Source organism: Streptomyces sp. NPDC043812, from assembly GCF_056436245.1.
Genome location: NZ_JBWKCY010000026.1, coordinates 1 through 115136 on the forward strand (window position 1 = coordinate 1; position 115136 = coordinate 115136).

Consider the following 115136-nt stretch of genomic DNA (forward strand, 5'->3'; position numbering starts at 1 on the left):
AACCCACCCCAACCACCCACCACGGCAATCACACTGATCCCGCCCACCAAAACAACCAGCAAACACCAGAAAAAGACCTAAATCACCGGTATTGGGCCTAGCCCGCCAGCCGCCGTGCGTACCGCACTTCGGGGACCGCGACCCCGTCGACCTCGAACGGCTCCTCGGCCCCGTCCGGCAGAAATCCGGCGCGCTCGTAGAAGCGGCGGGCGCGCGCGTTCTCCTTCAGCACCCACAGCCACATCAGGGCGAATCCGCTCGCACGTGCCCGCCCGGTCAGCTCCGCCATCAGCGCGTGGCCGACGCCGGACGAGATGCGTTCGGGAAGGACATAGATGGCGTAGAGCTCGCAGGCCCCGGGCGGCGCGTCGTCGTCGCGTGCCGGTCCGTAGCAGCCCCAGCCGATCACGTCTCCGTCCCGCTCCGCGACCACGTTGGCCACCTCGGTGCCTTCGGCCAGATACCGCCGGCGCCGTACTGCGTCCTCCTCGACGCTCATCGCGTCCAGGTACGACTGGGGCATCAGCCCGGCGTACGCGTAACGCCAGCCGCCCACCCGGATCGCGGCGACCGCCTCGCAGTCGTCGACGGTCATGTCCCGCACCTTCACGGTCATCGGTCAGCGCCCTCCCTCGTCCTGCTGCTCCGCACACTGCCCGGTGATCCCCGCAGACGCCACCGAAAATCCGTTGCCCCGCCCGTGGGTACGGGTGGGCGGTGGTCAGAGCAGTGTCAGCTGGGTCGGCTCGTCCGCGGCGCGCAGCGCCTCGGGCTCGGGCCGCACCGGCAGGCGCCGGTGGCCGCCCGGCCGGGAGGAGGGCCCGATGCCGAACTCGGCCGCCAGCTCGTGCACATGGCGAGTGATCCGGCGCTGGTACCACTTGGGTGCGTAGGCGCCCTCCGCGTACAGGCGCTCGTACCGCGCGACCAGGTACGGATGGTGTTCGCGCAACCAGGCCATGAACCACTCGCGGGCGCCGGGCCGCAGGTGCAGCACGAGCGGGGTGACCGAGGTCGCCCCGGATGCGGCGATGGCGCGCACAGTCGCCCGCAGCTGGTCCGGATGGTCGCCGAGGAACGGGATGACCGGCGCCATCAGGACACCGCAGCCGATCCCCGCGTCCGTGAGGGCGCGCACGACGCCGAGCCGGCGCTCGGGAGAGGGGGTGCCGGGTTCGACGGTGCGCCACAGCTGCGGGTCGGTGAAGCCGACCGACACGGAGATGCCGACCTCGGTGACCTCGGCGGCCTGTTGCAGCAGATCGAGATCGCGCAGGATCAGCGTGCCCTTGGTCAGGATCGAGAACGGGTTCGCATGGTCGCGCAGGGCCGCGATGATGCCGGGCATCAGGCGGTAGCGGCCCTCGGCACGCTGGTAGCAGTCGACATTGGTGCCCATGGCGACATGTGCGCCCTGCCACTGGCGCGAGGCCAGCTGGCGGCGCAGCAGTTCGGGGGCGTTGACCTTCACCACGATCTGCGAGTCGAAGCCGAGACCGGTGTCGAGGTCGAGATAGCTGTGGGTCTTGCGGGCGAAGCAGTACACGCAGGCGTGCGTGCAGCCCCGGTAGGGGTTCACCGTCCATTCGAACGGCATCCGTGAGGCGCCGGGAACGCGGTTGAGGATCGAACGCGCACGCACCTCATGGAAGGTGATGCCCCGGAATTCGGGGGTGTCGAAGGTCCGGGTGGTGACCGCCGAGGTCCCGAACAGGGCGGCTTCCGCGGCCGTGGCGGGGCTGTCGGCCAGATTTTCCCAGCGCATGGGGAGCCTCCTCGTTCGCACTGACCCCAGAATAGAACACCTGTTCCCATGATCGAAGCAACCCGGATTTGGGGGGATCCGGCGGAGGTGGTTGGCTGGCGGCGTCCCGATGGATGCGATTGCTGGAGGAACAGGACATGGCGCAGGTCGAGGCCACCACGGAACGGATCATCTCGGCGGACGCGGAGACGGTGTTCGACGCCCTGGCCGACTACGAGGGCACGCGCGCGAAGCTCCTGCCCGAGCACTTCAGTGAGTACGAGGTCCGTGAGGGCGGCGACGGCGAGGGCACCCTCGTCCACTGGAAGCTCCAGGCCACCAGCAAGCGCATCCGCGACTGTCTGCTGGAGGTCACCGAGCCCACCGACGGCGAACTGGTCGAGAAGGACCGCAACTCCTCCATGGTCACCACCTGGCGCGTGACCCCGGCCGGTGAGGGGAAGTCCAAGGCTGTCGTCACCACCGTGTGGAACGGCGCGGGCGGCATCGGCGGATTCTTCGAGAAGACCTTCGCCCCCAAGGGACTCGGTCGCATCTACGACAGCGTGCTCGACAAGCTCGCCGCGCACGTCGAGAAGTAGGGCACCCGCACCTCACCGGTTCGAGTGGATTTCCCGCAGTGTGGTCGCGCGCCCCGCGTACCGCCACACCGCGGGAAAGCCCCTGATGGGCGCCCCAAGTGCGCCCCCGGCGCGCCCCGTTGGGGCCGCGACGCGACGCGTGCCCGACTTGCTCCCCCTTCATGTGCAATGCGAAGAATGACGCCGCGCAGCGTGACGAGGGGAGCTAGGACGTGGGCGGCATCACTCTGGTGAAGGACGAGCAGGCCGCACCGGCAGCCGCCGGCCCGGCGGACCCGCCGCCCCCGGACCCCGCCGCGTCCGCGCCCCTGAGCCCCCGGCGCGTACGGCTCGTCTTCATGGGCCTGATGCTCGCGCTGCTGCTCGCCGCGCTGGAGCAGATGATCGTCGCCACCGCGCTCCCGAAGATCGTGGGCGAACTGCAGGGCCTGGACCGCATGCCGTGGGCGATCACCGCGTATCTGCTCACGGCCACCATCGGACTTCCCGTCTACGGAAAGCTCGGCGATCTCTTCGGCCGCAAGGGCGTGTTCCAGTTCGCCATCGTCGTCTTCGTCGTCGGATCGGCGCTGGCAGGCTGGTCGCGGAGCATGAACGAACTGATCGCCTTCCGGGCCGTCCAGGGCATCGGTGCGGGCGGCCTCATGATCGGTGTGCAGGCGATCATCGCCGACATCGTCCCGCCGCGGGAACGCGGCCGCTTCATGGGCCTCATCGGCGCCGCGTTCGGACTCGCGTCCGTCGCCGGCCCGCTGCTGGGCGGATTCTTCACCGACCACCTCTCGTGGCGCTGGTGCTTCTACTTCAACGTCCCGTTCGGGCTGGTCACCCTGCTCGTGATCACGCTCGTACTCGAACTCCCCAGGCCCGCGGCCCGCGGGCGGCTCGATGTCCTCGGCACCCTGTTCCTCGCCGCCGCCTCCACCTGCCTCGTCCTGCTGACCAGTTGGGGCGGCACCGAGCACGCCTGGGACTCGCGTGTCATCCTCTCGCTGGGCGCCGGAGCGCTCGCAAGTACCGTGCTCTTCCTCGTCGTCGAGCACTTCGCGCCCGAACCGCTCATCCCGCTCCGCCTGTTCCGCGACCCGGTCTTCAACATCACCTCGCTCGTGGGGGCCGTCGTCGGCGTCGCCCTGTTCGGCGCCGCCAGCTACCTGCCCACCTTCCTCCAGATGGTCGCCGGGGCCAGCGCCACCGAGTCCGGCCTGCTGATGCTGCCCATGATGGGCGGCATCGTCATCGCGTCCATCGTCTCCGGCCAGCTCATCAGCCGCACCGGCCGCTACAGGATCTACCCCGTTCTCGGCGGTGCCGTCTCCGCCGTCGGAATGTGGTTGCTCTCCCGGCTCGACGCCGACACGCCGCGCCTCGAGTACAGCATCTGGCAGGCCGTGCTCGGCGTCGGCATCGGACTCGTGATGCCCGTGCTCATCCTCGCCGTGCAGAACGCCGTGCCGCCCGCCGACCTCGGCACCGCCACCAGCGCCAACAACTACTTCCGCCAGATCGGCGGCAGCGTCGGCGCCGCCGTCTTCGGCACCCTGTTCGCCGACCGGCTCACCGACGCGCTCGCCGAACGGCTCCCGGCAGGCGCCGGTCTGCCCGACCCCGCGTCCATCACGCCGCAGCTGGTGCACGCGATGCCGCCCGAGCTGCGGGACGGCTACATCCAGGCGTACGTGGACGCCATGCCCCGGATCTTCCTCTACCTCGTGCCGGTGCTCGTCCTCGGCCTGTTCATCGCCTTCTTCCTCAAGGAGAAACCGCTGGTGTCCCACAACGCCCCCGCCGCCGAGACCACCGCCGTTCCGCACGCCCGCACCGCCGCCGCCGGCACCCGGACCGCGGCGCCCGCCGCCAACGGCGCGGGTGTACCCGTGTGCGGCACCGTCCAGCACCACGACGGCACCAGCGTGCCGCGCGCCGCGCTCACCCTCATCGACGTCCAGGGGAAGCAGATCGGGCGCGGCGGGAGCGGCGAGGACGGGCGGTACGCACTGAGCGTGCCGGGCTCCGGCTCCTATGTACTGATCGCGGCCGCAGGCGGACACCAGCCGCAGGCCGTCACCGTCACCGTCGGCGAACGGCCCGTCGAACTCGACGTCGTACTCGGCGGAGCGGGCCGGCTCGCCGGAATCGTCGCCACCGCCGACGGCTCCCCGGTACGCGACGCGGCGGTCACCCTCACCGACGTCCGCGGCGACGTCGTCGCCACCACCCGCAGCGGACGGGAGGGCGGCTATGTGATGACGGACCTGGTGGCGGGGGAGTACACCCTGGCCGCCAGCGCCCCCGCCTTCCGGCCGGCCGCGCACCCCGTCAGCGTGCAGCCCTCGCGCGAGACCCGGCAGGACATCGAACTGGCCGGCGGCGCGGTGCTGCGCGGCACCGTGCGCGCGGGTGACGGGCGGCCCGTCGACGACGCCCGTGTCACGCTGCTCGATGCGGCGGGCAATGTCGTCGACACGCTGACCACAGGGCCGGACGGAACGTTCCGCTTCGTGGATCTGTCGTCGGGCGAGTACACCGTCATCGCTGCCGGTTACCCGCCGGTCGCCACCGTGCTCCAGGTGGCGGGCGGCGGGCGCACCGAGCGCGACCTCCAGCTCGGACACGCCGACTGACCTGCGTGCGCCCCGTGGCGCGCCCGGCGCGTCAGGGCAACCGGGCGGTACCGTCGCCGAGGTGACCGCACGTCAATTCCGCGCGGGCGCACCACCTGTTCGGCAGTTGACCGGCGGCCGGGCGCCGCAGCGCCTTACCGTGGTGACAGGGCCGCAGTTCCGGGCGGCGGGGAAGGAGCGCTCCACCCATGGACAGTGGTGTTCCGCCGACACCGCCGCAGCAGTACGTCGCGGCCGGCCGGATTCCGCTTGCTGTGGTCGTCGTGGACGGCCACGGTCTCGTGTCGCACTGGTCCACCGGCGCACGTCGTCTCTTCGGCCCCGCGCGCGAGGCCGCCGTCGGCAGGCCCGCGGTCGAGCTGCTGCCCGTATTCGGCGCACTCGCCACCGACGCCGGGGACGACTTCGTCGACGGATACGGCGGGCCCGGCCGCGACGCCCGAACCGGCGCCCTCCCCGACTATCCGGCCGCGGGTCGCGCGCGGCTCTCGGACCCCGGCAGTGACCGGATCGACGTGCTGTGGTGGGCGTACCCGATGGTCGGCCCCGGCAGGGAGCGCCTCCTGGTCCTGGCCGCGGACGCGAGCCGGTTCGCCGGCGAGGACGAGAGCGTCGAGCGCATCGCCCCCGGCTTCGCCCTGCACACCGACTTCCCCGGCTTCGACGAACTCGCCCGCAGGCTCCCCGAGATCCTGCCCAGCATGAGTGTGCAGGAGTCGACCCGGATCGTCTCCCAGATCCTCGATCTCGGCTATCCCGTACTGGAGTTCAGCCACCACGACCGGGTGCCCGTCACCCCGGACTGGGGTGTGCCCCAGCGCGCCGGGCGGCTCGCGCGGCGCCGTGCCGCACAGGAGACCGCGGCGGCGGGGCACCCCGTCGTGGGGGAGGAACCGGAGGAGGACCTCGAATACGCCGCGGTCCGCGAGCGGCTGGAGTTCCTCAACGAGGTCAGCGGCCGCATCGGCTCCTCGCTCGACCTGGCCCGCACGATCCAGGAGGTCAGCGCCGCAGTCGTGCCGCGCTTCACCGATGTCGCGGGCACCTATCTGCGCGAACAGGTCATCGCGGGCGAGGGCTTCCCCGACGGGCCGCCGGACGAGACGACGATGTGGCACCGCGTCGCCGTGGAACACGTCGACGAGCCGGGCCGGTGGGACGATGTCGTACCGGTCGGCGAGTCCATGCCGTTCCCCGCGCACACCCCGTTCTTCCGGTGCATGACCACGGGCGAGCCCGTCCTCGTGCCCCGGATCAGCGAGCAGATGGGCACCGCCATCGCCTCGCAGTTCGAGAAGCGGGACATCCGTCCGCTGATCAGCGGACGTTCGATGCTCGTCGTCCCGCTGAAGGCGCGCAACGTCGTGCTCGGCTTCATGATCCTGCTGCGTCACCCAGGGCGCGCCCTGTTCAACGACATGGACAAGGTCACCGGCGCCGAACTGGCCGCGCGCGCCGGTCTCGTGCTCGACAACGCGCGGATGTACACGTACCAGGAGAACGTCGCCGAGACCCTCCAGGACTCGATGCTCCCCCAGGTCACTCCCCGCATGGCGGGCTGCGACACCGCCACCCGCTACCTTCCGGGCACCCTGCTCGGACGCGTCGGCGGCGACTGGTTCGACACCGTCAAACTGCCCGGCTCGCGCACCGCCCTCGTCGTCGGGGACGTGATGGGCCACGGCCTCAACTCCGCAGCGATGATGGGCCAGTTGCGCACGGCCGTGCAGACGATGGCCGCGCTCGACCTGCCGCCCGCCCAGCTGCTGCGCAATCTCGACGATCTCGCCCAGCGCCTTGGCGAGCACTACCTCGCCACCTGCCTCTACGCGGTCTACGACCCGATCCGGGGCGAACTGGAACTGGCCAACGCCGGCCATGTACCACCCGTCGTCGTCCGCGCCGAGGACGGCCGCAGCGATCTCCTTGAGCTGCCGACCGGAGCACCGATCGGTGTCGGCGGGGTGCCGTTCACCAGTGTCCGGGTGAAGGTGGCGCCCGGCGACCGGCTAGTGATGTGCACCGACGGACTGGTCGAGGTGCGCGGCGAGGACATCGGCGTGGGCCTGGCCACTCTCTGCGAGTCCGCGGCCCACCCCGCGGCGTCCATGGATGCCGCCTGCGACACCATCATCCGCGCGCTCAACACGCGAGGCGGCCGCAAGGACGACGTCGCCCTGCTGATGGCCCGCCTCAACGGCATCGAGCCCGAGGCCGTTGCCGCCTGGGAACTGTCCCTGGAGCCGCGTGAGGCGGCCAGGGCCCGCTGGCTCGCGAGCGGGCAGCTCGCGGCCTGGGGGCTGACCGCGCTCACGGACACCGTGGGACAGCTCGTCGGCGAGCTCGTCGCCAACGCGGTGCAGCATGCCGACGGGCGGCGCGCCGAACTGCGCCTCGTGCGGGCCGAATCGCTGCTGTGCGAGCTGGCCGACGACGATCACATGCTGCCGACGATGCGCGACACGCGCCCGGACGACGAGCGGGGGCGAGGGCTGAGGGTGGTGAGCAGCCTCGCGCGCGAGTGGGGCACCAGCCGTACGGCCCGGGGCAAGACGGTGTGGTGCGAAGTGTCCCTGCCGTAACGGCCCGGGAGGCGGCGTTCTAGGGTTGTCGGCCATGTGGCCAGGACAGCAGCAACCGGACGGCAATCCGTACCAGCAGAACCCCCCGCACCAGCAGCCCGGCCCGTACGGGCAGTCGGGGCAGCCGTGGAATGCGCCCACCGAGCCCGCCGGCGTGCCCACCGCACGGGGCGGTGGACGCGGCAGCGCCACGGTCGCCGCGGTTGTCGCGGCCGCCGCCGTGGTGGTGGCCGCCGCGGTCACCGGGTACCTCGTCCTGGGCGGCGACGGCGACGACAAGGCGGAGCCGCCCGTGCCGACCGTCTCCGCGAGCGGCTCGACGGCCACCGACAACCCGCGCCGGGGCAACGGGCCGCAGCCCACCGTGGCCGGTTGGAAGGCCGTGCTGAACCCGAGGACCGGCATCGTCTTCGACGTACCGCCCGAGTGGGCCCTCAAGTCGGCGGACTGGGCGACCTACGTCTCCGAGGACAGCGACCCCGAGGACAAGCCCCTCATCGGCTTCGCCGGCCCCGCGGTGCTCAAGGAGAAGTGGTGCCAGTCCGACGAGGACAGGGACGGCAGCAAGGAGGACATCCCTCTCGCGGAGGCAGGCTCCCGCACGGAGCGCACCGCGCGCAGTCCCGAGGAGGCCGCCAGGGACAACGCTTCGCTGTGGGTCTACGGCCTCTACACGCAGCCGGACAAGGCGAAGGTGCGGGCCGGCGCGTCGGAGGAGTTCACCACCGCGTCGGGCATCAAGGGCAGCCTGGCGACCGCCGAGTCCTCGGGCGTCGAGCGGAAGGGCAAGTGCGACACCGACGGGAGTGCCACCGTTTTCGCGTTCAAGAGCCCGAAGGGCGACATCCTCTCCTGGACCATCCTCGGGGCGAAGGGCGTCGGGGAAGAGGTCCCGGAGGCGACCGTGCGGAAGATCCTGGCGACCGTACGGCTTTCCGAGGAGTGACGCGGACGGGTGTCGAACGCGGAGTGAAGGTATGTGCCGGGTCCTTGTGGCGGTAACGCGGGCGCGCTAAACCGATCTTGACGCCATGTCACACCTTGGGGAGCTGATGCGTTCATGAGCGTGACGAGCCGGTACCGGAACGCGTGGGAGTCCTTCTGGAGCGAGACCTCCGACGAACCGGGGGAGGTGTTCTGGGACGCGGAACCGGTGCTCACCGCCGTCATCCATCTTGCGCGGTTCGAGCCGCACATCGTCGATCCCGCCCTGACGCTGGTCGACCTGGGCTGCGGCAACGGCACCCAGACACTCTTCCTCGCCGACCGCTTCACCTCCGTCCTGGGCGTCGATCTCGCGCCCGCCGCCATCGCGCGCGCCCGGCGCCGGGACAAGACGGGCGAGGCGCGGTTCAGGGAGCTGGACGCCGCGGACCCGACGCACGTCTCCCAGCTGCACGCCGAGCTGGGCGACAGCAACGTGTACATGCGCGGAGTGCTCCACCAGAGCGAAGCGCAGGACAGGCAGCCGCTCGTCGACTCCATCGCCGCCCTGGTCGGGCAGCGTGGCCGCGCCTTCGTCGTCGAGCCGGCGGAGGAGGCCGGGCGTCAGCTGATGGGGCTCGCCCAGGGCCCGGCGGGCCCACCGCCCAAGCTGCAGCCCGTGCTCCGGCACGGCATCGCGCCTGCCGCCGTGAGCGACGCCGAGGTCCTGGACCTGTTCCGTACGGCGGGACTCACGGTCCTGGCGAGCGGCGGACTGCCGTTGACCACCACCGAGTACACCACTGCCGGATCCCGGATCGAGATTCCCTCCAACTGGCTTGTGGTGGGTGGGAGTTGATACCACGGGGCATCCTATTGTTCACCGCGGGTCGTCCCGATCGCCCGCGGTGAGCAGCCCGGGAGCGGGAGACTGGTGCGGGAGTAGGGGGCGCCTGTGGCAGCGGGGGAGAGAAGGGCCGCCGCGGAACCGCGGCTGAGCATCCGGCGGGAGTCGCGTACGGCCTGGTCGCGGCGCAGCTTTCTGGTGACCGTGCTGCCGCTGCTCGCGCTCGTACTGACCGGCACCGCGGCGCTCGCTGTCTCGGGGAACATCCTGCTGCCCGCAACCCGGGTCGTCACCCTCGAAGGGAAGATGGCGTCCAAGCGGGACTTCTTCGAGGACCCGGAGGTCCGACGGATCCTGCTGAAGCACCATCTCCGCGTCCACATCACCAGTTCCGGTTCGCGCGAGGTCGCCGTGCGCGACGTGTCCTCGTACGACTTCGTCTTCCCCTCCGGGCAGCCCGCAGGGGACCTGATCACCGGCGAGCGCGCGGCACGGAACGAATACGCCAAGGTGCACCGCCCCTTCGTCAGCCCTATCGTGCTGCCCACCTACCGCCAGTACGCCGACACCCTCGTCGCCGAAGGCATCGCGACCCCGCAACGCGGCCCGGACGCGGACCGGCCGTACTACTACGTGCTGGACATGCCGAAGTTCCTGCGCTACATCGACGAGAAGCGCCGGTGGAACGACATCGGGATCCAGCGCCAGGGGATCACCAACGCCAACAGGATCGTCGCCCAGACCCCCGACGTCTGCGGCTCCAACTCGGCCGGCACGTATCTGGCGCTGGTCGCCTTCACCTGGCGCGGCGACGGGGACGAGGTGCCGGACAACGACGCGGAGGCCGACGAGCGCGCCCGCGGCATCAGGCACCTCATGGAACAGGGACTGCCGGCCGCCGACGTCTTCCGCACCTACCTCTCGCCCGAGGGCAAGAACATCGCCCCCGTCGTCGTCGCCTACGAGCACCAGTACCTCGCCTACCAGGTGCGCCACCGGGAACAGGCAAAGGAGCCCGACGCCCAGCGCGTACTGCTGTACCCGTCCGGGCAGTTCGTCACCCAGCCGCAGTTCATCGCGCTCAACGAGGACGGCGACCGGCTCGGGGAACTGATCACCCACGACCCCGAGCTGCGGCGCCGCGCCATGGAGCTCGGTTTCCGCATCCTCGACCCCACGGGCCAGGTCGCGGGCGACCAGCTCACCGGCTTCCTCCGGGACCGTGGCATCCCCGTCCCCGCCATCCGCGGTGACGACACCCGTACTGCCATGCCCCGGCTGCGGTACCTGGAACGGATGATCTCCGTCGTCGGGGACTGCCCCGCCGTCGGCGCCGTGCCCGGACGGCCCTGATGGGTGCGCCCGGCGGCCGCGGCCGCCTGATGCCCCTGTGCCTGGCGTTCCTGTGGCTCGTGGCGGCCACCGCCTGCTCCACGGGACGCCCGGACCCGGTCACTCTGCGGGTGCTGGCCAGCTCGGAACTCGCCGACATGGGCCCCCTGCTCGACGATCTGCGCCGGGAGACCGGCATCACGCTGGAGATGGACCACAGGGGGACGGTGGACGCCGGAAACGAACTGGCCGGCCCCGGCGCACGACGGCACGACCTCGCCTGGCTCTCCTCGGACCGCTACTACCTGCTCAGGGCCAAGGCGAACGGCGACAGCAGGGAGAAGCCGCTGACCACCAACATCATGCGATCACCCGTCGTGATCGGAATGAAACGCGGCACCGCCGAACGGATGCGCCGGAACGCGCCGACCGGGCGGATCTCCTGGGCCGACGCAGCCGACGCGGCGGCCGACGGATCACTGCGTTTCGGCATGGCCGACCCCCGGCACACCAACAGCGGTCTCGCCGCGCTCGTCGGTGTGGCGACCGCTGCCGCCGGGACCGGCGCCGCCCTGCGGCCGGACGACGTGTCCTGCGACCGGCTGCGCGGGTTCTTCGCCGGACACGCCCTCACGGGCGATGCCTCAGGCACGCTCGTCGACGACTTCGTGGCGCGCCAGGGCGAACTGAACGCCCTGATCACCTACGAGTCGGAGCTGCTCGCCCTCAACAACAGCGGCCGGCTCGACGAACCGCTGGAGATCGTCTACCCCGAGGACGGCATGGTGCTGTCCGACTACCCGCTGCTGCTCCTCGACCCGGCCGAGCGCCCGGCGTACGACCGGCTGGTGGACTGGCTGCGCAGTGAACCGGTCCAGAAGAAGATCATGGAGCGCACCCTTCGCCGTCCGATCGATCCTTCCGTCGCCCGCACCCCGCCCCTGCGCGAACCGGTCGGCAACGCCCTGTACTTCCCCGACGACCAGAAGGTCGTCGACCGGCTCCTCGCCGACTACGGGGACCCCCGGCGCGACCGCACCGCCCACGTGATCTTTCTGCTCGACTTCTCCACCTCGATGCGCGGCGGCCGCATCGAGGGACTGCGCGCCACCTTCGACGGGCTCACTGGCGACGACGACTCGCGGTCGGGCAAGTTCGTCCGGTTCTACAAGGGGGAGACGCTGACCGTGATGCGGTTCGGCGGGCGCGTCCTGGAGGAGCGGAGCGTCACCTACGAACGGCCCGCCGACCTGGACCGGCTGCGCAGTCTCGTCGCCGCCGACGACTTCGACGACAGCACCGCGATCTGGACCTCGCTCGACCACGCCTACCGCGGCGTCGCCGAGGTGCTGCGCAAGAGGCCCGGACGCGGCGTCTCCATCGTGCTGATGACCGACGGGGAGAACACCGCCGGGATCGGCCTCGACGACTTCGTCCGCCGCCATGCCCGGCTGCCGGAGAACAGCCGCGCGGTGCGCACGTACACCATCCGCTACGGCGAGGCGGACACCGCCGAACTCGACCGAGGGGCACGGGCGACGGGCGGCCGCATGGTCGACGCCACCGACCGGTCCCTCCTCAGCGCATTCAAGGAGATCCGTGGGTGTGTTCAGTGAGGCGTGGTGGGGCGTCTGGTGGCCCTGGCTGCTGCTGTGGCTGCTGACCGTCGTGGCGGCGGTGGCGCTGATCGTGCTGACCGTGCTCCGGCTGACCCGGCGCAGGCATGCCGGCGGCCGTAATCCGACGTACAGCATCTGCTTCTATCTGCACGAGCGGTCGGTCATGGACCACTACCAGATGCGCGGCTACGCGGCGGCGCTGCGCAAGGAGGTCGAGCAGCGCACCAGTGACAGCAAGGACGGCACGGTGCGGGCCAAGGTCTTCGGGGTGAGCGCGGGCGCCGGCCGCAAGGACAACAGCGAGATCGTCAGCAAGTACATGGAGGTCGCCGAACCCATCTCGGTGATCGGCGTGATCATGGATGTGCTGGAGGAGAACGACGTCATCGTCCATGTCGACCTGATGGGCGAGACGGTACGGCGCAATGCCGCGCTGTCCCGGGCGCTGGCGAACGCCCCGCGTTCCGCCGCGGCCGCCCCGGGAACCGTACGGCTGCGCGACATCGAGGACTTCGTCCTCATCCGCGGCCGGTTCCGCAAGATCGGGGAATCGCCCGACATCACGGTCCTCCTCGCCCCCTACGGCGATGTCGACCATGCCTCCGCAGGGCCGCGGGTCCGGGTCACCTGCGCCACCGAGGGGCTGCGCAACGAGGTGCCGGAGGGCACCTTCTCCGCCCGCTGCCTCGGTAAGGTCCAGGACTGGAATGCCGACGAGGCCGTGCTGGAAGTGCAGGCCATGGCGATTTTCCGGTAGGGTCCGCGCGCTACTGGGCCGCCGTCCGGAGGATCACTGACATGACAAACACATCCGCGCCGTTCGACGAGCTGGACCGCAAGATCGTCGCGGCACTGGTCGCGAACGCACGGACGAGTTTCACCGAGATCGGCACTGCCATCGGTCTCTCGGCGACCGCCGTGAAACGCCGCGTGGACCGGATGCGCGAGAACGACATCATCACCGGCTTCACCACCACCGTGCGCCCCGCCGCCCTGGGCTGGCGCACCGAGGCGTACGTCGAGGTCTACTGCGACAGCGCCGCCCCGCCCCGCCGCCTCGCCGAAGTCGTGCGCGACTACCCCGAGATCATGGCCGCGATGACAGTGACCGGCGGCGCCGACGCCCTGCTGCACGTCAGGGCCAGGGACGTGGAGCACTTCGAGGAGGTGCTGGAGCGCATCCGGGCGGAGCCGTTCATCCGCAAGACGATCAGCTACATGGTGCTGTCCCACCTGCTCACCGGCAGCCCGGAGGCTGGTGCGGCACTCGCGGCGCCCCAGGTGGAACCCGCCGAGGGTGCGTGACGCAAACCGTCGCGGAAACGCCCTACGACGCAGCATTCCTGCGTGTATACGCAGCTCCTGTTTCTTGTCGCCCGTCCGTCCCGATTCCTACCGTGGAGATGTCACCGGACACCGGACACCGGACAACGGATTTCGCGACGAAGCGGGAGGAATCACTCGGTGCCACCCAGACGTGTGCCTCGGCCCAGGCGTTACCTGGTCTGTGAACCCCGGTATTACGACGTGCAGTACGCCATCAACCCCTGGATGAGCCAGAACACCGCGGTCGACCACGGCCTCGCCCGCGACCAGTGGGCATCCCTCGTCGACACCTATCTCGGCCTCGGTCACACCGTGGACCATGTGAAGCCGGAGCCCGGCCTCGTGGACATGGTGTTCGCCGCGAACTCGGCGCTCGTCCTCGGCGGCCGCGTCTTCGGCTCCCGTTTCCACGCCCCGGAGCGCCGTGGCGAGGAAGCCGCGTACGAGACGTGGTTCAAGACCGCCGGATTCGACGTGCACCGGCCCGAGTCGGTGTGCGAGGGCGAGGGCGACCTCGCACCCGCCGGCGGCTTCATCCTCGCCGGCACGGGATTCCGCACCATTCCCGCCGCCCATCGCGAGGTGCAGGAGTTCTTCGGCGTACCCGTGATCGGCCTTCAGCTGACCGACCCGTACTTCTACCACCTGGACACCGCGCTGTTCGTCCTCGACGACGGCAGCGGGGACGACGAGGCGAACATCGCCTACTACCCGGACGCCTTCTCGCCGGGCAGCCGCGAGGTGCTGGAGCGCATGTTCCCCGACGCGGTGACGGCGACCCGCGAGGACGCCATGGCCTTCGGGCTCAACTCCGTCTCCGACGGCCACCACGTCGTCGTCGCCCCGCAGGCCGAGGGTCTCATCGGCCGGCTCGAATCCCACGGCTACGTCCCTGTCCCCGTCGACCTGTCCGAGTTCCACAAGGCAGGCGGCGGCATCAAGTGCTGCACCCAGGAGATCCGCGCATGACCCTCACGCCCGAGCGCACCGAGCGCTCCTCCGCCGAACTGATCCGTGCCGAGGACACCACCCTCGCGCACAACTACCACCCGCTGCCCGTCGTCGTCGCCCGTGCAGAGGGCGTCTGGGTCGAGGATGTCGAGGGCCGCCGCTACCTGGACATGCTGGCCGGCTACTCGGCACTGAACTTCGGCCACCGCCATCCCGGCCTGATCGCCGCCGCCCATCGCCAGCTCGACGAGGTCACCCTCACCTCGCGGGCCTTCCACAACGACAAGCTCGCCGGATTCGCGGAAGGTCTCGCCGCGCTGACCGGCCTCGACATGACCCTGCCGATGAACACCGGCGCCGAAGCGGTCGAGAGCGCCATCAAGATCGCCCGTAAATGGGCGTACGAGGTCAAGGGCGTCGCCCCCGACAGCGCCACGATCGTCGTCGCCGACGGCAACTTCCACGGCCGCACCACCACGATCGTCAGCTTCTCCACCGACGAGAGCGCCCGCGGCGGGTTCGGCCCCTTCACGCCCGGCTTCCGCGTCGTGCCGTACAACGACCTCGCCGCGCTCGAAGCGGCCGTCGACGAGACCACCGCGGCCGTGCTCATCGAACCCATCCAGGGCGAGGCGGGCGTCCTCATCCCGGACGACGGCTATCTCGCGGGCGTGCGGGACCTGACCCGCCGCGAGGGCTGCCTGTTCATCGCCGACGAGATCCAGTCCGGCCTCGGACGCACGGGCACCACGCTCGCCGTCGACCATGAATCCGTCCGGCCCGACCTGCTGCTGCTCGGCAAGGCGCTCGGCGGCGGCATCGTCCCCGTGTCCGCGGTCGTCGGCAGGCGCGACGTCATGTCCGTCCTGCGTCCCGGCGAGCACGGCTCCACGTTCGGCGGCAACCCGTTGTCCGCCGCAGTCGGTTCGGCCGTCGTCGATCTGCTCGCGACGGGCGAGTACCAGAGCAGGGCGGCCGAGCTGGGCGAGGTGCTGCGCGCCGGGCTCGACACTCTGGTGGGCAAGGGTGTCGTCGGATTCCGGGCCAGAGGGCTGTGGGCGGGCGTCGACATCGACCCGGCGATCGGCACCGGCCGCGCGATCAGCGAACGGCTGATGGCCGAGGGAATCCTCGTCAAGGACACCCACGGCTCCACCATCCGGCTCGCCCCGCCGCTGACGATCACCCGCGAGGAGCTGTCGACGGCGCTCGCCACGCTCGAGAAGGTATTGGGATAGACCACCCCTTCGACGGGAAGATCTACCGGTCTACACTCGCGCTGCCGCCACGTGCACCGTCGTGGCGGCAGCGCCGCGCGAGGTGGAACGGAGAAGGCTGTGAAGATCCTGATCAGCGCCGACATGGAGGGCGCCACGGGCGTGACCTGGCCGGCCGACGTGCTTCCGGGGACACCCCAGTGGGAACGCTGCCGGTCGATGTTCACCTCCGACGTCAATGCCGCCGTTCTCGGCTTCTTCGACGGCGGCGCCGACGAGGTGCTCATCAACGAGGCGCACTGGTCCATGCGCAACCTCCTGCTGGAGCAGCTCGACGAGCGCGCCCAGATGCTCACCGGCCGCCACAAGTCGCTCTCGATGGTCGAAGGCGTGCAGCACGGCGACGTCGACGGCATCGCCTTCGTCGGTTACCACACCGGCGCGGGCACCGAAGGGGTCCTCGCCCACACCTATCTGGCGAACTCCATCACGGGCGTCTGGCTGAACGGGGTCCGCGCGAGCGAGGGACTGCTCAACGCCAACGTCGTCGCCGAGTACGGCGTGCCCGTCGTCCTCGTCACCGGGGACGACCTCACCTGCGAGGACGCGCTCGGGTACGCGCCCGGCGCGCTCAAGGTCGCCGTCAAGGACCACGTCTCGCGCTACGCGGCCGTCTGCCGCACCCCCACCCGCACCGCGGCCGACATCCGTGCCGCCGCCAAGGAGGCCGCCGCCCTCGCCGTACGCCACGACCCGGTGCGGGGCGGGCCGTTCACCGTGGAGCTGGAGTTCGACGCCGAACATCTGGCGGCCGCCGCCACCGTCGTGCCCGGAGTGGCACGGGCCCGCGGCGAGCGCCGCGTCGCGTACACCAGCGAGACCATGTACGAGGGCATTCGCACATTCAAGGCGGTCACGACGATCGTCTCCGCCGCCGTGGAGGAGCAGTATGGCTGACGTGACCGAAACGCCAGTGGATGCCCAGTCCCTCGACGAAGTGGTGACGTTCACCTCCGAACTCATCCGCATCGACACCACCAACCGCGGCGGCGGCGACTGCCGGGAACGGCCCGCCGCCGAATACGTCGCCGAGCGTCTTGCCGACGCCGGACTCGAACCCACCCTGCTGGAACGGACCGAGGGCCGTACCAATGTCGTGGCCCGGATCGAGGGCACCGACCCGTCGGCCGACGCCCTCCTCGTCCACGGACATCTCGACGTGGTTCCTGCGGACGCCGCCGAATGGACCGTGCACCCCTTCTCCGGCGAGGTGCGCGACGGCGTCGTGTGGGGCCGCGGCGCGGTCGACATGAAGAACATGGACGCGATGATCCTCGCCGTCGCACGGGCCTGGTCACGGCACGGCGTGCGGCCCCGGCGCGACATCGTGATCGCTTACACCGCCGACGAGGAGGACAGCGCGATCGACGGATCGACCTTCCTCGCCGAGCAGCACGCCGGCCTCTTCGAGGGCTGTACGGAAGGCATCAGCGAGTCCGGTGCCTTCTCCTTCCACGCCGGTCCCGGGATGACGCTCTACCCCATCGCGGCCGGGGAGCGCGGCACCGCCTGGCTGAAGCTCACCGCCCACGGCAGGGCAGGTCACGGCTCCAAGGTCAACCGTTCCAACGCGGTGACCCGGCTGGCCGCCGCCATCACCCGGATCGGCGAGCACCAGTGGCCGGTGCGGCTGACGCCCACCGTCCGGGCGGCACTGACCGAACTGGCGGCGCTGCACGGCATCGAGACCGATGTGCATGCCCGCGACTTCGACGTCGACGCCCTGATGGTCAAGCTCGGCCCGGCAGCCGCGCTCGTCGAGCCGACCGTGCGCAACAGCGCCAACCCGACGATGCTGGACGCCGGCTACAAGGTCAATGTGATCCCCGGACAGGCCACGGCCTTCGTGGACGGGCGGATGCTGCCCGGTGCCGAGGTCGAGTTCCAGGAGACCATGGACCGCCTGACCGGCCCGGATGTCGAGTGGGAGTTCCACCACCGCGAGATTCCGCTGCAGGCTCCCGTCGACTCGCCGACGTTCGCCAAACTGCGCGCGGCCATCGAGAAGTTCGCCCCGGAGGGGCACACGGTGCCGTTCTGCATGGGCGGCGGCACCGACGCCAAGCAGTTCTCCCGGCTGGGCATCACCGGCTACGGCTTCTCCCCGCTGAGGCTGCCGCCGGGCTACGACTACGCGGCCATGTTCCACGGAGTCGACGAACGCGTTCCCGTCGATGCGCTGCACTTCGGCGTCCGCGTGCTCGACCACTATCTGCAGACCGCGTAGGGAGACGGGCATGGTACCCACGGGGCCCTACGGAAGCTGGCCGTCGCCGATCGACGCGGCCCTCGCCGCCTCCCACGACGGACGGCCCGAGTATCTCGGCCTCGTCGGCGACGAGGTGTGGTGGACCGCACCACGCCCCGCCGAAGGAGGCAGACGCACCCTGGTGCGCCGACGGGCCGACGGGCACGAGGAGTCGGTGCTGCCCGCGCCGTGGAACGTGCGCAGCCGGGTCATCGAATACGGCGGGCTGCCGTGGGCCGGAGCGGTGCGGGCCGACGGCGGCCCGCTGATCGTCTTCGTCCACTTCCCCGACCAGCGGCTGTACGCGTACGAGCCGGACGTCCCCGGAGCCGAGCCGCGGCCGCTCACCCCGCTCTCGGCCGTCGGCGGCGGTCTGCGCTGGGCCGATCCGCAGCTGCGTACCGGGCGGGGCGAAGTGTGGTGCGTCCTGGAGGAGTTCACCGGCGACGCCCCCACCGACGTACGAAGGGTGATCGCCGCGGTGCCGCTGGACGGCTCGGCCGCCGACGACCGTGGCGCGGTGCGCGAACTGAGCGACGACCGGCACCGTTTCGTCACCGGACCGCGGATCTCGCCGGACGGGCGGCACGCGGCGTGGATCGCCTGGGACCATCCGCGGATGCCGTGGGACGGCACCGAGGTCATGCTCGGCGAGGTGAGAGACGACGGCGCCTTCGCCGCGGTGCGGTCCGTGGCGGGCGGCGAGGAGGAGTCCGTCTGCCAGGTCGACTGGGCCACGGACGGCTCCCTGCTGTTCGTGTCCGACCGCGACAACTGGTGGGAACTGCGGCGGATCCGTCCGGCAGGCGCGATGCCGGGCACGGCCGTGGCCCTGTGCCAGGGCCACGGCGAGGAGTTCGGCGGCGCGCTGTGGAAGATCGGCTCCCAGTGGTTCCACCCGCTGGCCAACGGACTCGTCGCCGTCATCCACGGCCGGGGCACCACGGCGCTCGGCATACTGGACCCGGAGACCGGCGAACTGGTCGACGCCGCCGGGCCCTGGAGTGAATGGGCACCCACTCTCGCCGCTCACGGCGACAGGGTCGTCGGCGTGGCCGCCAGTCCGCGCAGCGCCTACGAGATCGTGGAGCTCGACACCCGTACGGGCAGGACCCGCGTCGTCGGCAGCGCGCACGACGACCCGGTGGACCCGGCGTACTACCCCGAACCGCAGATCCGCACCTTCACCGGACCGGACAACCGCGAGATCCACGCCCAGATCTACCCGCCGCACAGCCCGGACCGGGCCGCACCCGACGACGAGCTGCCGCCCTACGTCATCTGGGCACACGGTGGCCCCACCGGACGTGTACCCCTCGTACTGGACCTGGAGATCGCCTACTTCACCTCCCGCGGCATCGGAGTCGCCGAGGTCAATTACGGCGGATCCACCGGCTACGGGCGGGAATATCGCAACCGGCTCCGCGAGCAGTGGGGCGTCGTCGACGTGGAGGACTGCGCCGCCGTCGCCGAGGCGCTGGCCGCCGAAGGCACGGCCGACCCGGCACGGCTCGCGATCCGCGGCGGCAGCGCGGGCGGCTGGACCACGGCGGCCTCGCTCACCGGCACCGATGTCTACGCGTGCGGCACGATCATCTATCCCATCCTCGATCTGCTGTCCTGGGCCACCGGCGAGACGCACGACTTCGAGTCCCAGTACCTGGAGTCGCTCGTCGGCCCGCTCGACGAGGTCCCCGGCCGCTACCGGGAACGGTCGCCGATCACCAACGTGGACCGCATCGCGGTCCCCTTCCTGCTGCTCCAGGGCCTCGACGACGTCATCTGCCCGCCCGCGCAGTGCGAACGGTTCCTGGCCCGGATGGCGGGGCGCGGCGTCGACCACGCCTATATCGCCTTCGAGGGCGAGGGGCACGGATTCCGCAGGGCCGACACGATGAAGAGGGCCCTGGAGGCCGAACTGTCGCTGTATGCCCAGACCTTCGGGATCAACCGGTCCGACGTTCCCCAGCTGGAGCTGAAGAAGTGACGCTCACGCCCCTGACCAGGCCCGAGCGGTTGAGGCCCGGGGCCAGGGTCGCGGTCGTCGCACCGAGCGGTCCCGTGCCCGACGACCGTCTCGAAGCCGGTCTCGCCATCCTGCGCGGCTGGGGCCTCGACCCGGTCGTGATGCCCCATGTCCGCGAGACGCACGGCAGCCTGTGGTACCTCGCCGGCGACGACGCGGCGCGCGCCCGCGAACTGACCGAGGCATGGTGCGATCCGTCGGTCTCGGCGGTCATCTGCGCCCGCGGCGGTTACGGGGTGCAGCGGATGGTGGACCTGGTGGACTGGCCGGCGCTGCGCGCAGCCGGCCCCAAGGTCTTCGTGGGCTACAGCGATGTCACCGCCCTCCACGAGGCTTTCGCCGTCCGGATGGGACTGTCGACGCTGCACGGCCCGATGGTGGGAGCGCTCACCTTCCTCAAGGACGAGCGCACCCAGGAGTCGCTGCGCGCCACGCTGTTCGCACCCGAGTCGGTGCGGACGCTCACCGGGCCGCCAGGGGCGCGGGCGATGGTGCCGGGGCAGGCGCGCGGCGTCACCCTCGGCGGATGCGTGTCGCTGATCGCCGCCGACCTCGCCACGCCGCACGCGCGCCCCTCCGCCCGTGGCGGACTGCTGCTGATCGAGGACGTGGGGGAGGAGGACTACCGCCTGGACCGCATCCTCACCCAACTCCTGCGTGCCCGCTGGCTGGACGGCGTGGCAGGAGTGGTTCTCGGGTCGTGGGCGGAGTGCGGTCCGTACGAGCAGGTGCGCGAGGTGTTCCTGGACCGGCTGGGCGGGCTCGGCGTTCCGGTCGTGGAGGAGTTCGGTTTCGGGCACGGCGCGACGAACCTGACCGTGCCGCTGGGCGTGCAGGCGGTCCTGGACGCGGAGGCGTGCACGCTGACGCTGGACGTCCCGGCGTTGGTCTGACCGACGCCGACTGCTTCCACTTCTGACTGCCGCGGCGGCCCCACGGGCTTGTTGAATCTCTGTCAGGAAGTTGAGGCACGAACATTGACGTGTATCTGACACGTGCCGCAGCATGGGCGCGGCTACCTACTTACCGGTCGGTATGGCGTCCTCGATGTGGAGGTCCTCGTGTCCCGTGCCCTTTCCCGACGTCGCAAGCCGCTCGCCTGGGCCGCCGGAGCGGCGCTGCTCGCCCCGCTCACGCTCGCCTCGCCCGCCACCGCGGGTGAGGAGACCGGCCGATTCACGGTCACGGCCCTGAAGTTCACCGTCGAGGCGGGCGACAGGACCTGCACGATCGACGCCGACCTCTACCGGCCCGCCGATGCCGGCCCGAACCGACCCGCGCCGGCCGTTCTCACCACCAACGGGTTCGGCGGCAGCAAGGCCGACGGATCGACGGACGCCACCGCCAGGGCGTTCGCCGCCCGCGGCTATGTGGCCCTGGCCTGGTCGGGTCTGGGCTTCGGGGCATCGGGCTGCCTCATCTCGCTCGACGACCCGCACATCGACGGCCGCGCGGCGTCCCGGCTGGTCGACTTCCTGGCCGGGACGCATGCGGCGGACGACGGAAGCACTGTCGACTTCGTGACCAGGGACCGGCACGGCGACCCGCGCGTCGGCATGATCGGCGGTTCGTACGGCGGCGCGATCCAGCTGGCCACGGCGGCCGTGGACCGCCGGGTCGACGCCCTCGTGCCCCTGATCACCTGGAACGACCTCAACCACTCCCTCGACCCCAACAGCGTGGCCGCAACGACCGTGCCGGGTGCCTTCAAATGGCAGTGGGCGGACGGCTTCTGGCTCATCGGGGAGGGGCAGCCGCTGACCAACCCGAGCCTTGACCCGGCCCGCTTCGGCTCACTGGGCTGTCTGCACTTCGTCCCCAGGGCCTGCGACACCCTGCGCCTGCTCAACTCCGGTCGCTACCCGGCGGACCGGGTCGCGCAGATGCAGAGCTTCGCCCGCAGCGTGTCACCCGTTTCCTACCTGCCACGGGTCGAGGCGCCGACGCTGCTCGTCCAGGGGCAGGCCGACAGCTTGTTCACCCTCGACGAAGCGCGGGCCAGCTACGAGACGCTGAAGGCCCAGGGCACCGAGGCCAGGATGATCTGGCAGTCCTGGGGCCACAGCGGAGGGATGAGCGACCCCGCGTCCGGCGAGCTGAATCTCGGCGAAGGCAATCTGGAGACCAGCTACGTGGGGCGGCGCATCCTCGCCTGGTTCGACAGGTATCTGCACAAGAAGGCGAGCAAGGACACCGGGCCCGCCTTCGCCTACTACCGGGACTGGCGGAGCGGCTACGGCGAGGCGGACGCCGTCCCGTCCCTCTCCCAGAAGCTGTATCTCTCCGGCGACGGCAAGCTGGTGGACACGCGCGCCAAGGTCACCCGCGGCAGCCGCACCTACACCAACCTGCTGGTGCCAACGAGCCATTCCGAGTCGTCCCTGTCCGGCCTCATCGGCGTGCCCGACCCCGGGCCGTACGACCTCAAGGGCACCCATCTGGGCTGGCGGAGCGCTCCGTTGAAGGCCTCCGTCGATGTCGTCGGCTCCCCGCGTGCCCGGCTGAAGGTCCTCTCGCCGCGCACGGAGCGCGTCCAGCACTCCGGCGACGCGGCCGACAAGCTGGTGCTGTTCGCCAAGGTCTACGACATCGCACCCGACGGCACCAGGTCACTGGTGAACCGTCTGGTCGCGCCCGTCAGGGTGCCGGATGTGACCAGGCCGTTCACGGTGCAGCTGCCGAGCATCGTGCACCGCTACGAAGCGGGGCACCGCCTGGAGTTCGTGATCGCGGCGGGCGACACGGCCTACTTCGGCAACCGCGGCATCAAACCGGTGACCGTCATCAGCGCGCCCGAGGACACAGGAGTGCTGGAACTGCCGGTCGTGCGGGGCTCCCTGTCCTGACGGGCTACGCGTTCAGCGCCGCGTATCCGGGCCGGATCACGCCGTCGATCAGCCGCTGCCGCTCCGGCAGCGGCAGGAACGCCGACTCGGCCGCCGCGACCGTGAGATCCTCGAAGTCGGCGGGCCCGTAGCCGAAGGCGTCCGCCATGTGCGCGAACTCGCGGCTCATCGTCGTGCCCGACACCAGCCGGTTGTCGGTGTTCAGGGTGACGCGGAAGCCGAGACGGCGCAGCAGGTCCACCGGATGGGTGTCGTACGACTTCGCCGCGCCCGTCTGGAGGTTGGAGGTGGGGCAGACCTCCAGGGTGATGCGGTTGTCGCGGACGTACGAGGCGAGATGGCCGAGCGTGGCCGTGCCGTCGTCGTGGACGGTGATGTCGTCCGTGATCCGTACGCCGTGCCCGATGCGCTCGGCACCGCAGATCTGCACCGCCTCATGAATCGACTCGGCGCCGACCGCCTCGCCGGCGTGGATCGTGAAGTGGCAGTTGTGCCGCTTGAGGTGCTGGAACGCGGGGAGGTGCCGGGCCGGCGGGTTGCCGATCTCGCCGCCCGCGATGTCGAAGCCGGCCACGCCGCGCTCACGGTGCGCGACGGTCAGCTCGGCTATCTCCAGCGAGCGGTCGGTGTGCCGCATGCCGGTGAGCAGCGCGCGCACGGTGATCCGCCCGCCGGTGCGGCGTTCACCCTCGCGCAGGCCGGCGTTGACCGCGTCCACGACCTCGTCGAGGGTCAGGCCGCGCTCCTGGTGCTGCTCGGGGGCGTAGCGCACCTCCGCGTACACCACGCCGTCGGCGGCGAGGTCCTCGGCGCACTCGGCAGCGATGCGCTCCAGCGCGTCGCGGGTCTGCATCACGGCGCAGGTGTGGGCGAAGGTCTCCAGGTACCGCTCCAGCGATCCGGAGTCGGCGGCGTCCCGGAACCAGACGGCCAGGGCTTCGGGGTCCTCGGTGGGCAGGCCCCGGTAGCCGCAGTCGCCGGCCAGCTCGATGATCGTGGCGGGGCGCAGACCGCCGTCGAGGTGGTCGTGGAGGACGACCTTGGGTGCGCGCGAGATGTCAGACAAGTGCATGCAGCGGGAGTGTACGGCACGGATGCGCGGCCCTCAGTTCGACTGGAGCACCGGCAGGGCGGGCGCCCCTGTCGGCAGCATGTGCTTCGCGGCCAGGATCGGCGTCCCGTCCACCCGCACCACCTGCGCGACCAGCACGGCAGGGGTGTCCGCGGGGCGTCCCAGCTGCTCGCCGCGCCGGCGGCCGAGCAGCGTGGCACTGATCGCGCTGTGCGCGGTGAGAGGCACGCCGCGGGAGGCGGAGGTCAGCACCGAGAGCATCGAGGCGGCACGCTCCGGCTCGCGCCGCAGAGCGTCGGCGAAGGCCCGATGGGTCGCCTCCAGGGTCTCTTCCGGGGCCGCCCACTCGTGGCTCAGCGCCACGGCCGTACCGTCCAGGGTCAGCAACGACTCCCAGAAGCGCAGCTCCGCTCCCGCGGGTGCCAGCAGATGCTGTGTGGTGAAGTCGGTGGGCTCCTCCGTCGTCCGCAGCAGCGGCCGCGTCCGCGGCGCCGAGCCGCTGGCGAGCAGTTCCTCGAGCGGCTGGATCTGCTCGTAACCGCGTCTCGGTGGGCTGTCGTTCACCGTGCGGCCCACCCCCCGGCGCACCGTGAGCAGGCCGTCCTCCTGGAGCAGCAGCAGTGCCTCGCGCAGCGCGGGTCTGCTGACCCCGAGCTCGGTCGCGAGCCGGGGCTCGGACGGCAGGGTGGAGCCGGGCGGATAGGTGCCGTCGTGGATGGCGTCCGCGATCCGCTCGTACAGGACGACGACCGGTCTGCGCTGCTGACCGCCTGCTGCCACTGGTCCTCCTACGGATCCGTTGGCAGCACGCTATGTGAGTACACCTTGTCTGACAAGGAAGACTGAGAGGGCACGTTCACCCGTTCGGACCCTCCGTCACCGCCCCCCGGCGGCTGTCCGCCCATCCTGTTGCCATGAGCCCCAGGGAAACACCGAGCAGGAGGAAGGGCGGCGGCCACGGTCTGCGCGACAGGCTGACGCCCGCCAGGGTCGCCGCGCTGGTGCTCGGGGTCCTGGCGATCGTGTTCATCGTCGAGAACCGGGACCGGGTGGAGATCCGGGTGCTGGTCCCGGTCGTCACCATGCCGCTCTACCTCGCGCTGCTGGCGATGTTCCTCATCGGCGGGCTGTGCGGCTACGTCTTCCGCCGCCGGGACAGGAAGTCTCGGCACCCCGGTTAGGCTGGCGCGATGCCCCCGAGCCCGACCCCGTCCCCCTACGCCGCCATCGGCGACCGCGTGGCGCTGCGCCCCTACACCTACGACGACGGTGCTCAGTTCACGGCACTCGCGCGGCAGAGCACCGGGCACCATCTGCCCTGGCTGTTCCCGCCCGTCACGGCCGACGCCTACGCGGCCTATGCGGCACGGCTCATGGAGGACCCGGCCAAGGAGGGCTTCCTCGTCTGCGAACGCGCCACCGACGGCATCGCGGGCTTCATCAACATCAACAACATCGTCGAAGGAGCGTTCCTCAGCGGCGCGATCGGCTACGGAGCCTTCGCCCACGCCGTCGGCCGGGGGCTGATGGGCGAGGGCCTGCGGCTGCTCGTCGCCCATGCCTTCGGCCCCCTCGCACTGCACCGTCTCGAGGCCAACATCCAGCCGGGGAACGCCGCTTCCCTTGGGCTCGTGCGCGCCGTGGGTTTCCGGCTGGAGGGCTACTCGCCGGACTTCCTGTACATCAACGGGGCCTGGCGGGACCACGAGCGGTGGGCCATCACCCGGGAGATGACCGCACGCGACCCGGGTGACGGTCGGCGGCGCCCCGGGTAGTCGACCCCGACCGCATGCGGCCCGGCAGTCGACCGCCCGCGCTCAGGCGGCGGCCTTCCGGTCGACGTACTCGAAGACCGAGCCGTCCGGGTGGACGGCGATCAGATTGCGGCCGACGGGAGTCGGTACCGGGCCCGCGATCACCTTGGCGCCGTTGTCGGTGAGCGTCGCGTACGCCGTGTCCACGTCCTCGACCGCGATCGTCGCCGACACCTTGCGCAGGATCTCCAGCTCCGCCTCCGGACCGCTCATCAGCAGAAAGCAGCCGACCGCCGCCACCGAGACCCCGCCGCGCTCGAAACGCAGCGGCGGGGCCCCTGTCAGGCGCTCGTAGAAGGCCGCCGAGGCCTCCAGGTCGTCGACGCAGATGCGGAGTGTGGTACCGAGAATCTCCATACGGCCGAGCCTAGTTGGCGCCTGCCGCCCATGTCAGGGGGCCGGGTCAGACCCGGCACAGCACCTCGCCGTGCGGCACCATGAACCAGGCGTCGTCGTCCTGGCCCCACGCACGCCACGCGTCCGCGAGCGCCGCCAGTTGCGCCGACTTGGCGTGAGAGCCCTCGACCGCGATCCGCGCGTACACCGACGCCGTCGTGCGGTCGGCCCACAGCCCGCTCCACCACGCCCGCTCCTCGGGGGTGGCGAAGCACCAGGTGGCGGCCGTCGCCGTGATGTCGGTGAAGCCCGCGGCGCGGGCCCAGGACAGCAGCCGCCGGCCGGCGTCCGGCTCGCCGCCGTTGGCGCGCGCCACCCTGCGGTACAGCTCCTGCCACGCGTCGAGCTCCGGCAGCTCGGGGAACCAGCTGAACGCCCCGTAATCGCTGTCGCGTGCCGCCACGACACCCCCGGGACGGCACACCCGCCGCATCTCGCGCAGCGCCTGCACCGGATCGCCCACATGCTGCAGTACCTGATGCGCGTGGACGACGTCGAACGAACCGTCGGGGAAGTCCAGTGCGTGGACGTCGGCGACCGCGAAGCGGACGTTGTCGAGGCCGCGTTCGTCCGCACGGCCGCGCGCCTGCTCCAGCACGTCCTCGGCGGCGTCCACGGCGGTGACGCGGCCCGGTGCGACGAGCGCGGCGAAGTCGGCGGTGATGGTGCCGGGTCCGCAGCCGACGTCCAGGACGTCGAGGCCCGGGCGCAGTTCGCCGAGCAGATACGCCGCGGAGTTCGCGGCGGTACGCCAGGTGTGCGAGCGCAGCACGGACTCGTGGTGCCCGTGGGTGTAGACGGCGGTCTCCTTCGGCACGGCATGACTCCTTCTCCCGGCGACTGGGGCGATGACGGCCCCAGGGCGCCAACGGTACGCCTCTTGGTCGCATACTGAGATCCCAATCCCATGATGTGGACAGAGTTGGGGTTGCCCGGATGCGCGAGACTGGCCTTGTGACACAGAGCTGGAATTCCGCCGAACAGGGCGTGCTCCGCCTCCCGTCCGGCCGACTCGTCCGCGGACGAGGACTGCGGCGGCCCCTGCCCGCCGGTGCGGTACCGGAGTTCGCCGTGTACCTGCTGGGCAAGGAGCCACCCGACGTGCCGTGGGAGGCGCGTTGGCTGCGCTGGCCCGACTTCCGTCTGCCCGCGGACCGCGCCGACGCCCACGCGGTGCTGCGCGAGGCATGGACGCGGTCGGCCGGTGAACGGGTCGAGGTCGCCTGCGCCGGCGGCCGCGGCCGCACCGGGACGGCCCTCGCCTGCCTGGCCGTCCTCGACGGCGTGCCGCCCGAGGAGGCGGTGGCGTACGTCCGCGGCCACTACGACCGGCACGCGGTCGAGACACCCTGGCAACGCCGCTACGTGGCGCGCTTCGGGGTCGCGGCGCCACCCGGGTGAACCACCCGGGTGAGCGAGCCGCGCAAGGAAAAGACATCCATGCAGCCAACCCGTCAAGGCGTGGGGGGTTCGCCGCCCCATCGCCCCCACAGAACCTCGGCCCAGTCGCCCGCCTCCGGACCCGGATCCTCCAGCCGCGGCACCGGGCCGGGCGCCGTCTCGATGAGGTGCACGAGCGTCCAGGCGACTCCGTAACAGTCGTCGGGGCCGAAGCACGTGGCCAACGCTGCGGCCTCTTCGGGGGTGACAGGTCGGGAGATCGCTGTCAGCTGGCGGGCACGCCTGTCGATGTCTTCCTCGCTCGCGTCCCAGTCGGGAAGCGGTCCGTCAGCAACGAACGTCTGCACTTCGGGTCTCATGGGCCGAATGATCGTCTCCCCTGTCGTCCTGGACAAGCGGCCCCGTTCCGTTCACGTGGCGGCTGCTCCAGCCGGCAGCGGCTCTGCGGGGGAGGCGATGGTGCCGGCAGCGCAAGGAGATGCCGGCAGGGGAAAGAGGTGCCGGCCGCCCCGGGCGACCAGCACCCCCGTGGCCGGCCGCCGAGGGCGGTACGGCCATGGTGCGTGACGCGGTGTCGGTGCGTCGATCCGTTTTCCCGCCGCTCGCTACAGCAGCGCCTGCGGCCGGTACACCGTCAGCCTGTCCACCAGCTTGTCCACCACCAACTCACCCGGAGCCTGCGCCACTTCACCGTCGTACGCCAGCGGAGTCCCGGGCTCGATGCCCCCGATGCGCACGTGCCGCAGCTGCCGCGCCGCGTGGACGGGAGAGCGCCTCAGTTTCCCCGCCAGCGCCGCGCCCAGCAGCCGCAGCCCCGGCAGACGACCACCGTGCACCACCCGGACGTCGAGCAGTCCGTCCGCCAGATTGTGGCGATGCCCCGGGGTCGGACCCACGCCCTTGTAGATGCCGTTGCCCGCGAACAGCAGCCACATCGGGCGCCGCCGGCCCTGGACCTCCGCCACCAGGGGGTGTTCGCCCCGTAGCACCCGGGCCGCCGCGAGCACCCCGGCCGGCCAGCCGCCGATCAGGGGCGACCACCGCTCCCGGATCCGCACCAGCTCCGGATAGACGCCGAGGCTGAAGGTGTTGAGGAAATAGCCGGGTTCGGCGCTGCCGCCGGGCCCCGGAGTGAAACGCCCCAGGTCCACACCGACCGCCTCCCCGGCCGCGACCGCCCGGCAGGTGTCGTCCACGGACTCTATGCCCAGGTCGTACGCGAAGTGGTTGAGTGTGCCGCCCGGGAAGACGGCCATCGGGACACCCTGCACGGCGGCGATCGAGGCGGCCCGGTTGATCGTGCCGTCACCGCCGACGATGCCCAGCGCGCGGGCCCGGCCGGCCGCCTTCCCCAGCTCGTCCGCCAGCTCGTCCGGAGCGCACTCCACCATCTCCGCGAGCGGCAGCGCGGCCTTCACCTGCGACGCGCAGTCCGCCGACCCCGACTCGCGGTTGACGACCACGACCAGTCCCTCGCCGTCCGGCAGTGCCGGAGCATGGGCCCGCTGCCGGCCCGGCGCCGGCAGCTGCGACCTCGTGGGCACCGCACCGCGCACCGCGAACGCCGCGCCCACGCCCAGCGCGGCGCCGACGAGCACATCGCTCGGATAGTGCACTCCCGTGTAGACCCGTGAGAACGCGACGGACGCCGCGACCGGCGCAACTGCCGCGCCCCACCCCTTGGACTCCAGCGCGACCCCGGTCGCGAACGCGGCGGCCGACGCGGAGTGCCCCGAGGGGAAGGAGGTGGTGAACGGCCGGCGCTTCAACTGCCGTATCACCGGAACGGCGTCGAGCACCGGCCGTGCGCGGCGGATCGAACGCTTGCCGACCGTATTGATGACCGCGGAGGCCACCGCGAGCGACGCCACACCGCGGACGGCCGCGCGCCGCGAGCGCGCGCCTCGGCCCATCAGGGCGATCCCGGCGGCCGCGCCGAACCAGAGCAGCCCGTGATCTGCGCTCCTGCTGAGCCGCGGCAGCACGGGTTCGGCGGCGGGCCACTCCCGGTCGGCGACGACCTGCAGCAGCCGCCGGTCCCAGGAACCGAGGAGCTGTGCGAGGCGGGCGCCGCGGGGAGTGTGCGGCTGTACGTGGAGGTCTGCCATGCGGCGCGGATACCCCGTGGAGCGGGGTCCTACGCGACCGGCACCCGTCCGGCGGCGCCCGGCACGCTGCGCGGAGCGGTTCCCCTGCCCGCCCCAACCCGGAACCGGGCAGGCCCCGGACCCGTACCGCGCTCCGCGCGGTGTCCTCAAACGCCGGGCGGGCCGGAATTGCCGCTGCGCGGCAACCCGGCCCGCCTACGGGGCACATCGAGCCCCGCCGGAGTTTGCGGCGTGTGGGAGGGGCCGGGCCCCAAACGCCGCGCGGAGCGCGGTGCCGGGTCCGGGCGGAGCCCCGTTCCGGGAAGGGGCGGGGAGCAGAACAGCCCCGCCGCAGGCGCCACCGCGCCGCCGTCGGCCGGGCGGCATCCCCGAAACCTTCGTATAAAGGGCTCGTGGGCCCGGAAGCCGACCCGGTCCATGGCGACGGCGACGGTGGCGGAGGTGGCGGCGATGCAGGGGACGGCCTCCGAGGGACGTGGGCCCGTCCGGTACGGGCCGCACGCGCCCGGGATCGGGCTGCCCGTGCCGGACGACATCGCCGCGGTCCTCGCCGGCGCCGCCCATGTGGCCCTGGGCGAGCCGCCCGGCGGCGGCCCTGCGCTGCGCGAGGCCGCATGCCGCTACTGGGAGCGGCGCGGACTGCGCAGCCACCCCGACGAGGTCGTCGCCGCCTCCGGCGCACAGCCCCTGCTGTTCTCCCTGCTCGGTGCGTACGACGGCGACGTGCTGATGCCCCGTCCGTGCCCCGCTTGGTGGACACCCCAGGCCCGGCTGCTGGGCAGGCCCGCCTACCACGTACCCACCCCGGCCGAGTGCGGCGGAGTCCCCGACCCGGTCGCGCTGCTGGAGACCGTACGGCGGGTCCGCGCCGAGGGCGGCCGGCCCCGGCTCCTGCTGTTGTCCGTCGCCGACGACCCGACCGCCACCGTCGCCCCGCCCGAGACCGTGCGCGAGGCCTGCGAGGCCGCTGTCGGCGAACGGCTGCACATCATCAGCGACGAGACGTGGCGGGACACGGTGCACCGTCCGCACGACACCGTGCTGCTCAGCCCGGCGGAGATGTGCCCCGGTGACGTGACCGTGATCAGTAATCTGTCGGGCGCGCTCACCCCCGCTTCATGGCCCGTCGCCATCGCCCGGTTCCCGTCCGGGGACCGGGGCGCCGCGCGGCGAGCCCGCGCCCTCGACTTCCTCACCGCGCTCGGCGCGGAGGTTCCCGCGCCGGTCGCCGCCGCCGCCGCGCATGTTCTCGACGAGCCCCCGGAGGTGACGGTCCGTGCGGCGCGTGCCGCCGCGCTGCACGCGCAGGTGGCCGCCGCCGCCCACCGCGCCGTGCTGGCGGCCGGAGCCCTGTCCCGCCCCCCGCAGGCGGGCCGCCACCTCTACGCCGACCTCGGCCCGTTGCGCGGCCGTCTCGCCGAGCGGGGCGTCGGCGACTCCATGGAACTGGAGGACTATCTCAGCGACCGGCTGGACACATCCGTCCCCGGCGGCCACCGGTTCGGCGACGAACTCGGCGCCCTGCGGGTACGGCTCTCCACCGGACCGCTGCTCGGCACGACGGAGGAGGAGCAGCTCGCGGCGCTCGCCTCGCGCGCTCCTCTGGAACTGCCCCATGTGGAACGGGCATTGAGCGATCTCGGATCGGCCTTCGACGAACTGCGTTGACGCGTTGACGGGAGACCTGGATGACGGAGCAGACAGAAGAGACCGGATCCGCCCGGCATGCACCGGGCACACGACCGGGCCGTACGGCGCGCCCGGCCCGCACGACCCGCCCCCTCGGCGAGGTGCGGACCTGGCCGGCATCGTTCACCGAGCGGCTGACCGCCCCGCTCCCCGGCGTGCGGGCCATGGCCCGGCTCGCCCGGGAGGGTGCGGTGCGTCCCGGCCCCGGCGGACTGCGGGGCATCCCCCTGCTGCCGTTCGAACCGGGCCCGTTGCCCGAGGCGGACGCCACGACCGTGGCCGTCACCTGGGCAGGTCATGCGAGCTGGGTCGTGCGCATCGGCGGTCTCACCGTCCTCACCGACCCCGTCTGGTCCCGCCGCATCTTCGGCACACCCGCGCGTATCACCCCGGTCGGTGTCCGCTGGGAGGATCTGCCGCCCGTCGACGCGGTCGTCATCAGCCACAACCACTTCGACCATCTGGACGCGCCCACACTGCGCCGGCTGCCCCGCCGCACACCGATGTTCGTGCCCGCCGGCCTGGGCCGCTGGTTCCGTCGGCGGCGCTTCGCCCTCGTCACCGAACTCGACTGGTGGGAGGGCGCCGAACTCGGCGACGTGCGCTTCGACTTCGTCCCCGCCCACCACTGGTCCAAGCGCACCCTCCTCGACACCTGCCGCTCGCTGTGGGGCGGCTGGGTCATGACCGACGGCCGGGACCGGTCGGTGTACTTCGCGGGTGACACCGGCTACGGCCCCTGGTTCGCGGAGATCGGCAGCCGCCACCCCGCCATCGACGTCGCCCTGCTGCCCATCGGGGCGTACGCGCCGCGCTGGTGGCTCAGGGACGTGCACACCGACCCGGAGGAGGCCGTACGGGCCTTCGGCGATCTCGGCGCACGGATCATGGCGCCCATGCACTGGGCGACGTTCGTCCTGTCGGCCGAGCCTGTGCTGGAACCGCTGGAGCGGCTGCGGGCCGCGTGGCGGCGCACGGGACGGCCGTGGCACGACCTGTGGGACCTGCCGGTCGGCGGTTCACGGGTGCTGCCGAGCTGAAGGGGGACGTCCGTTCTCAGTCGGTGCCCCGAAGTCGGCGCCACACGCCGGGCGCCGCGCTGAACACCACCGTCAGCGCCACCGCCGCGAGCACGCCCTGCCACGGTTCGGGGAACAGGGAGCCGCCCACGATGCCGATCACGCTGTACGTCGCCGCCCAGGCCAGACACGCGGGAGCGTCGCCGCGGGCGAACCGGCGCAGCTCCATGCGGGCCAGCAGGCACGCCAGCATCACCGGGATCCGGCCGGCCGGCACCAGACGGGACAGCACGAGCACCGCCACGCCGTGGTCGGCCAGCTTCTGCTGCGCCTGCTCCAGCCGCTCGGGCGCGGCGCGCGCCCGCAGGGCGGCGAGCCAGCGCGAGCCGTTCTTGGAGTGCACGCCACGCCGCCCGAGCCAGTACAGCGTCACATCGCCGAGGAACGCCGCCACCGACGCGACCAGGAAGACGAACAGAAGCGTGAGCGGCGCCGTCCGATGGAAGGCCACCACGGCCGCAGAGCTGACCACCGCGCCCGTCGGCACCACCGGCACCAGTGAGCCGAGGGCCACCAGCAGGAACAACGAGGGGTAGCCGACGGCCTGTTGTGTCGAGTCGGGAGGCAGTTGCCGTGCCGCCTCGGCGAGTTGCCGGACTGCGTCCGGGAAGGGGCTCATCGGCCGGCCTCCGGTCTTACCCGCTCGCCGTGCCCGAGGCGGTGCACGGTCACCTTCGGCGCGAGCAGGGCGGCCTTGCGCGCGAACTCGTCGCCCGGCGCGTAGAACTCGTGCGGCCGGATGCCGTCCATCCCGATCGGCCAGTACGTGCCGTAGTGCACGGGCACGGCGGCGCGTGGCGCGAGCGCGGCGAGAGCCTGCGCCGCGCGTCCCGCGTCCAGGTGGCCGTGCCCCAGGTAGGGGCCCCAGCCGCCGACCGGGAGCAGCGCCACGTCGACCGGCCCGACCTCGTCGGCCATGGAATCGAAGAGCCCGGTGTCCCCGGCGAAGTAGGTGTCCGCCTCGCCGCTGATCACATAGCCGAGCGCGGGGGAGCGGTGCGGTCCGACGGGCAGCCGGCGCCCGTCGTGCAGTGCCGGCACCGCCCGTATCCGCAGATCGTCCACCCGGACCTCGTCGCCCGCGGCGACCTCGGTGACGTGCAGTCCGGCCGCGCCCACGATCCGACGGAGCCCGGACACCGCGCGCAGGGCGCCGCGCGGCACCACCAGCCGGGTACGGGGCGCGAGGCGCGCGAGGGAGGGCAGATGGAGGTGGTCGGAGTGCAGATGCGACACGAGAACGGCGTCGGCGACGGTGGCCTCGGGGGGCGGCAGATCACCGCGGCGTCTGCGCAGATGCGCCAGCCTGCGCACCAGCAGCGGATCCGTCAGCACCCGGACACCGGAGTCCTCGATCGTGCAGGTGGCATGACCCCACCAGGTGACCTCCACCGGCACGCGGCGCCTCCTCCCAGCATCCCCGTACCGTACGAGCCTAGGTCATCCCCTGTCCCGCGGATCGGTCACGAACACCCTCGTCCCGGCGCTGCGCCGACGTTCGCGGCGCTGTGCCAGGCTGGGACCAGCACCGAGGGGCGAGGTGAACACGCGTGGTCGAAGGGCGCTGGCGCACTGCCGGCCGGGGGTTCCTCCGTGTGGTGGTGGTGTGGGCCGTCTCGACGGCGACGTTGCTCGCGCTCGCCGGGCTGCTGCCCGACTTCCAGCTCCAGTCCGACGACGGCGACAGCATCACCCGAACCGCGATCACGGCCGCCTGGGGCGCGGGGGCGTTCGGTCTCCTCAGCGCACTGGTGTGGCCCGTCATCGTCCGTGCACTGCTGCTCGTGCCCGCACTCGTGCTCGGCCTGCTCGTCTTCTTCCTCAACGGCTCGCTGCTGCTGATCGCCCTGTGGCTGATCCCGGACGGCCGCGGAACCGCCGAACCGGAGACCGCCGTCGTCGTCGCCGCGGTGATGTCCGCCGTCGCGTCCGCCGTCTCCACCGCACTTGCCGTGCGCGACGACAACGCCTACCGGCGCCGGCTCTCCCGGCTCGCCTATCGCCGCAGGCGCAGACAGGGCGAGGACGCCGCCCGCTCGGGTACGCCCGGCACGGTCTTCCTCCAGCTCGACGGCGTCGGTCACGACGTGCTGCTGCGCGCCGCCGACAGCGGGGTCATGCCGACCGTCGCCGCCTGGCTCGGTGACACGCACCGGCTCACGCGCTGGCGGACGGACTGGTCCAGTCAGACCGGCGCCAGCCAGCTGGGCATCCTGCACGGTTCCAACCACGACGTGCCCGCCTTCCGCTGGTACGAGAAGGACACCCGGCGGATCATGGTCAGCAACCGGCCGGCGAGCGCGGCGGAGCTGCAGCGGCGTGCCATCGCGCGCACGGCCGACGGCGGGCTGCTGACCTTCGACGGAGCGAGCCGCGGGAACCTGTTCAGCGGCGGCGCCGACCAGATCGCCCTGGTGCTGTCCGTGGCAGCGCGCCGCGGCCGGGCCAACCGCTCGCGGGTCGGATACTTCGCCTACTTCTCCGATCCGGCGAACGCGGTCCGCACCGCCGGCTCGTTCGTCGCCGAAGTGGTCCGCGAGACGGTCCAGTCGACGCGCGCCCGGCTGCGCGGCGACGAGCCGCGGGTGAGCCGTGGCGGGCTCTATCCGTTCATCCGCGCGTTCGCGACCGTCGTCGAACGCGACGTGGTCGTCGCCGCGGTGATGGGCGACATGCTGGCCGGGCGCACCGCGGTCTACGCGGACCTGGTCGCCTACGACGAGGTGGCGCACCATTCCGGGCCGCACAGCCGCGACGCGCAGGCGGTGCTGGAGCGGCTCGACCGGTCCCTCGCACTGATCGCCAAGGTGGCCGAACACGCGCCCCGCAGCTACCGGATCGTGCTGCTGTCCGACCACGGACAGAGCCCGGGGAGCACGTTCGAGGGCGCGTACGGGCTGACGCTGCGTGATCTGGTGCGCGCGGGGTGCGGGCTGCCGGTCCCGCGCCGGGCAGAGCGTTCCAAGAGCGGGGCCGAGGCCCGCGACGCCGCTCGTGACGCACTGCTGGCCGCGCTGCACCGGCGGGTCGACGAGGAGGGCGAGCTGGAACAGCCGGCGGCGGACTCCGAGCCGGTCGTTCTGGCGTCGGGCAATCTCGCCCTGATCTCGTTCCCCGACGTGTCGCACCGGATGAGCCGCGAGGAGATCGAGCGCCGTCATCCCGCGCTGCTGAGCACGCTCGCGAACCACCCCGGCATCGGGTTCCTGCTGGTGCGCAGCGAGGAGCACGGGTCGGTGGTGCTCGCCCGGGACGGTGTCGTCGCGCCGCTCGCGGATCTGAAGGACGGCGACGGCGGCCCGCTCGCCGCGTTCGGGCCCGGCGCCGCCGACGCCGTACGGCGCACCGACGGGTTTCCGCATGTCGCGGACATCATGGTCAACTCGATGCACGACCCGAGGACGGGCGTCGTGCATGCCTTCGAGGAGCAGATCGGCTCGCACGGAGGGCTCGGCGGGGAGCAGTCCCAGCCGTTCCTGCTGTCGCCGTTCGAGCTGTCGCCGCCCGCCCCGGTGGGCGGGGAACTGGCCGGAGCCGAGGAGGTGCACCGGGTGCTCCGTCGCTGGCTGAGGGAGTGCGAGGGGCCGCAGGTGCCGATCGGGCCCCGGGAGGACCGGGCGGACGAGCCGATGTGACGCCGTCGGCCGTCCGGCCACCGGGCAGGCTCTTCCACCTCGCCGGTGTCCTGGTGTACGCCTGGGGTCGGCCCGCACCACGCGGGCCGACGACAACGACGTCCGATATCGAGGAGCGTGTGCGGTGCGAGCTGTGGTGTTCGAGGAGTTCGGCAAGCGGCCCGAGGCACGCGAGGTCCCCGACCCGCTGCCGTCGCGCGACGGCGTGGTCGTCAGGGTCGAGGCGACCGGGCTGTGCCGCAGCGACTGGCACGGGTGGATGGGCCACGACGCCGATATCGCGCTGCCCCACGTCCCCGGGCACGAACTCTCCGGCATCGTCGCGTCCGTCGGCGAGGGCGTGACCGGATGGCGCGAGGGCGACCGGGTCACGGTCCCGTTCATCTGCGCCTGCGGCCGCTGCGCGGCCTGTTCCCGTGGCGCCCAGCAGGTCTGCGAACGCCAGGAACAGCCCGGCTTCACCCACTGGGGCTCGTTCGCCGAGTACGTGCCGGTGCATCACGCCGACACCAATCTGGTGGCGCTCCCGGAGGGCATGTCCTACGCCACGGCCGCGAGCCTCGGCTGCCGGTTCGCGACCGCCTTCCGGGCCGTCGTCGGGCAGGGGCGGGTGCGGCCGGGGGAGTGGGTCGCCGTGCACGGCTGCGGCGGGGTCGGCCTCTCCGCGGTGATGATCGCCGCGGCGTGCGGGGCCAGCGTCGTCGCCGTCGACCTGTCGCCCGCCGCCCTCGAACTGGCCCGCACCTTCGGCGCCGAGGTGTGCATCGACGCCTCCACCGTGGCCGACGGCGGCGTCGCCGAGGCCGTGCGTGCGGCCACCGGCGGTGGCGCCCATGTCTCCCTCGATGCCCTCGGAGCCGCGGTGACCTGCGTGAACTCGCTCCAGAGCCTGCGCCGACAGGGCCGCCACATCCAGGTCGGCCTGCTGCCGTCCGGGGTGCACCTGCCCATGGACCGGCTCGTCGCACTGGAGCTGGAGATCCTCGGCAGCCACGGCATGGCCGCGCACGACTACCCCGAGATGATGGCGATGGTCGCCTCCGGCGCACTGCGCCCGGAGCTGCTGGTGACGACGGAGATCGGACTCGACGAGGTGCCCGACGCACTGATGGAGCTCGGCACCGCCTCGGGCACCGGTGTCACGGTGATCAACCCGCGCCTGTCCGCCGCGCGCTGACCGGCATTACCTCGGACGTCATCGACGCCTCCGCGGCAGGGCGGCAGGCTGTGAACAACGGGGCCCGGGCGGCGCACTCCGCCCGGCCCCGCACTCCCGACCAGCCCTGACAACGCCGATGGAGGCTGATCCGTCATGTCCCAGGCCCTGCTCGCCGGTATCTCCCGCACCACCGATCCCCGCACGATGCTGCGCCGCTTCCTCGCCCTCGACGCCGTGGTCACCGGCGTCAACGGGCTGGTGTACCTCGCGGCGTCCGGGCCGCTCGGCCGCCTCCTCGGCGTCGACCGTGCCCTCCTGGTCGAACTGGGCGTCTTCCTGGCCCTGTTCGGCGGAGCCGTCGGACTGCTCGCCGCGCGCCGCACCCCGCCGGCGCTGCCGGTGAAGATCGTCGTCGACGCCAATGTGCTCTGGGCCGTCCTCAGCATCGCCGCGCTCGCGCTCTGGCTGGAGCCCACCACCGCGGGAGCGGTGTGGACCGTGCTCCAGGCACTCACCGTTGCCGGATTCGCGGCCCTGCAGTGGTCCGCGCTGCGGGCGGGTTCCTCCGCCGCGGTCTCTGCTACGGCTTGAACGACTGCAGGTACTTGACCGTCGCCGGATCGGCCGGCAGCAGCGTCTCGATGGCCAGCTCGGCGACGGTCACGTCCATCGGTGTGTTGAACGTCGAGATGGACGACACGAACGACAGCACGTGCCCGTCGTGCTCGATCCGCAGCGGCAGCGCGAAGTAGGGCTGCGTCCCGTCCTGATCGCCCGGGTCGTCGTCACCCTCCGGCACCGGGTACGCGGCGACCTCGTCGTACAGCTCCCGCAACGCGCCGGAACGGGCCGGCGCCAACTGGCGCTCCATCTGGGCGAGCAGATGACCGCGCCACTGACGGAGATTGCGGATCCGTGGGGCGAGCCCCTCGGGATGCAGTGTGATCCGCATGGTGTTCAGCGGCGGCTCGAGCAGATGGTCCGGCAGCCCGTCGAGCAGCATCGCGATCCCGCGGTTCGCGGCCACCACGGTGTACGAGCCGTCGACGACGACCGCCGGATACGGCTCGTAGCCCTGCAGCAACTGCTCGATCCCCTGCCGCAGCGCGCCGAGGGCGGGCCCGTCGAAAGGCGTCTCCCGGTACCGCGGGGCGTAGCCGGCGGCGAGCAGCAGCGCATTGCGTTCCCGCACCGGGACCTCGAGTTGCTCGGCGAGTCTCAGCAGCAGTTCCTCGCTCGGCCGTGAGCGTCCCGTCTCGACGAAGCTGATGTGCCGTGCCGACGAGTCCGCCCGCAGCGCCAGTTCCAGCTGACTCACCCGCCGCCGCTCGCGCCATCCGCGCAGCAGCGGCCCCACCCCAGTACCGGACACGGCAGTTGAGATCTCCATGCTCAGACCGTAGTACGCGGGAGCGGCCCGTCCGGATCGGTGTGCGCCCGGGCATGTCCGGCCATCGTCGGAGGGGAGCTATCCCCTCGCTTCCCCGAGCAGCGCCGCGAGCGCGCGTTCGATGTCCATCGCCGCGCTCTCGGCAGCCGCGGGGACCGTCGCGTACGCGTGGACGAGGAAGTGGCGCAGGCCCGCGGTGTCGAACTGGAGCAGTGCCACGCCTTCCGGTGAACGCAGCTCGACCATGGTCTGCGTCCGCCCACAGGGCCAGATGTGCACATCCCCGTCCCCGGAGGGGCTGCGCAGGCCCGAGTCGAGCAGGCTGCGGGCGAACGTCCACGTCACGCCGGTGTCATTGAGACAGGCTTCCGGGGGGAAGATCAGGCGAACGGCGAGCGGGTCGGTGTCGCGGTATCGCAGAACCACCGGCACGGCCAGAGAGTGGGGCGCGTCGCTGATGAGACGGGCCACGACAGGTTGCTCGATGGAGGGTGACATCGCTCGCTCCCTTTGCTGCTGTGCGGCTGTACTCCTTCTGCACGTACGACGTCACGGCAGGCTCACCCTGACGCGAGCTACACCAGTGGCGTGTGTGACCTGCATCACCAACCTTCGAGCTCCGGAGCCCGGAAGGCCAGACCCTTGCACCACCGCATATCGCCGTAAATGGGGCCGGCGTCCGTTTGTGCCCGCGCGGACCGCGCCATGGGCCCGTTCGCCCGCGATTCCTGTGGGATCGGATGGCCGAAAGAGGCGCCTACGCGGCGCCGGTGAGGGAGAAAGGGAGCCCCGGCCGGACGGGGGTTTCCGGCCGGGGCAGTCAAAGGTGTGGGGTGCGTGTGCCGCCCACACGTTGATGAACGATAAACCATCACATGAGGTTCCACCTCACGGTCCGGCCCGCTGTGATGTGCGTTACTCCGAGTAAGGCTCTCCGGATGGATTCGTGTGGCCGGGACTACCCGGCGGACCCGCGCGGGACCACCGTCGCCAGCACCGACGGCAGGGGGTACCAGTCCGCGGACACCACGTTCGCGTGCTTCCCCGCAAGCAACGCGACCCGGTCACGGGCCTGGGTCTCGGTCGGGTTGGTGCCGTCGATCGCGGGCGCCACATTGTGTGCGTCCGTCATGACCACCAGATACCGGTTGCGGTCGTACCACGAGGTGTCGATCGAACCCCCCGCGTACGTGCCGGCGTCGCCGTCGAAGACCACGAACCACGGACGGATCGATGCGTCCGCGTACCGGGAGCGCGGGTCGCCCGCCGCCGCCTTGTGCACGGCCGGGAACGCGCCCGCCTCACCGAGCCGTCCCGCCGCCTTCAGGTCGCGCAGGTGCTGCGCGTACTCCCGGTCGGTCCACAGCGAGTCCGCCGGGTTGCCCTCCTCGACGGTGCCCGGGATGAGCTCCACCACGAACCGGCCCGCCATTGCCGAGCGGGCCGGCCAGCCGTCCGCCCGTACCGCCGAGTCCAGGTCCGGATGTCCGCCGGCGAGGTCCGCCGGGCGGAAGAGTGCGTCACCGAGTCTCGCGCTCAGCAGCGCGTCGAGCTCGTCGGGGCCGCGTCGGGCGTTGTTCTGGAAACCGTCCTTGAGCTCGATCTTGACGAGGATCGGCCGGTGCCCGGGGTTCGCGTCGTGCCACGCCCTCATGTCCGCGAGACAGCCCCCGAGATCGCGGTTCCTGGACTTGGTGCGCAGCTCGCCCGCGTGCGCCGCGGCCACGCAATTGTTGTTGTTCCCCAGCGGGTTGCTGTGCGAGACCCGCCACGAGCTGCCGAACACGTTCGTCCAGACGTCGATCTCCAGCATCCCGGCGCCGGAGTCGAGCGCGTCGGCGAAGTACGGGTACTTCGCCTGGTCGTAGGCGTTGTGCACACCCACCGATGTGGTGGCCGACCAGGGCAGCTGCCCCGGGTCCGCCGCGGCGGGTGCGGCGGCCTCGGCGGGAACGAGTGCGACGGCGAGCAGGCCGACTGCGACGGCGCTCGTGGCGGCCGCGCGCGAGAACTTCCCCATGGGCCCTGTCCTTACGTCGATTGGTCAAGTCGACGGAAGATTAGGGGAGTTGTGTGAACCGTGGGGAGACTGTACCCGGCCGATACGGACGTGCCCGATGGGCTGACGGTGCGCTCGGAGGGGGATCGTCCCGCGCACCGGGCAGGACACCCGGCTCCTGCTGCGCCGCCGTCCCGCCGCCACCCTCGGCCGTCCGGCGCGCAACGGGTGCGGCACCCCGCACCGCGGGGCACGATGGCGGCATGCTGCTCGCCCGAGTCGCCGACGTGTCCCGCGAGGTCGCCGCCACGTCCGCCCGCTCCCGGAAGACCGCCGTTCTCGCGGAACTGTTCGCCGAGGCGAGCCCCGAGGACGTCGCCCTGGTCATCGCGTACCTGTCCGGGCGCGTCCCCCAGGGCCGCATCGGCATCGGCTGGAGTGTGCTCAAGGAGGCAGTGCCGCCCGCTGCCGAGCCCGCGCTCACCGTCACCGAGACCGACGCTGCGCTCACCGCGCTTGCCGAGGTCGCCGGACCGGGCGCGCAGGCCGAGCGCAGAAGCCGGGTCGCCGCCCTCATGACGGCCGCCACCGAGGAGGAGCAGCGCTTTCTGGTCCGGCTCCTCACCGGCGAGGTGCGCCAGGGCGCGCTGGACGCCGTTGCCCTGGAGGCGGTCGCCAAGGCGGCCGGCGCCCCCGCCGCCGACGTGCGCCGTGCCGTCATGCTCGACGGCTCACTGCCGAGGGTCGCCCGCGCACTGTTCGCCGACGGACCCGCGGCACTCGCTCTCTTCCGGCTGCGGGTCGGCAGCCCCGTGCAGCCGATGCTCGCGCACACCGCGAAGTCCGTGACCGAGGCGGTCGCCGCCCTGGGAGCCGCCTGCGTGGTCGAGGAGAAACTCGACGGCATCCGCGTCCAGGTCCACCGCAGCGGGAACGACGTCCACGTCTACACCAGGTCCCTGGACGACATCACCGGCCGGCTGCCCGAAGTGGTGCACGGCGCACGGGAAATGACGGGCGAGCCGTTCATCCTGGACGGCGAGGTCATCGCCCTGGCCCCCGGCGGACGGCCGGTCCCCTTCCAGGACATCGCCTCGCGTGTCGGCTCCCGCCTCGACGTCGAGGCCGCACGCGCCACCCTGCCGCTGACCGCCGTGTACTTCGACGTCCTCGCCGTCGACGGCGAGGACGTGCTCGACCTGCCGGGCCACGAGCGCCACCAGCACCTCGCGCGAGTCGTCCCCGAAACGATGCGGGTCCGCCGGCACGTCGTCGACGACCCCGCCTCGCAGCAGCAGGTCGCGGCAGCCGAGGAGTTCTTCGCAGATACGCTCCGCATCGGACACGAAGGCGTCCTCGTCAAGGCGCTCGACGCGCCGTACGTCGCGGGCCGCCGCGGCCGGTCCTGGCTCAAGGTGAAACCGGTCCACACACTCGACCTCGTTGTCCTCGCCGTGGAACGCGGCCACGGGCGGCGCACCGGGCTGCTGTCCAACCTCCACCTCGGCGCCCGCGCCGAGGACGGCGGGTACGTCATGCTCGGCAAGACGTTCAAGGGGCTCACCGACGAGATGCTGCGCTGGCAGACCGACCGCCTCGGCGAACTCGCCGTCGAGGACGACGGGTACACCGTCACGGTGCGCCCCGAGCTCGTCGTGGAGATCGCCTACGACGGACTGCAGCGCTCCTCCCGCTATCCGGCCGGAGTCGCACTGCGCTTCGCCCGCGTGCTGCGCCACCGGCCCGACAAGAGTGCGGCGGAGGCCGACACCATCGGACAGGTCCTGGCCGTCGCGCGGGGCGGCGACGTCTGACCGGAGCCGGCGGCGCAGGCGACGGGGTGGCGGCCGGCCTCGCGACACAGTGGCGGCCGACCTCAGCGAACGCCGAGCACCTTGTCCGCGAAGGCCGCCAGGTTGTCCGTCGTCCGCGCGATCCGCTCGTCGAGCGTCAGGCTCTCCTCGTACCGGCCGTGCCGCAGCTTCGGCTGCTTCTTGCCGCGCACATAGAGCGAACAGGCCAGATCCGAGCAGAGATACGTCCCCACCGTGTTCCCCTCCCGCCCCGCGGAACCGGCCAGCGGAGCCGCGAACAGGGTCACCCCCGACGACGCGTGCGCGGTCAGGCACGCCTGGCACATGCTCGACTTCAGGACGCTCGTCCGGCCTGTGGCGGGGACCCGTAGCGTGATGCCGACCAGCCCGTCCTGACGCGGCACCATCAGATGCGCTTTCAGCGGCGCGCCGGGATCGACCCAGCCGAGGAAGTCCAGGTCCTCCCAGACCAGATCGGCGAAATCGGCCGGGAGCCGCATACGGGAGGCCTCGCCCTTCGTGCAGTTCACGAACGAGGCGCGGATCTGTTTGTCGGTCAAAGGTTCCACTCGGTGGAACGTACACAGCGCGCCCCGGTGCAGGCATCCGAATTACCGGGCATCGGATCTATGGTGTCCCCGTCCGCCGCCCCCTCCCGGAAGGATCACGGTCATGCCCACCGAGCCGCTGTCGCAGAAGGAGATCGAGGACCGTCTGAGGGAACTTCCCGGCTGGTCCCTGGAAGGCGACAACATCGCCCGCGCCTACCGCCTCGACTCCCACTTCGCGGCCACCGCCATGGTCGTGCACATCGCGCAGATCCAGGAGGAGCTGAACCACCACTCGGACCTCACGCTCGGCTACAACACCGTGACCCTCACCGTGCACTCCCACGACGTGAACGCCCTCACCGAACGGGACTTCGCGCTCGCCCACCGCGTGGAGGAGATCGCCCCGGGGCACGGCGTGAACTGAGCCCGCGGCGGCTGCCCGGGCCGCGCCCCGCGGCCCGGCCCAGGCCGCCGCGGTCGCACCCGGGGCGCCCCGGGGTCTCCCCGGCGGGCGGCCGTCAGCGGGTCCAGTGGCCCGCGGACGCCGCTTCCTTCGCGAACAGTGCGAAGTCCTTCGGCTCGCGGCCCAGCAGCTCCTGTACCCCCTGCGTCGTCGACGCGTTGTGGCCGTCCAGCAGCATCGCGAAGAGTGCCGCCAGCCACTGCGCCTCGGCCGACGGGATGCCGAACTGCTCCAGCATTGCCGCGTACTCGTCACCCGGCACCGGCACGTACCGCACCTCGACGCCGGACACCCGGGAGATCTCCTCCGTCACCTCGGCGAACGTGACCAGCCTGGGGCCGGTCACCTCGTGCACCGAGCCGGCGTGGGAGTCGCCGGTGAGCACCTCGATCAGGACGTCCGCCAGATCGTCGGCGTCGAGGAACGGCTCGGCCGTCGTCCCGGCGGGGAAGACGAGCTCGCCCGACGCGACGCTCTCCGCCAGCGCCCCCTCGGTGAAGTTCTGGGCGAAGAAACTCGCGCGGACCACCCTGACATCGAGACCGGACTCCCGCAGCGCCTCCTCGGCGACCACTGCCTGCGGTTCACCGCGCCCGGAGAGCAGCACCAGCCGCCCCACGCCCGCCTCGGCCGCCAGTGAGCCGAAGACCCGCATCGACTCGGGCGCGGCCGGGGAGGCGAGGTCCGGGTAGTAGTTGACGTACACCGCGTCCGCCCCGCGCAGCGCGGGCGCCCAGCCCGCCGGGTCCTCCCAGTCGAAGGGCACCTCTCCGCTGCGCGAACCGGCGCGCACCGTGTGGCCGAGACCCGCCAGACGCTCCGCGACCCTGCGTCCCGTCTTGCCCGTGGCCGCCGTCACCAACACCGTCTCGTTCATCATGTCCGCGTCGCTCCTCGTCTCGTCGTCTCGTCGTCTCGTTCGTCGTTCTGAGACAAGGTTCGCGGCCAGCGGCTGGACTCTCCATGCTCCAGAGGCTCAATGCCATACGCGTCCGTCTACGCTTCGCGTCATGGACGCACTAGCCGGACTTCTGGACGGACCGCGGGCCAGGGGAGCCTTTCTGCTGCGCATGGTGATGGCGCCGCCATGGTCCGTGTTCATCGACGACCGGGCGCCGCTGTGCCTGATGTGCGTCACCGAAGGCGAGGCGTGGATCGCTCCCGCTTCCGGCTCGCCCGTGCTGCTGCGGCCCGGTGACGTGGCCATCGCGCGCGGCCCGGAGCCGTACACCGTCTCGCACGCGCCCGGTGCCGAGCCGCAGGCCAGGATCGGGCCCGGCGGCACCTGCCACACGCTGCAGGGCGAGCCGCTGGCCCAGTCGATGCGTCTGGGCGTACGCACCTGGGGCAACGCATCCGACGGCTCGACCACCATGCTGATCGGCACCTACCAGGTGGAGGGCGAGGTCAGCGGGCGGCTGCTGGACGCCCTGCCCCCGTTGCTGCGGCTGCCGGCCGATGCGTGGAACTGCCCGCTCATGGACGTCTTCGCCGACGAGATCGCCCGGGACGACCCCGGCCAGAGCGTCGTGCTCGACCGGGTCCTCGATCTGCTGCTGATCGCGGTGCTGCGGACCTGGTTCGCGGGGCCCGACGCCGAACCCCCGGCCTGGTACCGGGCGATGGGGGACCCGGTGGTCGGCCGGGCGCTGCGCCTCCTCCAGGACGACCCCGCGCACCCGTGGACCGTGGCCTCCCTCGCCGCGAGGTGCGGTGTCTCGCGCGCCGGGCTCGCCCGCCGCTTCGCCGATCTGGTGGGCGAGCCGCCGATGGCCTATCTCACCGGCTGGCGGCTGGCCGTGGCGGCCGATCTGCTGCGCGAGAGCGACGCGACGGTGGAGGCGATCGCCCGGAAGGTCGGCTACAGCGGCTCGTTCGCCATGAGCGCCGCGTTCAAACGCGTACGGGGCATCAGCCCGCAGGAACACCGCACGGGTGCCCGCGCGGGACGGTGATGAGCCGAGGGCGTCCGTTCAGCCGTCCACCGGCTCCAGGCGCCACCACTGGTGGGGCCCGTCGGTGTCCTCCCACTGCTGGATGCCGGCGCCCTCTTCCGTGCTGCCGCCGGCGACCTCGAGCAGCAGCCCGCTGATGAAGCTCACCACGGCGAAGGTGCCCGGTGCGTCGAGATGCTCCTCGACGATCCACTCCTGGGCACCGAAGTTGTTGGCCTTCCACTGCTGGATGCGGACGCCGTTCGCCGTGTCCGCGTTGGCGACGTCGAGCCGCTTGCCGCTCGCCCCGTTCACGAAGTGGTACAGCCCGCTGCCGTTGGGGACGGGGTCGATCTGCCAGAGCTGGCCGGGCTCGCCGGTCTGAGCGGCCTGCTGCACCCGGGCGCCGCTGCCCTTCGCGCCGCTCGCCACCTCCAGCACCAGCCCGCTGCCGACGTTGCGCACCAGATAGCGCCCTGACTCAAGTGGCCCGCTCACTGTCCTGCCTCTCCGCGCCTCTCCGTGCTCCCGGAGACGATCGCCACCATCGTCGCACCGGCCACCGACAACGCCGGAAGGGCCGGGAGAGCCCCCGCTCTCCCGGCCCTTCCCCTGCCGTGCGCCGCGTCAGCCGGCGTTGAACTCCGCCGGGTCCGGGCCGAGTCGCTTGCCCTCGTCGAGAGCCGCGAACGCCGCCAGGTCGTCGGCGTCCAGCTCGAAGCCGAACACGTCGATGTTCTCCGCGATCCGGGACGGGGTCACGGACTTGGGGATCACCACATTGCCGAGCTGCAGATGCCAGCGCAGCACCACCTGGGCGGGGGTGCGGCCGTGCTTCTGGGCGACGGCGACCACGGTGGGGACCTCGAGGAGGCCCTTGCCCTGGCCCAGCGGGGACCAGGCCTCGGTCGCGATGCCGTGCCGGGCGTGGGCCTCGCGGGATGCGGACTGCTGGAGCTGCGGGTGCAGTTCGATCTGGTTGACGGCGGGGACGATCGACGTCTCGCCGATCAGCCGCTCCAGGTGCTCCGGCAGGAAGTTCGACACGCCGATGGCCTTGGCGCGGCCGTCCGCGTGGATCCTCTCGAACGCCTTGTACGTGTCCACGTACGCGTCCTTCGCGGGGACCGGCCAGTGGATCAGGTAGAGATCGACGTAGTCCAGGCCGAGCTTGGCCAGCGAAGTGTCGAACGCGCGCAGCGTCGCGTCGTACCCCTGGTCGCCGTTCCACAGCTTCGTGGTGACGAAGAGCTCCTCGCGCGCGATGCCGGAGGTGGCGACAGCCTTGCCGGTGCCCGTCTCGTTCTCGTAGATGGCCGCGGTGTCGATGCTGCGGTACCCGGTCTCCAGGGCCGTGGCGACCGTGCTCGCCGCCTCGTCGTCCGGCACCTGCCAGACACCGAAGCCGAGCTGCGGCATCGAGACACCGTTGTTGAGGGTGATGGAGGGGACCTTGCTCACGAGCGGTCGATCCTTACGTCGTCGGTTGGTACTCCCACGGTCAACGATCACATCCGCGGACACATTCCCGCCTCCGCTTCCGGCGTGATCCGGGTGTGACCATATCGGTCCGGACCATTGACCGCGTCTCATCAAGGCGGGACGCTTTGGCAGATGCCTGAACGGCGGACATCGACATGAACGCGCGTTCCGCGCGTGCCGTATGTCCATGGGCATCATGCGCCACTCCTGACCCCCCATCTCAGGAAAGCAGGTACAGCCATGCACCCCACCCAGGAGAACCCGGCGGAGACGCCCTGGCAGACCCCCGACTTCGTGGTCGTCGAGACCGCGCTGGAGGTCACCGCCTACGCCCTCACCGACCGGTAGACCCTGCCGCCATGCTGCTGCAGGTGCTCGGCACCGCGGCGGGCGGCGGACTGCCCCAGTGGAACTGCGCGTGTCCCGGCTGTGCCGGGGCGCGCGCACACCCGCACCGCCGCCGCCTCCATGCCTCTCTTGCCGTCCGCGCCGACGGGAACCGCTGGTACCTCGTCAACGCCACCCCCGACATCGGCGAACAGATCGAACGGACCCCCGCACTCCACCCCGGACCCGGGCCGCGCGAATCCCCCGTCGCAGGCGTCGTCCTCACCGACGCCGAACTCGACCACACCCTCGGCCTCGCCCGCCTCCGCGAGGCCGACGGCTTCGACGTCCTCGCCACCGGGCCCGTACGCGACGCGTTGCTCGGCCGCATGCGCATCGGCGAGACCCTCGCTCCCTACACCCGCATCGACTGGCGCCAACTCGGCCGCGACGCCGAACCGCTCGCCAAGGGCGGCACGATCGACGTCTCGGCCGTCCCCGTCTCCGCGAAGCGGCCCCGCTACGCCGTCGGCACCGGCCCCGACGAACGCACCTGGGTCGTCGGCCTGCGGCTGCGCGAGTCGGCGACCGGCCGCTCCCTGCTGTACGCCCCGGCCGTCGCACGCTGGACGGACGAGTTGCAGGAGGCGGCGGAGGCGGCCGACGTCGTCATCGTCGACGGCACCTTCTGGGACGACGACGAACCGATACGGAGCGGCTTCTCGGCCAGGACCGCGAGCGGCATGGGCCACGTGCCCATCGCCGGGGAGAACGGCACCGCGCGCCGGCTCTCCGGCCTCCGCGCGCGCTGCCTCTACACCCACCTCAACAACACCAACCCCCTCGTCGACCCGGACGCCGAACAGCACGCGCTGCTGACCGAACTGGGCATCGAGGTCGCCGCCGACCGGATGGTGATCGAGCTGTGAACACGGAAGTCTGGAGCCGGGAGGCGTTCACGGAGCGGCTGCGTGCCGTGCCCGCGGAGCGCTATCACGACCGGCACCCGTTCAATCTGCGCATGCACCGAGGTGCCCTCGGCCCGGACGAGTTACGCCGCTGGATCCTCAACCGCTTCCACTACCAGCGGCACATTCCCGTCAAGGACGCGCTGATCCTCGCCAAGTTCGACGACCCGGCCCTGCGGCGCTCCTGGATCCGCAGGATCCACGACCACGACGGCGAGAAGGACGGCGACGGCGGCATCGAACGCTGGCTGCGGCTCGGTGAAGCCGCCGGAATCGACCGCGACCGGCTGCGCTCCGGCGCGGAGGTGCTGCCGGGCGTCCGGCTCGCGGTGGACGGCTACGTGAACTTCTGCCGACTGCGCTCGCCGCTCGAAGCCGTCGCGGCCTCCCTCACCGAACTCGCCGCGCCCGGCATCATGCGCACACGCATCGACGCCTTCGAACGCCACTACGGCTGGATCGACGCCGACGGACTGACCTACTTCCGCAGCCGCATCGGACAGGGCGGCCGGGACAGCGAGGAAGCGCTGGCCCTGGTGCTGGCCTGGGCCCGGACCCGGCAGGAGCAGGAAGCGGCGGTCGCCGCCCTCGCCTTCAAGTGCGATGTGCTCTGGTCCCTGCTGGACGCGGTCGACACGGCGGGGGAGCGGACATGACGACCTCCACCGACGGCGAGGCAACCGCCGAGCCGTGGACGCCCGTGCTCGCCCGCTCGGTGGTGCTCCGGTACGACCGCGTACGCGACACCGATCTTCTCGTCCTCCCCGAACGCGTCGTCGTCCTCCGGGGCAATGCCGGATCGATCCTGCGGCTCTGCGACGGCAGTCGGGATGTCCCGGCCATCGTCGCCGAACTCACCCGTGCACATCCGGGTGCGCCGGTCGCCGAGGACGTGCCCGTCTTTCTGGACCGGTTGCGCAAGGAAGGGTGGCTGCTGTGACGGCCGTGGATCCGCCCTGGGCGCTGCTCGCCGAACTGAGCCACGGCTGTCCCCTTCGCTGCGCCTACTGCTCGAACCCCGTCGAACTGGTCGGTCGGTCAGCGGAACTGACTACCCGGCAGTGGGCCGACGTCTTCCGGCAGGCCGCCCGACTCGGCGTCGTGCAGACCCATCTGTCGGGCGGCGAGCCACTGCTGCGCCGCGATCTGACCGAGATCGTCGCGGCGGCCGACGCCGCGGGCATCCACACCCAGCTCGTCACGAGCGGCGTCGGGCTCCACGAGAAACGGCTCGCCGAACTCGTCGCGGCCGGGCTGCGCAGCGTCCAGCTGTCCGTGCAGCATGCCGACCCCGACGCCTCGGAGCGCATCGCCGGTGCGCGGTCGTACGCGGCGAAGGAGCGCGCGGCTCAGCTCGTACGGGAGGCGGACCTGCCGCTCGGGCTCAACGTCGTGCTGCACCGCGCCAACCTCGACGCGCTCGACGAGCTGATCGACCTCGGCCTCGCCTGGGGCGCGGAACGCATCGAACTCGCCAACACGCAGTTCTACGGCTGGGCGTTGCTCAACCGCGACGCCCTGCTGCCCGGCCGGGAGCAGATCGCCGCCGCCCGTGCCTGTCTCGAGCGCCGACGGCGGGACGTGGACGGCCGCATGCAACTGGTGTGGGTGGTGCCCGACTACGTCGACGGAACGGCCAAGCCCTGCATGGGCGGCTGGGGCGCACTCTCGCTCACCGTTGCCCCCGACGGCACCGTCCGCCCCTGCCCGGCCGCCGCCGCCCTGCCGGGTCTGGACGCGCCCAATGTCAAGGACCACCCACTGGAGTGGATCTGGTACGAGTCGAAGGCGTTCACCCTCTACCGCGGCGAGAGCTGGATGCAGGAGCCGTGCCGCAGCTGCGAACTGCGCACCCGGGACTTCGGCGGCTGCCGCTGCCAGGCGTACGCCCTTACCGGGGAGGCCACCCGCACCGACCCGGTCTGCTCCCGCTCGCCGGACCACGCGCTCGTACGCGCGCTCGTCGACGGCCCGCGGGCGACGGACATCGAGGCACCCTCCGCGTACACCTACCGCGAACAAGGGCGGTCCTGACACCCGAGGAGAAGGAGGACATGTACATGACCCCCACACGCAGAGCAGTGCTCGGTGCCGCCATCGGCGGCGCCGCGGCGGTCGCCGGACTGCCCGCCCTTGCCACGCCCGCCGACGCGGCCTCCTGGCAACTGCGCTGGTCGCCGTCGGCGAGCCGCGACAAGCTCAGGGCCTTCGAGACGATCGAGGACGACCGCGCGGACTCCCACACGTCGGCCGGTCCTCACATCACCACCGAGGGGGACAACTTCCGGTTCACGATGCACACCGTGGACCGGGACACGAGCACCGACCGCCAGCGTCACGAGGTCACCGGCTGCCGCAACGGCAGTTCGTCCCTGCAGTGGAGATCCGGCGAGACCTGGCGCGTCACGTACGCGATGTTCATCCCCGACACGCTGAAGGCGACCACGAGCTTCACGCACATCATGCAGATGAAGCAGCCCGGCACCGGGTCTTCCCCGATCGTCGTGCAGTCCCTGCGGCGTGTGAACGGCGTACAGACCATCGAACTCAAGGTCATCGCGGGAGACGTCCTGGTGGGCCGCACCAACCTCGAACCGCTGCACAACAAGTGGATCGACGTCGACTTCCAGATGAAGATCGGCAACGGGACCTCCGGCTCCGTCCGCTGGATCCTCAAGGACGGCGGGACCACGGTGATCGACAAGTCGAGGTCGGGCGTGGACACCTTCCTCGCGGACCGGGTTCGCCCCAAGTGGGGCATCTACCGCTCCCTCGGCGACAGTTCGGGCTCCCTGCGCAACTGCCACCTGCTGCTCACCGACATGCGCGGCTACCAGCTCGTCTGAACACGGACCAAGATCGTCGTTAGGGCGACCCGCATAGAACGGCTGGAAACACTCAAATCCCCCCACGGAGGCCATACATGCACCGCAGCACGTCCCTGAAGGCCAAGCTGAGCACGGTGGCAGCGCTGGGCGCGGCAGCGCTCGTCGCGGGACTCGTCCAGAACGCCGGCGCCGTCGAGCCGGAACGCGCCGGCGCCCTGGGCACGCCGACCGGCATCACCACCATCTCCTCCGGCTGGTCCATCCCCTGGGGCACCTCCTGGCTGCCCGACGGCTCGGCCGCCCTGGTGACCGAGCGGGACTCCTTCAAGGTCTTCAAGGTCACCCCGTCCGGCAGCAGGACGGAGGTCGGCGCCGTCCCCGACTCCCAGACCACGGGCGGCGAGGGCGGACTGATGGGCGTCGCCGTCGACCCGGACTGGGCATCGAACCGCTACGTCTACTTCATGCACACCTCGTCCGACGGCAATCGCATCGCCCGCATGACGTACGACGGCTCCTCCCTGACCAGCTACAAGGCCCTGGTCCAGGGCATCAAGAAGGCCAGGTACCACAACGGCGGACGGCTGGCCTTCGGCCCGGACGGCTACCTCTACGCCTCGACCGGCGACGCCCAGACCACGTCGCTCGCCCAGGACAGGAACTCCCTCAACGGCAAGATCCTGCGTATGACCAAGGACGGGAAGACGGCGCCGGGCAACCCCTTCGGCAACCTCGTCTTCAGCCTCGGCCACCGCAATCCGCAGGGCCTCGCCTTCGACGCCCAGGGCAGGCTGTGGTCCGCCGAACTGGGCCAGAACTCCAAGGACGAGCTGAACCTGATCAAGTCCGGCCACAACTACGGCTGGCCCACCTGCGAGGGCAACTGCAGTGTCTCCGGGATGACCAACCCCAAGAAGACCTGGAACGTCGCCGACGCCTCCCCCAGCGGTGTCGCCGTCGTCGACAACGCCGTCTACATGGCGTCCCTGCGCGGCGAACGGCTCTGGGAGATCCCGATCAATCCCGGCAACGAGGACGTCGGCACCGCCAAGTCGTACTACGTCGGCACCTACGGCCGGCTGCGCGCCGTCACCAAGGTGCCCGGCGCGAACCAGTTGTGGCTGTCGACCACCAACGCCGACGGCAACGGCGGTCAGCCGGCCGGCTCCGACAAGATCTTCCGGGTGACGATCGGCTGAGCCCGGGCCACACCCGCCCGGCGCGGAAATCCGCGCCCCCGCGCCGGGCGGTGCGGGGGGTGCCTAGTGGTACAGCGCGTTCACCTCGACCGCGTACGCGTTCTCGATCGCCTTGCGCTTGAGCTTCAGCGACGGGGTCAGCAGTCCGTGCTCCTCGCTGAAGGGATGGGCGAGGATCCGGAACGTACGGATCGACTCGGCCTTCGACACCAGCGTGTTGGCGGCCACCACCGCCCGCCGGACCTCCATCTCCAGGTCCGGGTCGCGCACCAGTTCCGCGGGGGACAGCGGGGCCTTTCCCTGGATCGTCAGCCAGTGGTCGACCGCTTCCTGGTCGACGGTGACCAGCGCGGCGATGTACGGACGGTCGTTGCCGACGACGATGCACTGCGCCACCAGCGGGTGCGCCCGCACGCGCTCCTCAAGGCCGATGGGCGAGACGCTCTTGCCGCCCGACGTCACCAGGATCTCCTTCTTGCGGCCCGTGATCGTCAGATAGCCGTCCTCGTCGAGGGCTCCGAGGTCGCCGGTCGCCAGCCAGTCGTCGTGCAGCACGGCGTCGGTGGCCTTCGGGTCGTTCAGATAGCCGGAGAAGATGTGGCCGCCGTGCAGCCAGACCTCGCCGTCCTCCGCGATGTGCACCGTGGTGCCCGGGATCGGCAGACCGACCGTGCCGTACCGCGTGCGCTCGGGAGGGTTGGCGGTGGCCGCCGCGGTCGACTCGGTCAGACCGTACCCCTCGAAGATCGTGACGCCCGCGCCCTCGAAGAACAGCCCCAGCCGGCGGTCCATACCGGAACCGCCGGACATCGCGTGCCGCACCCGTCCGCCCATCGCGTCGCGGACCTTGCCGTACACCAGCTTCTCGAACAGCTGGTGCTGCATGCGCAGCCCCGCCGACGGGCCGGGCCCGAGATCGAACGCCCGGTGCTCCATCGCTTCCGCGTACCGCACCGCCACATCCACGGCCTTGTCGAACGCGCCGACCTTGCCCTGGGTCTCCGCCTTGCGGCGCGCGGCGTTGAACACCTTCTCGAAGATGTAGGGGACGGCCAGGATGAACGTCGGTCTGAAGCTTGCGAGATCCGGCAGCAGCGCGCTGGCCTGCAGCACCGGCTGATGGCCGAGTTTGACCCGGCCGCGGATCGCTGCGACCTCGACCATCCGGCCGAAGACATGCGCCAGCGGCAGGAAGAGCAGCGTCGCCGCCTCGTCGCCGGGTCGTGAGTGGAAGACCGGTTCCCAGCGGCTGATCAAGGTGTCGGTCTCGAACATGAAGTTGGCGTGGGTGATCACGCAGCCCTTGGGGCGGCCCGTGGTGCCCGAGGTGTAGATGATCGTGGCGATCGAGTCCGGCGTCACCGCCCGCCGGTGCCGGTGCACGACGTCGTCGTCGATGTGCTCACCGGCGGCGACCAGTTCGGCCACGGCGTCGGCGTCAAGCTGCCACAGCCGGTTCAGCCGGGGCAGCTTGTCGATCACCGACCCGATGGTCATGGCGTGGTCCTCCTGCTCCACCATGCAGGCCGTGACCTCGGCGTCGTGCAGCATCCAGTAGACCTGCTCGGCGGAGGACGTCGGATACACGGGCACGGAGTGGGCGCCCACCGTCCACAGCGCGAAGTCGAACAGTGTCCACTCGTAGCGCGTACGGCACATCAGCGCGACGCGGTCGCCGAACCGGACGCCGTGCGCGAGCAGGCCCTTGGCCAGCGCCAGCACCTCGTCACGGAACTGGGCCGACGTGACGTTCTGCCAGTGGCCCTCGGCGTCCTTGCGGCCGAGCGCGACCCGGTCGGGATCGTCCAGGGCATGGTCGAAGACCGCGTCCGCCAGTCCGCCGACCTGAGGCGCCGCGGCCATGGGTGGGACAGAGAACTCGCGCAATGGCCTGCTCCTTGTGGCGCTCCGCACAGCGCCGTGACCGTACCCCACGATTTCTCCGTGCGGGAGGGGCTGCGTGAACAGTGGACGATTGGCATCGACACAGGTCAACAGGGGGAACGGGAGAGCTGGAAGGGGTGGTTGGGGGGATTTCTGACCTCAGAGTAAGTACAGTCGGGCCGAATCTCCACCGAATCTGTACGCAGCGATCACCGGCCTTCTACCGGGCGAAGACCTTGGTCCGTACCTGGTCAGTGGGGTACCGGGCCGTGCAGCCGGTCGCCCGCCGCCAGCAGCGCGTCCGCCAGCGCCGCGGCAGCCTCCTGTGCCGGGTGGCTGCGCCGGCCCTGCAGCAGTACGAAGTCGACCGTGCCGAGATCCGGCAGTGCCGCCCGCTCGGACACGACCGTCAGCCCCGGCGGGATCAGACCGCGGGTGTGCGCCATCACTCCCAGCCCGGCGCGCGCCGCGGCGACCAGCCCGCTGAGGCTGCCGCTCGTGCAGACGATGCGCCACTCGCGGCCTTCCTTCTCCAGCACATCGAGGGCGCGGGAGCGGGTGACTGCCGGGGGCGGGAACAGGATCAACGGGACGGGCCGCTCGGGATCCGGGCGTACGCCCTGCGCGGCGATCCACACCATGTGGTCGCGCCAGACCAGCTCGCCCTGCGTCGCCGCTCCCGGCCCGCGTTTGGCGAGCACCAGATCCAGGCGGCCCGCCTCCAGCCGCTTGTGCAGCGTGCCCGAGAGCTCCACCGTGAGTTCGAGATCGACCTCCGGATGATCGCGGCGGAAGGCCACCAGGATCTCCGGGAGCCGTGTCAGTACGAAGTCCTCCGACGCCCCGAACCGCAACCGGCCGCGCAGCCGGGTGCCGGTGAAGAAGGCCGTGGCGCGCTCCTGTGCCTGAAGGATCGTGCGGGCGAAGCCGAGCATCGCCTCGCCGTCCGCGGTCAGCTCCACGCTGTGGGTGTCCCGCGTGAACAGCAGCCGCCCCGTCGCGTCCTCCAGCCTGCGCACGTGCTGGCTCACCGTGGACTGGCGCAGCCCGAGACGGCGGGCGGCCTGAGTGAAGTTCAGGGTCTGTGCGACGGCCAGGAATGTGCGCAGCTGGGTGGGGTCGTACATGCGCCGAGCCTATGGGTTCGGCGGCCGCATGCACCGCAAGAAGGGGCCGCGCACCCCTTGCCAGTAAAATTTCACATTACTATGTTACATGGCGCGCCACGGCGTGCCGACCCGTCAATCCCCTTGTGCAGCCCGGCACTTAGTGGCGCTCCGCAACGCTGTCGCACCACTCACCTCCCACAGGAGTCCACAGGTGTCCCAGCTCAGATCCCTGCGCAAGCCACTGCTCGCAGGAGCCGTCACCGTCGCACTGCTCGCGCCTCTGGGGCAGTTGGCCAGGGCCGATCAGCCCGGCCCGCAGACGCCCGCCGCCTCGGCCGCCCGACCCGGCCCGCTCGCGCCCGCCTCCCCGTCAACCGCGCCCGACGCAAGGCCCGGTGGCGGGAACCGTCACGACGAGGTCGACCGTCTCGCCCGTGCGCCCAGGCGCACCGCCGCTCCCGCACCGGCGCCGGGCGGATCGGCACAGGGCCGCATACCCGGCCGGCAGAGTCCCGCCGCTCCTCGTGCCGCGGCCCCGCCCGTCACCGCCGACGGGGTGCCGTGCACCCTCGACGGCGTCACCCGTCTCCTGCCCGAGGCGTGGGCGGACTTCCTCGCCGACCCCGCGGTCACCGCCGACAGCTGTCTCGCCGGCCTGATCTGGACATGGGACGCCCGCCTCGCCCCCGTCATGTCCGACGCCCACGTCCAGGCGGTGAGCCGGCGCATCTCCGGCCTCGCCGCCGGTCACGACGGCAGCAACTCCACCCACCTGCTGGAGATGCTCACTTACCTGCACGCCGTGGCCTACCACGATTTCTCGCGCCCCGAGATCGATGTCACCGACGTCCCGACCACCGAGGCCATGAGAAGCGGTATCCACGCCTACGGCGCCGCGTCCCGCACCTTCGACGTCACCAGGACCAACGCGGAGAGCCTGCGCGAGGCGCTCTACGCGGGCAGCGCCCCGGGGCTGCGCCACAGCCAGCTCGGCCTCATCAAGAAAGTCCTGGCCACCATGGACAAGTACCACAAGGGCCAGTACGACAACGCCTCCTGGGGCGGCGCCGCACTGGCCGCCCTCTCCGTGAACTACCTCGGCGTCTACCCCGGCAACAGGGACACCGCGTTCCACAACGTGGTCACGCAGAACGCGTCCTACCGGGCCGCCTTCCGGGCCTTCGCGCACCACACCCACCTCAAGGGCACCGTCAACGAATGGGCCGTCCGTGACGCGCTGAGCGAGTACGGCCGCTTCGGGCAGATCGCCGCACTCACCGCCCTGACCGTGCCCGACCTCGGCGCCCTGTTGCCCGTTGCCGAGAGCAACTTCGGCACCGGGCGGGCGCCCTGGGCCTCGCTGGTGTCCTGGCTCAACTTCTACGAGGCGTGCGAGCCGTACGGCGTCTGCAAGGCGGACATCGAGCGGCGGATCTTCCCGCACACCTACACGTACGACGCCGGAGGCATCAAGGTCCGCACCGGGCTCGACCGCGCCACGGTCGATCAGCTCTACTACGCGAGCAAGCAGGTCAAGGCGCAGTTCCACCGGGTGCTCGGCTCGCTGGAGCCGCTGGCCGGCGACCCGAACGCCGCGCTCACGGTCGTGCTCTACGCCTCTCGCGCCGACTACGAGAACTACCACCCGATCCTCACCGGGATGGGCACCGAGAACGGCGGGGTCTACATCGAGCGGGGAGCGACCTTCTACACCTACCAGCGCAGGGTTCCGCAGGACTCGTCGCTCACACTCGAGGAGCTCTTCCGCCACGAGTACGTCCACTATCTCAACGGCCGCTGGGCGGTGCCCGGTTACTTCGGTGAAGGCCCCTGGTACAGCGGCGACCGCACCACGGCGATGGACGAGGGCACCGCGGAGTTCTTCGACGGAGCCACCCGCGACGACGGCGTCGCCGTGCGCAAGTCCCTGGTCCTCGGCATCATCGAGGACACTGCGGGCGGTGGCCCGCGGATGACCGTCGACCAGTTGCTGCATGCGACGTACGACGGGGACGGCTTCCGCTTCTACGACTACGCGGGAACCTTCTTCGAGTTCCTGTGGACCGAGCGTCCCGCACTGCTTCGGGAGATGTACCGCCATCTGCGGGCGGACGACCCGGCGGCCTTCGACGCCTGGCGTGCCCGGCTCGGCGGCGACGCAGCGCTCCAGCGGGCCTACGACGGCTTCCTGGACACACAGATCGCCAAGGTGGACGACCTGTTCGTGCCCAACACCACGTACACGCCCAACGGGCAGTTGGCGGAGGACTCGGTGGCCGGTGTCCGTGCCCGCTTCCAGTCCGCGACGGCCGCGCACCCGGACTGCGTGGAGAGCGGCGAGCCGGGCAAGAGGCGCTTCGGGTGCACCGGCCGGATCACCGCCACCCTCTCCGACGCGGCGGACGAGAGCCGGGTGTTCAAGGACATGGCGGAGACGGTCGACCACTTCATCCTCGACCGGGCAGGCGCCGCCTCGAACAACCTCGCCGACATGAACTGCTCGTTCGGCGAGGTCGAGATCTGGGCCAACGGCCGTGCGGGCACGTCCTCGTACTCCTGTGAAGGACCCCTGCGCAGCTGACACCCATGGGCCGGGACGGCATTCGCCGTCCCGGCCGTCAGCGCAACGTGACATTGTACGCTGAGGGCCCCGCGGACCTCGGAGGAAGCGACATGGGCGACTTGAAGCAGCCCAACCTGATCACCGCACAGGAACGGCTGCGCGACCAGGTTGCCCATGCCCTGCACGCCGCCCTCGTCGCGGGTGAACTACGCCCGGGCAGCGTGTACTCCGCACCCGGTCTCGCGGCCGAGTTCGGCATCTCGGCCACACCCGTTCGCGAGGCGATGCTCGACCTCGCCCGCGAGGGCATGGTCGAACCCGTACGCAACAAGGGTTTCCGGATCACCGAGGTCAGTGAGCGGGATCTGGACCAGTACACCGAGCTGCGCGCGCTCATAGAGGTGCCGACGGTCGGCAGGGTCGCCCGGATCGCAGACGCCCAGCAGTTGGAGCAACTGCGTCCTGTCGCCGAGGAGATCGTTGCCCAGGCCCGCGAGCACAATCTCATCGGCTATCTGGACGCCGACCGCCGTTTCCACCTCGGCCTGCTGGCTCTCGCGGGCAACGACCGGCTGGTCGAGACGGTGGGCGACCTGCGCAAGCGTTCCCGCCTCTACGGCCTGAAGGGGCTCGACCGGCACGGTCAGCTGATCTCCTCCGCCGAGGAGCATCTCGAACTGCTCGACCTGATGGTGGCCGGCGACGCGCCGGCCGCCGAGGAGTGCATGGCGCGCCATCTGGGCCATGTGCGATCGCTGTGGGCCGAGGCCCGTGACGAGCCGGTCGAGCCGCGCCCCAAGCGGCGACTCCGCGGCAGCCGCACCTGAGCCGTGCCCGCGGCGTACCGGATCTGCTCATCGGGATTCGTGATGACAGTCACCACGGTGTGCGGGATTCCCGATCAAGGAGTTGCGGAGGATCATAGGAAGGGCATGTCCGCGACCGAGAGCAAGTGAGCACATGAACCGCCGCACCTGGCAGCTGCCGTCCTGGCTGCCGATCGACCCGTACATACTTGCGCTGCTGGCCACGGTGGGACTCGCGGCTCTGCTCCCCGCATCGGGCACGGCGGCCGATGTCGCGGGCGGCGCGTCCACCGGCGCGGTGGCGCTCCTCTTCTTCCTGTACGGCGCCCGGCTGTCGACCCGCGAGACCCTCGACGGGCTGCGGCACTGGCGGCTCCATCTCACGGTGCTGGCCGCGACGTTCGCGGTCTTCCCCCTGCTCGGACTGGCGGCGTGGAAACTCCAGCCGCTGGTCCTCACCCCGGAGCTGGCGAACGGACTGCTGTTCCTGTGTCTGGTGCCGTCCACCATCCAGTCGTCGATCGCCTTCACCTCCATGGCCCGCGGCAACGTGCCCGCGGCGATCTGCGCGGGTTCCTTCTCCAGCCTCGCCGGGATCCTCCTGACCCCCCTGCTGGCGGCGCTGCTCCTGGGCGGCGGCGCGGGCGGCTTCTCGGCCGGTTCGCTGCTGCGCATCGTGCTGCAGCTGCTCGTGCCGTTCCTGGCTGGCCAGTTGCTGCGCCGCTGGGTGGGCCCGGTCCTCTCCCGCCACCAAAAGCTCCTCGGCTACGTCGACCGCGGCTCGATCCTGCTCGTCGTCTATGCCGCGTTCAGCGAAGGCATGGTCGCGGGGATCTGGCGGCAGGTGACGCCGGCCCGCCTGGGCGGGCTGCTGGTGGTGGAGATGCTTCTGCTCGCGGCGATGCTCACTGTGACCTGGTTCGGCGCGAAGAGGCTCGGCTTCGGCCGGGCGGACCGGATCGCGATCCAGAACGCGGGCACGACGAAGAGCCTCGCGGCGGGACTGCCGATGGCGACGGTGCTGTTCGGGGCGCACGCGAGCCTGGCGGTCCTGCCGCTGATGCTCTTCCACCAGCTGCAGTTGATGGTCTGCGCGGTGATGGCGAAGCGCCGCGCCCGTGATCAGGAGCGCGCCACGCCGACCGCGCGCCCCGGGGCCTCCGCGCCCACCGCGCTGCAAAGCCGCTGAACGCGGCCGACGGGCGCTGACGCGGGCATGGGGCATGTGCCGACCACTTCGGTGGCCGGTTCCCGGCCCCGGCCGACGTGGGTCCGTCCTGCGACTGGGAAGATCACCCGGTGACGACGTTCGCGATACGTGCCATAGGCGCCCGCCCCTGCACCCTCGTCGTGTGCCGGGGGTGCTGCTGCGGCGACGGCCGCAAGCACCCCGGTACCGACCACGACGCTCAACTGGCCCGTCTGCGGCAGGCGGCAGCCGCCTCCGACGGGCGGCTGGCCGTGCGGACCAGTGACTGCCTCGGGCCGTGCGGACAGGCGAACGTGATCGTCGTCCAGCCCTCCTCCGAGGGCCGTCGCCGCGGTGCCCGGGCGTCCTGGGTCGGGTGGGCGCTCGACGACGACGCCATCGACGACGTGCTCGCCTGGGCCGAGGCGGGCGGCCCCGGAATCGCCGAACCCCCGGCGACGCTCACACTGCAGATGATCCCGCCGCCGTCGGACGCCCGTCGGCGGGTCCGCCGGCGCTGAGAGCACCGGGGCACCAGGCACCGCACGGAAGGACCCGGCCGGCGCAGGGGGCGCTCCCCGCCGGCCGGGTCCGTCTCCCGTGCCGCGGGGCGCGTCATACCCCGGTGCCGAGGGCGATGCGCTCGTCGCCCGCGTACACGTTCATATTGGTGCCGCGCAGAAAGCCGACGAGCGTCAGCCCCGTCTCGGCGGCCAGATCCACCGCCAGCGACGACGGCGCCGAGACGGCCGCGAGCACCGGGATGCCCGCCATCACCGCCTTCTGCGCAAGCTCGAACGACGCCCGCCCCGACACCAGCAGGATCGTCCGCGACAGCGGCAGCCTGCCCTCCTGGAGAGCCCGGCCGATCAGCTTGTCGACCGCGTTGTGGCGGCCGACGTCCTCGCGTATGTCGAGCATCTCGCCCTCGGGCGAGAAGAGCGCCGCGGCGTGCAGGCCCCCGGTCCGGTCGAACACCTGCTGCGCCGCACGCAGCCGGTCGGGGAGGCCGGCGAGCAGAGCGGGCTCGACACGGACCGGGGGAGTGTCGGCGATCTCGAAGCGGGCGGTGGTGCGCACCGCGTCCAGGCTGGCCTTGCCGCACAGGCCGCAGGACGAGGAGGTGTAGACGTTGCGCTCCAGGGTGATGTCCGGGACGGGGACGCCGGGAGCGAGCTTCACGTCGACCACGTTGTACGTGTTCGCGCCGTCGGCCGTGGCGCCCGCGCAGTACACGATCGACTGCAGTTCCTCGGCCGTCCCCAGCACCCCCTCGCTGACCAGGAAGCCCGCCGCCAGTGCGAAGTCGTCGCCCGGTGTGCGCATCGTGATCGCGAGGGGTTTCCCGTTGAGCCGGATCTCCAGCGGCTCCTCCGCGACCAGGGTGTCCGGACGCGTGGAGACGACCCCGTCACGGATGCGAATGGTGCGGCGGCGCTCGGTGACCCGTCCCATGGTGATCAGTCCCAGTCGTTTCGATCAGCGCTGCTGAACGTGTTGGTAGCCGAAACGGCCCTTGATGCAGAGGTTGCCGTGGGTCACCGGGTTGTCGTGCGGCGAGGTGACCTTGACGATCTCATTCTCCTGCACATGCAGGGTGAGGTTGCAGCCGACGCCGCAGTACGCGCAGACGGTCGTCGTCTGCGTCTGCGACGGCTCGTCCCAGGTGCCCGCGGCCCGCATGTCGAACTCCGACTTGAACGACAGCGCACCCGTCGGGCACACCTCGATGCAGTTGCCGCAGTACACACAGGCGGAGTCGGTCAGCGGGGCGTCGTGCTCGGTGGAGATGCGGGAGTCGAAGCCACGGCCCGCCACGGCGATCGCGAACGTGTTCTGCCACTGCTCGCCGCAGGCGTCGACGCACTTGTAGCAGAGGATGCACTTGTCGTAGTCGCGGACGTACAGGTCGTTGTCGACCTTCGGCTCCTCGTTCACCGTCGCCGCGTCCGGACCGAAGCGGTCCGGCTTCGCCTCGTACTCCTTGATCCACTCCGAGGCGCGGGGAGTCGTGGACAGATCCGTGGAAGAGGCGAGCAGCTCCAGGACGATCTTCCTGCTGTGCCGGGCGCGCTCGGTGTCGGTCCGCACGCTCATTCCGGGTTCGGCGCGCCTGGAACAGGCGGGGGCGAGCGTCCGCGCACCCTCGACCTCGACGACGCACACCCGGCAGGCGTTCTTCGGTGTGAGCGTGTCGCCCTGGCACAGCGTCGGGACGTCCTTGCCGTTGGCCCGGCACGCGTCCAGGATCGTGTCGCCCTCGGGGACCCGGACCGGCTCGCCGTCGAGAGTGAACTCGACCAGCCTGCGCGGTGGTTGAAGCGGTATGGCGGTCATTCGTAGGCTCCCAGCCGGTCGATGGCGGATTCGACGGCGTTCCAGGCGGTCTGGCCGAGACCGCAGATCGAGGCGTCCCGCATGGCCCGTCCCACTTCGCGCAGCAGGGCGATGTCGTCGGCCGCCGCCGCGCCGGTGCGGTCCTTGATGCGGTGCAGGGCTTCCTCCTGCCGGACCGTGCCGACCCGGCAGGGCACGCACTGACCGCAGGACTCATCGCGGAAGAACTCCGCGATGCGCAGCAGGATGCGGGGGAGTTCGACGGTGTCGTCGAGCACCAGCACCACACCCGATCCGAGGGTGGTGCCGGCATCGCGCGTCCCCTCGAACGTCAGGGGGATGTCCAGCTCGTCGGGCCGTACGAAGCTGCCGGCGGCCCCGCCCAGAAGGACGGCACGTATGCGCTCCGGGGGCCCGGCGAGCTCGATCAGCTCGCGCACAGTGACACCGAAGGGCAGCTCGTACACGCCCGGTCGCTCGACGTTCCCGGACAGGCAGAACAGCTTGGTCTCCTGCGTCCTGCCCAGGAGGACGGGCAGGACGTTGACGAGCGTCTCGACGTTGTTGACGGCCGTGGGCTTGCCGAACAGGCCCTTCTCCACGGGGAAGGGCGGCTTGCTGCGCGGCTCACCGCGATAGCCCTCGACGGAGTTGAAGATCGCGGTCTCCTCGCCGCAGATGTAGGCACCCGCGCCCCGGCGTATCTCGATGTCGAAGGCGTATCCCTGCCCGAGGACGTCGTCCCCGAGGAAACCGCGGGAGCGTGCCGCGTCGATGGCGTTCTGCAGGCGGGCCAGCGCCCTCGGGTACTCGCCGCGGAGATACAGGAATCCCTTGCGGGCGCCGATGGCGTACCCCGCGACGGTCATCGACTCGATCAGCGCGAACGGATCGCCCTCCATGAGCACGCGGTCCTTGAACGTGCCGGGCTCGCTCTCGTCCGCGTTGCAGACGAGGTAGTGGGGACGGTCGGGCTGGGCCGCCGTCGCCTGCCACTTGCGGCCGGTGGGGAACGCGGCGCCGCCCCTGCCGACCAGCCCCGACTCGGTGACCTCGCGTATGACACCGGAGGGCCCGAGCGCGAAGGCGCGCCGAAGGGCGGCGTAGCCGCCGTGGGCCCGATAGTCGTCGAGGGAGTCGGGATCCACGACGCCGACGCGTCCCAGGAGCGTGAGCCCCGTCTGCCCGGCCTGCGGCACCGCTGCTCCGGCGCCCGCCTCGGGGGGCGCGGCCTCCGGCGCGTCGGCGGCGACGCGCACGGCCTCGGCGGTCGCCGGAGCGATGACGGCCGTGGCGTAGGGAGTCTCTTCCCCACCCCGCCCCCTCATGTCACCGGGGCTCCGCCCCGGACCACCCCGCGCGTCAATCGCCGATGGGGCCGGATTTCGCGGATCAGCCCCTTGGGCACCTCCCACGGCCGCCAGGCCGTAGGGGGAGATCGAGGACACCGCCGAAGGCGGTACCGGGTCCGGGCGGAGCCCGGTCGGGGAAGGGGCGGGGCGGGGAACGTCTCCGCGCAGCGGATCCGCGCCCGCCTGCAGCAGCAGCGCCGCCGGCGCCCGCTCGCACAGCCCGAGGCACGGGCTCGCCTGCACCGACACGTCGGGGCCGAGACCGTCCGCCGCCGACAGCGACCCGCCCCGCGCCGCACACGCCAGATCCGTGCACACATGCAGCACCTTCGCCGGACGCGGCTCGACCGAGAACATGGAGTAGAACGTCGCCACCCCGTACGCCTCGGCCGGTGGCACCGTCAGACGCCGGCAGATGTAGTCCAGCGCACCCTCGCTGAGCCACCCCACGCGGTCGTTCACCGCGTGCAGCGCGGGAAGCAGCAGGTCCCGGCGCTCCCGGGCCGCCGCCCCGCCGCGGGCCCAGCGCAGCTCGTCGGAGGAACGGTCGGACCCGCCTTCCCAGCCCGTCTCCGCGGGGCCGAGCAGCGCGTCGACCGCTTCCCGCTCCTCGTCCGTCGCCTTCGCCGCGTCCGTGAATTTCAGGTCCATGCGGGCACCAGCTTCTCTATCCGCACCGCCGACGCCTTGAACTCCGCCGTCCCCGCGATCGGGCAGTTCGCCTCGATCGTCAGGGTGTTGGTGTCCACTTCGTCGGGGAAGTGCATCGTCATGAACGCGAGCCCCGGCCGCAGCCCGGGGTCGATCCACACCGGTGCCGTCACCGAGCCGCGCCGTGAGGAGACGCGCACCTCCTCCCCCGTCTCGACGCCGTAAGCCGTCGCGTCCTCCGGACACAGCTCGATGTACTCGCCGCGCCGCAGCGGCGAGGCGAAACTTCCGCTCTGCACCCCGGTGTTGTAGGAGTCGAGCCGCCGCCCGGTCGTCAGCCGCAGCGGGTACTCCTCGTCCGTGAGGTCGACCGGTGGATCGTGCTCCACCAGGCCGAACGCCGCCGCCATCCCGCGCCTCTGCGGGTCCGTCTCCCACAGCCTGCCGTGGAGGAAGCTGGACGGCAGTTCGTCCGTGTCGGGGCAGGGCCACTGCAGGCCCTGGTGCTCGTCGAGGCGCTCGTACGTCATTCCGAAATGGTCCGGGGACAGTGCGCGCAGCTCGTTCCAGACCTCCTGCGAGTCGGCGAACTTCCAGTCATGACCGAGGCGTTCGGCCATGTCACAGAGGATGGTGATGTCCTCCCGCGCTTCGCCGGGCGGCACCAGAGCGGCCCGGACCCGCTGCACGCGGCGTTCGCTGTTGGTGGTCGTCCCCTCCGTCTCGGCCCAGGCCGCAGTCGCAGGCAGCACCACATCGGCCATCTCCGCGGTCTTCGTCAGGAAGATGTCCTGCACCACCAGATGGTCGAGCGCCGCGAGCCGCCGCACCGCCTGCTCGCTGTCCGCCTCCGACTGCGCGGGGTTCTCGCCGATGCAGTACACCGCACGCAGCTCGCCGCTCTCCATCGCCTCGAACATCTCGGTCAGGGTCTTGCCGTAACGGGGCTGGATCACGGTGTCCCAGGCCCGTTCGAACTTCAGACGGGTCTCGGGATGCAGGATGTCCTGGAAGCCGGGCAGCCGGTTGGGGATCGCGCCCATGTCGCCGCCGCCCTGCACGTTGTTCTGGCCGCGCAGCGGCTGCACCCCGGCGCCGTAGCGGCCCACCTGGCCGGTGAGCAGCGCGAGGTTGATCAAGGCGCGTACGTTGTCGGTGCCGTTGTGGTGTTCGGTGATGCCCAGCGTCCAGCACAGCTGGGCGCGTTCGGCGGTCGCGTAGGCGTGCGCCAGTTCGCGGATCGCGGCGGCAGGGACTCCGGTGACCTTCTCGGCCGCCGACAGTGTCCACGGCTCGACGAGCTTCGCGTACTCCTCGAACCCGGTGGTCGCCCGGTCCACGAACGCGCGGTTGACCAGCCCCGCGTCGATGATTTCGCGGCCGACCGCGTGGGCGAGCGGGATGTCGGTGCCGACGTTCAGACCGAGCCAGCTCTCGGCCCACTCGGCGGTCGAGGTGCGGCGCGGGTCGACGGCGTACATCCGCGCCCCGTTCCGGATGCCCTTCAGCACGTGCTGGAAGAAGATCGGATGCGCGAAGCGGGCGTTGGAGCCCCACATGACGATCAGATCGGTGTGGTCGACCTCTTCGTACGAGGAGGTGCCGCCGCCCGAGCCGAAGACCGCCGACAGGCCGGCGACACTGGGCGCGTGGCAGGTGCGGTTGCACGAGTCGACGTTGTTGGTGCCCATCACGACGCGGGTGAACTTCTGTGCCACGTAGTTCATCTCGTTGGTGGCGCGGGCGCAGGAGAGCATCGCGAAGGCGTCGGGGCCGTGCGCCTGACGCGCCTGGCGGAAACCGGCCGCGGCCCGTTCCAGCGCCTCGTCCCAGCTCGCCCTGCGCAACAGGCCGTCGTCGCCGCGCACCAGGGGATGGGTGAGCCTCGGATACCGCTTCTGCGGCTTCTTCTTCATGCTGCGCTCCCTGCGGAGGGGGTCGTGGTCGATGCGAGCAGATCGGCGAGTGCGTGCACGGCGCACAGTTTCGGTACGGGGGTCCTCGTGAGCGCGGCCAGTTCGACGACGGCCGCGAGCAGCACGTCCAGTTCGAGCGGCTTGCCCTTCTCCAGGTCCTGGAGGGTGGACGTCTTGTGCTCGCCGACGCGCTCGGCGCCGGCGAGGCGGCGTTCGACGGAGATCCTGGGGTGGCAGCCGACCGCGGCCGCGACCTCCAGCGTCTCGCGCATCATCGTCTCGACCAGCGCTTTGGTGTCCCGGTGGCGGCAGATCTGGGCCATCGTCGCCCGGGAGAGAGCGCTGATCGGGTTGAACGAGATGTTGCCGAGCAGCTTGATCCAGATGTCGTTGCGCAGATCGGGTTCGACCGGGCACTTGAGCCCGCCGGCCACCATGGCCTCGCTGAAGTCGAGACAACGCCGGGACACGGTCAGGTCCGGCTCGCCGATCGCGAACCGGGTGCCCTCCAAGTGCCGTACGACACCAGGGGATTCGAGTTCGGTGGCGGCATAGACCACGCATCCGATGGCGCGCTCCGGCGGCAGCGTCGCGCTGACCGTTCCGCCCGGGTCGACGCTCTCGATGCGGCGGCCGGTGTAGGGGCCGGGCAGGCCGTGGAAGTACCACCAGGGGATGCCGTTCTGCGCGGCGATCACGGCCGTGTCCGCATGCAGCAGGGGATGCACCAACGGACCTGCTGCGGCGTACGAGTTGGCCTTGAGGCCGAGGAGCACATAGTCGACGGGCCCGACCGAGGACGGGTCGTCCGTGGCCTGGGGACGCGCGGTGAAGTCACCGCGGGGGCTGAGCACGCGGACTCCGTCGCGGCGCATGGCCGCGAGATGCGCGCCGCGGGCGATGAGATGGACTTCGGCGCCGGCGCGATGGAGCGCGGCCCCGACATACGCGCCGATGGCTCCGGCGCCGACAACTGCGACTTTCACGGGGCTCTCCGTTCGGTGAGGCGACCGAGCGAGGGAGGGAATGTGAGGAGGGTGAGTCGACAGAATATTGTCTACAGTATGCCTTCCGGTGGGTCAAGAGTCGGCGTCGGCAGCCGTCGGGGAACCGGCCTGCCGGCCACTGTGCGCAGGCGGCGAGGGAGAAGCTCCAAAGACCGGGCGGCGAAGCTTGTCGGATCACTTGCCGTCGTACCGGTTGGTAGCGCCGAAGACTGGGCTGTTCCAGACATCCGTACCGAGGGGAACCATCCATGACCGGCTCACGCGTCGTCGCCGTCGGGCACTACCAGCCCGCGAAGGTGCTCACCAACGACGACCTGGCGGCCATGGTCGACACCAGTGACGAGTGGATCCGCAGCCGCGTCGGGATCGAGACGCGGCATGTCGCGGGCCCCGACGAACCCGTCGACGAACTGGCCGCGCACGCCGGTGCCAAGGCCCTGGCCGCTGCGGGCCTCACCCCTGCCGACATCGACCTGGTGCTCGTCGCCACGTCCACGGCCATCGACCGCTCGCCCAACATGGCGGCGCGTGTCGCGGCCCGGCTCGGCATGGGCTCGCCCGCGGTGATGGACCTCAATGTCGTCTGCGCCGGCTTCACCCACGCGCTCGCCACCGCCGATCACACCGTGCGTGCCGGGGCTGCGACCCGTGCCCTGGTCATCGGCGCCGACAAGATGGCCGAGATCGCCGACTGGACCGACCGCACCACCTGTGTCCTGGTCGGTGACGGCGCCGGGGCAGCCGTCGTCGAGGCCACGGGGCCGGACCAGGAGGCGGGTATCGGCCCGGTTCTGTGGGGATCCGTCCCCGAGATGGGGCACGCCGTGCGGATCGAGGGCACCCCGCCGCGGTTCGCGCAGGAGGGGCAGTCGGTCTACCGGTGGGCGACGACGCAGCTGCCGCCCATCGCACGCCAGGTCTGCGAGCGTGCCGGCTTCACGCCGGAGGAACTGGCCGCCGTTGTGCTGCACCAGGCCAATCTGCGGATCATCGAGCCCGTCGCCCAGAAGATCGGCGCGGTGAACGCGGTCGTCGCCCGCGACGTCGTGGAGTCCGGCAACACCTCCGCCGCCTCGATTCCGATGGCACTGTCCAAGCTGGTCGAGCGCGGTGCGATCTCGTCCGGGGACCCCGTGCTCCTCTTCGGTTTCGGCGGGAACCTCTCGTACGCGGGCCAGGTCATCCGCTGCCCGTGAACCGCGCGGCACACTGGACGCCATGGTGACGAAGCGAAGCGCCGGGCTGCTCCTCTACCGGCGGCGTGACGGCGGGGTCCAGGTCCTTCTGGGCCACATGGGCGGCCCCTTCTGGGCGGCACGGGACGAAGCGGCGTGGTCGATCCCCAAGGGGGAGTACACCTCCGACGAGGAGCCGATGGCCGCGGCGCGGCGGGAGTTCGAGGAGGAGCTGGGACTTCAGCCGCCCGTCGGCGACTGGCTGCCGCTCGGGGAGGTCAGGCAGTCGAACGGCAAGATCGTCACCGTCTGGGCGATGGAGGGCGACCTCGACACCGGCCTCGTCGTGCCGGGCACGTTCACGATGGAGTGGCCCAGGGGGTCGGGCGTGCAGCAGGAGTTTCCCGAGATCGACCGGGCCGAGTGGTTCGGTGTCGAGGCCGCCCGGCCCAAACTGGTCGCCGCCCAGCGCGCGTTCCTGGAGCGTCTCGAACCGCTGCTGTAGCGCGAACTCCGCTCGCCCCGCCCTGCTCGCCCCGATCGTCCCCGCCCCGCGCGGTGCCGTGTCCTTGCCCGTTCGGGCGGGTGACGGCTGCCTGCGTGCCTCGTAACAGGCCCGGCTCCAGGTGGATTTCGGACACTCGCGGGCCCGGAGTGACGAGGGTCTCGGTGTGAAGGGGATTGCGCTCGGTAGACTGTAGACGATAGCCAATCGTCGTTGCTCGCCGTTGCTGTCGGCCTAGAGGGGGACCGTGATGTTGTCCGCAGGACTGCCCCAGGGAACCGTGCCCAAGCTGGAACGTCCCGGCCCGCTGCGTGAGCGGGTGTACGAGGCGCTGCTCGAACTGATCACGACGCGCGCCCTGCGCCCCGGCCAGCACCTGGTGGAGAGCGAGCTCGCCGGTCACCTCGGCGTCTCCCGTCAGCCGGTGCGCGAAGCGCTGCAGCGGCTCAACACCGAGGGCTGGGTCGATCTTCGGCCGGCGCAGGGCGCGTTCGTGCACGAGCCGACCGAGGCCGAGGCGGACCAGTTGCTCTCGGTGCGCACCCTGCTGGAGGCGGAGGCCGCCAGGCTCGCCGCGGCCAACTCCGGCACCGCGGGCATCGAGGCGCTCGAAGCGCTCTGCGCCCGCGGCGAGCAGGCCGTCTCCGACGACGACGTCGACCTGGCGGTGGCCACCAACGCGGCCTTCCACGCCAAGGTGATGGAGCTCGCCGGAAACGTCGTCCTCGCCGAACTGGCCGCACAGGTCGACCGCAGGGTGCGCTGGTACTACACGCCGGTGGCGCGTCAGCGCGGCCGGCAGTCGTGGATCGAGCACCGTGAGTTGATCGCGGCGATCTCGGCACGTGATGAGCAGCGCGCGACGGAGGTCATGCGGGCGCACACCGAACACACCCGCAAGACGTACCACCAGCGCGACCAGTCGTAGACCGTCCGCAGTTCGTGCCCGGTACTCCGTAGTTCGTGCCAGGTGCTCCGTAGTCCGCTGCCGCAGGCGGGCGCCCCCGCGCCTCGCCTTGCGCGCCCTTTTCGCTGCATGGGCGACGTACGCCCCGAGCTTTGTCCCGACTGTGGAGAAAGTTGCACCGGAACTGTGCGCAAGTTCTTCCCAGTCCGGCAAAGCGCTGCTACGTTCCCCTCGAAAGCAGACAGAAGGCCGGGGTTCCCCAGTGCCGAGCACAGGCCCGAGGGGAGGGGAGGGGTACGTGAGGCGCATGACGGCTCGACCCGCGAACGCACATCAGGCGCGACTGCTCCGGCTGCTGCGCGACGGCGGGCCCAACTCCCGTGCACAGCTGGGCGACCAGGTCGATCTCTCCCGGTCCAAGCTCGCCGTGGAGGTGGACCGCCTGCTGGAGACGGGACTCGTGGTCGCCGACGGCCTCGCCGCCTCCCGTGGCGGCCGCCGCTCCCACAACATCCGCCTCGCGCCGGCTCTGCGTTTCCTCGGTGTCGACATCGGCGCCACCTCGATCGACGTCGCCGTCACCAATGCGGAGCTGGAGGTCCTGGGGCATCTCAACCACCCCATGGACGTACGCGAAGGTCCCGTCGCCGTCTTCGAGCAGGTGCTGTCGATGGCCGCGAAGCTCAAGGCGTCAGGACTTGCCGAGGGCTTCGACGGTGCAGGCATCGGAGTGCCGGGCCCGGTCCGCTACCCGGAGGGCGTGCCGGTCGCACCGCCGATCATGCCCGGCTGGGACGGCTTCCCGGTCCGCGAGGCACTCAGCCAGGATCTGGGCTGCCCCGTCATGGTCGACAACGACGTGAACCTGATGGCCATGGGCGAGCAGCACGCGGGCGTCGCCCGCTCCGTCGGCGACTTCCTCTGCATCAAGATCGGTACCGGCATCGGCTGCGGCATCGTCGTCGGCGGGGACGTCTACCGGGGGACGACCGGCAGCGCCGGGGACATCGGACACATCCAGGTCGAGCCGGAGGGCAGGGCCTGTGCCTGCGGCAACAAGGGCTGCCTGGAGGCCCACTTCAGCGGTGCCGCACTCGCCCGCGACGCCGAGGAGGCGGCGCGCAGCGGCCGGTCACCCGAGCTCGCAGCCCGGCTGGAGGCGGCCGGGCAGCTCACCGCGGCGGATGTCTCGGCAGCCGCGGCTGCCGGTGACGCCACCTCGATCGACCTCATCCGTGAAGGCGGCAACCGGGTCGGCCAGGTGATCGCCGGACTCGTCAGCTTCTTCAACCCCGGACTCGTCGTGATCGGCGGCGGTGTGACCGGGCTCGGCCACACGCTGCTGGCCAGCGTGCGCACCCAGGTCTACCGGCAGTCACTGCCCCTCGCCACCGGCAATCTGCCCATCGTGCTGGGGGAGTTGGGCCCCACCGCCGGAGTGATCGGCGCGGCCCGTCTCATCAGCGACCACCTGTTCTCGCCGGCCTGACACAGGGCCGGTCCGTACGACCGCTCCACCGCTCCACCGGCACCACCCGGTCCGCCCGTACCGCGGGCCGGCGCACCACCGGCACCATCGGATCCACCCGGCACCGCCCCGTACGGCCCGCTCCACCCGCACTGGTCGACGCACGAGCCGCCCCACACGACGTGCACCCACCCGCACGCCCCCGCCGCACCGCCGGGGGCGCCCCGGGCACAACCTCGTACCCGCACCCGCCCTGCCCGCTCACCGGCCGCACCCGCCGAGGGGATTCGTCATGGCACCAGAACCACCCCTGCTCACCATGTCCGGCATCACCAAGTCGTTCCCGGGCGTTCGCGCCTTGGACGGCGTGGACCTCGAGGTCCACGCCGGCGAGGTCCACTGCCTCCTCGGCCAGAACGGCGCCGGCAAGTCCACCCTCATCAAGGTGCTCGCCGGTGCGCACCAGCCCGACGGCGGCGAGATCACCTGGCGCGGCGACGCCGTGTCCCTCAAGTCGCCCATCGCCGCCATGCGCCTCGGAATCGCCACCATCTACCAGGAACTCGACCTGGTCGAGGGCCTGTCCGTGGCCGAGAACGTCTTCCTCGGCCACGAGCCGACCGCGGCAGGATTCGTGGTGCGCGGTGCCGAGGCCCGTACCGCGACCGCCCGACTCCTGCACAGGCTCGGGCACTCGGAGATCGACCCGGCTCGCCCTGTCGGAGATCTGTCCGCCGCTCAGCAGCAGATCGTCTCCATGGCGCGTGCCCTCTCCCACGAGGTGCGCCTGATCGTGATGGACGAGCCGTCCGCCGCGCTCGACCCCGACGAGGTGGACAACCTCTTCCGGATCGTCGGCGACCTCACGGCCGAAGGTGTCGCCGTCGTCTACATCTCGCACCGCCTGGAGGAGATCCGCCGCATCGGCGACCGGGTCACCGTCCTCAAGGACGGCAGGGCCGTCGCCGTCGGCCTGCCCGCTAAGGCCACCCCCACCCGTGAGGTGGTCGCCCTGATGACCGGCCGCAATGTCGAGTACGTCTTCCCCGAGCGGCCGGCCCCCGTCCCGGGCACGAAGGAACCGGTGCTGCGGGTCGAAGGGCTCACCAGGGCAGGCGAGTTCGCACCTGTCGACCTGGAGCTGCGGCCCGGCGAGATCGTCGGCCTCGCCGGACTCGTCGGCTCGGGACGCAGCGAGATCCTGGAGACCATCTACGGCGCCCGCAGGCCCGACGCGGGCCGCGTCGTCGTCGACGGCACCCCGCTGCGCACCGGCAGCGTCCGCGCCGCCGTCCGCGCCGGTATCGGACTCGCGCCCGAGGAGCGCAAGGCACAGGGCCTGCTGATGCTGGAGTCGGTCACCCGCAACGTCTCCCTCTCCACGCTCTCCCGCTTCTCCCGCACCGGCTGGCTCGACCACCGGCGGGAACGGGACGAAGCCCGCCGCGCCACCAGGGAACTGTCCCTGCGGCCCGACAACCCCGACGCCAGGATCCGCACCCTGTCCGGCGGCAACCAGCAGAAGGCGGTGCTCGCCCGCTGGCTGCTGCGCGGCTGCAGGGTGCTGCTGCTCGACGAACCCACGCGCGGTGTCGACGTCGGCGCCCGCGCCGAGCTGTACGCCGTGATCCGCCGGCTGGCCGACGAAGGCCTCGCCGTACTTCTCGTGTCCAGCGAAGTGCCCGAAGTCCTGGGTCTCGCCGACCGGGTGCTCGTGCTGCGCGAAGGCAGCGTCGTGCACACGGCCGACGCCAGGGAGCTCGACGAGCACCGCGTACTCGATCTTGTGATGGAAGGGAGCCCGACGGCATGACGCAGCCCGCCACCCCGGCGCAGCAGGACGCGCCGGCCGCAACCGCCAAGTCCGCACCGGACAAGGGCGGTTCGCGTCGCCCGCTGGGGCTGCGCCTGGATGTGCGCAACCTGTCCCTGCTCGGTGTGCTCGCCGTGCTCATCGCGGTCGGCGGCATCACCAAGCCCGACGAGTTCCTCGCCACGAGCAATCTGCAGCTCGTGCTGACGCAGGCGTCCGTCATCGGCGTCGTGACCGTCGGCATGACGTTCGTGATCACCAGTGGCGGAATCGACCTGTCGGTCGGCGCGATCGTGGCGCTCGCCTCCGTCTGGGCGACGACCGTGGCGACCCAGGAGTACGGATTCGCGGGCATCCTCTTCACGGCCGTGATCGTGGGCCTGGCCTGCGGTCTGGTGAACGGTCTGCTCATCGCCTACGGCGGGATGGTGCCGTTCATCGCGACCCTGGCAATGCTCGCTGCGGCCCGCGGTCTCGCGCTGCAGATCACCGACGGCAAGACCCAGATCGTCACCGTCGACTCGGTGCTCGACCTCGGCATCAAGGACGCCTACATCCTCGGCATCCCGCCGCTGGTGCTGGTCTTCGCCGCGGTCACCGCCGTCGGCTGGCTGCTCCTCAACCGCACCACCTTCGGCCGCCGTACCGTCGCCGTCGGCGGCAACGCGGAAGCCACCCGTCTCGCCGGCATCGACGTACGCCGCCAGCGTCTCTACCTCTACCTCCTGTCCGGACTGTGCTGCGGTATCGCCGCGTTCATGCTCATCGTGCTCGCGGGATCCGGCCAGAACACCAACGGCAACCTCTACGAACTCGACGCCATCGCTGCCGCGATCATCGGCGGCACCCTGCTCAGCGGTGGCCGCGGCACCATCGTCGGCTCCGTGCTCGGCGTCCTCGTCTTCACGACCATCACCAACATCTTCGCCCTCAACAACCTGGAGAGCGCCGTCCAGCAGATCGCCAAGGGCGCGATCATCGTCGCCGCTGTCCTCGTCCAACGCCGCACCCTGCGCGGCGGCGAGGCCTGACCGCTCCGCCGCCGTACCCCCGCACGTCCCCCAACCTGTCGCACCGCCCAGCTGAAGGGTCGATCCGTCATGCCACAAATCCCCGCTCCCAGCCGCAGAGGACTGCTCTTCGGGACCGCCGCCGTCTCCGCCGGCGCGCTCCTGACCGCCTGCACCAGCAACGAGCCGAAGAAGGAGGAGCAGGCGACCAACAACGCCCCGGTCGCCGACGACAAGCCCGGCAAGGCGGTCACCATCGGCTTCGCCGGCCCGCAGGCGGACCACGGCTGGCTCAACGCCATCAACGAGAACGCCAAGTCCCGGGCCGAGAAGTACTCCGACGTCACCCTGGAGATCACCGAGGGCTCCAACGACACGGCCGCACAGATCGGCCAGGTCCAGACGCTGATCAACAAGAAGGTCGACGTCCTCGTCATCCTGCCCGCCGACGGCAAGGCACTCACCCAGGTGGGCCTGCAGGCCATGAAGGCGGGTATCCCCGTCGTCAACCTGGACCGCATCTTCGCCTCCCCGCAGGCCTACCGCTGCTGGATCGGCGGCGACAACTACGGCATGGGCCTCAACGCCGGCAACTACATCGGCGAACAGCTCAAGCACAAGCCCAACGCCAAGGTCATCGAGCTCGCCGGGCTCGACAACCTCGAACTGACCAAGCAGCGCACCCAGGGCTTCGACGACGCCCTGAAGAACTACCCCAACATCAAGAAGGTGGCCCGCCAGGCCGCGGAGTTCACCGTCGAATCCGGCCAGGCCAAGATGGCGCAGTTGCTGCAGGCCCAGTCGCAGTTCGACGCGCTGTGGAACCACGACGACGACCAGGGTGTCGGCGCCCTGCGCGCCATCGCCCAGGCCGGACGCAAGGACTTCCTGATGGTCGGCGGCGCGGGCGCCAAGTCCGCGATGGATGCCATCAAGGCCGACGACAGTGTGCTGAAGGCCACCGTCCTCTACCCGCCGACGATGGCGGCGTCCGCCATCGACCTCGCCCGCGCGCTGAGGCAGGGCAAGGGCATCAGCGGCATGGCCGAACTGGAGATCCCGGCCTCCCTCACCCTCTACTCGGCAGTCGTGACCAAGGACAACGTCGAGGAGTACCTGCCCACCGGTTTCAACTGACCGGCGCGCCCGCCCCCACCGTGCACACCGACGAGGAGGATCCGTATGGAACAGAGGGACAGTGACGCAGCTGCGCCGCCGCTCGGCGTGGGCATGGTCGGATACGCGTTCATGGGCGCCGCGCACTCCCAGGGGTGGCGCACCGCGGGCCGTGTGTTCGACCTGCCCCTGCGGCCCGTCCTCGCCGCGATCTGCGGCCGTGACCGGGCCGCGGTCCGCGCCGCGGCCGGCAAACACGGCTGGGCGGCGGCGGAGACCGACTGGCGCGCCCTCGTGGCCCGTGACGATGTGCAGCTCGTCGACATCTGCACACCGGGCGACAGCCATGCGGAGATCGCGATCGCCGCGCTGGAGGCGGGCAAGCACGTCCTGTGCGAGAAGCCGCTGGCCAATTCGGTGGCCGAGGCCGAGGCGATGGTCCTGGCCGCCGAACGGGCCCGTGAACGAGGACAGTTGGCCATGGTCGGCTTCAACTACCGGCGGGTGCCCGCGATCGCGTACGCCCGCCGGCTGATCGCCGACGGCCGACTCGGCGCCCTGCGCCACATCCGGGTGACGTACCTCCAGGACTGGCTCGTCGACCCCGACTTCCCGCTGACCTGGCGCCTGGAGCGCGAGCACGCGGGGTCGGGGGCGCTCGGCGACCTCGGTGCGCACATCGTCGACCTGGCGCAGTATCTGGCGGGGGAGCTGCTCGTCGGGGTGTCCGCGCAGCTCGAGACGTTCGTGAAGCAACGCCCGCTGTTGCGGGGTGCCTCGACGGGTCTGTCGGCCGCCGGAGGTGCCGAGCGCGGGGACGTCACCGTCGACGACGCGGCGCTGTTCACCGGGCGCCTCGCGTCGGGCGCCCTGGCGTCCTTCGAGGCGACGCGGATGGCGGCGGGCCGCAAGAACGCACTGAGGCTGGAGGTGAACGGCGAGCTGGGCTCGCTCGCCTTCGATCTGGAACGGCTCAACGAACTGTCGTTCCACGACCACAGCGAACCGGCCGTCACCGCCGGCTTCCGGCGGATCCTCGTCACCGAGGCGGAGCACCCCTACCTGGAGGCATGGTGGCCGCCCGGCCATGCTCTCGGCTACGAGCACACCTTCGCGCACCAGGCGCGCGACCTCGTCGCAGCCATCGCGGCCGGCACCGACCCTGCGCCGTCGTTCGCCGACGGACTCCAGGTGCAGCGGGTGCTCGCCGCGGTCGAGGAGAGCGCGCAGAAGAACGCCGTCCACACGCCCGTGCAGACGGCAGGGGCCGAACAGAGGGCTGAACCGACAGCCCAGGCAGTACAGGCACAGGTCTGAGGAGGAGGTCCGATGCCACGCCCGTTCACGCTGTTCACCGGTCAGTGGGCCGATCTGCCGTTGGAGGAGGTCTGCCGGCTCGCCCGGGACTTCGGCTACGACGGTCTCGAACTCGCCTGCTGGGGCGACCACTTCGAGGTCGACAAGGCACTCGCCGACCCGTCCTACCTGGACGGCAGGCATGCTCTGTTGGACAAGTACGGCCTGAAGTGCTGGGCGATCTCCAACCATCTGGTCGGCCAGGCCGTCTGCGACAACCCCATCGACGAGCGGCACCAGGCCATCGTGCCCGCCCGCATCTGGGGTGACGGAGAACCGGAAGGCGTACGGCAGCGGGCCGCGGCCGAGCTGAAGGACACCGCGCGCGCCGCGGCGGCCTTCGGCGTCAACACCGTCGTCGGCTTCACCGGGTCCTCCATCTGGCATCTCGTCGCGATGTTCCCGCCCGTCCCCGAGCGGATGATCGAGCGCGGTTACGAGGACTTCGCCGAGCGGTGGAATCCCATCCTCGACGTGTTCGACACCGAGGGCGTCCGCTTCGCCCACGAGGTGCATCCCAGCGAGATCGCGTACGACTACTGGACCACCAGGCAGGCCCTCGACGCGGTCGGCAACCGGCCGGCCTTCGGGCTCAACTTCGACCCGAGCCACTTCGTCTGGCAGGACCTGGACCCGGTCGGCTTCCTGTACGACTTCCGGGACCGGATCTACCACGTGGACTGCAAAGAGGCCCGTAAGCGTCTTGACGGGCGCAACGGGCGGCTCGGCTCCCATCTGCCATGGGGCGACCCGCGGCGCGGCTGGGACTTCGTCTCGGCAGGCCACGGCGACGTCCCCTGGGAGGACGTGTTCCGGATGCTGCGTTCCATCGGCTACGACGGTCCCATCTCGGTGGAGTGGGAGGACGCCGGAATGGACCGGTTGGCCGGTGCGCCGCAAGCGCTTGCGGATTTGAAGCGGTTCGACTTCGACCCGCCGAGCGCCTCGTTCGACGCCGCCTTCTCGGGCGGCGACCACTAGAACACGCCAGGTCCGAGCCCGGCGGCAGTGCGCCGCCGGGCCGGTCCGGCACGCCCGGGTCCGGCTTTGTCCTGCTGCGGGAGAAAGTTCAACTTCCGCGGTGCACAAGGGCTTTCCGTCCAGGACGAACCCGGATACCGTCCCATCTCGTGTACACGACATAGGTGGTTCGGGAGTGACGGCGCACTCCGGTTCCACGGCATCAGCCCGAAGCGGTGCAGGACGAACACCTGCTGACGCACCGCTTCGAGAGGCGAGCGCGGCACGGGGGACACCCCCAGCGCTCCACGGCAACCCGCTCGTTCGACCGGCTACTACCGGAGGACATCCGTGCACAGAAAAAGGCCCGGAGCCCGCAAGGCTCTCGCACTCCTCACCGGCAGTCTTCTCGCCGCAACCTCGCTCGCCCTCACCTCGCCGACCACGGCATCCGCCGCCGACCCGGCGGCGGCTCCCGCCGCCGAGGAGTTCCAGCAAGTCACCCTCGCGAAGGGCGGCGAGGAAACCGGTGAGCCCATGTCGCTCGCCGTGCTCCCCGACCGCAGCGTGCTCCACACGTCCCGCAACGGCGAGCTGCGCATGACCGACGCGGCCGGCGACACCCGCGTGGTCGGCACCGTCCCCGTCTACTCGCACGACGAGGAAGGCCTCCAGGGCGTCGGACTCGACCCCGAGTTCAGCGAGAACCGCTTGATCTACCTCTACTACGCACCCCCGATGGACACGCCCGCCGGGGACGCCCCCAACGAGGGCACGGCGGAGGACTTCGCGAAGTTCGACGGGGTCAACCGGCTCTCCCGCTTCGTCCTGAAGACGGACGGCACCCTCGACAACGCCAGCGAGAAGAAGATCCTCGACATCCCGGCGACCCGCGGCATCTGCTGCCACGTCGGCGGAGACATCGACTTCGACGCGGCCGGCAACCTCTATCTGTCGACGGGCGACGACTCCAACCCCTTCGCCTCCGACGGCTACACCCCCATCGACGACCGGCCGGGCCGCAACCCGGCCTACGACGCCCGCCGCACCTCCGGCAACACCAACGACCTGCGCGGCAAGATCCTGCGCATCAAGGTGAACGACGACGCGTCCTACTCCATCCCCGAGGGCAACCTCTTCGCCCCCGGCACCGAGAAGACCCGGCCCGAGATCTACGCCATGGGCTTCCGCAACCCGTTCCGGTTCAGCGTCGACAAGAAGACCGGCATCGTCTACGTCGGCGACTACGGTCCCGACGCAGGAACCGCCGACCCCAAGCGCGGCCCGGCGGGACAGGTCGAATTCGCCCGCGTCACCGGCCCCGGCAACTACGGCTGGCCTTTCTGCACCGGTGACAACGACCCTTACGTCGACTACGACTTCGCCACCAAGACCTCGGGCGCCACCTTCGACTGCGCGAACCTGAAGAACGAGTCGCCGTACAACACCGGTCTCACGGACCTGCCGCCCGCGCAGAAGGCATGGATTCCCTACGACGGCGGATCGGTCCCCGAGTTCGGTACCGGCTCCGAGTCCCCGATGGGCGGACCCGTCTACCGCCACGACCCGGACAACGACTCCCCGGTGGCGTTCCCCGCCGAGTACGACGGCGACTTCTTCGCCGGCGAGTTCGGCCGACGCTGGATCAAACGCATCGAACAGGGCGCCGACGGCGCCGTCACATCGATCAACCCCGTCCCGTGGACCGGCACCCAGATCATGGACATGGCCTTCGGCCCGGACGGCGCGCTGTACGTTCTCGACTACGGCACCGCCTGGTTCGGCGGCGACGAGAACTCCGGCCTCTACCGCATCGAGAACGCCACCGGCGGACGCTCCCCGGTCGCCGAGGCGAGCGCGAACAAGACGTCCGGAAAGGCGCCGCTGCGTGTCGCCTTCTCCTCCGCAGGCACCACCGACGCGGACGGCGACGCCCTCACCTACAGCTGGGACTTCGGTGACGGAGGCAAGTCCACCGCCGCCAACCCCACCTACACGTACAAGAAGAACGGCACCTACACCGCCACCGTCACCGCCGAGGACGCGAGCGGCCGCACCGGTTCCGCCAGCGTCCACGTCGTCGTCGGCAACACCGCGCCCACGGTCACCCTCGAACTGCCGGCAGAAGGGGCACTCTTCGACTTCGGCGACGAGATCCCCTTCAAGGTGACGGTCACCGACCCCGAGGACGGCACCATCGACTGCGCCAAGGTCAAGGTCACCTACGTCCTCGGCCACGACAGCCACGGCCACCCCGTCACCTCGGCGAACGGCTGCACCGGCACCATCAAGACCTCCAGCGACGGAGGCCACGACCCCAACGCCAACATCTTCGGTGTGTTCGACGCCGAGTACACCGACGGCGGAGGCGGCGGCCAGGCGGCGCTGACCAGCCACGACCAGGCACAGCTCCAGCCGCGTCATCGCCAGGCCGAGCACTTCGACAACTCCGCCGGGATCAAGGTCCACGACAAGGCCAGTGCAAACGGCGGCAAGACCGTCGGCGACATCGACAACGGCGACTGGATCTCCTTCACGCCGTACAACCTCACCGGATCCACCAAGCTCACCGCGCGCGTCTCCTCCGCCGGGGCAGGCGGCTTCCTGGAGGTGCGCACCGGGTCCGCGAACGGCACGCTCCTCGGCTCCGCCCCCGTACCGGTGACCGGAAGCTGGGACACGTTCCAGGACATCGACGTGCCCCTGCGGTCCGTGCCGAAGAAGACCACCGAACTGTTCCTGGTCTTCAAGGGCGGCGCGGGCGCGCTGTACGACGTGGACGACTTCGCGTTCTCGAACTCGCCCGTCGACCGCACAGCCAAGCGTGTCCTCGTCTTCTCCAAGACGGCCGGCTTCCGCCACGACTCCATCGCCACCGGTGTCGCCGCGCTCAAGGAACTCGGCCAGTCCAGCAACATCACGGTCGACGCCACCGAAGAGGCCTCCCAGTTCACGACGAACAACCTCGCCCGGTACGACGCCGTCGTCTTCCTCTCCACCACCGGTGACGTCCTGAACGCCGACCAGCAGAAGGCGTTCGAGAACTACGTCGCCACGGGCGGCGGATACATGGGCGTCCACGCGGCGGCCGACACCGAGTACGACTGGGAGTTCTACGGCGGACTGGTCGGCGCGTACTTCGCCTCCCACCCGCAGATCCAGCCCGCCACCGTCCGCGTCGAGGACCACGACCACCCCGCCACCTCGCACCTGGACGACGCGTGGGAGCGGACCGACGAGTGGTACAACTACCGCACCAACCCCCGTGAACAGGCCCGCGTCCTCGCCACCCTGGACGAGACCACCTACGAGGGCGGCACGATGAAGGGCGACCACCCGATCGCCTGGTGCCAGACCTACGAGGGCGGCCGCGCCTTCTACACCGGCGGCGGCCACACCAAGGAGTCCTACGCCGAGGCGGCGTTCCGCCAGCACCTGCTCGGCGGGCTGCGCTACGCCACAGGACAGGTCAACGCGAACTGCAAGCCGGGGACCGGCTACCGGACAATCTTCAACGGCAAGACGCTCGAAGGCTGGAAGCAGGCCGGGCCCGGGAAGTTCAACGTCGTCGACGGTGAACTGCGTACCGAGGGCGGCATGGGCATGCTCTGGTACCAGGCCAAGGAGCTCGGCTCGTACTCCCTGAAGCTCGACTGGAAGATGGACGGCGACGACAACTCCGGTGTCTTCGTCGGCTTCCCGACCTCGGACGACCCCTGGTCCGCGGTCAACAAGGGCTACGAGGTCCAGATCGACGCCACGGACGCCGCCGACCGCACCACCGGAGCCGTCTACGGCTTCAAGTCGGCCGACATCAAGGCGCGCGACCGGGTCCTGCGACCGCCCGGCCAGTGGAACAGCTACGAGATCCGTGTGCAGGGCGAGCGCCTGCAGGTCTTCCTCAACGGCGTGAAGATCAACGACTTCACCAACACCGACCCGGTCCGCAGCCTCAAGGACGGCTACGTCGGCATCCAGAACCACGGCGCCGACGACCAGGTGTCCTTCCGGGACATCCAGCTGAAGCAGCTGCCCTAGGGGCGGAGCCCCCGAGGGCGGCCCACCGAGCCGGCGGCGGGCGGGGAGGCGCCGTACCCCCGCCCGCCGTCCTCCACCACATCGGAACATCGACATGGCAGGGAGGCAGCCCGTGAACGATGGGAACGCAAGCGTGCCCACGAACAACGACGGGAACGCACGCATCGGAGTCTGGTTCGTCGGAGCCCGCGGATCGGTGGCCACCACGGCCGTCGCCGGTTGCGCGGCCGTCACCGCCGGACTGCACCCACCGACCGGCATGGTCACCGAGACCCCGCCCTTCGCAGGAAGCGGTCTGCCCTCCCTGTCCTCACTCGTCTTCGGCGGCCACGACACCGCCAGCTGTCCACTGCCCAAACGCGCCGAACACCTCACGGAAGCGGGCGTCCTACCGCACGGCCTCGCCGCCGCCGTACGCACCGAACTGGCTGCGGCGGAGCAGGAGATACGCCCCGGCGGCCCGCAGAGCGGCGACACGCGCAGCGACGAGGAACTCATCACCGGCTTCACCACCGACCTCACCTCCTTCCGTGAACGGCACGGCCTCGCCCGTGTCGTCGTCGTGAACGTCTCCTCCACCGAACCGCTGCCCGGGCCGGACGCCGTCCGGCTGCCGCCCAGCTCCCTGTATGCGGCCGCCGCCGTCCGCGCCGGCGGCCCCTACGTCAACTTCACCCCCTCCACCGGGCTGCGCACCGCCGCCCTCACCGACGCCGTCGCGGCCAGTGGACTTCCCCACGCGGGCCGCGACGGCAAGACCGGCCAGACGCTGCTCCGCTCCGTCCTCGCCCCGATGTTCATGCAACGCGCCCTGAACGTGCGGGCCTGGTCCGGCACCAACCTGCTCGGCGGCGGCGACGGGGCGGCACTGGCCGACCCCGGCGCGGCCGCCGCCAAGAACGCCGGCAAGGAACGCGTCCTGGCCGACACGCTGGGCCACGCCCCCGAGGGCGAGGTGCACATCGACGACGTCCCCGCACTCGGCGACTGGAAGACCGCGTGGGACCACATCGCCTTCGACGGCTTCCTCGGCTCCCGGATGATCCTCCAGACCATCTGGCAGGGCTGCGACTCGGCGCTCGCCGCCCCCCTCGTCCTCGATCTCGCCCGCCTCCTCGCCCGCGCACACGAGGCCGGCCTCTCGGGCCCGCTCCCCGAACTCGGCTTCTACTTCAAGGACCCGGACGGCGGGCCCGCGGGCCTGTCCGAGCAGTTCACCGCGCTCCTTGCCTTCGCGGACCGGCTGCGGGAGGCGCAGTGATACGCGCCTGGACGGCACGCCTCGCCCCCGCTGCGACGCACCGCCGCCCCCGCGCCGTGCCCGAACCGGCCCGCCCGCCGGGCCGCGCCGCCCGCCCATCGTCCGCGCCCCGCTCCCCGCTCCGCGACTGGGCCGAACTCCTGCGCATATCCGCCCTGTTCACCGTTCCCGGCGACGCCCTCGCAGGCGCGGCCGCCGTAGGCGCCCGCCCCGGAAGAGGCACCGCCCTCGCCGTGGGCGCCTCGCTGTGCCTGTACGAGGCGGGCATGGCCCTCAACGACTGGGCCGACCGCGACGAGGACGCCGTCGACCGCCCCCACCGCCCGATCCCCTCGGGCCGCATCACCCCGCGTGCCGCCCTCACGGCCTCCGGAGTCCTCACCGCTGCGGGCCTCGCCCTCGCCGCCCGGGCGGGCCGCCCGGCACTGGCCGTGGCGGCGGCCCTGTCCGCGACCGTCTGGGCGTACGACCTGCACCTCAAGCACACCAAGGCCGGTCCGGCGGCAATGGCTGCGGCCCGCGGTCTCGACGTCCTCCTCGGTGCGACGGCAACGCTGTCAACGACGTCCCTGGCAACCGCGTCCCGGGCGGCGGCCGGTGAGGCCGCCTCCCCGAGCGGGGTGCGGAGCAAGAGCTCCGCGGCGAACCCCAGTGGCCGGCCCGCTGCTCCGGACGTATGCCGGCCGCACCGGGCAACTGCCGCGCTGCCGTCCGCCGCCGCGCTGGCCGCGCACACCTACGCCGTCACCTCCGTCTCCCGCCACGAAGCACAGGGCGGCTCCAGCCTCGTACCGCTCGCCGCGCTCGGCGCGAACCTGGGCCTCTCGGCCGTCATCGCCCGATCAGCCCTCCGCCACCGCCGACTCCGCCGACCCGAACACCTCGCCACGGGCGCCCTTGCTGCCGCCTACGTCCGCACCGCCGCCACACCCCTCCTCCACGCCGCCCTCAACCCCTCGCCGCCCCTCACCCAGCGGGCGGTCGGCGGCGGAATCCGGGCCATGATCCCGCTCCAGGCCGCCCTTGCCGCCCGGTCCGGGGCGAGCGCCACCGGTCTCGCCGTCATGGGACTCGTGCCGATCGCCCGCAAACTCGCACGGAAAGTGAGCCCCACATGACCCCCCGCACCGGAGCCCCCCGCTTCGGCTACGGCACCAACGGGCTCACCGACCTGCGGCTCGACGACGCCCTCGGCCTCCTCGCCGATCTCGGCTACGACGGAGTCGGGCTCACCCTCGACCACATGCACCTCGACCCCCTCGCCCCCGACCTCGCCACCCGCACCAGCCGCGTCGCACACCGCCTCGAGGAACTCGGCCTCACCGCCACCGTGGAGACGGGCGCCCGCTATGTACTCGACCCCCGGCGCAAGCACGGTCCCTCCCTCCTGGACGCCGACCCCCAGGGCCGTGCCGCTCGCACCCGCCTCCTGATCACCGCCGTGGACGTGGCCGCGGAGCTAGGCGCTCACGCGGTGCACTGCTTCAGCGGCATCACCCCTGCGGGCACCGACCCCGACACGGCCTGGAAGCGTCTGGAAGAAGGACTCTGGCCCGTCCTCGACGCCGCAGCCGCCGCCGGCGTCCCCCTCGCCATCGAACCCGAACCCGGCCACCTCCTCGCCACTCTCGACGACTTCCACCATCTGCGCACCGCACTCGGCAACCCGGCACCCCTCGGCCTCACTCTCGACATCGGCCACTGCCAGTGCCTGGAACCCGCCCCGCCCGCCGACTGCATCCGTGACGCCGCCCCCTGGCTGCGGCACGTCCAGATCGAGGACATGCGCCGCGGTGTCCACGAGCATCTTCCCTTCGGCGACGGCGAGATCGACTTCCCTCCCGTCCTCGAAGCGCTCGCCGCGACCGGATACCAGGGCCTCACCGTCGTCGAACTGCCGCGCCACTCCCATGCGGGTCCCGAACTCGCCCGCACCTCCCTCGAGTTCCTGCGCAGCGTGCCGTCGACCGGACCGTCCGGACGGTCAGCACATCCCAGGGCTTCGGGCCAGACACGCGCCAACCGCCCGGACCGAGCGGACATCACTGTCCGGACCGCACGCACACCCCGCACGAAGGGAGAACCGGCTCAGTGACGCGGACACCCGAACCCACTCCCGGCGAACTCGACACCCAACTCGACGACACCGCCCGTGCCTGGCTCCACGACGCTCTCTCCGAGGCCCGCCGGGCCGCCGAGTCGCCCCCTGCCCCCGCATCTCCCTACACCGCCCACACCTGGGAACTGCGCTTCGCCGCCGCCGGCCGCCACTGCGGCCAGGACCACGCCGACGCTGCCCGCACCCTGCTGCTCACCGAGGCACGCGCCGGTCTCGACACACTCACCCGCCTCTATCAGCAGGGCAGCGCCGCCGAACGCCGGGCAGTGCTCCTGTCCCTGCCGTCCCTGGTCAGCGGCCCGCACGCCCTGCCGCTCGTCGACGATGCGCTGCGCACCAACGACACACGTCTTGTCGCGGCCGCCGTCGGCCCCTACGCCGCCACCCACCTCGCCCCGCATGCCTGGCGCCACGCCGTCCTCAAGTGCCTGTTCACCGGCGTCCCGGTCGACGCCATCGCCGGCCTCGAGCAGCGAGCCGCAGGCGACGGCGAACTCGCCCGTATGCTCGCCGACTTCGCAGCAGAACGCACCGCCGCCGGCCGCGACGTCCCCCACGACCTCCATCGCACGCTGGCCCTGACAGGCGACCGCCCCCCGCAACCGGACGGGACGTCCGCCGAGCCGGACGAGCAGCCCGACAAGCCTGTGCAGCCCCAGCAGTCCGGCGAGCAGCCCGAGGAGTCCTGATGCGCATCTTCGACCCCCACATCCACATGACCTCCCGCACCACCGACGACTACCAGGCGATGTACGCCTCGGGTGTGCGTGCACTCGTCGAACCGTCGTTCTGGCTCGGTCAGCCCCGCACCTCGCCGGCCAGTTTCTTCGACTATTTCGACGCCCTCCTCGGCTGGGAGCCCTTCCGCGCCGCCCAATACGGCATCGCACACCACTGCACCATCGCCCTCAATCCCAAAGAGGCCAACGACCCCCGCTGCACGCCCGTCCTCGATGCGCTGCCCCGCTATCTCGTCAAGGACTCCGTCGTCGCCGTCGGCGAGATCGGCTACGACTCCATGACTCCCGCCGAGGACACGGCCCTGGCGGCGCAGCTCCAACTGGCCGCGGACCACGGCCTGCCCGCCCTCGTCCACACCCCTCATCGCGACAAGCTCGCCGGGCTGCACCGCACCGTCGATGTCGTCCGCGAATCGAAACTGCCCGCGGAACGAGTGCTGCTGGACCACCTCAACGAGACCACCGTCAAGCACGCAGCCGACAGCGGGTGCTGGCTCGGCTTCTCCATCTATCCGGACACCAAGATGGACGAGGACCGCATGGTCACGATCCTGCGGACGTACGGAACGGAGAAGGTGCTCGTCAACTCCGCTGCCGACTGGGGCAAGAGCGACCCGCTCAAGACCCGCAAGGTCGGCGACGCGATGCTCGCCGCCGGCTTCACCGAGGACGACGTCGACCAGGTCCTGTGGCGCAACCCCGTCGCCTTCTACGGTCTCAGCGGCCGCCTTCAGCTCGACCTCCCCGAACCGGAAGGGCTCCATGAAGGCAACTCCATTCTCCGCGGCGGGGAATGAGAGGAGCCACGCATGCGCTTCCGTCACCCCGACGGTTCGACCGTCCACCTCTCCTACTGCACCAACGTCCATCCCGCCGAGACCCTGAGCGGTGTCCTCGCCCAGCTGCGCGACCACTGCGAACCGGTCCGCAAACGCCTCGGGCGCGACCGGCTCGGCATCGGGCTGTGGCTCGCCAGGGACGCCGCCGGCTCGCTCATCAACGACCCGGCCGCCCTGCGCGGCCTGCGCGGGGAACTGGACCGCCGCGGTCTCGAGGTCGTCACGCTCAACGGCTTCCCCTATGAGGGCTTCGGCGCGGAAGAGGTCAAATACCGCGTCTACAAACCGGACTGGAGCGATCCCGAACGACTCGCCCACACCACCGACCTCGCGCGCCTCCTCGCCGCCCTGCTGCCCGACGACGTCACCGAAGGCACCATCTCCACCCTGCCGCTCGCCTGGCGCACCGCTTTCGACGCCGAGGCGGCCACCACCGCCCGAAACGCCCTCGCCACGCTCGCCGAACGCCTCGACGCGCTCGAGGAACTGACCGGCAGATCCATCCGGATCGCCCTCGAACCCGAACCCGGATGCGTGGTGGAGACCACCGCTGACGCGATCGCCCCCCTCACCGACATCGCCGCGCACCATCGCATCGGCATCTGCATCGACACCTGCCATCTCGCCACCTCCTTCGAAGAACCGGAAACCGCCCTCGCCGCGCTCGTCGCGGCAGGTGTAGCCATCCCCAAGGCGCAGCTGTCCGCTGCCCTGCACGCCGAACACCCCCATCTGCCCGCTGTACGCGACGCGCTCGCCGCTTTTGCCGAACCCCGCTTTCTGCACCAGACCCGCACCCGGATCGCCTCGGGGCTCCGCGGAACGGACGATCTCGACGAGGCAGTCGGCGGGCTGGTGCTCCCCGACGGATCCCCCTGGCGCGCCCACTTCCACGTCCCGCTGCACGCGCCGCCCGCCCCGCCGCTCAGCTCCACCCTGCCCGTGCTGCGCGACACGCTGACCCGCCTCGTCGGCGGACCCGCACCCCGCACCCGGCACCTCGAGGTCGAGACCTACACCTGGCAGGCGCTGCCACCGGAGCTGCGGCCCCGCAACCGCACCCAGCTCGCCGACGGCATCGCCGCCGAACTCACCCTGGCCCGCGACCTGCTGACCGACCTCGGCCTCAAGGAACTCCCATGAACGACACCGAACGACCCACCCCCCTCCTGGTCCTTGACGTCGTCGGTCTCACCCCCAAACTCCTCGACCACATGCCCAACCTGAAGGCGCTCGCCGCCGCGGGCTCACAGTCCGCCCTGACCACCGTGCTGCCCGCCGTCACATGCGCCGCCCAGTCCACCTTCCTCACCGGCACGCTGCCCGCCGAGCACGGCATCGTCGCCAACGGCTGGTACTTCCGTGAACTCGGCGACGTCCTGCTCTGGCGCCAGCACAACGGTCTCGTTGCCGGTGACAAGATCTGGGATGCCGCCCGCCGCGCCCACCCCGGCTACACCGTCGCCAACATCTGCTGGTGGTACGCGATGGGTGCCGACACCGACATCACCGTCACCCCGCGCCCCGTCTACTACGCCGACGGCCGCAAGGAACCCGACTGCTACACACGGCCGCCCGCCCTCCACGACGAACTCACCGAGAAATTCGGGACGTTCCCCCTGTTCCACTTCTGGGGCCCGGGCGCCGACATCGTCTCCAGCCAGTGGATCGCCGATGCGACCCGCCACATCATGCGCACCCGCCACCCGGACCTGACCCTGTGCTACCTGCCGCACCTCGACTACGACCTGCAGCGCTACGGACCCGACGACCCGCGTTCACACCGTGCCGCCGCGGACCTCGACACCGTCATCGGCCCCCTCCTCAAGGACGCGCGGCAGGAAGGCCGCACCGTCGTCGCCCTGTCCGAGTACGGCATCACCCGCGTCAGCCGCCCCGTCGACATCAACCGTGCGCTGCGACGCGCCGGTCTGCTCGAGGTCCACACCCAGGACGGCATGGAGTACCTGGACCCGATGGCGTCCCGGGCCTTCGCCGTCGCCGACCATCAGCTCGCCCACGTGTACGTCCGCCGGCCCGAGGACCTGGAGGCCACCCGCGAGGCCCTCGCGGACCTGCCCGGAATCGACCAACTCCTCGACGACGAGGGAAAGAAGGCGCACGGCCTCGACCACCCCCGCTCCGGGGAACTCGTCGCCATCGCCGACCCCGACGCCTGGTTCACCTACTACTACTGGCTGGACGACGCCCGGGCCCCCGACTTCGCGCAGCTCGTCGAGATCCACCGCAAACCCGGCTACGACCCCGTCGAGCTGTTCATGGATCCCGAGGATCCCTACGTCAGGGTCAAGGCGGCCACGGCAGTGGCCCGCAAGAAGCTCGGCATGCGCTACCGCCTCGCGGTGGTGCCCCTCGATCCCTCACCTATTCGCGGCAGCCACGGTCGCCTGCCCACGAGCGACGAAGAAGGTCCGCTCATCGTGTGCTCCACCCCCCGCGCAGTATCAGGCCGCACCGCGGCCACCGATGTGAAGTCCCTGCTCCTTCAACTGGCTGGTCTCCACTGAACCACACCGCACCGACAACGAGGAGTTATCCACAATGAGCCGCATCAGCAAGGCGAACGACCCCGAGCTCTCCCACAGGCTCAGCAGACGCAACATGCTCGGCGTGGCCGCCGGAGCGGGCGCCGCCGCCCTCCTCGGCCTCGGCGCCGCCGCGGCGCCCGCGGCCGCCCACGGCCGAGGCCGCCCCGTCCTTCCTCCCGGCCGCCTCGGCATCCAGCTCTACTCGCTGCGCGACAAGGTCTCCACGCTCGGCTTCGCCAAGGTCTTCGCCGAACTGGAGCGCTACGGCTACGACGAGGTCGAGTACGCCGGATACACGCAGGGCTCCGCCGGTGCCATCACCCTCGCCCAGCTGCGGCAGCTCACCCGGGACCACGGGCTCCGCGGCATCGGCAGCCACGTCAACTACTACAACGACAACGACCCGAACGCGTACAGCTTCGCCCAGAACCTCGACAAGGTCCTCGACGACGCCCAGGCCCTCGGGCTCAAGCACATCGGCACCGCGTCGGGGCCCTGGCGCTACGGCGCCACCGTGGACGGCTGGAAGCGCTGCGCCGAGGACTTCAACCACTACGGTGCCGAGGCGAAGAAGCGCGGCATGAAGTTCTACCAGCACAACCATGCCGAGGAGTTCTCCTTCGCCACCGACAGGCCCGATGTCCGGCTCTACGACGTGCTGCTCGCCGAGACCGACCCCGATCTCGTCTATCTGGAGATGGACATCTACTGGGCGTACGCGGGCCAGTTCCGCTTCGGCAAGCGCGCCGACGGCACGCCGGCTCCGTTCGACCCGCTGAAGTACGTGCTGGATCAGCCCGACCGCTACCCCCTGTTCCATGTGAAGGACGGGGAGCACGACGCCGCCGCCCGTGACGGCTACCGCATGGTCGATGTCGGCGACGGAGACATCGACTACAAGCGCTTCATCTCGGCCGTGAACAAGACCCGTGGCGGCTATCGCAACCACCACTGGCAGGCCGAACACGACAACCCCGTCGAGTCGTTCGCCTTCGCCCGCAAGTCGAGCGCGCACCTGCGCTCGCTGCGCGAGAAGGACTGCTAGGACCTGTCCGGACGATCTTCGAGGATCAGCCCGGAAGAGGCCCAGCAGCTCCGTCCCGCCGTTCCGTCCCGCGAAGCGACCGCTGGGCGGAGCGGCGTCCGGACTCGATGAAGAAAAGCGGCTACCGACCGGTAGTAAGAATGACGCCTGCCGTCCATCATTAAGCGCGAGCATGTCAACCCGTTCGTTCGATCATGACGAACGGCTCCCTGAGCTGCCTCCACACCCAGGAGACCCCCCATGCATGCACGCACATGGACGGTCCGCGCCACGACGGCGCTCGCCGCGACGACCGTTCTCGCGCTCACTCCGGTCGCATCGGCCACCGCTGCCGAGCAGCAGCCGGCCCCCGCCGCCACGCACGCCACCGCGACGCAGAGCGTCGACTACGGCACCTGGCAGCGCGACGTGGCTGCCGTTGTCGCCGAGGCACGCCCGTACATCGAGCAGCGGACGGCGAACGCCTCCGGCGAGAAGCAGGCGATCGTCCTCGACATCGACAACACGTCGCTGGAGACGCACTTCCACCCCTTCTGGGAGCTGCCGACCCCTGCAATCAAGGACGTCCGGGACCTCGCCCGCTACGCGGACTCCCGAGGCGTGGCCATCTTCTTCGTCACCGCTCGCCCCGGCATCATCCACCATCTCACCGACTGGAACCTGAAGAAGGCCGGCTACCCGGTCGACGGCCTGTACGTGCGCGATCTGCCCGACCTCTTCGACGAGGTCAGCGAGTACAAGACCGGCAAGCGTGCCGAGATCGAGGCGAAGGGCTACACGATCATCGCCAACATCGGCAACAACACCACCGACATCGTCGGCGGCCACGCCGAGCGGGCGTTCAAGCTCCCGGACTACGACGGTCAGCTGTCGTAAGGTCCACGGAAAAACGGCCGGGTGGCCGTGGTGACCGGTCTCCCGGCCGCCACGGCCACCCGGCCGCATTTTCCCTTGCCCGACATCACCCCATGTCGCGGCTGATCGGCCGCGGGTTGGGCACGATCCCGCCAGGGCGCTCACGCCCCGGCGGGTACAGGAACAGCGCCACCACACCGGCGAACAGCGAGATCGAACCCGCCAGGATGAAGGCACCCGCGTAGTCCCAGGCACCCACGACGACCGCGCCCATACCGGAGCCCAGCAGACCCGACACCAGCTTCGAGCTGTACACCAGACCGTAGTTGGAGGCGTTGTTGTTCTCGCCGAAGTAGTCCGCGGTCATCGCCGCGAACATCGGGAAGATCGCGCCGCCGCCGAAGCCGGAGATGCTGGAGAACAGCAGGAACAGCGGCAGGTTGTTGATGTTGCCCGACCAGAGAATGCCGTACTGCGACAGGCCCAGCACGATGCAGACGAAGATCAGGCATTCCTTGCGGCCGTAGCGGTCGGACAGCCAGCCGATGACACCGCGGCCGGTTCCGTTGACGATGGCCTTCAGCGACATCGCGGTCGCCACGATCCCGCCCGCGAACCCCGCCTCGTCACCGAACGGCACCTGGAATGCGATGCCGAAGATGTTCACTCCCGAGGTGCACAGCAGACAGAACCACATCAGCCCCACCCGGCCCGTACGCCAGGCCTCGATCGGTGTGTACTGCTTCACCGCAGGCGGGTTCTTCTCCAGCGCCCGCCGTGCCCGCGGGTCGTCCGGCTTCCTCAGCGGGTCGACCTCCGCCGGCCACCAGTTCTTCGGCGGGTCCTGGAAGAAGTAGCCGGCAACGGCGACCATGGTGGCAAGGAACAGCCCCACCGACACCAGCACCCAGCGGAAGTTCGTCAGATCCATGAAGCCGGTGAAGATGAACACGAACGGCACCGAACCGTAGGCGAAGCCGCCGTTGACGAAGCCGGTCTTGCCGCCCTTCCGCTCCGGATACCACTTGCCGACCATGTTCACGCAGGTCGCGTAGACCATGCCGGCGCCCATACCGCTGAACATGCCGAAGCCCAGGTAGGCGACGACGACATGCGGAGCGTAGGCGAGCGACAGATAGCCTAGCAGCGTGCCCACGGCGCCCAGCATCATCGCCCACCGGGCCGGAAGCCTGCCGCTCTCACGGAGCTTTCCGGCGGGGAAGGCCACCGCGGCCTGGAAGAACACCCACACACCCAGCATCCAGAAGATGTGCTGACTGCTCCAGCTGTGTGCGGTGTGCAGCGTCTCCTCGGCGGACGCGAACGCGTACTCCGCCGAGCTGATGCCCATCATGCCCACCCAGGGCAGGATGACCATCCACTTGCGCTTGCGGCCCATGATGTCGATATCGGACTCGCCGATCCGGTACATGCGCCCGTTGGCGTCCGTCACCTCCCTGAAGGGGACGGATGTGGAGATGTCGGTTGTCGTCATGGTGATCGAACCCCTTGCGTGGAAGAAGTCTGGCCAGCGCCCCCTGTCCGTTCTCTTCGCGCCGGGGTCTGCGGCGAGCGGTCACCGCAGACCCCGTGGTTCGAGCCGATGCTCAGATCATCGATCGCCTCCCAGGAGCCCTGCAGACCGTGCCCACGCGTACTTGGCGCCGAGCACCGCGACGGGCTTCTCCGTCGTGTACGGATACGCCACGACGCCGTGCTCGAAGAGGTACTGGCATGCCTCCTCGACCTCCACATCGCCGGCCAGCGAGGCCACCACCGGCTTCTCGATGCCGCGCGCCCGGAACTCCTTCACCACACGCGCCGTCAGCTCCGCGAAGACCATGGGCGGCGTGACGATCGTGTGCCAGTAGCCCAGCACCAGCGCATGGATCCGTGGATCCTCCAGACCCAGCCGGATCGTCGCCTCGTACGTGGACGGCGGCTCGCCACCGGTGATGTCGATCGGGTTGCCCGCCGCGCCGAACGGCGGGATGAACGCCTTGAACGCGGCGTCCAGATCCGGCGGGATCTCCATCAGGGACAGGCCGTTGTCGACGATCGCGTCCGACAGGAGCACGCCGGATCCGCCGGCGCCCGTGATGATCACGACATTGTCGCCCTGTGGCGTGGGGAGCACGGGCAGCGCACGCGCGTACTCCAGCATCTCGTTCAGCCCCGGCGCGCGGATCACCCCCGCCTGCCGCAGCACGTCCTCGTAGACCGCGTCGTCGCCGGCCAGCGCGCCCGTATGGGAACCGGCGGCCTTCGCGCCTGCCGCGGTGCGGCCCGCCTTCAGGACCACCACCGGCTTCTTCGGCACGGTCGCACGCGCCGCCTCGACGAACGCCCGCCCGTCCTTGAGGTCCTCCAGATGCATCGCGATGCACTGGGTGTTGGGGTCCTCACCGAACCAGGTCAGCAGGTCGTCCTCGTCCAGGTCGGACTTGTTGCCGAGCCCGACGATCGCCGACACACCCGTACGCGTGGCCCGCGCGAACCCGAGGATCGCCATGCCGATGCCGCCGGACTGCGAGGTCAGCGCCACACCGCCCTTGACGTCGTACGGGGTGCAGAACGTGGCGCACAGGTCCTGCCAGGTCGAGTAGTAGCCGTAGATGTTCGGCCCCAGCAGGCGCACACCATGACGCTCGGCGATCTCGACGATCTCGGCCTGCAGCTCGACCTCACCGGTCTCCGCGAAGCCGGACGGGATGAGCACCGCGTTCGGGATGCCCTTGCGGCCGACCTCCTCCAGCGCGGAGGCGACGAACTTCGCGGGGATCGCGAACACCGCCACATCGGGCTCACCCGGCACGTCCATCACGCTCTTGTACGCCTTACGGCCGAGTATGTCATCGGCCTTGGGGTTCACCGGATGGATCTCGCCCGGAAAACCTCCGTCGATCAGATTCCGCATGACCGAGTTGCCGATCTTTCCCTGCTCGTTGGAGGCGCCGATCACCGCCACCGAACGCGGCTGCATCAGCCGCCGCATCGTGGCGAGGATCTCCTCCCGGGAGTATCTGCGCCGCGCGGCCGGGACCTCGTCGCTCAGCAGGATCCGGACGTCCGCGGCCATCACCCCGTCAGCCGAGGCGAACACCGGGTTCAGGTCCACCTCCGCGATCTCGGGGAAGTCCGCGGTCAGTTCGGAGACACGGACGACCACATCGGCCAGTGCATCCCGGTCCACCGCCGCGCCGCCGCGCACCCCGCGCAGGATCTCGGCGGCTTGGATGCCGTCCAGCATCGACAGCGCGTCGTCCTTCGAGGCCGGTGCCAGTCGGAAGGTGACGTCCTTCAGCACCTCGACCAGCACACCGCCCAGACCGAAAGCGACAATCTTCCCAAACGTGGGATCCGTGACGGTACCGACGAGCACCTCCGTCCCCGTGGGCACCATCTGTTGCACCTGGACGCCGAGGATCCGGGCATTCGGGTCGTACGCCTTCGCGTTGGAGACGATCGCCGTGAACGCGCCCCGCACCTCGGCACAGGAGGCGAGCCCGATCTGCACACCGCCCGCGTCCGTCTTGTGCAGGATCTCCGGCGAGACGATCTTCATCGCGACCGGGAAGCCGATCCGGTCCGCGAGCGCCACCGCCTCGTCGGCTGTCTCCGCCAGCCCTTCGGCCGGCGTGGGGATGCCGTACGCGTCGGTGACCGCCTTGCCCTCGGGGGCGGTCAGCGCCGTACGGCCCTGCGCGAGCGCCCCCGCGATGATCGCCCGTACCGCGTCCTTGCGCTGCAGTTCCTGCGTCACTAGATGACTCCGTTCGACTTGAGCAGGCGCAACTCCTCGTCGCCGAGCCCCAGCTCGCCGACGTACACCTCTTCGTTGTGCTGGCCGAGCAGCGGTGACGTGACCACGTCGACGGGGGAGTCGGACAGCTTCAGCGGGCTGCCGACCGTGGTGAACGAGCCACGATGCGGATGCTCGACCTCCACGACCATCTCGTTGGCGGCCAGGGACGCGTCCTCGATGATCTCCTTCGTCGAAAGGATCGGCCCGCAGGGGATGTTGTGGGCGTTGAGGCGCTCCAGCACCTCCCACTTCGGGAGCGTGGATGACCATTCCTCGATCAGCTGGAACATCTTCCCCAGCTTCGGCAGCCGGGCCTCCGGCGTCGCCCACTCGGGGTCGTCCGCGAGTTCGGGCCGCCCGATCAGCTCGGAGACCGGCCGCCAGCCCACCGGCTGGACGATGACGTAGACGTAGTCGTTCGGGCCACCGGGCGCGCACCTGACCGCCCAGCCCGGCTGGCCGCCGCCGGAAGCGTTTCCCGAGCGGGGAACTTCGTCGCCGAAGTCCTCGTTGGGATATTCGGTGAGCGGGCCATGGGCCAGCCGCTGCTGATCGCGCAGCTTCACCCGGCAGAGGTTGAGCACAGCATGCTGCATGGCCACATTGACCCGCTGCCCTCGTCCGGTGCTCTCCCTCTGGAAGAGCGCGGCCAGTATCCCGGCGACGGCATGGATTCCCGTACCCGAGTCGCCGATCTGGGCCCCCGTCGCCAGCGGCGGTCCGTCCTCGAAGCCGGTGGTCGCCATGGATCCGCCCATCGCCTGGGCCACCACTTCGTACGCCTTGAAGTTGGTGTACGGACCGTCCCCGAACCCTTTGATGGAGGCATAGACGATACGAGGATTGATCTCCTGGATCCGTTCCCAGGTGAACCCCATGCGGTCCACGGCGCCGGGGCCGAAGTTCTCCACCATCACGTCGCTGCGGCGGATGAGCTCCGTGAGGATCTCCTTGCCGCGCTCCGTCTTGGTGTTGAGCGTGATGCTCCGCTTGTTGCAGTTGAGCATCGTGAAGTACAGCGAGTCGACGTCCGGGAGGTCACGCAGCTGCTTGCGCGTGATGTCGCCGCTCGGGGCCTCCAGTTTCACCACGTCCGCCCCCAGCCAGCCGAGCAGCTGCGTGGCGGAGGGGCCGGACTGGACATGAGTCATGTCGAGGACGCGAATGCCCTCCAGAGCCTTGGTCATGGCCGACGCTCCTCACTTGTACATCGTCTGGTTCATGGTTCCGGGCGCGTACGCGTCGGGGTCCACCCACACATTGATCAGTGAGGGCAGCCCGGACTCACGGGCACGGCGCAGTGCGGGACCGATGTCGGCCGGATCGCGCACCTCCTCGCCGTAACCGCCGAGCAGCTGGGCGAACTTGTCGTAGTGGACGTCGCCGAGGGTGTTGCCGATGCGCTCTCGCTCCAGGCCGTACTTCTGCGCCTGGCCGTAACGGATCTGGTTCATGGAGGAGTTGTTGCCGATGATCCCGACGAAGGGGAGGTTGTAGCGGACGAGTGTTTCGAAGTCCCAGCCGGTGAGGGAGAACGCCCCGTCACCGAAGAGCGCGACGACCTCCTTGTCCGGACGGGCCTGCTTGGCGGCGAGTACGAAGGGGATGCCGACGCCGAGGGTGCCGAGCGGTCCGGGGTCCATCCAGTGGCCGGGGGACTTGGGCTGCACCACCTGGCCGGAGAAGGTGACGATGTCGCCGCCGTCGCCGATGTAGATCGAGTCCTCGGTCAGGAAGTCGTTGATCTCGCTGACCAGACGGTAGGGGTGGATGGGGGAGGCGTCGGAGCGCAGTTGTGGCAGACGCTTGTCCAGCGCGGTCTGCTCGGCGGCGCGCAGCTCCTCGAGCCATGCCTTGCGCTTGACGGCCCCGCCGTTGAGCCGGCCCGACGCGGCTTCGGTCACGGACTTCAGGATGACGCCGGCGTCGCCGACGATGCCGAGGTCGACGTCGCGGTTCTTGCCGACGGTGCGGTAGTCGAGGTCGATCTGCACGACGGTGGCGTCCGGTGACAGGCGCTTCCCGTATCCCATACGGAAGTCGAAGGGAGTACCGACGATGACGATGACGTCGGCGTTGGAGAACGCGTAGCGCCGGGACAGCTGGAAGTGGTGGGGGTCCCCGGGCGGCAGGGTGCCGCGGCCGGCGCCGTTCATATAGGCGGGCACGTTCAGGGTGCGCACCAGCTCGATCGCCGCGTCGGTGCCGCGCGTCGTCCATACCTGGCTGCCGAGCAGGATCGCCGGCTTCTCGGCCTGTACGAGCAGGTCGGCGAGCTTCTCCACGGCCTCGGGGTCACCGGCGCTGCGTGTCGAGGCCCGGTAGTGCCCGGCCTTGGGCACCCGTGCCTTCTCCACAGGTACCTTGGCATCCAGTACGTCGCGGGGGATCTCGAGGAACGAGGGACCGGGCGCGCCGTGATAGCACTCGCGGAAGGCCATCGACACCATGTCGGCCGCGCGTGCCGTGTCCGGCACGGTGGCGGCGAACTTGGTGATGGGCGTCATCATGTCCACATGCGGCAGGTCCTGCAGTGAGCCCATCTTGTGCTGCGTGTGGGCTCCCTGGCCGCCTATGAGCAGCATGGGGGACTCGGCGCGGAAGGCGTTGGCGACGCCGGTGACCGCGTCGGTCGTGCCGGGTCCGGCGGTGACGACCGCGCAGCCGGGCTTGCCGGTGAGGCGCGCGTAGCCGTCGGCAGCATGCGCGGCCACCTGTTCGTGCCGTACGTCGACGACTTCGATGCCTTCGTCCACGCAGCCGTCGTAGATGTCGATGATGTGGCCGCCGCAGAGCGTGTAGATGACCTCCACGCCCTCCGCTTTGAGTGCCTTGGCGACCAGGTGCCCACCCGAGATGAGTTCCTGGTCCTTGTCGCGGCTGTCGTCTGGCATGGCGAAGTCCTGTCCCTTCGTAGGGGAGTCGGTGAGGTTGCTCCGGTGTGCTTCGCGGTGGTCTCAGTGCCGTTCGCGGTAGATTGCATACAGTCGACGAATACTGTATGAAGCTTGTTATCCCGCATCCGGTGGGTGGTGTCCAGGGGGCGTGCGGCACTTTCATTCGTTTCGGACGAAGCACTGGGAGCCCGGCATGGATCTGTTCGAGTACCAAGCAAGGGAACTCTTCGCGGAGTACGGCATCCCCGTACCGGCCGCCGAGACCGCCGACTCGGCCCGGGAAGCACGTGAGGCGGCGGCCCGGCTGGGCGGCCGCGTCGTCGTCAAGGCCCAGGTCAAGACCGGTGGTCGCGGCAAGGCCGGCGGGGTCAAGGTGGCAGCGGACGCCGCCGCAGCAACAGTGACCGCCCGTCAGATCCTGGGCATGGACATCAAGGGGCACACCGTCCGCAAGGTGATGCTGGCCCAACCCGTCGACATCGACAGCGAGTTCTACGTCTCCTACGTCCTCGACCGCGCCGCCGGCACCTTCCTCGCCATCGCTTCCGCAGAAGGCGGCATGGAGATCGAGGAAGTCGCCGCCACCCGCCCCGAGGCCGTCGCCCGGATCCCGATCAACCCCGCCGAGGGCGTCACCGAGGCCAAGGCCGCCGAGATCGCCGAAGCCGCCTCACTCCCGGCCGCGACCGTCCCCGTCCTGACCGCCCTGTGGCAGGTGCTCGTCCGCGAGGATGCCCTCCTCGTCGAGGTCAACCCCCTCGTGCGCACCTCCGCAGGTGACATCCTCGCCCTCGACGGCAAGGTCACCGTCGACGACAACGCCCGCTTCCGCCAGGCCCGCTGGGGCACCGACGACAGCGCCCTGCACGACGATCCACTGGAAGCGGTGGCTGCCGCCAAGGGCCTCAACTACGTCAAACTCGACGGCACGGTCGGCATCATCGGCAACGGCGCCGGCCTCGTCATGTCCACCCTCGACGTCGTCGCCGGCTGCGGTGCCCGCCCGGCGAACTTCCTCGACATCGGAGGCGGAGCCTCCGCCCAGGTCATGGCCGACGGACTGTCCGTCATCCTCTCCGACCGCGACGTCAACAGCGTGCTCGTCAACGTCTTCGGCGGGATCACCGCCTGCGACGCCGTCGCCGAAGGAATCGTCCAGGCCCTCGACACCGTACGGCTCACCAAACCTCTCGTCGTCCGCCTCGACGGGAACAACGCCGCCCGGGGCCGCGCCATCCTCGACGACCGTGCCCACCCCCTCGTCCAGCAGGCCACCACCATGGACGGCGCCGCCTGCCAGGCCGCCGACCTCGCCATCTGAGCCGCCGACCCGCCACCCGAAGGGACCGAGAAGCATGGCCATCTTCCTCACCAAGGAGAGCAAGGTCGTCGTCCAGGGCATGACCGGCTCCGAAGGCATGAAGCACACCCGCCGGATGCTCGCCGCCGGCACCGAGGTCGTCGCCGGCGTCAACCCGCGCAAGGCAGGCTCCGTCGTCGACTTCGACGAACGGGCCGTCCCCGTGTACGGGACGGTGCGCGAAGCGATGGCGGCCACCGGCGCGGACGTCACGGTCGTCTTTGTGCCGCCGCCGTTCGCCAGGGCCGCCGTCACCGAGGCCGCCGACGCAGGAATCGGGCTCGCCGTCGTCATCACCGAGGGCATCCCCGTCCACGACGCCGTCGCCTTCCAGGCGTACGCCGCCGAGCGCGGCACCCGCGTGATCGGACCCAACTGCCCCGGCCTGATCAGCCCCGGCCAGTCCAACGCCGGCATCATCCCCGCCGACATCGCCACCAAGCCGGGCCGTATCGGCCTGGTGTCCAAGTCCGGCACCCTCACCTATCAACTCATGTACGAACTGCGGGAGATCGGCTTCTCCTCGGCGGTCGGCATCGGCGGAGACCCCGTCGTGGGCACCACCCACATCGACTGCCTCGCCGCCTTCGAGAACGACCCCGACACCGAACTCATCGTGCTCATCGGCGAGATCGGCGGCGACGCCGAGGAGCGGGCAGCCGCCTACATCGCCGAGCATGTCACCAAGCCCGTCGTCGGATACATCGCCGGCTTCACCGCACCCGAGGGCAGGACGATGGGCCACGCCGGAGCGATCGTCTCCGGGTCCAGCGGCACCGCCGAGGCCAAGAAGAAGGCCCTGGAAGCGGCAGGTGTCCAGGTCGGATCCACACCCAGCGAGACCTCCCGGCTCGTCCTTGCGCGGCTCGCGCGGCCCATCGGCTGACATGCCCTCTTTACTTGAGGCTACCTACGGGTAACCCTTTCGGGCACCAGGTTCTGGAGAGGACCTGAGCGGGGCGACCGGCGTGTGCGAGCCGGCCGCCCCCTGCCACAACTCCCGCCCCGTACGACTCGTAGCGAGCGGAGAACACCTCATGGCGCCCACCCTCACCCTCAAGCCCGGCACCGCCTGGAGCGATGCCTGGCAGCGCTGCACCACCGTCGCCCCCGAAGCCTTCAGGGACGACCGCGTCCTCAACCTCTGGGCCGCGCAGTGGCACGCCGACGGCCGGCCCCTCCCCGCCGCCGGCCCGGTCGACCTCGGTCCCCTCGCCGGTCCGCCCCGCCTCGACGCGGCCACCGCGCAGCAGGCCGTCCGCGCCTCGCTCGATCAGCACCGTGCCTGGCGCCACATCTCCCTCCCCGAGCGCCGCGCCCGCGTGGCCGCCGCGCTCGACGCCCTCACCGAACACCGCGAACTGCTCGCCCTGCTGCTCGTCTGGGAGATCGGCAAGCCCTGGCGGCTCGCCACGGCCGACGTCGACCGTGCGATCGACGGCGTGCGCTGGTACGTCGGGGGCATCGAGCCGATGCTGGAAGGCCGTTCACCGCTTCAGGGCCCGGTCTCCAACATCGCCAGCTGGAACTACCCCATGTCCGTCCTCGTCCACGCGATGCTCGTGCAGGCACTCGCCGGCAACGCGGTGATCGCCAAGGCCCCCACCGACGGCGGCGTCGCCTGCCTCACCCTGGCCTGCGCGCTCGCCGCCCGCGAGGGCGTACCGCTCACCCTCGTCAGCGGCAGCGGCAGCCAACTGTCCGAGGCACTGGTCCGTTCGCCCGAGATCGGCTGCGTGTCCTTCGTCGGCGGTCGCGACACCGGAGCCCGTATCGCCACCGCCGTCGCCGACCTCGGCAAGCGCCACATCCTGGAGCAGGAGGGCCTCAACACCTGGGGCATCTGGAACTACACGGACTGGCCCGCCCTCACCGCGGCGATCCCCAAGCTCTTCGACTACGGCAAGCAGCGCTGCACCGCCTATCCGCGATTCGTCGTCCAGCGCGAGGCGTTCGCCGACTTCCTGGCCGCGTATCTGCCGGCCGTGCGCTCCATCCGCACCGGGCACCCGCTCGGCGTCGAGAGTCCGGACGACCCCCTGCCCGCCCTGGACTTCGGGCCGCTCATCAACGCGGCCAAGGCCAAGGAGCTCGGCGACCATGTGGCGGAGGCGATCGACCGCGGCGCGGTCCCGCTGTACCGCGGAACCCTCGCCGACGGCCGCTTCCTCCCCGGCCAGGACACCTCCGCGTACCTGCCCCCGGTCACCCTGCTGAACCCGCCACCGTCCTCCCCGCTGCACCACGCCGAGCCCTTCGGTCCGGTCGACACCATCGTCCTCGTCGACACCGAGGCCGAACTGCTCGCCGCGATGAACGCCTCCAACGGGGCGCTCGTCGCCACGCTCTCGACGGACGACCCGGCGACGTTCGCGCGGCTCGCCCCGCAGATCCGCGCCTTCAAGACCGGGCACGGCAAGGCCCGTTCGCGGGGCGACCGCGACGAGTTGTTCGGCGGTTTCGGCGCGTCCTGGCGCGGCGCGTTCGTCGGCGGTGAACTGCTGGTCCGTGCGGTGACCGAGGGGCCGGCGGGGGAGCGGCTGCCGGGCAACTTCCCCGAGTACCAGTTGAACGCCTGAGCCCTGGGCTCCCTTTCGGATCCGACCCGATCCGAGCGACAGACCCCTATCCGATGCCCTGGCGGTCGGGCTCCAGAGCGAACGCGCGCTCGGCCGCCTCGGGCAGGCTGCCCTCCACGGCCTGCATCAGCAACACACGGTGCCGCTCCAGCGGCTCGCGCCGCTCGGCAGGCACGAGCCGCAGCAGATCGTCGAACCCGGCCACCAGCCGTCGCGACACCTGTGGAGATCCGACGGCGTGACGCCGGATCTCCACGAATCCGAGATCGACCAGATCGCCCCACTCGGGAACGTCCTGCACCAGCCGCACCACGCCCTTGCGGTCCCGGTGCTGGACGTCCCCGAGCGGCCGGTGCGCGACCGCCGCCAGGAACTGCACGATCCGGTCGACGCACTGCACGGCGGTGGTGGGATCGTTCACGGCCGGCGACAACGCCCGCAGCGCGATGTCGGACAGCTGCCGCAACCCGAACCCGAGATCCTGGTGGAACGTACGCTCCACGCCGACGGACACGGCGGACCGCAGAACAGCGAGCGACGGGACTCTCTCCACCTCGCAGTGCACGGCCAGCACCGGTGTACCCGGCACCACGAAGTCCCCGATCCGCGGGATCAACCGCAGCACCACGCCCCTGCGCCGCGCGGCTCGCACGAGCCGGGCGACGTGCACGTCCCGCAGCGTTCCGGACCGCCCCTGATGAGCGACCCGCGTCACCTCGGGGGGCAGCGTCGCCGGCTCCGAATCGTGCGCGGGCATCTTGGCGAGGATGCTCATCGCTTCCTTGGTCACCAGGGCCACCACCGGGCCCACCTTCATCAGTTGCAGCGTCTGCGTCACATAGGCGATGAACAGCAGCAGACTGAGCCCGACCATCAGGAGCGTCAGCGCACCCTGGATCAGGGGCACCGACGCCACTTTCCGCGGATCGGTCTCACTGTCGTACGCGGTCAGCACCAGCAGCGAGAGCAGGAACGTCGACAGGAACACCGAGAAGGTGAGCTTGCTGACCCGGCTCCTGATGAAGATCCGTACGACGCGGGGACTGAAGTTGCCCGCGGCCATCTGGACGGCGACCAGCGAGATGCTGAAGACGACACCGATGAAGGTCATCATCGCGGAGCTGATCGTGGTCACGATCGTCTTCGCGTCCTCGGCCCACGAGATCAGCGTGCGCACGGCCTCGTCGTCCTGGTCGTCCTGGAGCGCGTCCAGGAGCGCCGCGTCGAGCGCGTCGGCCGCACCCCACACGACGCAGACGAGAACGAGCGCAAGGGTGGGGGCGAACCAGAAGGTGTCGCGCAGATGCTCTCGCAGCGGGGAGAGCGGACGGGGCTGCCGATGGGTGCGAATCCTCACGCAGGCGACGGTAGTCTCACGCAGTGCGCATGCGTGGATACACGCTGTGGGGTGCCCGTCCGGCTCCTCGCGGGCGCGTCTGACCACGGGAAATGTGGGTGAGAGGCACCTGGAACCCCTGGTATTGTTGTCCATGTCGCCGCGGGAGACCGGGGCCGACCACCTGGTCCGGGTGGCGGAATGGCAGACGCGCTAGCTTGAGGTGCTAGTGCCCTTTATCGGGCGTGGGGGTTCAAGTCCCCCCTCGGACACTCGCTATAACGATACGGATGCGAGGGCATCGACCTTACGGTCGCGGTTTCGTAGCATTTGGGCTTTGCCAGGGCCGTCCGTTTGTCGTGCTGGGTGTCGTTAGTCCATTGGGTGACGACAGCGGGGTCGGGTCCGGCGGCGAGGGCGGCCGGGTAGCGGGCGAGGCGCGGGTAGGAACGGTTCACTTCGAACTGCAGGCATGGCTCGGACACCCAGCCCGACCAGCGCCCTGCACTACGCGAGGATCACATCAAAAAGGCCGACCACTTGCAGCGGATGCTCATCTCCACCCCGCTGACCGACGACGAACGCGCCGCCGTCGACGACGGTCAGGCCGCCCTCGACGGACTCCTCAGTCGGCTATCCGAGGTCCCCACTCCCGCCGGCGCCAGCCCTCGCGACTGAACCGGCCGACCCCCTGCGCGCTGCTGCTGATCGTCGACGTCCGACAAGGCGCCCAATGACGAAACAGCAGGTCACAGATTCCACAGAATAGCGACGGTCCTGGACTGCTTCAGCCGGAAGGTCGTGGGCTGGTCCATCGCCGACCACATGCGCACGGACCTGGCCGCCGACGCCCTGCGGATGGCCGCCCGCACCCGCGGCGGCGTGGACGGGGCACTCTTCCACTCCGATCACGGGGCCCAATACGGTTCGGGGCCTTCGCGCCAGCCTCTGCGACCAGCTCGGGGTCAACCGGACGATGGGCGCGGTCGGCAGCAGCGCGAACAGCGCGGCCTGCGAGCGGTTCCATGCGTCTCGGAAACGGGAGACCCTCCGCGGAGCCCGCGTCTACAGGCGACGCTGCCACCTGCAGGTCACCGTCTTCGCCTGACTGGCCTGCTACAACACCCGCCGCAGACACTTCGCCAACGGCCGCCCCGGCCCCGACGAATGCGAACGGCGACACGACGCGGCTTAAGCTCACGCTCGCCGCATGACGCACCAACGCGTGTCCATCATCACGGGGGAAGGCCGGCCATGCCTTCGGGACCAAGCAGGCTCTGGGGCGAGGACTTCGACCTCCGGGATGACGGTGACGTGCCTGTCGACAGGCTCTGCAACATCTGCAAGCACCGCCCACGACCTGGACGAGGTCTGACAAGGGCAGGCGGCGACGAGCGCAGGTAGTGCCGGAAGTCCTCCCGCTGCTCCTCCACGCCCAGCGAGGAAGAGGCGCGCGCTGGTCCACCTGGTTCGCTTCTTCGTTACTTCGGTTCCTCGGCCCGCAGGGTGTCGCCACGCATGGCCTTGTCCGTGGCCCGCCCGATAACAGCAGTCGCTCCTGCGTCCACAGCCCCTCCGACAAGGCCCCCCCGGATTGGAATCCCCTTGGCGAGCGTGATCGCAGCGCGCTGGGTCCCATACTTCGCGACCAGGTGGGTCCCTGCCTTCTTGTTGATCGCCCGGATCATGGTGATCGGGATCTTCTTGATCATCTGCTCGCCGAACTTCTGGCCTGCCTTCACCCCGAAGGCCGCGAGGACGCGCTGCGTGCTCATCCCGATCGCGAGCATCATCGCGACGGTCCGCGCGTGCGGATCACGGATGTCCCATCCCCGAAGGTGCGCGATGGCGCCGGCCATCCGCATGTTGACGGCGAAGGATGCGGCCACGTTCGCGGGTATCGTCACGCCTGCGGTCAGCAGACCTCCGAGTCCGGTGATGAACCCCTGAGCCCCGGCTGCGGCCACGGACTCCTTGATAAGGCGGGCGACGACCGCGTCGATGTCGTCCTTCATGTCCTCGGGAGAGTGGCGCTCATCGTCACCAGGTGCCCGGTAATCGGCACCCTGTCGACGCGAAAGACGGTCCTCGGCCCAGGTTGCCGACCCCGTGATCGGCCCCACGCCGTTCACCATGACCTTCTCCGCAAGCTCAGCGACCCACTGCCCGGCCTTCTCGGCCGCTCCTTCATCAGGAGTCTTCTCGTCGGCCATCACATGCTCCTTCCGCGAGCGCCCCGCCGGGGGCATCCCGCACTGCTGCGGGCAGGAGAAGGATTCCGGTCGCCGGCTTCCCGGCAGCCTGTGGGCGGCTGAAGCCGCATCCCCCTCGCCACCGCCCGTCCACCCCTTCGCGTCACGACGTCCTTCGCCGCGCCGCCTTACACGAGCTGAAACGGCTACACCTTCCCATACGGGTGAAAGCATCGTCAAACCGCTTCGGTTCGCTGGTGCGTGTCCGGTTCAGGGATGACGCGCAGACTCTGTCGGCTACCCCGTTCCGCACGCGGCCTCCATCAGGAACGGGCTCGACTGCCCGGTCCACGAGACGTACAGGCTGTCCCGGGCCCAGGTGTAGGCGACGAACGGCAGGCAGCTTCCGCGGCGAGGGCGGCCTCGTGCTGGAGCCGGTCGAGCTTCTGCGGGGTGGCGGCGGAAGGGTTCGGCAGGGTGCGTCGACGCCGACGACGGCGGCGTAGCGGTACTCGAGCCCTTGAAAGTGTGCATGGCGCCCGCGTTGTCTGCGTCGTCGGCGGGCGACTCACGCACGGACCACCCGGCCTGCGGGGACCCCGGCCGCGATCGAGCGGTCCTTGGCCTTCTCGCAAGTCTCTATGACCGCGCACAGGTACCGATCTCCTCGTGCGCGGCACCGCCGTCCACCCACTCACGCATCTGCTCGACCCGGGCGTCGAGTTCGGCCTCCTCCGTCGCCGCCGCGCGGACGCGTGGTCCCAAACCGTGCAGGGCCGAGCTGTACCCGATCAGCGTGTCGTGCGGTCCGCTGTCTGCCAGTTCGGCGTAGGGGCGTGCGTACGGGCATCCGGAGGGCCGAGCGGGGGACGCGACAACGCTGGCAAGCGAAACTGGTTCCGCTCGGCCGCAGTTGGCCCTTCTCGGCAGTTGATAGCGTGTGTGTGGCGGAGCACACGCAGGCTGGGGGCAGCATGGGGCTGGCAAACCAAAGGATCGCTTCTCAAATCGAGGACCTGTTGCAGGGCAAGGTCGTCATTCCCTCCATCCAGCGCGACTTCGTCTGGATGAGGCCCGACGTACGTGATCTCTTCGATTCCCTCTACCGGGGCTACCCTGTCGGTGCCCTGCTGCTGTGGAAGACCAATTTGACCGTCCCCTTCAAGACGGCTGCCGTCGTCCAGGCCGACAAGTCCGCGCACCAGCCTCTCTACCTGCTGGACGGGCAACAGCGGTTGACCTCCCTCGCCTGGGTGTACCGGCCGGAGTCGAAGGCGGACGGCCGGCTCATCGACCTGCGCTTCGATGTGCGCACCGAGGAGTTCGTCAACCCGAGTGCGATCCAAGGCAAGGACCCGCTCCTGTTCCGTGTTTCCACCTTGCTGCAGGAGAACGTGCAGTACCACGAGGTGCTCAACGCGGCCGGGATCGAGTACTCCGCCCCGCACTTCGGCGCATGGATGCAGCGCCTGCAGAAGGTGCACGACATCCGCAGGCAGGAGATCGCCGTCATCACCTACGAGTCCGACGACTACGAGGAAGTCGCCGAACTCTTCGCCCGGTTGAACAAGGGCGGTCGAAGGCTGTCCAAGGGTGACCTCGTCTACAGCGCCATCGCGGCGCGGTGGTCCGACGGCCTGGACACCATGGACGCCTTCCACCAGGAGCTGCAGGACAGCAACTTCGCCCTGAACAGGGAAGCCGTCCTGCGTCTAACGAGCCTCCTCGCGGGAACCGGCGCCCATCACATCAAGCTCATCGGGGCGGACATGGACGAAGCCGCGCTGAAGGAGGCCTGGCACGCCACCGAGAGGGCGCTGCGCTTCGCCATCGACTTCCTGAAGGGCGAGTGCGCGATCCCCCGGTCCGAGGTCCTCTCGTCACCGAACGTCACCATCGTGCCCGCCCTGCTGCTGCACCACCGGGACGGCAAGCTCCGTCCGGGGGAGGCTCAGCTACTGCGCCGCTGGGTGTACACGGCGATGGCGTTCAGCCACTACTCGCTGCAGGTCGAGGGCAAACTCGACGCGGAGGCAAGGCTGATCAAATCGCGTGAGGGAGAGGGCCTGTTCGCCGAACTCATCCGCCGGGCCTCCGGCACCCGGTCCCGGGACAGCGCCCTCCACCCGAGGGACCTGGAGCAGAAGTACTCCACGCATCCCTTCTTCAAACTGCTCTACATCGCCGCGTTGCGGGGCACGGCGCGGGACTGGGCGACCAACATCGCTATCAGCGACCAGCCGATGAACAGCGGCGCCAAGATCGAATTCCACCACGTGTTCCCGCGTGCCCGAGTCCAGGGGACATACGCGAAGGAGGAGTGGAACAGCCTCGCCAACCTGGCCTTCGTCACCGGTCAGACGAACAAGATGATCTCCTCCAGGCTGCCCGTCGACTACATGGCGGGGATCGCGCCGGAGCGCCTGGCCGAACAGTGGATCCCCGGCGATCCGGAGCTGCGGTCCCTGGACCGATTCCCCGACTTCCTGGCCGCACGCCGGAGTCTGCTGGCCAACGTCCTCAACGAGTTGCTCGGTCTTCCCCGCTACGACGCACAGGCCACCCACCGGGACACCGACGAGCTGCCTGCCGACGAGCAGCTGATCGTGGAGGGCCCGACCGCACCCACGCTCGTCGGGGCGGAGGTCCAAGAACTTCGCACGAAGTACGGTGTTGAGATCCACGCGACCTACGAAGGCCGGCGCGTCGACGCCTACTACGATCCCGCGTCCCGCGTCGTGAGGATCCCCTCCGGTCCGGGCCGAGGCGAGTACGAGACTCCCAGCGGGGCGGCGGTCGCCCTGGTCCACGCCCTGAACCCGCACGTCAATCCGAATCGGAACGGATGGACGTTCTGGACCGTCACTGCCACGGGGCGGTTGCTGCAGAGCATTCGATAGTGGACGGCCCCTCCATCTGCCTGCCTATGTCAGGCCTCCGCGCTTGTGAGGTTTGACGTAGGTGTGTTCCTTCGGCAGCTGATGAGTCCCGGTCAGGCCGGCGCTGCGATGAGCCTCGGCGTACGCGGCCCGGGCCGTATCGCTGGCCTGCTTGCCCAGGTGCTCGATCTTCATCAGGTGCCCCGCGACGCGGTGCCGTGAAGAGGCGCTCGGCAGATGTACGACCCGCTGCTTCTTCGGCTTGGGCAGTACGAAGGGCGTGTAGCAGACGAGGCGGACCGTTCTCTCGCCCGGACGGGCCGGAAAGTGAAGAACGCCGTCGGCCGCGCAGCTTCCTGTTTTCCAGGTGAGGCGGCTTCGGTTGATGAGCCCGTTCACCGAAGCGCGGATCGCGTCGCTCGAGTACTGGTGGGACATGCCACGGCTTCGTACGCCGCGGATCAGGTTCTCCACCGGCAGAAGCGCGCTGCCCGCCTCGTCGAGATAGCCGAGTTTGCGGATTGTCTCCTGCACGAGCACCTCGAGCGAGACACCGATGCCCGCTGGGCTGTGGGCCAGGCTCGTCGGGAGTTCACGGGCGATGATCCGATGGTCGTACGCGTAAGAGAACCGCCTCTTCGCGATGAAGACAGGACGTTCCAGGAGGGTGAGAGACAGCCGCAGCCGGCTGCGGTCCAGATTGGCCGTGACCCGTGTGCCGGGCAAGAGTTCCGACGGCCATCGGATCCCTTGGAGGTGCTCTTTGGTGACCTTCTTGCGTAGCGAATCCAGCAACACTGTGGGGAAGCCGCCGCCGTGGTCAAGGTGCACGACTTTGGCCGTCCGGATCCGACGTGCGGCCTGCGAGGGGAGCGGACACTGCCCGTGCTCCACGTGATGTCGGCGGATCACGAACGTCCACTGCAGTTCGGAGGCCGTCTCGACTACGTCATGGGGTTGACCCGGGTCCGGTTGCCGGATCAGTACCGTCTGGTCGAGCCTGGAGGTCGCTGCACCTTCTGCACCGTCAGGAGCCGAGGCAGTGACGACGGCCGGGGCATGAGGCTCATGGGTACTGGCCGCGCTGGTGAACCTTTGAAGGTGGCAGTCCGCGCAGTGGGCGAGTTTCCTGCCCGCACTCGTCGTCTTGATGGCGACCACTGTGTCCGTGGTTGCCCTGCCGCATTGATGGCAGGAGAAGGAAACCGGTGCGGAAAGCTTCTGCAAGGTCCAGCGGACATGAGTACGTGTGCTCTGCAAGATCTCTGCACCCTGGAAGTGCGTTTCCTGAGCACTCACGATCGGCCCCCCTTGCCGCGCGAACTCCGCCGTGCCTCGCCCTGCTCCCCGGTCGTGACGGTGCGCCACGTCAACGCCGGCGGCGGAGGCGCCACGGGTGGCGATCGCCTTGTTCCGTGTCCCGTGTCCTGTGCGGGACACGAAGCTCTGACGAAGAGTCTGCCTGACCCATGTCGGCAGAACCAGACAGTGAGGAACTCGCTCTACACTCCGGCCTCCACCAGGAACGGACTGGGCTTGCCCGACCAGGAGACGTACAGGCTGTCGCGGGCCCTTGTGCAGGCGACGAACAGCAGGCAGCGTTCCGACAGCATGTCCGTCTCGTGCTGCTTGGAGTCCACCTCGGGCGGTGTGACCGCCTTAGGGAACGGCAGCGCGTCCTCGGTGACGCCGATGACCGCGACGCAGCGGAACTCCAGGCCCTTGAACGAGTGCATGGTCCCGACGCGCACGGTCGTCCCGTCCTGGGTGGAGGCGTCGGCGGCGCGCAGGGTGGCGGCGGGAACGCCGGCGTCCTTCAGGCGGGCGACCGCCTTCGCGCACGTCTTGTTGAACCGGGCGCTGACCCCGATCTCCCCGGCGCCGACACCCGCGTCCATCCACGCCTTCACCTGCTCGACGAGCAGGTCCAGTTCGGCCTCCTCGGTCGACGCGTCCCGTACGACGGGGCCGTCGCCGTGGAGGGCGGAGCGGTAACCGAGCAGGGTCTCGTTGCGGCCCTCGTCTTCGAGCTGGGCGATCGGGCGGCCGATCAGCAGGGCGGTGGACCAGCGCAGGATCTCCTGGGTACTGCGATAGTTCTTGCGCAGCTTCACCGACCGTCCGGCCACCTTGATGCCCAGCGACTTCAGCGACACCCGCGAGTCGTAGATGCGCTGGTGCGGATCGCCCGCGATGAACAGGTCGTCCGGGCGGGCGGGGACGGCCGCGCGCAGCAGCCTCCACTGCGCCGGGTGGAGGTCCTGCGCCTCGTCCACCACGACGTGTCGGTACGGCGGCCCCGTCGCCTCCAGCAGCCGTGCCGCCTCCGCGCACGTCTGCAGCCAGGTCCGGGCCCCGTCCGCGGCCAGGTCGGCCGTGAACCGCTCCACCGTCTCCCACACCAGCGGCCGCTCGGCGGTTGTCAGCCGGCTGCCCCTGCCCCGCCGGTCCGCCGCCTCGTACTGGGCCAGGGTGGTGATGCCCTGCGCCAGGACGACATGCCGGTACTCCTGGGCGAGGAACTGCGCGCTGCCGGTGAAGCCCGTCACCTTGGCGGCCTTGCCCCAGCGGCTCACCTCCTCGTTGTTCATCAGCGGCCGCAGCGGGACCGCGTCCGGTGCCTCCGCGACGACCCGGCTCGCGAAGCCGTCGACGGTGGACGTGTCCACGCGTGCGCGCAGCTCCGGGTCGTCCACCAAGGACTCCAGGCCCGATCGGAGTGCGCCGACGAGCGCGTTGGTGTAGGTGGTGAGGAGGATGCGGTCGCCTTCGCGAAGGTGGCCGAGCAGGTGTTTCACTCGGTGCAGCGCGACAACGGTCTTGCCGGTGCCAGGCCCGCCCGTGACCTGCGCGGGGCCCGAGTACGACGCCCGGTAGGCCACCTTCCGCTGGGAGGGGTGCAGGAACACCCGCCAGGCCGCAAAGGGCTTCTCGAGGATGTCCCGCAGCTCCTCGGGAGCCGTCACCAGCGCGATACGCGCCCGGGTGTACTGGATCGCGGTCTCGTAGTCTCGCGTGTCCACCGGCTGCGTGGATGCCTGAAGCGCCGGCGCCACGATGTCCTGCCAGACCTCCTCCACCGTGCAGCCCGCGGCCAGGTACTGCAGCACCTCCCGCTGGTCCTGCGGCAGCAGCGGCGCGAAGACGTCCAGCTGCTCCTGGTCGACGAGCGACCGGGCCTGCCGCAGTGTCTCGTCGTCGATGCCGAGAGCCTTCAGGTCCCCGTCGGAGAACTTCGCGAACAGCCGGGGCTTCGGCGACGACTCGGCCACCCGCTCATAGGCCGGCGTGATCTCGTCCAGGGTCGCCGCGTCCCGGATCTCGACCGCGCGCGTGACCTCGTTGATGCTGGACTTCTGCTTCATGGCCCAGGCGATGGCCTTGTCGTGAGCCATGACCCTCAGCAGGACGAAGGTGTCCCCGGAGGGCGGTGCGAGCACTACACCACGCCAGAACTGGTCGATGCGGATCGTCCGGATCTGCTTGTCCTTCGCCTTCACGAGGCTTTCCAGCTTCAGACCCTGATCCTGGAAGAGCTGGTCCAGAGTGAGCCGGTTGAACTTCTCCCAGGCGTCGAGCACACCCTTTCTCACCGGGGGCTGGAGCTTGGGGAGTTCGGCGAAGAAACCGATGTCGAAGGCGAGCTGCGGCATGCGGAGATCCTAGTGCCCCGGCCGCCCGCGGTGCGGGCAAAGGCCAGGTCAGGCCGAGGAACCGGCACTGTCGCCGTCGAGATCCAGACGGATCACCGCCAGGGTCTCGGCCACCTCGGCGGTCAGCTCGTCGTCCGGGCCCAGCACCACGCACAGGTCCGTGTGCAGCGGCTCCAGGACGTCGTACGCCTCCGCCGCCCGCTGCTGGGCCAGCAGCAGCATGCCGATGTCGCGGCGCAGCTCCACCGCGTTCTCGCTCACGTCACCGTCGACGGCGCGGACGGCGTCGAGCACACCGTGCAGCCCGGCCAGCGCCTCGGTCACCTGCCCGAGTTCGCCACGGCAGCGCGCCGCCTGCGCCCGGCAGTCCAGGGCCTCCTCGCTGCTCGGCCCGCTGACACGCCCATACGCGTCCGCCAGGGCCTCGAACTCCGGCAACGCGGACCGGTGATCACCCGCAAGCTGACGGCTGAACGCCCGGCGCCTGCGGAGCGCGAGGACCGCCTTGCTCTCCGCGCCGAGCACCCGGGCGGCCGCCTCGATCATCTCGCCGACCACTTCGGCCGCCTGCGAGAAGCGGTCCTCGTCCCACAGCGCGGCGCAGTGCTCGTACACCTCGCGGATCTGCTCCCGCAGCTCGTCACGCTGGGCGGGCGGCAGCACGGGTGCTGGAACCGCGTCCGGCCCGGCGCCGGCCGCGTTCTGCCGCGCGCCCGTGGCTCCGGCGCGCGAGCGGGGCGCGTAGGGGCGGCGGAAGATCCCGGTCGGGTCGGGCGCCCCGGCGAGCCCCGCCGCCTCGGGTTCGGACTCCTCGCCGGGCACGGGCAGGTGGGGGCGCAGCCGCTCGTACACCTCCTGCACGTCCGCCGGGCGCGCCTCGGGCGCCTTGCGGAGCAGGTGCAGGACGAGTTCTTCCAGGGCCTCCGGTACGTCGGCCCGCAGCCGGCGCAGCGGCACCGGGGCCGCGTTGACGTGCTGCATCATCAGTTGCCACTCGCTGTCCCCCGCGAACAGCGGCTGTCCGCAGAGCAGTTCGTGCAGCACGCACCCGAGCGCGTACAGGTCTGTGTGTGGTGTCACCCGGGCGCTGCGCACCTGCTCCGGCGCCATGTACTGGTACGTGCCAACCGGACTGCCCGTGGCGGTCAGCTTGGTGACGTCCGTGCGCAGGATCGCCGCGATGCCGAAGTCCAGCACCTTCACCGTGCCGTCCCGGGCGACGAGGACGTTGCTGGGCTTCAGGTCGCGGTGGACGACGGGCACGTCGTGCGCGTACGACAGCACGGTCGCCACCTGCGCCGCCACGGCCACCGCCCAGCTGACGGGGAGCGGAGGCCGGTCCGGGCTCACGTACGCGGTCAGCCGCACGCCGTCGACCAGTTCCATCACCAGGAACAGCTGCTCGTACGACTCGTCGAGCACCGCGTCGAACACCTGGGGCACCCCCGGGTGCTGGATGCGCGCGGTGACCCGGGCCTCGCGCCGGAACCGCTTCGCGAACTCCTCCGCCAGATGCGGCGACGTCACGGCCTGCGGGCGGATCAGCTTCACGGCGACCGGCCGGTCCAGCACGGCGTCGTAGCCGCGCCACACGTCCCCCATGCCCCCGTGACTGAACTGCTCCAGCAGCTCGTAGCGCCCCGCGATCCGTCGTCCGTCCGGCACCTGGTCCTGGCCCCCGCCCGCGTCGAGTGTCCGAAGACGACTTCAGAGGTCTTCAGAGTCTCCGATGTGTTCGGGGGTCAGTCTTCCGGGCGAGGTCGTGCGCGTCCAACCTGCGGGGGTGCCGCTTGCGTGATCAGGTCATGCCGGGTAAGCGGTGCACTCGGCCCAGACCGTCTTGCCGGGCCCGCCTCCGGCGCGCGCCGAACAGCCCCAGCGGTCGGCCAGCGCCGCGACCAGCAGCAGGCCGCGCCCGCTCTCGCCGTCCGGTGACGGGTCGGCGGGGAGAGGGGGACGTTCTCTCCACGGGTGTCGGTGACCTCGATCCGTACGGTGCGGGTCGACGGGGAGGCCGTCATATGCACCTGGAAGTCCCGGCCCGGGACGTGCCCGTGCTGGACGGCGTTGGCGCACAGCTCCGCGGCCACGAGCGTGACGACGTCGTGGGCGTCGCTGTCGTACGGGACGCCAGGCGTCGAGGCAGTGCTCACACATGCGCCGGGCGCGGCGGGCGCCGCGCGGGGTGGAGCTGAAGCGCATCGTGAACTGGTGCACCGTGACGGGTGATTGTGTTGCGGTCATGCACTCACGGTGGCGCGCTGTGGCCTAGCGTGACCAGTGGTGACGCGCCGCTTACGGACCTTCGTACGGAGCGGGCGCGGGCGCTGTACGGGACGGTACGCGGGGAGAGGCGGCACAGCGGTGACCGAGGTGCGGGACGAGGAGACGGCGGCGCGGCGGCAGCAGCGGCCGGAGGATGAGCCGGGGACGGGTGTGGTGACCGCGTTCGGACGGCAGTTGAAGCTGCTGCGGACGCGGGCGGGGCTGGAGCGGGCGGAGTTCGGGAAGCGGCTGGGGTACTCGGCGGACACGGTGGCGTCTATTGAGCAGGGGAGGCGGATTCCGCAGCCTCAGTTCATTGAGAAGGCGGATGAGGTGTTGGGGGCCGGGGGGTTGCTGACGGCCCTGAAGGAGGAGGTGGCTCGGGCCCAGTATCCGTCGTTCTTCAGAGACATGGCTCGGCTGGAGGCGGAAGCGGTTGAGCTGTGTGCGTACGACACGCTCGTGGTCAACGGGCTCCTTCAGACCGAGGAGTACATGCGGGCCATCCTTGCCATGCGCCGCCCGTTGCTGGACGAGGAAACGATTGAACTCCGAGTTGCCGCTCGCCTCGCGCGACAAGAGATCTTCAATCGCTGGCCCGCCCCGCTTCTGAGCTTCGTCATGGAAGAGTCCTTGCTGCGCAGGTTGCTCGGTGGGAAGGCCGTGCTCCGAGGGCAGCTTGAGCATCTGTTCCTGATCGGCGAGAAGCGTAACGTTGAGCTGCAGGTGATGCCGCTGGCCCGGGAGGACAACGCCGGGGTGGACGGCCCGTTCACGGTGATCACCCGGCGGGGTGGGGAGCAGTTCATGTATGCCGAGGTCCAGGGACGCAGCAATCTTCTGACTAGGCGCGATGAGACGAGCCTTGCGGCGGCCCGTTATGGGATTATCCGAAGCCAGGCGCTCAGCCCGCAGGAGAGCCTGGACCACATCGCGAAGTTGCTGGGAGAGCTATGAACGCCGCGGTAAGCGAGTCAGTGGCCACTGAACTGGCCTGGTTCAAGAGCAGTTACAGCGGCGCTGAAGGCGGCCAGTGCCTGGAGGTTGCCGCAACCAGCGAAGGTGTCCTCGTCCGAGACTCGAAGCGCTGTGTCGGCCCCGTGCTGGCTGTCGGGGTCAAGGCATGGGACGGCTTCGTGCGGATGGCCGCCGCGCACTGAATCGGCGGACGTACGACAACTGGGGCCCGGTGCGATACCCACGCACCGGGCCCCACTCGCTTCAGAAGTCGTCCAGCCCTTCCTCCCGACGGATCATCCGCCAGGCCGCGCGGCGGGCGCTGCGGTCGAGGTTGGACTTGAAGTCCCGGTCGGTACCGAAGTACCGCTTGCCGAGCGTGTCGAT

Annotated in this window: 98 protein-coding genes, 1 tRNA gene and 2 pseudogenes; 66 read left to right on the forward strand and 35 right to left on the reverse strand. The window is 70.5% G+C overall.

All coding sequences use genetic code 11. The annotated features are described in order from the left end of the window. Positions 1 to 97: 97 nt before the first annotated feature. The gene (locus tag AC067Z_RS30355) at positions 98 to 616 is read right to left on the reverse strand and encodes an N-acetyltransferase family protein (RefSeq protein WP_478792848.1); all 519 of its coding nucleotides are present in this window, start codon (positions 614 to 616) and stop codon (positions 98 to 100) included. 105 nt (positions 617 to 721) lie between these two features. After that, positions 722 to 1765 carry an Rv2578c family radical SAM protein gene (locus AC067Z_RS30360; protein ID WP_478792849.1) on the reverse strand — a complete coding sequence of 348 codons (1044 nt, stop codon included), beginning with the start codon at positions 1763 to 1765 and terminating at the stop codon, positions 722 to 724. Between the two features lie 137 nt (positions 1766 to 1902). On the opposite strand from AC067Z_RS30360, the gene AC067Z_RS30365 reads away from it, so the two are divergent. The 16 genes from AC067Z_RS30365 (at position 1903) to AC067Z_RS30440 (ending at position 22948) form a co-directional block, all read left to right on the forward strand. Then, positions 1903 to 2346 carry an SRPBCC family protein gene (locus AC067Z_RS30365; protein WP_478792850.1) on the forward strand — a complete coding sequence of 148 codons (444 nt, stop codon included), beginning with the start codon at positions 1903 to 1905 and terminating at the stop codon, positions 2344 to 2346. Between the two features lie 212 nt (positions 2347 to 2558). Continuing rightward, positions 2559 to 4970: an MFS transporter gene (locus AC067Z_RS30370; RefSeq protein WP_478792851.1), complete on the forward strand. Its 2412-nt coding sequence runs from the start codon at positions 2559 to 2561 to the stop codon at positions 4968 to 4970. A gap of 188 nt (positions 4971 to 5158) precedes the next feature. Then, positions 5159 to 7552, forward strand: coding sequence for an ATP-binding SpoIIE family protein phosphatase (locus tag AC067Z_RS30375; RefSeq protein ID WP_478792852.1), 2394 nt, complete (start codon positions 5159 to 5161; stop codon positions 7550 to 7552). 34 nt (positions 7553 to 7586) lie between these two features. Continuing rightward, positions 7587 to 8498 (forward strand): DUF8017 domain-containing protein, encoded by a 912-nt coding sequence (locus AC067Z_RS30380; RefSeq protein WP_478792853.1) that lies wholly within the window; start codon positions 7587 to 7589, stop codon positions 8496 to 8498. A 114-nt stretch (positions 8499 to 8612) separates the two neighbouring features. Next, the gene (locus AC067Z_RS30385) at positions 8613 to 9335 is read left to right on the forward strand and encodes a class I SAM-dependent methyltransferase (RefSeq protein ID WP_478792854.1); all 723 of its coding nucleotides are present in this window, start codon (positions 8613 to 8615) and stop codon (positions 9333 to 9335) included. 96 nt (positions 9336 to 9431) lie between these two features. Further along, entirely contained in the window at positions 9432 to 10676 is a 1245-nt protein-coding gene (locus AC067Z_RS30390; protein ID WP_478792855.1) for a hypothetical protein, read from the forward strand. Then, positions 10676 to 12271 (forward strand): vWA domain-containing protein, encoded by a 1596-nt coding sequence (locus AC067Z_RS30395; RefSeq protein ID WP_478792856.1) that lies wholly within the window; start codon positions 10676 to 10678, stop codon positions 12269 to 12271. Before AC067Z_RS30390 ends, AC067Z_RS30395 begins: the two co-directional genes overlap by 1 nt. After that, positions 12255 to 13031 (forward strand): hypothetical protein, encoded by a 777-nt coding sequence (locus AC067Z_RS30400; protein WP_478792857.1) that lies wholly within the window; start codon positions 12255 to 12257, stop codon positions 13029 to 13031. The genes AC067Z_RS30395 and AC067Z_RS30400 overlap by 17 nt, the downstream gene beginning before the upstream one ends. Positions 13032 to 13072: 41 nt before the next feature. Then, positions 13073 to 13579 carry an Lrp/AsnC family transcriptional regulator gene (locus tag AC067Z_RS30405; RefSeq protein WP_478792858.1) on the forward strand — a complete coding sequence of 169 codons (507 nt, stop codon included), beginning with the start codon at positions 13073 to 13075 and terminating at the stop codon, positions 13577 to 13579. Between the two features lie 159 nt (positions 13580 to 13738). Continuing rightward, a complete protein-coding gene (gene ddaH, locus AC067Z_RS30410) occupies positions 13739 to 14569 on the forward strand; it encodes a dimethylargininase (protein WP_478792859.1) in 831 nt (276 codons plus the stop codon). Next, entirely contained in the window at positions 14566 to 15789 is a 1224-nt protein-coding gene (rocD, locus tag AC067Z_RS30415; protein WP_478792860.1) for an ornithine--oxo-acid transaminase, read from the forward strand. Before ddaH ends, rocD begins: the two co-directional genes overlap by 4 nt. A 99-nt stretch (positions 15790 to 15888) precedes the next feature. After that, the gene (locus AC067Z_RS30420; RefSeq protein WP_478792861.1) at positions 15889 to 16725 is read left to right on the forward strand and encodes a M55 family metallopeptidase; all 837 of its coding nucleotides are present in this window, start codon (positions 15889 to 15891) and stop codon (positions 16723 to 16725) included. Next, entirely contained in the window at positions 16718 to 18055 is a 1338-nt protein-coding gene (locus tag AC067Z_RS30425) for a M20/M25/M40 family metallo-hydrolase (protein WP_478792862.1), read from the forward strand. The genes AC067Z_RS30420 and AC067Z_RS30425 overlap by 8 nt, the downstream gene beginning before the upstream one ends. Before the next feature lie 10 nt (positions 18056 to 18065). Then, positions 18066 to 20063, forward strand: coding sequence for a S9 family peptidase (locus AC067Z_RS30430; protein ID WP_478792863.1), 1998 nt, complete (start codon positions 18066 to 18068; stop codon positions 20061 to 20063). After that, a complete protein-coding gene (locus AC067Z_RS30435) occupies positions 20060 to 20995 on the forward strand; it encodes a S66 peptidase family protein (protein WP_478792864.1) in 936 nt (311 codons plus the stop codon). Before AC067Z_RS30430 ends, AC067Z_RS30435 begins: the two co-directional genes overlap by 4 nt. 156 nt (positions 20996 to 21151) lie before the next feature. Further along, positions 21152 to 22948 (forward strand): alpha/beta fold hydrolase, encoded by a 1797-nt coding sequence (locus tag AC067Z_RS30440; RefSeq protein WP_478792865.1) that lies wholly within the window; start codon positions 21152 to 21154, stop codon positions 22946 to 22948. A 4-nt stretch (positions 22949 to 22952) separates the two neighbouring features. Here AC067Z_RS30440 and AC067Z_RS30445 read toward each other — a convergent pair whose 3' ends face one another. Continuing rightward, on the reverse strand, positions 22953 to 24020 hold the full coding sequence (locus AC067Z_RS30445) for an adenosine deaminase (RefSeq protein ID WP_478792866.1): 1068 nt from the start codon (positions 24018 to 24020) through the stop codon (positions 22953 to 22955). A 33-nt stretch (positions 24021 to 24053) separates the two neighbouring features. Then, on the reverse strand, positions 24054 to 24800 hold the full coding sequence (locus AC067Z_RS30450; protein WP_478792867.1) for a GntR family transcriptional regulator: 747 nt from the start codon (positions 24798 to 24800) through the stop codon (positions 24054 to 24056). 134 nt (positions 24801 to 24934) lie between these two features. On the opposite strand from AC067Z_RS30450, the gene AC067Z_RS30455 reads away from it, so the two are divergent. Then, positions 24935 to 25201, forward strand: a complete 267-nt coding sequence (locus AC067Z_RS30455; RefSeq protein WP_478792868.1) for a LapA family protein — start codon at positions 24935 to 24937, stop codon at positions 25199 to 25201. Between the two features lie 9 nt (positions 25202 to 25210). Then, on the forward strand, positions 25211 to 25795 hold the full coding sequence (locus AC067Z_RS30460) for a GNAT family N-acetyltransferase (protein ID WP_478792869.1): 585 nt from the start codon (positions 25211 to 25213) through the stop codon (positions 25793 to 25795). A gap of 42 nt (positions 25796 to 25837) precedes the next feature. Here AC067Z_RS30460 and AC067Z_RS30465 read toward each other — a convergent pair whose 3' ends face one another. Then, positions 25838 to 26191 carry a VOC family protein gene (locus tag AC067Z_RS30465; protein ID WP_478792870.1) on the reverse strand — a complete coding sequence of 118 codons (354 nt, stop codon included), beginning with the start codon at positions 26189 to 26191 and terminating at the stop codon, positions 25838 to 25840. Between the two features lie 46 nt (positions 26192 to 26237). After that, positions 26238 to 27047: a class I SAM-dependent methyltransferase gene (locus AC067Z_RS30470; protein WP_478792871.1), complete on the reverse strand. Its 810-nt coding sequence runs from the start codon at positions 27045 to 27047 to the stop codon at positions 26238 to 26240. Positions 27048 to 27184: 137 nt separating this feature from the next. On the opposite strand from AC067Z_RS30470, the gene AC067Z_RS30475 reads away from it, so the two are divergent. Next, entirely contained in the window at positions 27185 to 27631 is a 447-nt protein-coding gene (locus tag AC067Z_RS30475; protein WP_478792872.1) for a protein-tyrosine phosphatase family protein, read from the forward strand. Between the two features lie 53 nt (positions 27632 to 27684). On the opposite strand, the gene AC067Z_RS30480 is transcribed toward AC067Z_RS30475, so the two are convergent. Next, positions 27685 to 27990, reverse strand: a complete 306-nt coding sequence (locus AC067Z_RS30480) for a hypothetical protein (protein ID WP_478792873.1) — start codon at positions 27988 to 27990, stop codon at positions 27685 to 27687. Between the two features lie 246 nt (positions 27991 to 28236). After that, on the reverse strand, positions 28237 to 29739 hold the full coding sequence (locus AC067Z_RS30485) for a phosphatase PAP2 family protein (protein ID WP_478792874.1): 1503 nt from the start codon (positions 29737 to 29739) through the stop codon (positions 28237 to 28239). 417 nt (positions 29740 to 30156) lie between these two features. On the opposite strand from AC067Z_RS30485, the gene AC067Z_RS30490 reads away from it, so the two are divergent. After that, positions 30157 to 31407 (forward strand): aminotransferase class I/II-fold pyridoxal phosphate-dependent enzyme, encoded by a 1251-nt coding sequence (locus tag AC067Z_RS30490; RefSeq protein WP_478792875.1) that lies wholly within the window; start codon positions 30157 to 30159, stop codon positions 31405 to 31407. A gap of 20 nt (positions 31408 to 31427) precedes the next feature. Beyond that, positions 31428 to 32468, forward strand: coding sequence for an MBL fold metallo-hydrolase (locus tag AC067Z_RS30495; RefSeq protein ID WP_478792876.1), 1041 nt, complete (start codon positions 31428 to 31430; stop codon positions 32466 to 32468). A gap of 16 nt (positions 32469 to 32484) precedes the next feature. Here the strand turns inward: AC067Z_RS30495 and AC067Z_RS30500 are convergent, their stop codons facing one another. Further along, positions 32485 to 33126 carry a DedA family protein gene (locus AC067Z_RS30500; protein WP_478792877.1) on the reverse strand — a complete coding sequence of 214 codons (642 nt, stop codon included), beginning with the start codon at positions 33124 to 33126 and terminating at the stop codon, positions 32485 to 32487. Then, on the reverse strand, positions 33123 to 33905 hold the full coding sequence (locus AC067Z_RS30505; RefSeq protein WP_478792878.1) for an MBL fold metallo-hydrolase: 783 nt from the start codon (positions 33903 to 33905) through the stop codon (positions 33123 to 33125). The genes AC067Z_RS30500 and AC067Z_RS30505 overlap by 4 nt, the downstream gene beginning before the upstream one ends. A gap of 152 nt (positions 33906 to 34057) precedes the next feature. On the opposite strand from AC067Z_RS30505, the gene AC067Z_RS30510 reads away from it, so the two are divergent. The 3 genes from AC067Z_RS30510 to AC067Z_RS30520 all read left to right on the forward strand — a co-directional run bounded on the left by AC067Z_RS30510 (position 34058) and on the right by AC067Z_RS30520 (position 37892). Then, positions 34058 to 36142, forward strand: a complete 2085-nt coding sequence (locus AC067Z_RS30510; protein WP_478792879.1) for a phage holin family protein — start codon at positions 34058 to 34060, stop codon at positions 36140 to 36142. Positions 36143 to 36266: 124 nt separating this feature from the next. Beyond that, entirely contained in the window at positions 36267 to 37319 is a 1053-nt protein-coding gene (locus tag AC067Z_RS30515; protein ID WP_478792880.1) for a zinc-dependent alcohol dehydrogenase family protein, read from the forward strand. A 135-nt stretch (positions 37320 to 37454) separates the two neighbouring features. Beyond that, positions 37455 to 37892 (forward strand): hypothetical protein, encoded by a 438-nt coding sequence (locus AC067Z_RS30520; protein ID WP_478792881.1) that lies wholly within the window; start codon positions 37455 to 37457, stop codon positions 37890 to 37892. Here the strand turns inward: AC067Z_RS30520 and AC067Z_RS30525 are convergent. The 3 genes from AC067Z_RS30525 to AC067Z_RS30535 form a co-directional block, all read right to left on the reverse strand. Further along, positions 37882 to 38691, reverse strand: a complete 810-nt coding sequence (locus AC067Z_RS30525) for a helix-turn-helix domain-containing protein (RefSeq protein ID WP_478792882.1) — start codon at positions 38689 to 38691, stop codon at positions 37882 to 37884. The genes AC067Z_RS30520 and AC067Z_RS30525 overlap by 11 nt on opposite strands. A gap of 78 nt (positions 38692 to 38769) precedes the next feature. After that, on the reverse strand, positions 38770 to 39189 hold the full coding sequence (locus AC067Z_RS30530) for an SsgA family sporulation/cell division regulator (protein ID WP_478792883.1): 420 nt from the start codon (positions 39187 to 39189) through the stop codon (positions 38770 to 38772). 460 nt (positions 39190 to 39649) lie between these two features. Further along, positions 39650 to 40711 carry a phosphatidylinositol-specific phospholipase C domain-containing protein gene (locus tag AC067Z_RS30535; RefSeq protein ID WP_478792884.1) on the reverse strand — a complete coding sequence of 354 codons (1062 nt, stop codon included), beginning with the start codon at positions 40709 to 40711 and terminating at the stop codon, positions 39650 to 39652. A 242-nt stretch (positions 40712 to 40953) separates the two neighbouring features. On the opposite strand from AC067Z_RS30535, the gene AC067Z_RS30540 reads away from it, so the two are divergent. Beyond that, the gene (locus AC067Z_RS30540; protein WP_478792885.1) at positions 40954 to 42504 is read left to right on the forward strand and encodes an ATP-dependent DNA ligase; all 1551 of its coding nucleotides are present in this window, start codon (positions 40954 to 40956) and stop codon (positions 42502 to 42504) included. Between the two features lie 62 nt (positions 42505 to 42566). Here the strand turns inward: AC067Z_RS30540 and AC067Z_RS30545 are convergent, their stop codons facing one another. Further along, complete coding sequence (locus AC067Z_RS30545) at positions 42567 to 43073, reverse strand: FBP domain-containing protein (protein ID WP_478792886.1); 507 nt, start codon at positions 43071 to 43073, stop codon at positions 42567 to 42569. Between the two features lie 103 nt (positions 43074 to 43176). Here AC067Z_RS30545 and AC067Z_RS30550 point away from each other — a divergent pair, with 103 nt between their 5' ends. Next, complete coding sequence (locus tag AC067Z_RS30550; RefSeq protein ID WP_478792887.1) at positions 43177 to 43479, forward strand: 4a-hydroxytetrahydrobiopterin dehydratase; 303 nt, start codon at positions 43177 to 43179, stop codon at positions 43477 to 43479. A 94-nt stretch (positions 43480 to 43573) separates the two neighbouring features. Here the strand turns inward: AC067Z_RS30550 and AC067Z_RS30555 are convergent, their stop codons facing one another. Continuing rightward, complete coding sequence (locus tag AC067Z_RS30555; protein ID WP_478792888.1) at positions 43574 to 44398, reverse strand: NmrA family NAD(P)-binding protein; 825 nt, start codon at positions 44396 to 44398, stop codon at positions 43574 to 43576. Between the two features lie 130 nt (positions 44399 to 44528). On the opposite strand from AC067Z_RS30555, the gene AC067Z_RS30560 reads away from it, so the two are divergent. After that, a complete protein-coding gene (locus tag AC067Z_RS30560) occupies positions 44529 to 45473 on the forward strand; it encodes an AraC family transcriptional regulator (RefSeq protein ID WP_478792889.1) in 945 nt (314 codons plus the stop codon). Between the two features lie 18 nt (positions 45474 to 45491). Here the strand turns inward: AC067Z_RS30560 and AC067Z_RS30565 are convergent, their stop codons facing one another. Then, positions 45492 to 45950, reverse strand: coding sequence for an RICIN domain-containing protein (locus tag AC067Z_RS30565; protein WP_478792890.1), 459 nt, complete (start codon positions 45948 to 45950; stop codon positions 45492 to 45494). 129 nt (positions 45951 to 46079) lie between these two features. Then, the gene (locus tag AC067Z_RS30570; protein ID WP_478792891.1) at positions 46080 to 46913 is read right to left on the reverse strand and encodes an aldo/keto reductase; all 834 of its coding nucleotides are present in this window, start codon (positions 46911 to 46913) and stop codon (positions 46080 to 46082) included. Positions 46914 to 47174: 261 nt separating this feature from the next. Between AC067Z_RS30570 and pqqA the strand changes: the two genes are divergently transcribed. From pqqA to AC067Z_RS30605, 7 genes are all read left to right on the forward strand, one after another. Then, positions 47175 to 47282, forward strand: coding sequence for a pyrroloquinoline quinone precursor peptide PqqA (pqqA, locus tag AC067Z_RS30575; protein WP_478792892.1), 108 nt, complete (start codon positions 47175 to 47177; stop codon positions 47280 to 47282). An 11-nt stretch (positions 47283 to 47293) separates the two neighbouring features. After that, a complete protein-coding gene (gene pqqB, locus AC067Z_RS30580) occupies positions 47294 to 48190 on the forward strand; it encodes a pyrroloquinoline quinone biosynthesis protein PqqB (protein ID WP_478792893.1) in 897 nt (298 codons plus the stop codon). Continuing rightward, positions 48187 to 48885, forward strand: coding sequence for a pyrroloquinoline-quinone synthase PqqC (gene pqqC, locus AC067Z_RS30585; protein ID WP_478792894.1), 699 nt, complete (start codon positions 48187 to 48189; stop codon positions 48883 to 48885). The genes pqqB and pqqC overlap by 4 nt, the downstream gene beginning before the upstream one ends. Beyond that, positions 48882 to 49169, forward strand: a complete 288-nt coding sequence (gene pqqD / locus AC067Z_RS30590) for a pyrroloquinoline quinone biosynthesis peptide chaperone PqqD (RefSeq protein WP_478792895.1) — start codon at positions 48882 to 48884, stop codon at positions 49167 to 49169. Before pqqC ends, pqqD begins: the two co-directional genes overlap by 4 nt. Continuing rightward, positions 49166 to 50263, forward strand: a complete 1098-nt coding sequence (gene pqqE, locus AC067Z_RS30595; protein WP_478792940.1) for a pyrroloquinoline quinone biosynthesis protein PqqE — start codon at positions 49166 to 49168, stop codon at positions 50261 to 50263. Before pqqD ends, pqqE begins: the two co-directional genes overlap by 4 nt. A gap of 26 nt (positions 50264 to 50289) precedes the next feature. Continuing rightward, a complete protein-coding gene (locus AC067Z_RS30600) occupies positions 50290 to 51075 on the forward strand; it encodes a Tat pathway signal sequence domain protein (protein WP_478792896.1) in 786 nt (261 codons plus the stop codon). A gap of 77 nt (positions 51076 to 51152) precedes the next feature. Then, positions 51153 to 52256 carry a PQQ-dependent sugar dehydrogenase gene (locus tag AC067Z_RS30605; RefSeq protein WP_478792897.1) on the forward strand — a complete coding sequence of 368 codons (1104 nt, stop codon included), beginning with the start codon at positions 51153 to 51155 and terminating at the stop codon, positions 52254 to 52256. 63 nt (positions 52257 to 52319) lie between these two features. Here AC067Z_RS30605 and AC067Z_RS30610 read toward each other — a convergent pair whose 3' ends face one another. Together AC067Z_RS30610 and AC067Z_RS30615 are read right to left on the reverse strand one after the other, a co-directional pair. Further along, positions 52320 to 54119: an AMP-dependent synthetase/ligase gene (locus AC067Z_RS30610; RefSeq protein ID WP_478792941.1), complete on the reverse strand. Its 1800-nt coding sequence runs from the start codon at positions 54117 to 54119 to the stop codon at positions 52320 to 52322. Between the two features lie 272 nt (positions 54120 to 54391). Further along, positions 54392 to 55267 carry a LysR substrate-binding domain-containing protein gene (locus AC067Z_RS30615; RefSeq protein WP_478792898.1) on the reverse strand — a complete coding sequence of 292 codons (876 nt, stop codon included), beginning with the start codon at positions 55265 to 55267 and terminating at the stop codon, positions 54392 to 54394. A 193-nt stretch (positions 55268 to 55460) separates the two neighbouring features. Here AC067Z_RS30615 and AC067Z_RS30620 point away from each other — a divergent pair, with 193 nt between their 5' ends. From AC067Z_RS30620 to AC067Z_RS30635, 4 genes are all read left to right on the forward strand, one after another. Further along, positions 55461 to 57830 (forward strand): collagenase, encoded by a 2370-nt coding sequence (locus AC067Z_RS30620; protein ID WP_478792899.1) that lies wholly within the window; start codon positions 55461 to 55463, stop codon positions 57828 to 57830. A gap of 92 nt (positions 57831 to 57922) precedes the next feature. After that, on the forward strand, positions 57923 to 58639 hold the full coding sequence (locus AC067Z_RS30625; RefSeq protein ID WP_478792900.1) for a GntR family transcriptional regulator: 717 nt from the start codon (positions 57923 to 57925) through the stop codon (positions 58637 to 58639). A gap of 133 nt (positions 58640 to 58772) precedes the next feature. Then, positions 58773 to 59807, forward strand: coding sequence for a bile acid:sodium symporter family protein (locus tag AC067Z_RS30630; protein WP_478792901.1), 1035 nt, complete (start codon positions 58773 to 58775; stop codon positions 59805 to 59807). Positions 59808 to 59917: 110 nt separating this feature from the next. Then, complete coding sequence (locus tag AC067Z_RS30635; protein WP_478792902.1) at positions 59918 to 60328, forward strand: (2Fe-2S) ferredoxin domain-containing protein; 411 nt, start codon at positions 59918 to 59920, stop codon at positions 60326 to 60328. 94 nt (positions 60329 to 60422) lie between these two features. On the opposite strand, the gene fdhD is transcribed toward AC067Z_RS30635, so the two are convergent. From fdhD to AC067Z_RS30660, 5 genes are read right to left on the reverse strand one after another with little or no spacing between them, the layout of a single operon-like run. Beyond that, complete coding sequence (fdhD, locus tag AC067Z_RS30640) at positions 60423 to 61262, reverse strand: formate dehydrogenase accessory sulfurtransferase FdhD (protein WP_478792903.1); 840 nt, start codon at positions 61260 to 61262, stop codon at positions 60423 to 60425. A gap of 24 nt (positions 61263 to 61286) precedes the next feature. Then, complete coding sequence (locus AC067Z_RS30645; protein ID WP_478792904.1) at positions 61287 to 62144, reverse strand: 2Fe-2S iron-sulfur cluster-binding protein; 858 nt, start codon at positions 62142 to 62144, stop codon at positions 61287 to 61289. Further along, a complete protein-coding gene (locus tag AC067Z_RS30650) occupies positions 62141 to 64147 on the reverse strand; it encodes an NADH-ubiquinone oxidoreductase-F iron-sulfur binding region domain-containing protein (protein ID WP_478792905.1) in 2007 nt (668 codons plus the stop codon). The genes AC067Z_RS30645 and AC067Z_RS30650 overlap by 4 nt, the downstream gene beginning before the upstream one ends. Beyond that, a complete protein-coding gene (locus AC067Z_RS30655; RefSeq protein WP_478792906.1) occupies positions 64138 to 66063 on the reverse strand; it encodes a molybdopterin oxidoreductase family protein in 1926 nt (641 codons plus the stop codon). The genes AC067Z_RS30650 and AC067Z_RS30655 overlap by 10 nt, the downstream gene beginning before the upstream one ends. Then, entirely contained in the window at positions 66060 to 67049 is a 990-nt protein-coding gene (locus AC067Z_RS30660; protein WP_478792907.1) for a 2-dehydropantoate 2-reductase, read from the reverse strand. The genes AC067Z_RS30655 and AC067Z_RS30660 overlap by 4 nt, the downstream gene beginning before the upstream one ends. A gap of 269 nt (positions 67050 to 67318) precedes the next feature. On the opposite strand from AC067Z_RS30660, the gene AC067Z_RS30665 reads away from it, so the two are divergent. The 19 genes from AC067Z_RS30665 (at position 67319) to AC067Z_RS30755 (ending at position 90847) form a co-directional block, all read left to right on the forward strand. Then, positions 67319 to 68266, forward strand: coding sequence for a beta-ketoacyl-ACP synthase III (locus AC067Z_RS30665; RefSeq protein WP_478792908.1), 948 nt, complete (start codon positions 67319 to 67321; stop codon positions 68264 to 68266). 22 nt (positions 68267 to 68288) lie between these two features. Beyond that, the gene (locus tag AC067Z_RS30670; protein ID WP_478792909.1) at positions 68289 to 68750 is read left to right on the forward strand and encodes an NUDIX hydrolase; all 462 of its coding nucleotides are present in this window, start codon (positions 68289 to 68291) and stop codon (positions 68748 to 68750) included. Positions 68751 to 69000: 250 nt separating this feature from the next. Beyond that, positions 69001 to 69678 carry a GntR family transcriptional regulator gene (locus AC067Z_RS30675; protein ID WP_478792942.1) on the forward strand — a complete coding sequence of 226 codons (678 nt, stop codon included), beginning with the start codon at positions 69001 to 69003 and terminating at the stop codon, positions 69676 to 69678. Positions 69679 to 69964: 286 nt separating this feature from the next. Next, complete coding sequence (locus AC067Z_RS30680; protein ID WP_478792910.1) at positions 69965 to 71146, forward strand: ROK family transcriptional regulator; 1182 nt, start codon at positions 69965 to 69967, stop codon at positions 71144 to 71146. 271 nt (positions 71147 to 71417) lie between these two features. Next, positions 71418 to 72938 (forward strand): sugar ABC transporter ATP-binding protein, encoded by a 1521-nt coding sequence (locus AC067Z_RS30685; protein WP_478792911.1) that lies wholly within the window; start codon positions 71418 to 71420, stop codon positions 72936 to 72938. Continuing rightward, entirely contained in the window at positions 72935 to 73969 is a 1035-nt protein-coding gene (locus AC067Z_RS30690; RefSeq protein WP_478792912.1) for an ABC transporter permease, read from the forward strand. The genes AC067Z_RS30685 and AC067Z_RS30690 overlap by 4 nt, the downstream gene beginning before the upstream one ends. Positions 73970 to 74038: 69 nt before the next feature. After that, complete coding sequence (locus AC067Z_RS30695) at positions 74039 to 75085, forward strand: substrate-binding domain-containing protein (protein WP_478792913.1); 1047 nt, start codon at positions 74039 to 74041, stop codon at positions 75083 to 75085. Positions 75086 to 75130: 45 nt separating this feature from the next. Continuing rightward, complete coding sequence (locus AC067Z_RS30700) at positions 75131 to 76381, forward strand: Gfo/Idh/MocA family protein (protein WP_478792914.1); 1251 nt, start codon at positions 75131 to 75133, stop codon at positions 76379 to 76381. Positions 76382 to 76393: 12 nt separating this feature from the next. Next, positions 76394 to 77401, forward strand: coding sequence for a sugar phosphate isomerase/epimerase family protein (locus AC067Z_RS30705; RefSeq protein ID WP_478792915.1), 1008 nt, complete (start codon positions 76394 to 76396; stop codon positions 77399 to 77401). A 330-nt stretch (positions 77402 to 77731) separates the two neighbouring features. Next, positions 77732 to 81418 carry a ThuA domain-containing protein gene (locus AC067Z_RS30710; protein WP_478792916.1) on the forward strand — a complete coding sequence of 1229 codons (3687 nt, stop codon included), beginning with the start codon at positions 77732 to 77734 and terminating at the stop codon, positions 81416 to 81418. Positions 81419 to 81512: 94 nt separating this feature from the next. Beyond that, positions 81513 to 82679, forward strand: a complete 1167-nt coding sequence (locus AC067Z_RS30715) for an inositol-3-phosphate synthase (RefSeq protein WP_478792917.1) — start codon at positions 81513 to 81515, stop codon at positions 82677 to 82679. Positions 82680 to 82819: 140 nt separating this feature from the next. Further along, entirely contained in the window at positions 82820 to 83797 is a 978-nt protein-coding gene (locus AC067Z_RS30720; RefSeq protein WP_478792943.1) for an SCO3242 family prenyltransferase, read from the forward strand. Further along, on the forward strand, positions 83794 to 84774 hold the full coding sequence (locus AC067Z_RS30725; protein WP_478792918.1) for a sugar phosphate isomerase/epimerase family protein: 981 nt from the start codon (positions 83794 to 83796) through the stop codon (positions 84772 to 84774). Before AC067Z_RS30720 ends, AC067Z_RS30725 begins: the two co-directional genes overlap by 4 nt. Continuing rightward, positions 84771 to 85487: an EboA domain-containing protein gene (locus AC067Z_RS30730; protein ID WP_478792919.1), complete on the forward strand. Its 717-nt coding sequence runs from the start codon at positions 84771 to 84773 to the stop codon at positions 85485 to 85487. The genes AC067Z_RS30725 and AC067Z_RS30730 overlap by 4 nt, the downstream gene beginning before the upstream one ends. Then, the gene (locus AC067Z_RS30735; RefSeq protein WP_478792920.1) at positions 85487 to 86335 is read left to right on the forward strand and encodes a TatD family hydrolase; all 849 of its coding nucleotides are present in this window, start codon (positions 85487 to 85489) and stop codon (positions 86333 to 86335) included. Before AC067Z_RS30730 ends, AC067Z_RS30735 begins: the two co-directional genes overlap by 1 nt. Before the next feature lie 12 nt (positions 86336 to 86347). After that, a complete protein-coding gene (gene eboE, locus AC067Z_RS30740; RefSeq protein ID WP_478792921.1) occupies positions 86348 to 87520 on the forward strand; it encodes a metabolite traffic protein EboE in 1173 nt (390 codons plus the stop codon). Beyond that, positions 87517 to 88905 (forward strand): alkaline phosphatase family protein, encoded by a 1389-nt coding sequence (locus AC067Z_RS30745; RefSeq protein WP_478792922.1) that lies wholly within the window; start codon positions 87517 to 87519, stop codon positions 88903 to 88905. The genes eboE and AC067Z_RS30745 overlap by 4 nt, the downstream gene beginning before the upstream one ends. 34 nt (positions 88906 to 88939) lie before the next feature. Continuing rightward, entirely contained in the window at positions 88940 to 89971 is a 1032-nt protein-coding gene (locus AC067Z_RS30750) for a sugar phosphate isomerase/epimerase family protein (RefSeq protein ID WP_478792923.1), read from the forward strand. Between the two features lie 240 nt (positions 89972 to 90211). Then, positions 90212 to 90847 carry an HAD family acid phosphatase gene (locus AC067Z_RS30755; protein WP_478792924.1) on the forward strand — a complete coding sequence of 212 codons (636 nt, stop codon included), beginning with the start codon at positions 90212 to 90214 and terminating at the stop codon, positions 90845 to 90847. Between the two features lie 85 nt (positions 90848 to 90932). Here AC067Z_RS30755 and AC067Z_RS30760 read toward each other — a convergent pair whose 3' ends face one another. The 4 genes from AC067Z_RS30760 to AC067Z_RS30775 form a co-directional block, all read right to left on the reverse strand. Next, positions 90933 to 92321: an OFA family MFS transporter gene (locus tag AC067Z_RS30760; protein WP_478792925.1), complete on the reverse strand. Its 1389-nt coding sequence runs from the start codon at positions 92319 to 92321 to the stop codon at positions 90933 to 90935. Positions 92322 to 92438: 117 nt separating this feature from the next. Then, positions 92439 to 94589: an acetate--CoA ligase family protein gene (locus tag AC067Z_RS30765; protein WP_478792926.1), complete on the reverse strand. Its 2151-nt coding sequence runs from the start codon at positions 94587 to 94589 to the stop codon at positions 92439 to 92441. Then, positions 94589 to 95818 (reverse strand): formyl-CoA transferase, encoded by a 1230-nt coding sequence (gene frc / locus AC067Z_RS30770; protein WP_478792927.1) that lies wholly within the window; start codon positions 95816 to 95818, stop codon positions 94589 to 94591. Before frc ends, AC067Z_RS30765 begins: the two co-directional genes overlap by 1 nt. A gap of 12 nt (positions 95819 to 95830) precedes the next feature. Continuing rightward, positions 95831 to 97525, reverse strand: coding sequence for a thiamine pyrophosphate-binding protein (locus tag AC067Z_RS30775; protein WP_478792928.1), 1695 nt, complete (start codon positions 97523 to 97525; stop codon positions 95831 to 95833). 196 nt (positions 97526 to 97721) lie between these two features. Between AC067Z_RS30775 and sucC the strand changes: the two genes are divergently transcribed. The 3 genes from sucC (at position 97722) to AC067Z_RS30790 (ending at position 101467) form a co-directional block, all read left to right on the forward strand. Next, on the forward strand, positions 97722 to 98849 hold the full coding sequence (gene sucC, locus AC067Z_RS30780; protein ID WP_478792929.1) for an ADP-forming succinate--CoA ligase subunit beta: 1128 nt from the start codon (positions 97722 to 97724) through the stop codon (positions 98847 to 98849). 34 nt (positions 98850 to 98883) lie between these two features. Continuing rightward, complete coding sequence (gene sucD, locus AC067Z_RS30785; RefSeq protein ID WP_478792930.1) at positions 98884 to 99774, forward strand: succinate--CoA ligase subunit alpha; 891 nt, start codon at positions 98884 to 98886, stop codon at positions 99772 to 99774. Between the two features lie 151 nt (positions 99775 to 99925). After that, the gene (locus AC067Z_RS30790) at positions 99926 to 101467 is read left to right on the forward strand and encodes an aldehyde dehydrogenase family protein (RefSeq protein ID WP_478792931.1); all 1542 of its coding nucleotides are present in this window, start codon (positions 99926 to 99928) and stop codon (positions 101465 to 101467) included. A 46-nt stretch (positions 101468 to 101513) separates the two neighbouring features. On the opposite strand, the gene AC067Z_RS30795 is transcribed toward AC067Z_RS30790, so the two are convergent. After that, positions 101514 to 102824: a DUF2254 domain-containing protein gene (locus tag AC067Z_RS30795; RefSeq protein ID WP_478792932.1), complete on the reverse strand. Its 1311-nt coding sequence runs from the start codon at positions 102822 to 102824 to the stop codon at positions 101514 to 101516. Between the two features lie 166 nt (positions 102825 to 102990). Between AC067Z_RS30795 and AC067Z_RS30800 the strand changes: the two genes are divergently transcribed. The 3 genes and pseudogenes from AC067Z_RS30800 to AC067Z_RS30810 all read left to right on the forward strand — a co-directional run. After that, positions 102991 to 103075, forward strand: a tRNA-Leu gene (locus tag AC067Z_RS30800). A gap of 268 nt (positions 103076 to 103343) precedes the next feature. Beyond that, positions 103344 to 103481 carry a hypothetical protein gene (locus AC067Z_RS30805; RefSeq protein WP_478792933.1) on the forward strand — a complete coding sequence of 46 codons (138 nt, stop codon included), beginning with the start codon at positions 103344 to 103346 and terminating at the stop codon, positions 103479 to 103481. 81 nt (positions 103482 to 103562) lie between these two features. Beyond that, a pseudogene (locus AC067Z_RS30810) lies at positions 103563 to 104207 on the forward strand (DDE-type integrase/transposase/recombinase); the annotation flags it as partial. A 77-nt stretch (positions 104208 to 104284) separates the two neighbouring features. Here AC067Z_RS30810 and AC067Z_RS30815 read toward each other — a convergent pair. After that, on the reverse strand, positions 104285 to 105016 hold the full coding sequence (locus AC067Z_RS30815; RefSeq protein WP_478792934.1) for an EcsC family protein: 732 nt from the start codon (positions 105014 to 105016) through the stop codon (positions 104285 to 104287). 618 nt (positions 105017 to 105634) lie between these two features. Continuing rightward, a complete protein-coding gene (locus AC067Z_RS30820; RefSeq protein WP_478792935.1) occupies positions 105635 to 105760 on the reverse strand; it encodes a hypothetical protein in 126 nt (41 codons plus the stop codon). Between the two features lie 209 nt (positions 105761 to 105969). Here AC067Z_RS30820 and AC067Z_RS30825 point away from each other — a divergent pair, with 209 nt between their 5' ends. After that, positions 105970 to 107895 carry a GmrSD restriction endonuclease domain-containing protein gene (locus AC067Z_RS30825; RefSeq protein WP_478792936.1) on the forward strand — a complete coding sequence of 642 codons (1926 nt, stop codon included), beginning with the start codon at positions 105970 to 105972 and terminating at the stop codon, positions 107893 to 107895. A gap of 24 nt (positions 107896 to 107919) precedes the next feature. On the opposite strand, the gene AC067Z_RS30830 is transcribed toward AC067Z_RS30825, so the two are convergent. The 4 genes and pseudogenes from AC067Z_RS30830 to AC067Z_RS30845 form a co-directional block, all read right to left on the reverse strand. Beyond that, entirely contained in the window at positions 107920 to 109173 is a 1254-nt protein-coding gene (locus AC067Z_RS30830) for a hypothetical protein (protein ID WP_478792937.1), read from the reverse strand. A 203-nt stretch (positions 109174 to 109376) separates the two neighbouring features. After that, complete coding sequence (locus AC067Z_RS30835; RefSeq protein ID WP_478792938.1) at positions 109377 to 111527, reverse strand: UvrD-helicase domain-containing protein; 2151 nt, start codon at positions 111525 to 111527, stop codon at positions 109377 to 109379. Between the two features lie 48 nt (positions 111528 to 111575). Next, positions 111576 to 113129: a serine/threonine-protein kinase gene (locus tag AC067Z_RS30840; RefSeq protein ID WP_478792944.1), complete on the reverse strand. Its 1554-nt coding sequence runs from the start codon at positions 113127 to 113129 to the stop codon at positions 111576 to 111578. Between the two features lie 201 nt (positions 113130 to 113330). Next, positions 113331 to 113729, reverse strand: a pseudogene (locus tag AC067Z_RS30845) (ATP-binding protein). A 171-nt stretch (positions 113730 to 113900) separates the two neighbouring features. Between AC067Z_RS30845 and AC067Z_RS30850 the strand changes: the two are divergent. Together AC067Z_RS30850 and AC067Z_RS30855 are read left to right on the forward strand one after the other, a co-directional pair. Then, positions 113901 to 114749: a helix-turn-helix domain-containing protein gene (locus AC067Z_RS30850; RefSeq protein WP_478792945.1), complete on the forward strand. Its 849-nt coding sequence runs from the start codon at positions 113901 to 113903 to the stop codon at positions 114747 to 114749. Further along, a complete protein-coding gene (locus AC067Z_RS30855) occupies positions 114746 to 114952 on the forward strand; it encodes a DUF397 domain-containing protein (RefSeq protein ID WP_478792939.1) in 207 nt (68 codons plus the stop codon). The genes AC067Z_RS30850 and AC067Z_RS30855 overlap by 4 nt, the downstream gene beginning before the upstream one ends. The last annotated feature ends 184 nt before the right edge of the window (positions 114953 to 115136 follow it).

Excerpts from the sequence above, each read along its gene's own strand:
- AC067Z_RS30355 (WP_478792848.1), bottom strand. The coding sequence starts at position 616 with ATGACCGTGAAGGTGCGGGACATGACCGTCGACGACTGCGAGGCGGTC.
- AC067Z_RS30360 (WP_478792849.1), bottom strand. The coding sequence starts at position 1,765 with ATGCGCTGGGAAAATCTGGCCGACAGCCCCGCCACGGCCGCGGAAGCC.
- AC067Z_RS30365 (WP_478792850.1), top strand. The coding sequence starts at position 1,903 with ATGGCGCAGGTCGAGGCCACCACGGAACGGATCATCTCGGCGGACGCG.
- AC067Z_RS30375 (WP_478792852.1), top strand. The coding sequence starts at position 5,159 with ATGGACAGTGGTGTTCCGCCGACACCGCCGCAGCAGTACGTCGCGGCC.
- AC067Z_RS30380 (WP_478792853.1), top strand. The coding sequence starts at position 7,587 with ATGTGGCCAGGACAGCAGCAACCGGACGGCAATCCGTACCAGCAGAAC.
- AC067Z_RS30385 (WP_478792854.1), top strand. The coding sequence starts at position 8,613 with ATGAGCGTGACGAGCCGGTACCGGAACGCGTGGGAGTCCTTCTGGAGC.
- AC067Z_RS30395 (WP_478792856.1), top strand. The coding sequence starts at position 10,676 with ATGGGTGCGCCCGGCGGCCGCGGCCGCCTGATGCCCCTGTGCCTGGCG.
- AC067Z_RS30405 (WP_478792858.1), top strand. The coding sequence starts at position 13,073 with ATGACAAACACATCCGCGCCGTTCGACGAGCTGGACCGCAAGATCGTC.
- rocD (WP_478792860.1), top strand. The coding sequence starts at position 14,566 with ATGACCCTCACGCCCGAGCGCACCGAGCGCTCCTCCGCCGAACTGATC.
- AC067Z_RS30425 (WP_478792862.1), top strand. The coding sequence starts at position 16,718 with ATGGCTGACGTGACCGAAACGCCAGTGGATGCCCAGTCCCTCGACGAA.
- AC067Z_RS30430 (WP_478792863.1), top strand. The coding sequence starts at position 18,066 with ATGGTACCCACGGGGCCCTACGGAAGCTGGCCGTCGCCGATCGACGCG.
- AC067Z_RS30445 (WP_478792866.1), bottom strand. The coding sequence starts at position 24,020 with ATGCACTTGTCTGACATCTCGCGCGCACCCAAGGTCGTCCTCCACGAC.
- AC067Z_RS30455 (WP_478792868.1), top strand. The coding sequence starts at position 24,935 with ATGAGCCCCAGGGAAACACCGAGCAGGAGGAAGGGCGGCGGCCACGGT.
- AC067Z_RS30460 (WP_478792869.1), top strand. The coding sequence starts at position 25,211 with ATGCCCCCGAGCCCGACCCCGTCCCCCTACGCCGCCATCGGCGACCGC.
- AC067Z_RS30465 (WP_478792870.1), bottom strand. The coding sequence starts at position 26,191 with ATGGAGATTCTCGGTACCACACTCCGCATCTGCGTCGACGACCTGGAG.
- AC067Z_RS30480 (WP_478792873.1), bottom strand. The coding sequence starts at position 27,990 with ATGAGACCCGAAGTGCAGACGTTCGTTGCTGACGGACCGCTTCCCGAC.
- AC067Z_RS30485 (WP_478792874.1), bottom strand. The coding sequence starts at position 29,739 with ATGGCAGACCTCCACGTACAGCCGCACACTCCCCGCGGCGCCCGCCTC.
- AC067Z_RS30490 (WP_478792875.1), top strand. The coding sequence starts at position 30,157 with ATGGCGACGGCGACGGTGGCGGAGGTGGCGGCGATGCAGGGGACGGCC.
- AC067Z_RS30495 (WP_478792876.1), top strand. The coding sequence starts at position 31,428 with ATGACGGAGCAGACAGAAGAGACCGGATCCGCCCGGCATGCACCGGGC.
- AC067Z_RS30500 (WP_478792877.1), bottom strand. The coding sequence starts at position 33,126 with ATGAGCCCCTTCCCGGACGCAGTCCGGCAACTCGCCGAGGCGGCACGG.
- AC067Z_RS30520 (WP_478792881.1), top strand. The coding sequence starts at position 37,455 with ATGTCCCAGGCCCTGCTCGCCGGTATCTCCCGCACCACCGATCCCCGC.
- AC067Z_RS30525 (WP_478792882.1), bottom strand. The coding sequence starts at position 38,691 with ATGGAGATCTCAACTGCCGTGTCCGGTACTGGGGTGGGGCCGCTGCTG.
- AC067Z_RS30530 (WP_478792883.1), bottom strand. The coding sequence starts at position 39,189 with ATGTCACCCTCCATCGAGCAACCTGTCGTGGCCCGTCTCATCAGCGAC.
- AC067Z_RS30535 (WP_478792884.1), bottom strand. The coding sequence starts at position 40,711 with ATGGGGAAGTTCTCGCGCGCGGCCGCCACGAGCGCCGTCGCAGTCGGC.
- AC067Z_RS30540 (WP_478792885.1), top strand. The coding sequence starts at position 40,954 with ATGCTGCTCGCCCGAGTCGCCGACGTGTCCCGCGAGGTCGCCGCCACG.
- AC067Z_RS30550 (WP_478792887.1), top strand. The coding sequence starts at position 43,177 with ATGCCCACCGAGCCGCTGTCGCAGAAGGAGATCGAGGACCGTCTGAGG.
- AC067Z_RS30555 (WP_478792888.1), bottom strand. The coding sequence starts at position 44,398 with ATGATGAACGAGACGGTGTTGGTGACGGCGGCCACGGGCAAGACGGGA.
- AC067Z_RS30560 (WP_478792889.1), top strand. The coding sequence starts at position 44,529 with ATGGACGCACTAGCCGGACTTCTGGACGGACCGCGGGCCAGGGGAGCC.
- pqqA (WP_478792892.1), top strand. The coding sequence starts at position 47,175 with ATGCACCCCACCCAGGAGAACCCGGCGGAGACGCCCTGGCAGACCCCC.
- pqqB (WP_478792893.1), top strand. The coding sequence starts at position 47,294 with ATGCTGCTGCAGGTGCTCGGCACCGCGGCGGGCGGCGGACTGCCCCAG.
- pqqD (WP_478792895.1), top strand. The coding sequence starts at position 48,882 with ATGACGACCTCCACCGACGGCGAGGCAACCGCCGAGCCGTGGACGCCC.
- AC067Z_RS30600 (WP_478792896.1), top strand. The coding sequence starts at position 50,290 with ATGACCCCCACACGCAGAGCAGTGCTCGGTGCCGCCATCGGCGGCGCC.
- AC067Z_RS30605 (WP_478792897.1), top strand. The coding sequence starts at position 51,153 with ATGCACCGCAGCACGTCCCTGAAGGCCAAGCTGAGCACGGTGGCAGCG.
- AC067Z_RS30610 (WP_478792941.1), bottom strand. The coding sequence starts at position 54,119 with ATGGCCGCGGCGCCTCAGGTCGGCGGACTGGCGGACGCGGTCTTCGAC.
- AC067Z_RS30615 (WP_478792898.1), bottom strand. The coding sequence starts at position 55,267 with ATGTACGACCCCACCCAGCTGCGCACATTCCTGGCCGTCGCACAGACC.
- AC067Z_RS30625 (WP_478792900.1), top strand. The coding sequence starts at position 57,923 with ATGGGCGACTTGAAGCAGCCCAACCTGATCACCGCACAGGAACGGCTG.
- AC067Z_RS30630 (WP_478792901.1), top strand. The coding sequence starts at position 58,773 with ATGAACCGCCGCACCTGGCAGCTGCCGTCCTGGCTGCCGATCGACCCG.
- fdhD (WP_478792903.1), bottom strand. The coding sequence starts at position 61,262 with ATGGGACGGGTCACCGAGCGCCGCCGCACCATTCGCATCCGTGACGGG.
- AC067Z_RS30645 (WP_478792904.1), bottom strand. The coding sequence starts at position 62,144 with ATGACCGCCATACCGCTTCAACCACCGCGCAGGCTGGTCGAGTTCACT.
- AC067Z_RS30650 (WP_478792905.1), bottom strand. The coding sequence starts at position 64,147 with ATGGACCTGAAATTCACGGACGCGGCGAAGGCGACGGACGAGGAGCGG.
- AC067Z_RS30655 (WP_478792906.1), bottom strand. The coding sequence starts at position 66,063 with ATGAAGAAGAAGCCGCAGAAGCGGTATCCGAGGCTCACCCATCCCCTG.
- AC067Z_RS30665 (WP_478792908.1), top strand. The coding sequence starts at position 67,319 with ATGACCGGCTCACGCGTCGTCGCCGTCGGGCACTACCAGCCCGCGAAG.
- AC067Z_RS30670 (WP_478792909.1), top strand. The coding sequence starts at position 68,289 with ATGGTGACGAAGCGAAGCGCCGGGCTGCTCCTCTACCGGCGGCGTGAC.
- AC067Z_RS30675 (WP_478792942.1), top strand. The coding sequence starts at position 69,001 with ATGTTGTCCGCAGGACTGCCCCAGGGAACCGTGCCCAAGCTGGAACGT.
- AC067Z_RS30680 (WP_478792910.1), top strand. The coding sequence starts at position 69,965 with ATGACGGCTCGACCCGCGAACGCACATCAGGCGCGACTGCTCCGGCTG.
- AC067Z_RS30685 (WP_478792911.1), top strand. The coding sequence starts at position 71,418 with ATGGCACCAGAACCACCCCTGCTCACCATGTCCGGCATCACCAAGTCG.
- AC067Z_RS30690 (WP_478792912.1), top strand. The coding sequence starts at position 72,935 with ATGACGCAGCCCGCCACCCCGGCGCAGCAGGACGCGCCGGCCGCAACC.
- AC067Z_RS30695 (WP_478792913.1), top strand. The coding sequence starts at position 74,039 with ATGCCACAAATCCCCGCTCCCAGCCGCAGAGGACTGCTCTTCGGGACC.
- AC067Z_RS30700 (WP_478792914.1), top strand. The coding sequence starts at position 75,131 with ATGGAACAGAGGGACAGTGACGCAGCTGCGCCGCCGCTCGGCGTGGGC.
- AC067Z_RS30705 (WP_478792915.1), top strand. The coding sequence starts at position 76,394 with ATGCCACGCCCGTTCACGCTGTTCACCGGTCAGTGGGCCGATCTGCCG.
- AC067Z_RS30715 (WP_478792917.1), top strand. The coding sequence starts at position 81,513 with ATGGCAGGGAGGCAGCCCGTGAACGATGGGAACGCAAGCGTGCCCACG.
- AC067Z_RS30725 (WP_478792918.1), top strand. The coding sequence starts at position 83,794 with ATGACCCCCCGCACCGGAGCCCCCCGCTTCGGCTACGGCACCAACGGG.
- AC067Z_RS30735 (WP_478792920.1), top strand. The coding sequence starts at position 85,487 with ATGCGCATCTTCGACCCCCACATCCACATGACCTCCCGCACCACCGAC.
- eboE (WP_478792921.1), top strand. The coding sequence starts at position 86,348 with ATGCGCTTCCGTCACCCCGACGGTTCGACCGTCCACCTCTCCTACTGC.
- AC067Z_RS30745 (WP_478792922.1), top strand. The coding sequence starts at position 87,517 with ATGAACGACACCGAACGACCCACCCCCCTCCTGGTCCTTGACGTCGTC.
- AC067Z_RS30750 (WP_478792923.1), top strand. The coding sequence starts at position 88,940 with ATGAGCCGCATCAGCAAGGCGAACGACCCCGAGCTCTCCCACAGGCTC.
- AC067Z_RS30755 (WP_478792924.1), top strand. The coding sequence starts at position 90,212 with ATGCATGCACGCACATGGACGGTCCGCGCCACGACGGCGCTCGCCGCG.
- AC067Z_RS30760 (WP_478792925.1), bottom strand. The coding sequence starts at position 92,321 with ATGACGACAACCGACATCTCCACATCCGTCCCCTTCAGGGAGGTGACG.
- frc (WP_478792927.1), bottom strand. The coding sequence starts at position 95,818 with ATGACCAAGGCTCTGGAGGGCATTCGCGTCCTCGACATGACTCATGTC.
- AC067Z_RS30775 (WP_478792928.1), bottom strand. The coding sequence starts at position 97,525 with ATGCCAGACGACAGCCGCGACAAGGACCAGGAACTCATCTCGGGTGGG.
- sucC (WP_478792929.1), top strand. The coding sequence starts at position 97,722 with ATGGATCTGTTCGAGTACCAAGCAAGGGAACTCTTCGCGGAGTACGGC.
- sucD (WP_478792930.1), top strand. The coding sequence starts at position 98,884 with ATGGCCATCTTCCTCACCAAGGAGAGCAAGGTCGTCGTCCAGGGCATG.
- AC067Z_RS30790 (WP_478792931.1), top strand. The coding sequence starts at position 99,926 with ATGGCGCCCACCCTCACCCTCAAGCCCGGCACCGCCTGGAGCGATGCC.
- AC067Z_RS30815 (WP_478792934.1), bottom strand. The coding sequence starts at position 105,016 with ATGGCCGACGAGAAGACTCCTGATGAAGGAGCGGCCGAGAAGGCCGGG.
- AC067Z_RS30825 (WP_478792936.1), top strand. The coding sequence starts at position 105,970 with ATGGGGCTGGCAAACCAAAGGATCGCTTCTCAAATCGAGGACCTGTTG.
- AC067Z_RS30835 (WP_478792938.1), bottom strand. The coding sequence starts at position 111,527 with ATGCCGCAGCTCGCCTTCGACATCGGTTTCTTCGCCGAACTCCCCAAG.
- AC067Z_RS30840 (WP_478792944.1), bottom strand. The coding sequence starts at position 113,129 with ATGGGGGACGTGTGGCGCGGCTACGACGCCGTGCTGGACCGGCCGGTC.
- AC067Z_RS30855 (WP_478792939.1), top strand. The coding sequence starts at position 114,746 with ATGAACGCCGCGGTAAGCGAGTCAGTGGCCACTGAACTGGCCTGGTTC.